Below are 115,343 nucleotides of genomic sequence, written 5' to 3' on the forward strand. Positions count from 1 at the left end.
ATCGTTCTTCATCACTCTCGATACCGTTGAGATGGAGACACCCACCTGCTCGGCTATGTCCTTTAGCTTCGCCATCTTACTTTCCTCTCTATCCTGCATCGATTTCGATAAAAGCCCCTATAATTGCGGCAACAACCAAATAAGTTGCGGCAAATCTATTTTATAACCCAGCCCGTCAATAGTCAAGGTGAAACGGCTGAACAAGCTTTCCGCATGAAGCCAAAAAAAGAGAAAGAAGCGCACAACACGCCTCTTTCTCTCTTATCATCCCTTGCGTTACTATTTCATTTTCGATTCCAAATCTTTGATCGCCGCATCGACGTCCCCATCGCCTGCCAACGGATTTTTGAGCGATTGCTCGCCATATGTCCAGACAAGATCGGTCTTCTTAGCCGTGAATGGGGAGATAATGCCGAATTGCTGCGCGTCGAGGAATATTTTGTTTGCTTCCCCAACCGTTGTGATGTACGCTTCGGCAGCCGCTTTGTTGGCCGGAATCGAGTAGCCTTGCTTCGCCAGCTCGGATTGCCCTTCCGGACCTGCCAACCATGCGAGCAGCTTATAAGCCGCATCCTCATGCTTCGTATTGCTTGAGATCGCCATGCCGGCCGGTTGAACGACCGTCTTGTTCTCCTTGAACTTCGGCAGGTACGTAATGCCGTAATCGATGCCCGCTTCCTTGAAGTTCGTCGTATTCCAGTTGCCGCCTGGGTTCATGGCAACCTTGCCGGTCGTAATCGACAGGTTCACTTGGCCGCCAAGACCTTCGATTTGGGCCGGTGTCGTATTGATCTTCTTCTTCGTCGCATCGATGAAGAAGTCAATAACTTCACGTGCTTCCGGTGTATTGAGCGCTAGAGCACCGTCATCCGTAACCAGCTTCGCCCCGTTAGACCACAACTGCGGCTCGAGGAACCAGTCCATCGTCGAACCCGGCGATACGGACATGCCCCACTGCGCAATATTGTTGCCGTCGAAGCCTTCTTCTCCCGGGTTTTTGCCGTTTTTGTCAAGCGTAAGCTTCGTGGCGATGTCGATGATTTCATTCCATGTCGGCTCAAGCGACGGAACCGGCGCTCCCTTCGGATTTTTCGCGGCATCCGCGAAGATCGCTTTGTTGTAGTACCATACTATGACGTTCGCATCGATCGGAAGGGAAACCTGCTTGTCATTGTATTTATGCAATCCGAGCAAGCTCTGGTCGATGTTGCTCAGCTCGAAGCTGTTTTCCGCAAGCAGTCCGTCCAATTCTTTGAAAATGCCGAGCTCGGCATATTTCTCGATAAACGCAAAGCTTGTTTTGAAAACGTCCGGCAGCGTGCCGCCGGCCGCATTGGCCGTTAAGCCGTCCCAGTAGCTTCCCCAGTCCTTGCCTTCAAGCTTCACCGTAATGTTCTTATTGGCTTCCATGAACTTATCCAGCAATTCTTGCGTCCGCTGCAGCTCTTCCGCCGTCCCCCACTGCGAGTAGGTGATGGTGACGGGCTCTGCGGGTTTCTCGGTTTGCTCGGCGTTTTTGCCATCGTTCTGCCCATTCGCCGGCCCATTCGTCGGCTCGTTCGAACCGCCATTGTTGTTGCCACATCCGGAAATAACCAAAGTCATCGATAAGACCAACGTAAATAGACTCAACAACCACTTACCGTTCGTTTTCATATCCAGTTCCCCTTTAGATTAATGTGAAAACAGCAGCATCTTGCAAACCTCAAGCTTAAGCGGCCTAGCCCTTCGAACCCGTGAGCACCACCCCCTCGACGATATATCTTTGCGCGAACAGAAAGAGGAGGCCGATCGGCACGATGCTGATGAACGCCCCTGCGGCCAGCGCCGGGAAATCCTGGCTCGTCTGGCCGATCAGCAATTGCAAGCCGACGCTTAGCGTGAACATTTCGTTGTTCTTGATGTAGAGGAACGGCCCCAGGAAATCGAGCCAAGAGTTAACGAAAGCAAAGATGATCGTCGTCATAACTATCGGTTTGGACAGCGGCATAATGACCTTGGCATAAACCGTCCAACGATTGCCGCCATCTAAGTATGTAGCCTCGTCCAGCTCCTGCGGGATCGTCATGAAAAACTGCCGGAACAAGAAGATGTAATAGGCCCCGCCCAGCCAAGCCGGGACGATTAACGGCAGCCATGTATCGATCCAATGCAGCTTCGTGAACAGCACATAGGACGGAATCATCATAATGGAAGGCGGAATCATGAGCGTCATTAAGACGATCGGGAACAGCCTATCCTTGTATTTCGTCGAGAACCTCGAGAAGCCATAGGCAACGATCGAGCTCGATAAGACAGCGCCGATTACGACTAGAATGGAGATGGAAAAGGAGTTCTGAATCCACTTCCACATCAACGGCTGCACGTCGAACAATCGGTTGAACGATTCGAAGTTGACCGATTCCGGCAGCAAGGAAGGAGGCGCCTTGTAGGTTTCCGCTTTGGTCTTCAGCATCGTTGACAGCATCCAGGCGAGAGGCCCTACGAATAGCACCAAGGTAATCGTCAGCAGCACATATTTGCCGGCTTGGTTAAGTATGCGATTTCTTTGTCCGCTCATTACGGTATACCTCCTATTTCTCGCCTTCGTAGTATACGAATCGATTGGATAGCTTCATTAGCACGAATGTGACCAGCGAGATAAGCGCGAACAAGAAGATGGATTGCGCCATGGCCATGCTGAACTTCAGGTCGGTGAATGCCGACTTATAAATGTTGTAAACGAAGGTGTATGCGGCATAGTTCGGTCCGCCCTTGGACAGCAGCAGCGCTTCCGTGAACATCTGAAAGTTGTACATCGTCTGGATAATGACCACGAACAGAATCGAAGGACTTATTAAGGGAAGCGTAATGCGGAAAAACGTCTGCAGCCGATTCGCCCCGTCGATGCGCGTCGCCTCGTATATATGTCTAGGCACGTTCTTAAGCGCGGCAAGAAAGATGAGTACGCCGCTGCCCGAGATCCATACTTGAAGCATAATAATAACCGGCTTGATCGTGTTCTCCCCGCCCATCCAATCGATCTTGTCGATGCCGAGCAAGGACAATCCCGCATTCAAAAAGCCGAATTCCGAGTTGAATACGAGCCGCCATATGATGACCGTGGCCACAATCGGAACGAGTGTCGGCAAGTAATAAAACGTACGGAATAGCGCGATGCCTCTCACGTTCAAATTCAATAGCAGCGCGATCAGCAGCATGCCGGCCGTTACGACAGGAACGCCAATGACGACGAAATACGCGGTGTTCAGCAAGCTTTTGCCGAAAATCGGATCTTGAAGCATCGTCACGAAATTCGACAACCCGACGAAGTTGTAATTCACCGCACCGGGAAGTCTGGCATCCGTGAACGCGTAGAAGACGGAAGTGCCGAACGGAATAAGGAAAAAGAGCGTGAACCCAATAATCCAAGGGGATATAAACAAGAAGAAAGCCGATGTATCATATCTTCTCAGCCTGTGTTTCATCAAGGCACCACCTTACCTCGTTAATTCATTCAAATAGATGTAACGTTCTTCCACGATCGACTTCTCGGCAGCAAGTGCAATAAGAAGCGCGTCACGTCCTACATAAGCAGAGGCAAAAGGCTTGCCGCCCCCAAGAACGCTCTTCACGAACTCGATGCGCTGCCTCTGGCCGCCGGTATGGCCGCCCATGATCGAATCCGAGGTGACGTCGATATCCAGATGGTCGCGGGTATAATCCTGACCGCCTGCGATGTCGATCGTCTTGTCGTTTTTGGCTACCATTTGACCGCCGTTCTGGCCGATCAAACCGATCTCCAACCCGTCGCCCATCAGGTTTCTTGGCTTCAGATACATACACAATCCCAAATTGGCCTTGCTGCCGTTCTCGTATTCAATCGTTACCCAAGCATGGTCGACGATCGATACGTCCTCAATCGGCTTCGCCGGATAATGGCTGTAGGAGTTCGTGATCATATTCGGCTCTCCTTGCTTCATCACATGCTGGCCGCCTGTCGCGAATACCCGTACCGGCTTGGAGCCGATCATCCAGTTAAAGATATCGAAATGATGGCAATCCTTCTCGACGAGAGCCCCGCCTGACTTATTCTTATCGTAGAACCATTCCGTTGGCGGGAACGGATCGCGGAATTCCTTGCACCACATCAGCTTCACATCGCCTAATCTGCCGTCCTGCAATTCCTTGGCCATTCGGCGGTAAACGTTCGAGTAACGGTAGACGAGGCCGATCTGCAAAATCCGGTCATGACGTTCCGCTGCCGCAATGATCGCATCGCAATCCTCAAGCGAGTGCGCAACCGGCTTCTCGAGAAACACATGTTTGCCTGCTTCGAGAAAAGCAACCGCGACCTCGCGGTGCAGGTAATTCGGCACGCTGATGACAACAGCGTCTACATCCTCTTTGGACAGCAGCTCCTTATAGTCGCCGAGAATGATGGGCTTCCCATTCTTCAACTCGACTAGCGTGCGCTCGACGTTCGCTTCATTCATATCGCAAATGTACTTTACCTCGCATTCCGGCAGCAGATCGAAGCCGATGCAATGATGCGAGCCCATATCTCCTACACCGATGAAAGCCATTCTAAGTTTGCTCATGTCCACACTCTCCACTATGAATTTGCGCCAATTCCACTCTGCATTTGACAAGTATTAGCGGCAACCGTTATTGCATGCTCTGATAATAACGTATCCTTTATAACAAGTCAACAATTTTTGCGTTGAATTTATGCAATATTTGCGCCAAATTGTTTTTAGAGCATGAATTGAGTAATAACGCGCACTTTTTGTTAAATTATATACTGAATCAAAAGGTGTGTAAGTGTTTACATTTACGATATTTTGTCTAATGTAACTATAATTTGCGCCAAATTTTAGACAAGTACGACAAAAAGATTTGTTTTTTGCGCACGAGGTTGATAGGTAGCTCTAATAAAGAAAAAAGCTGCCCTCCAATTACCGGGCAGCCTTCCTCTATCGTCTATTTCTGAAGAAACATGAATAATTGCAATGCCGCTTGCGCAGCCTCCGCTCTCGTAACGTAACCCTGCGGATGGAAAAAACCTGCATCGTCGCCGATCAGCAAGGAAAGCAGCCTCGCCTGACGCACAGCATCGGCAGCCCAGATGCTGATGCTGCCTTCGTCCTCATAAGGGAGCTTCTGTTCGCCCGACACGGGAAGCGTTAATTTGCCGCCTGCGGCCCGTTCCGCAACTTTCACAAGCAGTACGGCCAGCTCTTCCCTCGACAGAGCTGCGCCAGGCCTGAATGCAGCGCCGTTGTCGCCGCTTACCAATCCTGCCGACCGAACGGCGGCAACCTCATCTGCATACCAGGCATGAGGAGGGATATCGGTAAACGCCTTCGGCGCATCTTTATCGTCCAATGCTGGTTTCAGCTCCAGCAACCGAGCCAGCAGCGCCGCAAATTCCGCGCGCGTAATGGCGCGGTCAGGATCGAATGCGCCTTCCTTCACGCCATTTAGTATTTGCTTCGCGGTTAAAGCCGCGATAGAAGCAGCAGCCCAATGACCATCTGCTACATCGCGATAGGTCTTCTCAAAGGACAACCATTGGTAAGCTCCCGGTTCGCTTATACGTGCCGATAGAATCCCGTCCGTTAGTGCCGCAAATACGGCTTCAAGAGCCCTATCGCCGCCATTCTCCCGGAAGCGATAGATATTGATTAGATCCGTATTCCAGTCGCCTGTCGGCTGAATGGATATAAGAACGGGTGCATCGTAAGTGAACAATGGCTTTACCTCATTGCCCGTCTTGACCGCAATCGAGAAGACGAATGCTTCTGCCGGAGCGCGCAGATGAGCTCCGCTGCGTGCGGCATAGGCTTCCAAGTCTCCATCGGCCCCGTCCTTCTTCACGATACCGATAACGAGCTGCGCCGCATCGGCGCCTGAAGCGGCAAGCCCCCTTGCTTGCGCAAGCAGCTGGCCTGGAATTTCGAAACGCATAGACCCCCGCGTTACCGCAATGGCCGGATTATCCTTCAGCGACGGAGCGCCAAGCGGCAGCTCCATGCTGGTCTTGTTCGCCAGCATGGCGATATTCACTTTGCCTTCCGTCAATACGGGTTCGTGGATGCGTTGCACAAGGTCATCGCCTGCCTCGGCCGAACCTGTTCCGTCGCTGCTTCCGCCGGCACCGGAAGATGAGCCGATTTGCAGACTGCCCACCTCGAAACGTCCGTCTGGACGCTCTCCTTCAATGGCCAGCTTCATTCCCGGCTCGTTCGTAGCCGGATCGATCACCGCAAGCAAAAGCTTGTAGCGCCCCGCAGCAAGCGTGGCCGGCAGATCCAAGCTGCCGCTTAGTAGATGCCTGCCTGGCAGCAATGCAAGCAGATCCGTAGCTTGCAACTGCTTGAATACGACGTCTCCGTTCCCATCCGCCAAGCTGTATTCCAGCTTCCAATCCTGATAGAAAGGGGCTACGCCCTTATTGTTCAGCACCGTCTGAATCTTCAGCGACTTGCCGCGCTTCACCGAAGGTTGATGCTTCACCGCTTCAATAACGTAGCGGTAGCCCATCATCTTGTGCATCGTTTCGATGTTGGACTGAATATCCGTTCCATAAGCCGTGCGAGCCGGCGAAGAAGGACCAAGCCATGATGTATGGCTCTCGCGCATCTGGCGGAGCGTCTCCATCATTGCGTCATCGGTCATCCAACTCTCCGGATTGCCATTGGCGAACTCGCCGCCGGAATAAGCGTATTTCCAGAAGTCCGGCATAGCCGATTCAGCCAGCTTGTCGCCAGCTTCCGCGGGATCGTCGACGAATTCGCCAATACCCGTCCAGCCGCCCCGCGTCCAGCCCACCCATTCATCCGTGTTCGACTTAATGCCGAATACGTCGTTGAATAGACCTAGCCGCTGTTCGCTGGCAATCGGAAACGGCTTTCTCATTCCGATCTGCTTATTCGCGAAAGCCTCGCTGTAGTGCGCTACGTATTGATCCGACACAGCCAGCTTTGGAAAAACGCCGGAGCCGATCGGCCACGTATGCCACTCGCCCCAGTGCCCCAAGCTTCCAAGCTGCACGAACGCGATCCGTTCGTCGTTGTCGTAGCGCTCGGCGACGGCGGCAATGAGCCGTTCATGCTCGGCGAGCAGCAGCGGGCTGTTGTAATTCGGACTGAGGCCGGAGCCGATCTCCGCCGTATCGTACCAAGTCCCTGCATTGCCTTCGGCCTCTAACGAATCATAGAGCCAGTCCGGGATATCCATATGCGAGGGGTCTGCCGTCGGGGTATCCAACACGATCCGCAGGTTGATCCGCTTGCCCTGAGATGCCCAATAATCGAACTGATATTTCTGCTCGATCGCTTCCCAATCGAATTGACCTTTGACAGGCTCCAGCTCGCGCCACGTAATGCCCGCGTAGACAAGGCTATGCTGTTGCTCGTAAGGCGTCCCGTACGGCCGATTGGCATCCTTCGCCCAAGCAACCCAACCCATATACGGATTATTAAGCAGCTCGAAGCTCTGGCGGGGGTAATATACATCGGATGACACCTCATGCGTCTGCACGATGCTGTCGACAGTAAGCGGAGGCGATCCGGCCGCAGGCAGTTGCAGCATCCCGCGATTCACGTAACCAATCTCAATCGGTGCAGGACCAGCCGGCAGACCGATCTGATCCAGGTACACATTCATCTCGATCCAATTATCGCCTACTGCAATATGGACCGGCCCCCGCTCCTCCCATTGACCGTTTTGCTCGGAGTAAGTAAAGAGAGAGCCCTTCTCGATTTTGTAATCGAAGCCTCCTTCCGCCCAGTAGGCAGACGGTTCGCCCGTCGAATTATCATTGTCGCCATCAATATAATAAGCGCTTCGCAAGTCCAGCCGGTCTCCGATTACCCGTACGTACAGCTTCCGCTCGTCCAGCACGGCACGAAGCTCGTAAGGGGAAGCGCTGGAAGCGGCACCTGTCTCTACCTCGCTCCAATCATCGTCATTTCCGTCCGCAACGATGGAAACGGCATTCTCCCTTAAGGAGATCATAGCCGGATCGCCGCTTGCGTCTGGCGCTACGTAAGAATTGCTTAAGAATCCCGCATGTATGGACTGCTCCGTACCAAGGCCAAGCTCGGACAAAGGAAGCGACCATTCGATCGTCTTGGCGTCGCCAGTGCCCGTGCTTTGATAAGGGAAGGCTGCCGCCGTCTGCGTCCAGCCTCCGCTGCCGTTCGATTCATATAACAAAGCGGTTTGCACGAGGAACTCCGCGCCGAGCTTACCTGCCCATGCCCATGAGGACGTGCCGGTCGACGGATTTTTATCCGTATCAATAAAAAAGTGCTCCCATATGTTCGGAAACTCGCTGTTTTCGATTCGACCGGTTATTAACGCATACAATTGCTCGTCGTGGGCAAATGCCTTCACCGTAGTGAGGCCGTCCGCCGTCACGGCAAGCGGAGCTACCCGCTCCCAGTCCGCCCCGTCTCCATCCACGGCAATACGCGGCTTGGAGACAAGACTGATTTCCATCGGATCGCCTGCGGCGTCTGGCATAGCGTAACTATTGCTCAAGAAAGCGATACGTACCGATTTGGCAGCGCCAACATTCAGTTCAGCAATCGGCAAGCTCCACTCGATCGTCTTGGCGTCTCCCGTGCCGGATCGCTCATAGAGCAGTCCCGTAGCAGCCTGCGTCCAGCTACCGCTGCCGCCAGCCTGGTACAGCAAGCCCGATTGCACGAGAAGCTCCGAACCAAGCTTGTCGGCCCAAGCCCACATCGTATTCCCCGTCGCCGGATTGCGGTCGGTATCGATAAGCAGATGCTCCCAGAGATCGGGAAATTCGCCGTTATCGATCTTCCCTTCAATCAGTACGTTCAAGCTGTCCGCCGATGCCGAATACTTCACCGTCGTCTTGCCGTCGGCGCTCTGCAGTAGAGCAGGAACGTCGGCCCATTCCGAGCCGTCCCCGTCGATAGCCAGATCCGCCGGCTCGGCAGGCGCTTCCGATTGAGCCCCTCCCTGCGAAGGAGGCTGAACCGTCATCATCAGCTCGCCAAGTTCAGGCAGCATCGAGCCGTTCGAGGCTAAACCCAGCTTTATTTTCGTAGTCACACCGTCCCCGTCCGAGAGAAGCGCCCCATCAATTTCATATTCCGCAACCGACTCCGACTCGCTGAGCGTAATGTCCCCTAGGGTTACCCAGCTCCCATTGTCGTACTTATACAAGCTTCGATCGACGACTTTGTAATCAATCCCTGCGGAATCCTTCCAACCTTGGACGCTTTCCCCCGTAGCCGCCTCATTGTCCGCGTTGATGTACAGCGTCTTGGAAGCGTCCATATCCTCGCCTTTCGCCATCACATAAAGCTTTCCGTCCCGGTTCACCGCTTTAATCAGCTCCAGACGGTTGCTCACCGCAGCCTGATTTACCGCCGAGCCTTCCCAATCTTCAAAATTGCCGTACCTTTCGAACGAATCCTCCGCATGTACGGTCGAATCGGCCTTGCCGCTTAAGGGCAGCGGACCTAACGTCCCCAGCATCGATACCAATAAAACAATAGCCGCACTCTTTTTTCCCGAAAACAATCCCATCGTTTCCTTCATCCTCTCATCATGACATGCGATGCAGATTTTCGAACAGACGACAAAAAAGTCATACCGTAATCAATGCTGAATCACCCACTTGAAACCTCTCCTTCACGGATTTTGTCTTTTGCGGCAATCTCATGATGTTTTGGATGCGTTTGCTTACCCAATTTTACGAATATTTAACCCAAATATCAATATATTTACGGCAAATATTTTACTTAAATTTTCTTTGTTTGCGCCAAATTCGCCAAGACGCATAAGTCGATATATAGGCAAAACAAAAAAACCTTGATCGCTCAAGGTTCTGCTGCCTGACTATAGAGGGCATACACATGCAAATTCGTTTCAGCATAACTTATATAGTTCCAACCATGCAAAGGAGGACCATTCATTGAACAAAAGCAAGGGTAATCCCGATCGCAACGGTCAAAATTCAAAAAAAACGGAAATTAGCGCCGCTCAGCTCGCCTTAATTGCTGGAGCAGTCGTTACATTTGGTGATGTTTTGGCTACAATCGCAGGGGTGCTTGCTTTGGAAGAAGAACTTCAAGATGATGCTGAACAAACCGAGTATCAAAAAATGCAGGATGAAAAAATCGAAAGCATGCAAAAACAAATAGACGAGCTCACGCTGCAAGTCAAAAACTTAACCAGAAGATGACTATAATAAACGATTGAACTCCACCGCGCCCAGCCATTCCGTCGCGATCAGCTCATGTCCGGCTTCAAGCTTATCGCATCCTCGTTCCAACGCGCATAAAGATCGGAGACGCGATTCCCTCCTACGCCACGGTTAATAAAACGGCAGTTCGCTTCCAGAAACCGATAGCCAAGCCTGCCCGCGATCAAATTCGCATATCCATGCCCCAGATACGGATACGACTCCTCCGCTTTGTTCCGGTTCGCATCCGTTATGGAATCGCCCTGAAACAATATGGTTAATCCTCTATTCTCCAAGGTCCTTAGCTCCTCTCGCTTTAACCTCAATTGATCCTGAATGCTTCCATATTATTTCAGCCCGCGTCATCCGTCTATGATCTATTATGAGCCAGATGTGATGCAAATGAGGGAATGCAAGCAACTCGAATCTACGGCTAATTCTTATTCGCGAAAAAGGCTTTAAGCTCCTTCGAAATTCGTTTTGCATCAAGCTTCTTCGTATGGCCAAGCCCCTTCTGACTGAGCAGCCGCGCATTGGGGAGCACTTGAACTAAAGCTTGCGCGCCGTGGCGCAGCGAGATCGGACTCTCGGTCCCTTCGAGCACCAACGTCGACATCGCTACTCCGCTCCATTGTTTGGCAGGAAGCGGATTGCCCTCGTTGTAGCCATCCAGCAGCGCGGCATCATAAGGCAGCGTGTGAGCAACGGCCATGAGCCTCGGCCATACACCCGGCATGATACGCATCATACCGACAACAAATGAAGGAGCGCCCATGCCCTTAGTCATAAAATAGTTAATCGTATCTGCCCGACGATCAGCGGCAATGAGCTCCTTAACCTGCTTCGCAAAATCTTTGGGAGGCACGTAGCCTGCCGTATCAACGACAAAAGGAGGCTCATGCAGCACTAGCTTCTTCATGCTCACCCCGCTCGCCGCCGCCTGCAATGCAAGCACCGCCCCGGACGATAAGCCATATACATATGCAGATCCGCCCGCTTCATCAATCAAAGCCTGGAGATCCTCAATCTCGCGCTCGATCGCATACGGCTGCGTGTCTCCGCTATCGCCTCGTCCCCGGCGGTCGTAATTGTATACCGTGAACTGTTCAGACAGCAGATTCACCAACTGCAGCTGCCCAGGAAATTTTCGATAACTGAACGCTCCTGCTACTAATATAAGCGCTGGACCATGCCCCGCCTTGTCATAAGCAATCCTCGTACCGTCTTTTGAAATGATCGTGTTCATATGGAATCCCCTCTCCAGCTTTCAAGCTTCTATATAAGGCGACGAACGAATAACGGTATAATCGACACATATTGAAAAGTTTTTTATAAAAAAACTCCGACAAGCGGTATGCATGTCGGAGTTCTTGCTGTTGATAGGTGACTCGTTATGAGCTGCCAGCCTATATCTTTTTGACAAATTCGGATTTTAACTTCATTTCGCCAAAGCCGTCAATTTTGCAATCGATATTATGATCGCCGTCAACCAATCGGATGCTCTTCACTTTCGTACCGATCTTCAACACGGATGAGCTGCCCTTAACTTTAAGATCCTTAATAACGGATACGGAGTCGCCATCGTTCAGCACATTGCCGTTAGCGTCCTTCACAATTTTCGTATCTTCGCTCGTATCTTCTGCCGATTCTAACGTCCACTCATGTGCGCATTCCGGGCAAACGAGAAGATTTCCGTCCTCGTATGTATATTCCGAATGGCATTTCGGGCAATTGGGCAAATCATTCATGATATCAGTTCCTCCATCGCTGCAGTTCATTCAATGCTTCTATACTGCCATAGCGTTCAACTCTTGGCAAGCTGGATGGAGGCCACGCACTAGCTCGTATGAGGTGTTGGATGCTGCTCAGTCACCGGAATCTCCCCGCGGAGCATTCGATTAATATCGCCTGTCAGGCGCAAGTAGAAATCGGACGACACATCGACACCGTCCGCGTCAAGCGTCAAGAAATAAGGACTGTCCGGCGCAAGCGTCGCGTTCACTGCCGCCTTCGCAATCGCCGTCGCTTCGTCATATTCATCGAACATCGCCACATAAGCCGTTTCGATCCCAAGACTTGCGACATTATAAGCTTGTCTCCACATGAAGTCGCCATGCAGCCTAGGGATTTGATTCGGCGGGCCTGCATGCAGGTTCACCCAACAGAAGCCGGGCCACAGCACGGGCTGATAATCGATGCCGTTCCCGCTCGTGTAGCTGACATCTTGCTCAATCGGGTCCGTCTTGAACTGATCGGCACCTTCGAGTCCGTTGAACCGTCCGACAAGCCAAGGCGATATCATATGGAATCGGCGGTATGCATCGAGAAAATCGGGTTTCGAATCAACGGTGCTCGTTCGCCAATACGTCGGCACGCCGCCAATGACGTACATATTACGCTCCTTGAACCATTCGATCAGTTCAGCAGACTCCTCTGCCGTTCCCGGCCGATCTGTAAAGCCCATTCCCCAGATGCAAACGACCAGCTTGCCGTCCTGCTTCGCATAAGAGGGAGAGTCTGTTAATTGTAAGCTCCCGACGATGTTCGTCGTCCAATCATGCTTGATCGCATCTGTCCAGGTGTCTGCGTTCAAGCCCGAAGTGTCGTACATGACATAGAATTTGCGGCCATGCTTCTCCGCCGCTCCCTTCACCTTCGCTGCCACACCGTCTCTGTTCGCCCGCCAAATATTCGGTTCATCGCTTGTGCTGGCCCCAAAGCGCTGAAGCGCCGCACAATCAATACCGTATTCCCGCATCCATTGGAAATGCTTATCAACCGTCTGATCGTCATAGGACGAGAATAGCCTAGCCGGTTCCCCGTTGCCGAGGCGGGGCAAATCGGTCTCGTACAGATGCTCATATTCACTTACGTCGGGGAACAGGTCAAAGGTAAGGTTGCCATTGGCATTCGGCGTCTCGCCTCTCCTTGACCAATGCACCCAACCGTCGAAGGGCGACGGATCTCCCTTCGCGCTGAACCATCCTTGATACCCTGTCGTCAGCTTGCCGACGACATCCCCTGCAACACGTGTTTCATTAGGAATCAAATGCCTTGCACCTCCTGAATATGGCTGCTTGTCTACTGACATAACCATATTCTTATAAGCGCGCCGCCACGTATATGAGGGGATGTAGGCTTTTGCAGTCCAATTAATGCCTATTAAAGATTTTAAGTAGAACGATACTTAATCCTGTATACTGGAAATATATGCTTTATAATTGCATCCATAAATTATTGATTAAGGAGTGCACGATGACCAAGATGATGCTCAGAAAGGTTTTGTTCTCCATGCTTGCGCTTTGTTTGATTGCAGCGACAGTACCTGTTATTGTTGCCGCAAACGAAAGACCGATTCAATTGGTTGTCAATAACGAGAGCAAAGGCGAGTTGGACGCTTACATCCAAAAAGGGGTTATGTATGTTGCGCTTCGCCCCTATCTACACGCACTTGGCTACACCGTTAAGTATAATGCTGCGGATAAAAAGGTCTCTAGCGACATTGACGACAAAGAACTGATGTATGCCTTCGGAGAAGATTCCATTTATTTCGATGATGATGCTTATTATTTGCCTGTAACGGGTACTATTCTAAATGGACAAGTCTATCTCCCTATTCGTCAACTAAGCTATTTCACTAAATATAATGTTAATTATGACAAACAACAGCGCACTGTCACCATGGTGAAGTTTGGTTACGGTCAAGAGCTTGCAATACGGGATTTAGTTACGAAGTATTATTTGACGAATAGCCCGAAATTGCTCACCGATGATACTCTTATCTACTACAATCGCAATATCGACTACGAGGCTGATGTAACCAGAAACGTTAGCGAAATTGATACTAGAGAATTCAATGTTTCTATCGACTATATCGATTACGCTTCCGATTATGAAGCTACGCTTCAAGTTACTTACACCGATAACGATCAGGTTTTAAATACCACAAATGTAATTTGGTATAGCATTCGTCTCGAAGACGGACAGTGGAAAATTTACAGAGCAGGCACGGTCGAGCTCCATCATGAACTTCCGGCCGACATAGACGAATCTGCTGCTGCAATCTTGGCACATCAAAACGGAGAGCAGAAAGCCGTACTATCCGATCTTCGCACTTATTACAAAGCTCATAACGAAGAAAATATTGAACTTACGCTTCAGTATACATCGCCTTCTTTTATAGAATTCTGGAATGATGCCTCGCTCGACTTTGGTACCTGGAAACAAAGTTTGGAAGCGAATTTCGCCTTCTCGGATGAAAGAGTGAAGCTGACCAACGAACGAGTCGTATTCCTTGGAAAAAAGGAAGCCGTCGTACACGGTCAGCTGGAATGGAGCGAGATCGTGGATGGAAATCTCGAAGGCCCCTATGTTTATGAAGTCCTTATTTATCTGGAATATGACAACGGACACTGGAATTATGGCATGGATATGAATATTGATACTTAATTACATAAATAACGAAAAGCAACTTAAAAGGCAGCCTTAGCTGCCTTTTTGCATGCTACCGACAACAGTCACAGCGTCATCGCTTGCCCGTGCCTCTCCAAATATTGCTCCTTCTCCTTATAATCGGGCATTATGCTTCCTACTCGTCTCCAGAACGAGCGATCATGGTTCATGTGCAGCAGATGGCATAGCTCATGGATAACGACATAATCGATGACTTCGAGCGGCGCCATTGCCAGCCGGTAATTGAAGGTCAAGTTCCGATCCGAGCTGCAGCTCCCCCACTTGGTAGCCGACTCGACTATGTCGAATGCCTTCGGCTTTACTTTTAGCTGGGACTGATAGATTTTGATACGTTCGCCGACCACTTTCTTGCAGCTCAGCATATAGAACTTCTTCAGCTTGGCCTTTCGCTCTTCCTCGCTCAGCCCGTCTGTCTCTATGAGCTCATGCAGTTCGTAATAGTTGCCCAGGTGTAGAAACTTGCCCTCCTCATAATCTTTTGTCCGAGGGACATCCCGCGCCGCAGCTATCGCATTCAGCTTGTCCAGAATCGCACATCCATGACGCTTCACTGCCAGCATTATTTGTTCATCGCTTGTACCATTAGGCGCCTTAACCGTTAGGTGTCCTAATGAATCCATTTGGATCGAAAACTTCGCTTTAGCTCCGTACTGCACGTTAAAGGTTATCGTTTGATTGTCGAATTCGATTTTCATGAAAAACATCGTACCATGAAAACCACCGAAAGGTAAGGACCAGAGACGGTTGCCCATTAGCATCATCTCAAGGTAAACTATTGTCAATATATGCCGTCAAACGGAGGATTCGATAACTTGAAGCATACCGAGATCCATCGCCCGAAGAGCGGGCAAACATCGACTACGACGAAAAGGAACGGGGCATCCCCCTTGCAGTTAAAGCCTTCCATATTGGCACTCCAGCAGCAGATCGGCAATCAAGCTGTCTTGCAATTGATGGGGCCGAAGAAGCGCGCGCTCCAAGAAGACGTATATGAGGACGAAGAGGAAGAGGAAGAAGTCGCGGTCGATAAGCAGATCAAAAAACAGAAAAGCAATGCCGGTACGCCGATCCCAAAAGAGCAGCCTAAGCCGTCATCCGTTGATGTTGAAGAGGAGTCCGAGGAGTCTGATGAAGAAGAAGAAGAGGCGCCAGAATGGGAAGTGAAGCGCCCTAGCTTTACGACCGCCTCCAAGCGGGCAGCCTTCGCTTCGACAAACCGCGATCCGGGTTATCCGGTCAAGATCGGTGATTACCGCAAGCCTGGACTAGCGGAAATGAACGGAGCCATGCCGCACAGGATGTCTTATAACGATATTCGCAACAACGCCCTTAAACTGAGGGATGGTAAAGAAACAGCCACGGACTTCAACAGATGGACCGACCGTTTCATTACGGCCGGCAAGGAGAAAATCGACAAGCGCAAGCAAGAGCAAGTCGGCAATGAATCCGACAAACAATTAAAGCAACTGATCACCGACATGGAAAAGTCCCAAAAGATGTTTATTAGCGCAAGGGACAAGCTTGCCTCGAACCCGAATGACAATGCCGTGTTCGAAGCTTTCATCAAGCAGGCCAACAGCTTCCACGCCAACGTACCGGATGTCGGCCCGCACTTCGGCGTCAACAATCCGGTGCAGGAAAACGCACATATGCATGTGGAGACGGTCGAAGAACCGCAGACCGCGGCAATGGACACGGGCGAAGAAGAGTCGGAAGAAATGACCGACACGACGCCTAAGCCTCCGAAGCTGACGCGCAGGCTCTCGATTATGAGCCGCCAAGTTCGCCGCATGTCGATCGGTCGGATCAGTGCTTTTCCATACGATGCGAAGGGTAATCTAATTACTACCGACGGATCAACCGTTAGCATGGACGATCTGCCTAAAGAGGACCGCGAAGCGATCGGGCAACATCCGAAGAAGACGGTGAAGGGCTACGATCCTAACTTCAAATTCGGGAATCAATAGTTGATGTCTGCGTTTGTCTACGCATTTGGAGGAAATACCATTTCGGTATTTCCTTCAAATGCACGATTATAGGATTTGATCTGATCTATAGCATCTGCCACGCTATCTACGATATGGCTTGCTTGGTTCCTTATATCAACGTGGCTGCCGCTCATCGCGTAACTATGCTCCGTTAAGGCAAACATGGATAAATCGTTAAAAGAATCCCCAATGCAAGCCACTTCGTTTGGCTGCAATCCCAGCTTGCTGATCAGAATCGATAAGCCGATCCCTTTCGATACGTTTAGAGGCATGACATCCAGACAATCCTTGTCGGAAATGAACGTTTCTATTTTACCTGCAAACTGATCGTTCAACTCGGCCTTCAATCGGTATAATTCATCGATCTCGCCAAAGTAGGCAATCTTGCTGCATCTTAATTTGTCCTCTTTCAAATCTGCCTCCAAATCACCATGCTCCGTACCAGCGGTGAATATACGCGCTTCGTAAGGCAGCACGGCGTCCGTACGCTTCTTCATATAATAGCTGTCATCACTGCAGCTAACGAAATTCACGAATTGTTTATAGCCGCTTGTGGCTTGAAGGAGCCTAGAGGATACTTCTGGCTCAAAAACCGAGGATGCCATCAGCTCGGCGTCATGCGAATGCACCGTTGCGCCGTTCTGTCCTACCGCGTGATACCTATGATTGAAATCATTCATCACGATCTTGATTTCGGAGTACATCCTTCCGGACGCGATGCACAATTGGAAACCTTCGTCGACTGCGGTTCTGACGGCTTCTTTGTCTCTGTTATTCATCTGACGCGTATGGTCTAACAACGTACCATCCAAATCACTAACAATCAGCTTAATCATCATTATCTACCTCCGAAACGACTAATAGTTCAACCTGGTGCTCAACAAGCTTTTCCATCATTTCGCGGTTCGGCTTCTGGTCGGTAATCAGCAAATCAATCGATTCCAAGTCGGCAATTTTGAAAAACATCTGATCTCCGAACTTCGTATGGTCGGCCAGTACAATGACTTGTCTTGCCCGTTTGATCATCTCCCGCTTCACAACGCCATCTTCCTCATGCGGATAAGACAAGCCATTAGCCGTAATTCCGCATGCGCCAAGAAATAATTTGTCGACCTGATAATCGGATAACTTATCAAGCGTCGATTGCCCGAATAAAAAACGATGCTGAGCATTCAACTCCCCGCCTAACAAATGGGTTCTTACCGCTTTTTTTCTAGACAACACATCTGCAATATCGATCGAATTGGTCACGACAACGATATTTTCGGCAGTTAAATGTTCCGCAGCGAATTGAACCGTGGTTGATGCATCCATCATCATGTAATCTCCATCTTTCACAAGCGAAGCCGCAAAACGTCCAATCTCGCGTTTCACGTCCGATTCTCTCATCAAACGTTCTTTATATTCGTATACTTCCTTCGTTTTTTTTGGCAATACGGCCCCCCCGTGCGTACGGATGATGAGACCAAGCTCTTCCATCTTCAATAAATCCCGACGGGCGGTGTCGCGGGACACGTCGAATTGTTGGCATATTTCCTTAATATCAATGCGTTGATGTTGTTTCAAATGCTCCATAATGGCGTTTATCCGCTCTTCTTGAAACATGCTGATTCCCTCCTTATTCTTAATTCTATAAGCCGTTGTAAGTCATTATACATCATTTACTTAACGTATCGCAATTTTTCATCGTCTTTTGTGCATCAAAATTCAATTTCGAAGACGAATCAATAAAAAAGACAGCACCGAATTCTCGCTAACGAGTTCAGCACTGCCATTGAAAGGAGCACTCTCATGAAATTTCAGTTTATCCGATTGTTCAAGGCTCATACTGGAATTTCGCCCTACCAGTACTTCCTTAACTGCAAGATCGAACGAACAAAGGAAATAATCAGCACAAATAAGCATTTATGGAACGACAGCATTCGAATACATGTCACTTCTAACATGAGGTATAGTGAAAAAGAAAAGCTCCGGCAAGCCTGAATGAGGCTTGCCGGAGCTTTTTGGCTTATTTCGCTTTGACAACGGTCGGAGACTTCTCCGCATTCTCTTCCTTCGGCGCATAAGTGCGCTTAATGAAGAAACTGATCACGAGCGCCAGAATGGCTAAGCATAAACCAATGAAGAATGCGTCGTGCAAACCAGCCACCATCGATTGAAGCCCTTCGAGCGGCGAGGTTGGGTCCGACGATGTTTTCATGTAATCTTTGGCTCCCGACGACATGATGCTGATGAACAAGGCTACACCAATCGCGCCTGCCACCTGCTGCAGCGTATTCAGAATGGCGGTCCCGTGCGGGTATAGATGACGCGGCAGCTGATTCAAGCCGGTCGTCTGCGCCGGCATCATAACCAAAGACATGCCAAGCATCATGATGATATGAATAAATACGATGCGGCCCTGCGTCCAATCGGATTGAATACCCATAAACATCCAAAGCGCGACGCACATAAGCGCAATGCCGGGAATGACGAGCACTCTTGGACCGAATTTATCGAACAAAATGCCAGACACCGGCGCCATAATCCCGTTGATAATGCCTCCGGGCATTAATGCCAATCCCGATGCGAATGCCGTTAATAGCAGCACTTGCTGCATAAAGAGCGGCAGCATGATCATCGTCGAGAAGAGCGACATCATCATGACCAGCATCAATACAGTAACGAGCGAGAACATCGGATACTTGAAGGCCCGAAGATCCATGATCGGTTCCTTCGAAACGAGCTGTCTCCACACGAAGCAGATAAGGCTGATACCACCGGCAACCAAGCTCCACACCACAACCGGATCCGACCACGAACCACGCTCGCCTGCACTGCTGAATCCGTATACAATGCCTCCGAAGCCGATACACGATAGAAGAATGGATAAAATATCAATCCGCGGTTTCGTAAGGGTCGATACGTTTTTCATAAAAGCCCAGCCAAACGCCACCGAGAACACGGCGAGCGGAATGACCATATAAAACAGCCAGCGCCAAGACAGATGCTCAACGATCAATCCCGATAAGGTTGGACCGATTACAGGTGCCGTCATGATGACGAGACCGATCATACCCATTGCGCCGCCGCGTTTCTCCGGCGGGAAGATGATCAAGATGACGTTCATCATGACCGGCATCATCAATCCGGTGCCTAACGCCTGAACGACGCGTCCGACGAGCAGTATATCGAATATCGGAGCAACCGCACTGATGATTGTACCAATCAAAAATAGCACCATTGCCCCAATAAACATTTGTCTGGTCGTAAACCACTGCTGCAATAGAGCCGTTACCGGCACGAGCATGCCGACGACGAGCATATAGGCGGTTGCCAGCCATTGCACGGTCGAATCCGCAATATTGAATTCTTCCATCAGATCGGGAAACGCGATATTGAGCAGCGTCTCGTTCAAGATCGCGACGAAAGCCCCGATAATTAGCGCTGCGACGATCGGCCCTCGCTTGATGTTGCTTACATCAATCTCCGCAGCATTTTTCTCTTCACTACCGAAATTCAATCCAAACTCCCCCTTCAACTTTATCTGTCTTATTATATATCAAAGCTAGTCCAATTTTCACCATTCCGAATAAGCTAGTTTCAAAAAAATAGCACCTATAATGTCCTATTCGAAACAGAAATACGATTGAGCATTATGATAACAAATATCTTGCACGATCGTCCCTAGCTGCTCTATATCATGGGGATACTCGCCTTTTTTGACCCATTCTCCGATCAAGTTACACAGAATGCGCCTAAAATATTCATGACGGGTAAAAGACAGGAAGCTGCGCGAATCAGTCAGCATGCCAATGAAACGGCCGAGAAGCCCTAGTTCAGCTAGCGATTTTAGCTGAGCGATCATCCCCTCCTTCGTATCATTAAACCACCAGCCCGACCCAAACTGTATTTTTCCGGCAATGCCGCCACCCTGAAAATTACCGATCATAGACCCGAGTACGTGATTTTGTGCCGGATTAAGCGAATACAGGATGGTCTTCGGAAGACCTCCTTCGCGTTCGATTGCATCCAGCAAACAGGACAACGGCTTGGCTATGGCACTGTCGTTAACCGAATCATAACCGGCATCAGGGCCAAGCCGATTAAATGAAGGCGTATTATTATTTCGAAGTACATTCATATGGTATTGCATCGACCAATTGCGTGCAGCGTACAAATTTCCCAAATAGACGAGAATAGCAGATTTATAGAGCTTCTCTTCGTTTGGATCTATCTTTCCCCCTGCAAGCGACTTAGCAAAGATTGCCGCCGCTTCATCCTTGGTTCCGCCGACGAAGTGAACATCGTTTAATCCATGATCGGAGACTCGGCAACCGGCAGAATGAAAGAAGTCCACTCTGTTTTCAAGCGCCAAGAGTAGACCTTCATAGTCGAAGATGGCAATGCCTGAAGATCGTTCCAGCTTTCTGATCCATTCCAAAAAATGATCGCCGTTAATGTCAAGTCCCTTATCCGGACGAAAGGTTGGCAATACCTTCACATCAAAAGCAGGATCCTGCTTTAATTGGATATGATATTCCAGTGAATCCGTCGGATCGTCCGTCGTGCAGATGACTTGCACATTTGATTTTCGGATGAAATCTCTTGCGCCAAGACTCTCCTCGGTGAGCAGCGCATTCGCTTTCTCCCAGATCATCGGAGCCGTATTGGCATTTAGTGTTTCTTTGATACCGAAATATCGATTCAGTTCTAGGTGAGTCCAATGGTACATGGGATTGCCGATCATCAATGGAACGGTTTCCGCAAAGGCAAGAAATTTATCATAATCGGCAGCGTCCCCGGTTATCAGTCGTTCATCGATTCCGTTAGCCCTCATCAATCTCCATTTGTAATGATCCCCGGCTAACCAAACTTCCGTCATATTGCGATACTTCTTATTGTCATAAATCTCTTTTGGACTCAGATGGCAGTGATAATCAATTATTGGCATTTGTTTGGCGTATTCATGATACAAAGCAGCTGCTATTGGGGTGTCCAATAAAAAATCCTCATCCATAAATACTTTATCCATAGTCATCCTGCTCCTTTATTTTTCTGGTTCGCGATACTTTCCTAGAGCTTCTATCAACCTAGCCAAACCTCAAATAGGCCTTCCGTTACCCCTAGATTGTACATATAGTAAAGTCCGAACAGGAAGCTCACCGTTCCGGCTATTCGGGCTAACGAGGTATTCCACGTTTTATTACGATTGCTGTATACGAACGGAATGCCCAATATAGTCGTAAAGACGAGCATTCCTGCGATTGTTCCTATTCCGAATACGAGTATATACAAGGCGCATTCCCATACGGACGATACCGTTGATAGGGTTAGGATCACCATCGCCGCGCTGCCAGCGAGGCCATGTATGAAACCAATGATCGTCACCTTCCATAATGAGCCCTTCGCTTCGTTAGTAGATTGCGAGACTAAGCCATTCTTTAGAATCAGGCTTTTCACACCTAAGTAAACGAGCATAATGCCTACCAAAAATTCTAGCGACATCGCCCATTTCTCCGGCAATTCCCCTTTCAGCAGGACGAGAACCATGCCGACGACGAACAATGTCGCAGTATGGCCGATTCCCCAAAAAACGCCCGTTAACGTCGAGCGCCAAAGCTTCTTGCTTTTTCCTACCATTGTGGATACTGCAATAATATGGTCGGGTTCAATGGAATGCTTGATTCCTAAAATAAAACCAACCATTAATGCGGAAAACAAACTCATAATCAAGATTCTGTACCTCCTAGAGGTGATGATCCTCTACAAATTAAACTTCTGCCTTGCGAACGGCATCATATACGCTCTTTAGAGGTATGCCATGCGTACTCGCGATATGCTTGCATTCCTCATATTCCGGGGCCCACTGGACGACGTCTCCGCCATAAATGCCTTTCTTGACCGTAACCGGCCCCCATTCCGTCTGAATACTGACAAATTCCCTCTCCAAACGATGAACGGACAACGGGTAATAACGAATGCCTAGAGTCGTTGTCTCGCGGAACAATATGTTTTTCATTTCGTCTATTTTGTGATCCGAGCATAACAGTTGAAGCAGCGTGCCCGGCCTGTTCTTCTTCATATAGATCGGCGTGTAGTAGACATCGTTAGCCCCTTGCGCAAAAAGCAAATCCATGACGTAGCCCAGCCATTCGCCAGGCATGTCGTCCAAGTTTACTTCCATCTTCACCATCTCGTTATCCGTATGCTCGTTCGGTGGCGGCAATTGCTTTCCCATCTGCTTGCTCCTCTACTCCAATTATTCGCCAATCATGACACGAAGCACGTTGGGCTGTTCTTGGAACGTCTTTGTACCTGCCCCGTAGCCGACGAACTCTACATTAAGCGAGGGCATTGGACCGAAGCTTTCCCCGAGAACCGCAACAATTGCCGCGCCCGTCGGAGTCGTTAGCTCGGCTCTAATGTGCGACTGCTCGATCGGTATCCCTTTAAGCATCTCGAGCGTCGCTGGAGCAGGAACGGGATAGATGCCGTGATCGATGCGAATTTTGCCAATGCCGACCGGAACGGCGGAGCAGACAACCTTCGAAATGTGCAGTTGATGAATCAAAATGGCCGCCCCGACGATATCCACGATGGAATCAACCGCCCCGACCTCGTGGAAGTGAACTCGATCTAGCGGAATGCCATGAATTTTACCTTCGGCTTCCCCGATTTTCCGGAAAATCGCTAAAGCGGTTTGCTTGACCTTATCATCCAAAGCCGAATTCTCGATTAAACCAACGATGTCCTTGTAAGCCCGATGCTCATGATGATGATGGACGTGGTGCGAATGATGGTCATGCGTGTGAGAATGTCCATGGTCGTGATCATGGTGGTGATCATGGTTATGAGCGTGATCGTGACTATGTGAATGATCATGGCTATGATCATGTTCATGTGTATGCTCATGTACATGTTCATCCTTGTTCGGCTGTTGAAGAAGCACCACATCGAATTTCACGGCTGTAATGCCGTTTTTGACGACGGTCTCCTGCTTAAGCTCGTACTCGTCGTTGATTTGAAGCTTCTTCAGCTCCTCCTGAAGCAAGTGGAGATCGCCACCAGCGTCGAGCAGCGCGCCGATGAACATATCTCCGCTAATGCCGGAGAAGCAGTCGATATATAAAGTTTTCACTCCTTGCCCTCCCCTTTGTGAATAAGTTGATGGATAAGCGCGGCGTTGTAGCCGCCTCCGAACCCGTTATCAATATTGACGACGCTGATGCCCGAAGCGCAAGAATTGAGCATCGTCAGCAAAGCCGACAGACCGCCAAAGCTAGCTCCGTAGCCGACGCTTGTCGGGACAGCTATAACCGGATGAGACACCAATCCGCCAACCACGCTGGCAAGCGCGCCTTCCATGCCCGCTACGACGACGGAAACCGTCGCTTGCTGAATCTCCTCGGCATGATGCAGAAGACGATGAATGCCTGCAACGCCGACGTCGTAAATACGGTGAACGTTGCTGCCAAGCACTTCGGCGGTAACCGCCGCCTCCTCCGCGACGCTTATATCGGATGTCCCTGCCGCGATAACCGCAATATATCCTTCACGCTTGCTGATTGATTGATCGGAGTTCCTCCAATAGAGAAGCCGGGATGTGCTGTCATAGACATAATCCGGACAAACGCTTTGAATCTCACCGGCTTTCTCTGCCGTAATCCGCGTAATAAGCACTTCGTTGTTTTGCGATTGCAGCGAGGTTGCGATGCCGATAATCTGTTCCGCGGTTTTGTTCTCGCCGTACACGATCTCGGGGAAGCCCTGCCGTTTTTTTCTGTGATGGTCGACCTTCGCGAAGCCGAGATTTTCGAACGGAGTCAATCGCTTCGACGCCTCCTCGACGCTCATGCTTCCGTCCTGCACCTGTTTTAAAATATTTTCCAGCACGCTGTTCACCTCTTCGCGTTATGAGTGGCTTAGAATAAAGGCGCAATGCGGGCTGCCAATTCCTCGTATCGCCCGTAAATCTCTTTGTACTTCTGGCTGTTCTCACCAATAGGAAGAACGGCCTCTCCCATCGGAATATTGTTTTTAATATCCTCGAACCGTTCTTCTTCCCCCAACGCAACCAATGCCGTCCAAGCTGCTCCCCATGCTGCGCTGTGATGGTTCTCCGACACGTAGATCGCGGCGTTAAATACGTCTGCCATCATCTGAAGCCAAATCGGTGAACGGGCCAAGCCGCCGCTCACGTATATTTGCTTCGGAGGTCCTGCCAGCCTCTCCAGCGCCCGACCGATTTGATAGAGATTGAACGTAATGCCTTCCAGAACGGCTCTTACATAATGCGCTTTCGCATGCGTCATCGTCATGCCGAAGAAATTGCCTTTCGCTCTTTGATTCCAAAGCGGAGCCCGTTCGCCGTTAATGTAGGGCAGGAATAGCAGACCTTCGGCCCCCGGAGGAGATTGGTCCGCCTCGGCAAGGAAGCTTTCGTAGCTGCTAGAGTTGTTCAGCAACTGCTTCAACCACTGCAGAGCGATGCCTCCGTTATTCGTTGGTCCGCCTATAATATAAGAATCGTTCGTGAACGAATAACAAAACGTCTCACCGCTTTGACTGACTTTCGCTTCACGAGCGAATTGCCGGATCGCTCCGCTCGTTCCGACCGTTACAGCCACCTCGCCTGGCAAGAGCGCACCGGTTCCCAGATTGGATAGCTGGCCGTCGGCAGCTCCGATTACGAAGGAGATCGATGGCGATAGTCCCATTTGTACAGCGACATCTGCCTTAAGATCTCCCAATAAATTCGTTGGAGGTACAATCTCCGACAGCTGATCTGCAGTAATCCCGGCGAGCTCGAGCAATTCCTCATCCCACTCTAAGGAGGAAGGATTGAACAGGCCGGTAGCCGATGCCATCGAATAATCGATTATTCGTTTGCCGAACCAGCAATGAATGACATATTCCTTAATTGACATAAAGTACGAAGCCTGAAGGTACGCTTCGTCATGCTCCTCTTTCATCCATAGCAGCTTCATGAAAGGCGTCATCGGATGGATTGGCGTGCCTGTCTTCGCATACAGACGGCTGCGTTTCTCATCCGTCATCCGATCGGCTTGCTCCGTTCCTCGGCCGTCCGCCCAAATGTATGCGGGGGATAATGGCAGTCCTTGCTCGTTCACAGGCACTAGCGAGTGCATGGCGGCAGAGAAGCCGATCGCATTAAGCTGTTCTCTGTTTATCGCCGCCTTGCTAACCGCTTCCCTTACGGCTTGAACCGCCAACTGCTCAATTTCGGCGGCATCCTGCTGTGCCCATCCCTGCTGTGGATATTGTGTAACAATCATCCGTTCCCCATGGGAGACGAGATTTCCGATTCGATCGAAAAGGCATGCCTTCACGCTCGTCGTTCCGATATCGAGTCCCATAACATAAGTAGACATGCGATTACCTTCCTTTTTGACAAAATCATCGAGTGTGGATTCGGCTTACAGGTTAAGCGACTTGTTCATGCTGCCGCTCCGGTAGCCAAGCAGATCCAAAGTGACGAACTTATAGCCATATGCCTGCAAACGCTCGACGATTGCCTCGTGGTTGGACAGAACCACCGCCATATCCCCGGGTTCTACTTCAATTCGGGCAATTTCTTGATGCGTTCTCACACGAACTTGACGAATCCGAAGCGATTTCAAATAAGCCTCGGCCCGCTCCACCTTTTGCAGCTTTTCATTCGTAATAGTCTCGCCGTAAGCGATTCGAGACGACAGGCAGGCGAAAGAAGGCTTATCCCACGTCGGCAGCCCGAACGCGCTGGACAGCTCCCGAATCTCCTGCTTGTATAAGCCGGCTTCCAGCAGCGGTCCTCGAATGCCCCTTTCTTTGGCGGCCTGCATGCCCGGGCGGTGCTCATTCATATCGTCGGCGATGACTCCGTAAACGATATTGGCGAAGCCCCTCTCTTCGAGCAAAGGAAGCAAATGGTCGAAGAGGCTGCTTTTGCAGAAGTAGCAACGGTTTTTATTGTTCTCCGCGTATCCGGGAATTGCCAGCTCAGAGGTCGAAATGATCTCGTGTCGTACTCCGATTAGGTCCGCCAGTTGCTCTGCTTCTTTCAGTTCGCTTGTCGGATAGGTCTCGGAATCGGCGGTTACAGCCAGAACGTGCTGCGCGCCTAACGTTTCCACGGCAGCCTTCAGCAGGAACGTGCTGTCAACGCCACCCGAGAAAGCAACGACGACGGACCCCATCTCGCGCAGGATCTCTTGCAGGGCAGCATATTTATCCTTAATCACTTTATAGTCCCCTCTCTAAATCGTCATGCTGCCGAAGCCGCCGTCCACGCGCACGAGCGTTCCGGTGACAAAACCCGATGCTTTGTCCGACGCGAGCCAAACCGCCGCCCCTTGCAGCTCCTCCGGCGTACCGAACCGGTTCATCGGCGTATGTCTCATAATGGAGGCGACGCGCTCCTCGCTTAATATTTTCCGATTCTGTTCCGCTGGGAAAAATCCAGGTATAATCGCGTTTACCCTTATCCCCTGCTCCGCAAACTCGCGAGCTAGAAATTGCGTTACGCTGTTCAAGCCCGCTTTGGAAACGGAATACGTGAAAACTTTGGATAATGGCGTTGTCGACGAAACCGACGAGATGTTAATAATGCTACCTCTCCGTCCTTGCTCAATCATGCGTTTGGCGAAAATTTGGCAGGTAAGGACGATGCCCTTCAGATTTACGTCCATAATGTCGTCCCACTCCTCCATTTCCAGTTCAAAGAACGGCGTAGGACTGTTCTTCCCTGGCGCGTTAACCAGAATATCGCAGCCTCCGGTCCACGCATCGATCTCCGAGGACAATTCGCGGAGCGATTCTTTGGAACCGACATCGGCTTGAAAAGCTTTTGCGCTACCTCCGGCGACGACTATTTCTTCAGCCACCGATTTCGCTTTGTCATAGTTCCGCCCAACGATTGCAACATGCGCCCCGTGAGCAGCCAAGCCTGCCGCCATAGAAGAACCAAGCACGCCGTTGCCTCCCACTACAACCGCCGTCTTTCCCGTCAAATCAAACAAATTAACCATTACCTATCTCCCCCGCTACCGTTAAAATAAGTTGCCTTCGTTATCGAAAGGCAGTTCGTATAAATCCTGGACGATTTCCATCTTGGGATGACGTCGCACGTCGTCCAGCAGCGCTTCGGATACTTCGATCACGCCAAGCTCCAACGTGTTTTTGATCCGTACCATTCTCACTTGTTCAAAATGCAAAATATTGCAGGTCTTGATGGACGCCTGAATCGTCTCTCTGTCATTCGGCAAAGTCGTTGCAATCTTCGTCGGCGCGACCACTGTGGACGTCAAGCCGTTCGCATACGTTTTCTCGCGGTCCATTTTGTCTACCAGCCGTTGCGTCGTGAAATCGGCCGTTCCAACGCCGTTGGCGTTGCCTTCGCTCTGATGGGTCACATCCAGTACCGCCATTTTGTTCACGTCAGGTCCGCCATGCGCGTACGGCGTCGGATAACGTCCTGTAATGTTCGGATCCATGCCGTCTCCGCTAATGTTTTTTCCGATCTGATCGATAATGAGAACATCAAGCTGGTCAAAATAAAGCTTAGGCAGCAGCGCCTTGGCCTGAACGAGCAGCGCAGGCTCGTTTTCCACAATTTCCTCAGGAGTCATCGTTTCGATAAGCGCCACTTTATCGAACGCATTTTCGACCGAGGCGACGCCAAATAAGAACGGTTTGTGCTCCATAATCATCTTGGCCATTGCCGGTACGTTCTCGGCCATATATTTAAATCCGAGCTGGTGGCAAGCTTCCGCTCCTTTTTGCTTGCCAAGCCCTATGCTTATCATCTTCATCATGCCGCTCTCCACCTCGCCTCGGAACGCCGTATGAGGCTTGATTCGATTAATGACAACCATTCCGTCTGCGGCAGCGGCGAACTGATCGACATATACGGGTAATCCGTTAGGCAGCTCGCCAATCTTGACGACCTCCATCGATGACCGGATCTCGCAGCCTACCGTCTCCTTTGTAATACCAAGATGCGCCAGCACCTCGCGCTGTCCCTCCGCCGTCGCGCCGCCATGACTGCCCATGCTAGGTACGATGAACGGCTTCGCGCCGGCGTCTTGCAGAAACTTCACGGTAACGGCCGTTATCTCCGCGAGTCTGTCGAGTCCTCTGCTTCCGACTGCAATCGCGATTTCCATGCCAGGCTTTACTTTTCCGGCAATAGCCTCGCGCTGCAGTTTTGGCAGCAACTCATTGGCCAAATCATCGATACGGGTCTCGTCGAAATTCACTTTAACCTTCGCCATTTTCGGTATCGGAATATCTTTCACAAGCTCCTGAAGAATCCCCATTATGATCTCGCTCCTTTTCTAGTCCGCTTAACTTACGTTTGATCTTATCGTTATTGACGTCTGATTATTATGCGTTCATAATTAATTCGTTTACTAAACTAATTAATTATAGTAATAATGTATCAACCCTCAAAATCATTGTCAATTCTATCTTTTGCCTTTAGTCGTAGGTTTTTCATGCTCCATGTTATACTATATGATAGCTTATCTATTCGTTCGGATTTGGAGGATTATGTATTGATGGTTACTGGTGATGCATCCTATATCAAAAAAATGAACCGTTCCTTGATTATGAAACATATTTTGCAAGAAGGAATGATCTCCCGAGCTGAACTATCCAAGGCAACCGCCTTAACACGAGCAACCATTTCGGCCCAGGTCTCCGATCTGCTGGATGAAGAACTGCTTATAGAGAAGAACATGGAATACAACCTCGTCGGACGCAAGCCCATCATGCTTTCGATCCATGCGGAGGCCGGTTATGCGCTTGGTATCGATTTGGAGGTTGGACGGGTCACGTTCGCAGTTGCCAATCTGCAAGGCTCGATCGTAGCAACGGATACGATTCCGCTTGAATCGACATTGTATGAGGACATTTTAAACCTGCTCCTTACTTCGATTCGATCCTACCAGGAACGGTATGCATCCTGCAGGTATGGTATTGTCGGAATCGTTATCGGCGTTCACGGTCTCGTATCGACTGAAGAAGTCATTCACTACATTCCCTCGTTCGATTGGCATGACGTAGCGTTAAAAAACGATCTCGAGAAGACGCTTGGGGTCGTGGTGCACCTGGAGAACAACGCTAATCTGAGTGCGTTCGCGGAGCGTACTTTTTTCCATCACGAAACGGATAATTTGCTATGCGTTACGTTATACTCAGGCATTGGCTTAGGAATGATGATTAACCATGCTTTCTTCCGCGGGCAAGACGGTTTTGCCGGCGAGATCGGCCATATGATTATCGTTCCGGACGGTCACCCATGCAGTTGCGGCAATAAAGGCTGCTGGGAGAAATACGCTTCCGAAGCAAGTGTCTTTGGGCAATTAAGAGCGGATAAGCACGGCGCAGCTGTTACATATGAACAAATAGATCGTTGGCTAAAGGAAGGCGATACCGAAGTCCATGAAGCCATGAAGACGTATATTTACTATCTGTCCATCGGGTTAAATAACATTATCAACATCTACAATCCCGAGATCATCGTGCTGGATAGCGAGTTATTGCGCCTTTACCCGAATTCTTTGGGGGAGATCCGTCAACATATGCATTCCCGAATCAGTCATTACCGCGAAATGGAACTATCCGCAACCGGAAAGCAGTCTTGCGTACTTGGTGCATGCGCCCTTGCGATCCAGAAATTTCTCCAAGTCCCCACTTTGAATTTACGCCAAGGTTAGATCATTTGGATTGAACAGAACAAAGGCCTTGGCCCTAGCCAAGACCTTTGTTCTCCTTAATACACCGTCCCCTTGACGAAACTCGATTCGTCCGAAACCGATTAAAGTGCTTCAGCCTTCGATTCAAAACTACACTTTTTTAATAATGGTGAGTTCTTTATTAATGGCGAATAAGAGCTTGTCAGGGAAATTTTCCGGCGCCATGCCTGCCAGCATGTCAATCGTAAAGCCTTGCATCATGGGGTATTGCGGCACGTCCCTGAAACCTTCTCCAATAAACTTATTCAGGACTATTTCCGCATCTTTATTCGCGAACAACTCTTTAAAGGTGCAACGGGTGGAATACACATCGTCTGTAATCTGTAACTCCGCTAATTCTTCCTTGCTCGTTTCGGGGAGCTCGAACCAGTTTTTGGCTTCTTTCCCTTGGTCCGCAACCTGCGGCGCCTCATAACTTGCATTCGCTTCTTCCACCTTACTAAACCGAGCAACATCTTGATAGGTTACAAGATCTTCACTTGCCACTGCACGGATTTCATTCACGCCCTCTGCCAGCACGACATTCTCGAAGACAAAGACCTTCTCTTCACTCGATATAGATTGCAGCTCTTCGCCATTCGAATAAAGCGTAACCTTATTGCAATTTGAATAGACTTTAACCTGTATGCTGTCCTCCGCCCGGTCCACAAAGCGCTTGCTCGTAATATGGACGAATTTCTCGTCGGACCAATGGGCTTTGTACATATAGAAAGCATCCTTCTTAATCTTTCTATCGTAGGTGACCAGCCCTTTGTTATTCCGTCCTTTGACTCCGCCCTCGTCCCTTATATTGGCTCCAAAATCAAACATATTCCATACATACGTTGCCCAAAGGAACGGTTTTTTCTCGAAAATTTTCCAAGCGACCTCATGATACAGCGCGTGGTATTCTTCCGTGTAGTCCTTCACCTTGGGCTCAGCGCTGTGGTATTGCACGATCCCTTCTACGCCGTATTCGGAAATACATAGCGGTCTGTCGGGATTGATCTCATGGAACTTGTCTATCCACGGATCAAAATCTTCTGTCTTGCCGTGATACCAGCCGTAATACTTATTGTAGCCGACCACGTCCGTCATGCGGTTGAATTCGTCTCGCTCGTCGACGAATAGAACGTTGGCCATCGTCGTCAGCCTTGTAGGGTCTTCTTTTTTGGTCAATTCGTTTAACTCTTTAACGAGCCTCCTAACCTCCGGACGCTCTCCGCCGATTTGGATTTCATTTTGCAGCCCCCAGAATATGATCGAAGGGTGATTGAAGTTTTGTTTGATCAGTTCCAGCATCTGCTGCTTGGCATTAATCCCTTCCACTTCGTTCTGAGACATAATCGAAATGAAAGGTATTTCCGCCCATACGACCATGCCTTCCTTGTCGCACAAATCGTAAAAGGTTTGGCTGTGCTGGTAGTGGGCGAGCCGAAGCGAAGTCGCACCGATTTCTTTAATCAACTCCATGTCTTCGACCTGCTCTTGTTCCGTTATAGCCCAGCCCATATCTTTTCTGTCCTGGTGTCTCGATACGCCATGCAAAGGCAAATGCTCGCCGTTCAAGAAGAAACCTTTCTCGGAGTCGACATGAAAGTACCTAACGCCGAACGGAATCGCGATTTCATCCACCGTATCGTTAAAGCTAGTCATTGAAACCGTTGCCTGATACATATAGGGATTTTTTCTTCCGTGCCAAAGAATCGGATTGTCGATAACGCAAGCCAGCGTTTCCGTTCTTGCCTCGCCTGCGGCCAAGACGACTTCCTTGGCAGCATAAGTTACGCTGCCTCCATCTGCATCCGCAATATTTGCCCAAAGTCTAACCTTTTTCTCTTCGTCGCTGTCATTTACCAATCTGGAATCGATTTTGAGATGGGCCTTTTCTTTCGACACCTGTTCCTGCACGATATAAACGCCGCTCGAACCGTAATCCATCGCGTCGAAATGAACCGGATTCGTTACAATGATGTTGACGTCGCGGTAAATGCCGCCATAGAAAGTAAAGTCCGCTTTCTGAGGATATACGTCGTCCACGACCGTATTATCGACCTTAACGGCGATCACGTTCTTCGATCCGAAAGTAAGGCCCTCTGTAATGTCGAACCTGAAGGTGGAGTAACCGCCTTTGTGCTGACCCGCATGCCGTCCGTTCACATAAACATCGGTTATGCTATTAGAACCGTTAAATTCGATAAATACTATCCTTCCCTCATCGGAAGAATCAAGGACGAGCTCCTTTCTGTACCAGCACGCGCCTTGGTAATATTCATATCCGTTCGCCCCGTCGACCGCATTCCAGGTGTGCGGGAGACGCACCACGCTCCAATGGTCGTCTTGGAAAGATACGGTTTCAGCCAGCTCTTTATTATTACGTATAAAACGCCATGCATCATTGATCGGACTGATCTTTCTCATTCGATTCGCTCCTTCAGAGACTCTGTCTCTACTTTCTTCTATTTGAAAAAAATCCCCTTACGATACAGAAGCGGATTCCGCGCCTGCCTTCGTTAAGGGGAACGATGTTCCTCGTTTAATAGGCCGTCCAGCCCGCATCCGCGGTAACTGTCGTGCCGTTGACAAAGCTGGAATCGTCGGAAGCCAGGAACAGTGCAACCTTCGCAATATCTTCCGGTTGACCTAAGCCTGGGTTGATGCCCATTCCGATCTGCGCGCGCTCCGCGCCGAACAGATTCGGTGCCGTTAAGGACATTGCGATATTCGTAGCGACCGCGCCTGGCGCGATCGCATTGCAGCGAATGCCGTGCGTCGCATACTGGAAACCGACGTTCTTCGTAAATCCGACGACGGCATGCTTCGAAGCGGTATAGGCAGCGCCCGCCCGGGAACCGAACAAGCCGCCGGCCGAAGCGATATTCACGATGACGCCTTTCTTCTGGCCGATGAAGATAGGAAGAACTTTCCGCGTCGTCCGCATCGGACCAGTCGTGTTCACGGCGAACACCTTGTCCCATAGCTCGTCCGTCAAGTCCCCCGCAGGAACGAAATTGTCCATGATGCCGGCATTGTTGACAAGAATGTCCACCGTTCCGTACGTTTGAACCGTAGTGTCGATCAAGCGCTGAACGTCTTCTTCGACGGATACATTCGTTGCCGCCGCGATAGCCGTTCCGCCTTTCGCTTCGATTCCCTCGACCACTTTGCCGGCATTATCGACGTTCACATCGGAAACGACCACTTTCGCGCCTTCTTCGGCGAAGAGCTCCGCGATTGCTTTGCCCATCCCCGATGCCGCTCCCGTGACGATCGCTACTTTACCCTTAAGTTTCATCTATTCAACCTCCTTAGTTCCGACACATCGAAATACCCGATTATTTATCATTTATTGTTCAATAGCAGCCAAATCGGCAACGATGAGTGCCAGTGTTTCCGCAGACACGCCTGCTTGAGGGAATGCTGCCAATTGGCTTAGCGAGAACCCTCCAGCCATTCCGGTCATCGGATTAGTCGAAAATCCAGGGAGATGCTTGTCCACCACGGCTTTCGCCGCATCATTCGCCAACAAATCTCCTACTTTGGAATTTTGATCGAATTTCATTGTCGTATTCACCTCCTTAAGTCATGCGATAGTTTGCTTGCTAACTATAATGATATCCCTTTGATCCAAGCCGGACTAACGGTTAGACGACATCTCGAATGACACTTTCACGACTTCTGCGCCTTCTTTATTGGTAGGCGAACAATTTGATTTTCAGCAACGTAGGCTTCTCATACCGCATGATCGCAACCTCGTCCCCATTCAGCCTCCGAGTCATTTGCCAATTCCCTTGTTCAAAACGACCTTCCTCCAGCGATAAAATATCTACGTTAGGCTTTGCCGGATTTGCGGAGAACGGGAAGACGGCACAGCCGTTGGCAATGATATAAAACTCGTCTGCGGCCCTCTTCAGCACAAGGCACACCCCGTCTTTCCGAGTCAAAAGGGGCATATTCATCATTACTTTGAAGCCATACTCCCCGAACATCAACATGTCCCGTTCCGGACGCTCGACGATCGCGGCCTGCAAATCCGATGTTCCGTATTTTTCCGTCAATAACGGCATCATGCTGTTAATCGTTTTGTTATACCATGCGTATTCCTCTACGTTTTGCGGTGTGTTCAACATGGGATCGGAAACATCCACGCCGAACAGATAGCTGTCAATGGCAGTGAACGGTTCTCCCATATCTTCAAAACCGAACGGTGCAAATCCCAACGCATGATAATGCCCAACCACATAAACGAGCCTCGGGCCTGCGTAGCTATGGGTCGCCGTCTCTGGAATAAAGAGAGGATTATTCAACTTGACGTACTCGTCGCACACGTCGCAGAAATTTTGTACATAAATATCCGGTGCGATTACATCCACATGAGGCGCGCAGTATTTCCACACTTCCATCACCCGAGATACCGGGCCGCCGCTCGGATACTTTCCGGCCTTCTGACCTTTGTCCAACCAGCAGTTGGCCATCATAGGCAGGGAATAAATCTCCTTGCCGGCAGCAGCTACTTTATCTATATAACTTGCAACGTGATACGCACTGAATACCTCCTCCGCTACATCTCCGAACACCGCCTGCCAGTTACCGCTCTTCGCGCCATTCTCGACGGCCTGGCGCACATCCGAGGCCATGGTCCCGATTTGCGTATTCATATAATCGACGAACAGCTGCGGGACATCCGCTTCAAACAAGGCGTCGGCCGCATCGGAGTGTTCTCTCGCCGCCCCTTGCAGCCCCGGTTCGTTCTCCACCTGAATCATAATAACCGTCTGCTCTTTTTCGTCCACTTGTTTGATATGCAACATCAATTCCCGAAACGCTTTGGCATCAGCCGCATTCGTTGCTTCGCAAAGATAGGACAATGTCGTATAGGACATCCCATGGAAATCCTTTAAATTGGTCTTCTTCTTGCCTTTCTCGACTTCTGCTCTTTGGAAGCGTTCCATATCCGTCTTGACCCATGAAGGAGCATAATAGCACTGCGCGTTTTTCCAGGCGCCAAACCACAAGAAGCCAATTCTCATCCCATGCCTTCTCGCCTGGCCGATTAGCTCGTCCACCAGTCTGAAATCGAATACGCCTTCTTCGGGTTCAACCATTTCCCAAGTCACGGGCAACAATAAACTGTTCAGGCCGAGCTTGACAGCTTTTTCCCAGATGGGTTCCATATATTCAGCCGATGATGAGCTTGAATTATGGACTTCTCCCGCCAACATAATAAACGGTCTTCCTTGATCGACTAGCAGATGTTCTTTTCTTTGCATCACTTGATTCAACATGTAAATTCCCCTCTTCATGTAGATTAATGGTATTTACGACTCCGCCATCCCGCGAAGAATCGCCAACAACTCTTGCTGCACAGCGATATCTCTTGCAAGACGAGGAAGAGCGGCAGGTCGTCCAAGCTCGAAGTACATTCCGCTCCGGCCGTCATCGGCCGGCGAGGTTGCCGCTTCGAATATGCGATCGGCGCCCTTCTCAGGCGGGACGAAGTACCAGCGAATCAACCGGAACCATACAGGCATCGCTCCGCCAAGAGACATCGGCGTGCGGGTTGGCCCCGGATCGGCAATCCGAAGAGTTATCCCATCCTTCGCATAATCGCCTGCCATCGCATGGAATGCCGCGGCTGTTGCCAGTTTCGTATGAGAGTAAGGCTGGAACCTCCTGAACTTATTGGGCTTGCGCAGTCCTTGAGGATCAAAATTGCGCGCCATTCTCATCCCGCTTGAACCGACGGCCACGACGACGGCATTGTTCGCGGACGCTAATTGCGGCCGCAGCAGCTCGGTCAACAAATACGGGGCGAACGTATTCACTTCGTAATGGAGATCGTTGCCTTGAACGGATAGCTCGAGTCGCTCCGTTACGACACCTGCATTATGGATGAGGAGATCGATAAATTCATGAGTTCTCGCTACCTGCTCGGCGGCCCTCCGTATGTCCTGATGATTCGATAAATCGGCTTGAATCAATTGCACGGACACCGAAGGAGCAAAGACTTGAAGATCACGCAGCTGCCGGATCGCACGATCGGAGCTCCTGTTAATGACAACCAGGTCATAGCCGGCGCCGGCAAGCCGCTTGCTCAATTCGATTCCGATGCCGGAATAAGAAGCCGTTAGAACAGCGATCGGACGTCTTGTGCCCAGCTTGTCATTCATGTATTTATCCATCCCCTTTCGTCCTTTGTTTCATCATATCTTCTCGCTCTTGGGAGGACTAACGGTTAGACGACATGCTGAATAACACTTTCACGACCAATCGTAAACGGCTGACGCCTAAGAAAAAGAGGCTGCCGCATTAAGCGACAGCCTCTTCCTTGGTTAACCGGGCTGATTACGAAATTCCGTCGGCCCTGTTCCTACATATTTTTTGAATATTTTTGCAAAGTGGGAGAAGTTCGTGTATCCGACCGAAGAAGCGACGGTGCTGACGGACACGCTCGTTTGGAGCAGCAGTTCCTTCGCTTTATTTATCCTTTCCAATAGGACGTAATCCGAAATGGAGTATCCCGTTTCTTTTTTGAAAATTCTGGATAAATAATCAGGATTCAAATACACCTGTTCAGCGATCGTCTCTCTCGACAAGTCTTGATCCATGTTGAGCACAATGTACCGTTTAACGGTTAGAACGACCGTATCGTTTTCCTTGACCGCATCCGCTTGATACATGGCTTTGTTGACGGCATGATGAACCCAGGCAATCATATCGGTAACGGAACGCCCAGCCAGCTCCGATAAGCGTCTTGACAGTTCATCCCCGAATAACTGGTGAGCCTGTATGCCATTCGTGTTCAGAAACGTATACAGAACCTGGATAAAATTTTGATTAAATTGATGCAGCGTTTCCGCATTGATCTCATGGTTGCTCACGAGTTTGTCGATGTATTTCTCTACTTCGTGTTTGACGGCTTCCTTCGTACCTGACTTCAATAAAGAAGACACAGCGCCGAGTTCAGGCAGCTCAGCCGGGTAATCCGCTTGCACAGCACGGTCGAGAGGCAGTACTCGATTGAAGTATGCAACGTTGTTCCGATCACGCTCCCGTAGCGCCGCGACCATTCCGGCCATCTCATGCGCTTCCGCGGAACGTCCCAAATAACAGGATTGGTTGCAATAGAAATAGCGATGACAAGACTCCACATAAAGACCCGCGGCTTCCCTTATTCTTTCCTCGTTCCAGGGGATGTCCCTTTCCGACATCAGGATCACGAGCAGCAACCCTCTGTCGAGCTGAAAACAGATTCCGTTATCGTGGCTCCCGATAAGCATCTCTTCAGCGGCATTTTTAAGCGCGTATTCCAAAATTTTCTCGTCTCTGCGCTTCATTTCTTTGTTCCAGCGCTGGATGGAAATCAAGATCGGAAAGAACACCGAATCCTCCGTAATAGGGATATGATGCTGCTCGACCTGCTCCCGGATCGCAGCTTGATGGCTGGGGATTGAATGATGGATCAGATCCAACCAGAAGCGTTCGATGATGAACGATTGATGCTTCTGCCACAATTGATGGAATTTGACGTTACGGGTGTTTTCGCTGTTCTTGTCGATTACGGCCTGAGCCTTTCGAATCGCGATCTCCAGCTCCTCCGCCAGCACCGGCTTAAGCAAATAGTCTAGACTGCCAAGCGTTAGCGCTTCTCTCGCGTATTTGAAGTCGGCATGGCTCGTTAGAAATATCGTGACCGTGTGCGGATAATGCTCCCTTACCCAGGTCAGCAATTCCAGACCGTTCCCTTGCGGCATCTCGATATCGCATAACAGAATATCGATTCTTGCGCTTTCAAACCATTCTTTCGCTTGCCTAATATTATTGGCGGTATATAGCTCCGAGATTCCGAGTTTTGGCAAATCGAGATCCGCCTTAACGCCCTCAATGGCATGAATTTCGTCGTCGACGATGAGCAAGTGATCATTCATTGCTTTACCTCCATCAGGGGATTAATCGGGATAATAATGAATACAGTCGCGCCGCCGCTTTCCGAATCGTTAGCGAAACGAATGGATACCGAATCTCCATACAATAAATTCAGACGTCGATGAACGTTCCATATTCCGGTATGCTCTCCTCGTTCGTTTTCGACGCTTCTGCCCGCCTGCAGCTCGCGAAGCACCTCTTTGCCGAATCCGCTGCCCGTGTCTTTAATGCTGATTCGCACCCAGGTTTCGCTGTTTTCGTCCAGAAAGTCGATCCTTACGGAAATATGGACGAGCCTGTCCATCGTAACCGCGTGTTTAATCGAATTCTCGACGAACGACTGAATGACGAGTGGAGGAATCGGCGTATCCGTCAAGTAGTCGGGAGCTTCAATGGACCACTTCAGTTTCTCCGGAAAACGCAACGCTTGAATTCCCAAGTAGTTGCGGGTGTGCTCCAGCTCATCCTTCAAAGGGACGAATGTCGTATTGCTTCTAAACATGTAACGAAAATAGTGAACTAATGACCGCGTCAATTTCATCGTCAATTCATAATTTTTGACCTTAGCCAAATTGTAAACGATATTAAGCGAATTTAGGAAAAAGTGTGGGTTAACCTGCAACTGCAGCCGCTGCAGCTCTTCCTTCTGCTTGTTTAGCTGTTCTTCATAAACGTTGACGCGAAGCGTTTCGATTTCCGTCATCATGGAGTTGAACGATTCTCCGAGTATTCTGAACTCCTCCGAACCGCCCTTTTGCATGTTAACCCTAACGCTCCAATCCCCGCTTCTGACCTTCTTCATCGAGATAAGGACCCTGTATAACGGCACAAGTATGGCCTGTCTGATGGAATATAGTCCCATCGGGATAAAAAGCAGGGAAGATGCGGTAATGAACCATATGATACCTTGCAAATAAGGCAGTCTATCCAAGATGTGGTGATCCGGTATGACGGCAACCAGCTTGAAGTTGCCTCTGACGGAAGCCGAATCGACGATCAAATATTTCCGGTCGGAACCGGTCAAATAATAGTCGCCTTCGCTTTGGTGCAACCGAATTTCGTTCTCGTCGACAAGCTCCGTGTCCGTAATCGGTTCTCCTTCGTCATTCGCAAGCAATACGCTCCCCCCTTCTCCGATCTGTAGAGATTGGAGGGGCGCCAGTACTTGGTCGGTTCTCACCAAGCCGCCTAAATACACGCTGCCGGATCGGACGATATCGATGAAATAATCGTTTTGCCCAATCCGGGCGTAATGCCATCTTTGCGTTGAATTACCCGGAATGCTGCCGGATTGGATCAGATCGGAGACATACTCTTGAATGTGATCCTTTTCCTCAAACGTTAAATTTTGCGTCTTATTCACATCCATAAGCTCCTGCCTTTTATCCGCATAAACGAAAAAAGAACTTAAGGAATCGTATAAAGGAATATCCTTGCTCAATTTATTAAACAAATACACCTTCGAACTGTAATAATCCGCATCCGATTCGGCCTGATCAAGAGAAACCAAATCAATGCCCGATAACATGGAGTTCAGATAGGCATCCACATCGTTTAATCCGGAATCGATCTGGTTCATATACAGAGTCAGCATGTTTTTATACGAATCCGCGACCTGTTCCCTAACGACATCAATGGCATAAAAGTTGTTATATATCAGCATGCCAAGCAGCGGTCCCGTCATGATCAGCACGCTTAAGATCAACTTGAAATTCAGGGAACCCCGTTGCCGCAACAATCCGTTTATCTTCATGCTCCTGGCTCCTTAATCCGTTTCCTCCATCTTATACGAAATGAAAGTCCAAGCGCCACAACCTCGTGCAAGGCTGCGGCGTTTGGACCTCTATTGCGATCAGCTTACCCTTTTACGGCACCGATCATAATTCCTTTAATGAAGTACTTTTGGAAGAACGGGTAGGCGACCAGAATCGGCAACACGCCGATTACCGCAATGGCCATCTTAACCGAGTCGGTCGGCATCTGCTGCATGGCCTCGCCCGCGTTGGCGGTCAAATTGGTCGTAATGAACTGAATATCTTGCATAATTCGGTTAAGCAGATTTTGTACGCTGAACAGCTCGGGGTTGGTAATGTAAATCATCCCGTTCTGCCAGTCGTTCCAGTACATGATGCAGGTAAACAAGCCGATTGTCGCAACGACAGGAGTCGACAGCGGCAGTACGACGGACCAAAGCGTCCGGTACTCACCCGCTCCGTCCAGCTGCGCCGATTCGATTAACGCCGGCGGCACGGTCGACTGGAAAAACGTTCGCATCATCATGATATAAAAACCGTTCGTGAGCAGCCCGGGTACGATAAGCGCCCAAATCGAATTTTTCAAATCGAGCAATTGGGCGTAGACCAGATACGAGGGAACGAGCCCCCCATGGAACAGCATCGTAAAGAAAATAATGAACATGAGCAAATTTCGGTGCGGCGTTTCTCTTCTGGAAAGCGGATAAGCCAGCAATATCGTAATGGCCAACCCCACTACGGTGCCAAAGACCGTAACGAATACCGTAATCCCGTAAGCTCTGGCGATGTCCGAGCCTCTGTCCAGCAAATATTCATAAGCCGACGTACTGAACACTTGAGGAATGAAGGAATAGCCGTGAGCGGTAATCGCATTCTGATCCGTCAAGGATGCCGATATGAGCAGCAGGAACGGAATGAGACAAACGGCGGCGAATAGAAACATCGAAATATGGCTGAACCAGGTTATAAATCTATCTTCGTTTTTCATATTAGGACCTCCTTAGAACAAAGCATTATCTTTATTTGAACGCCTTACGACAAGGTTCGCGACGATGACGAGGATAAAGCCGACGATCGATTGATAGACGCCCGCCGCCGTGGACATTCCGATGTCGCCTGAGCCCATCAGTCCTCGGAAGACGTAAGTGTCGATCGTGGAAGTCGTCTCGAACAGTGCCCCGGAGTTCATCGGCACCTGATAGAACAATCCGAAGTCGGAGTAGAAAATTCGTCCGATATTTAGCAGTGTCAGCATGGTGATGACCGGTACAATAATCGGCAACGTGATGTGGCGGATTTGCTGCCAGCGGGTAGCGCCGTCAAGTCTGGCCGCCTCGTAATATTCTTCGTCAATGCCAAGCAGCGCTGCGAAGTATACGATGCTGGAATAACCGATGGCCTTCCAGAAATGGACCAAGGTCAGAATCCAAGGCCAATACTTATTTTCCGTATACCACGAAATCCCTTCTTCGATGCCTAACCATGGCAGCACCGTCCGGTTAAGGAACCCCGTGTCCGGGCTTAAGAAAGCGAAGCCGAGATAACCGACGATAACCATGGAGATCAGATGCGGCAGCGTGATGATGCTCTGGTACGTCTTAACCAGCACCTTGCTCTTGATTTCGTTCAGCAGAATCGCTGCGGCCAGCGAAAGCACCGTTCCTAGAATAATGAACACGAGGTTATAGAGAATCGTGTTGCGCGTTATGATGTACGCATCCGTAGTCTTGAATAGGTACTCGAAGTTGGCGAATCCAACCCAATCGCTCTGCAGAATGCCTTTGGCAAAGTTCACGTCCTTGAATGCAATGACGATCCCGAGCATAGGGAGATAGTTGTTGATTAGAATGTAAAGAAGACCTGGAATCATCATAATCAGAAGCGGCGCATATTTCCGATATTGGGTTTTCCTTTTGAGTGGTTTCTTTACTGCTTTTTGGGCATTTACCGCGGAGGCTTGTGCCATTGTCGTTCCCCTTCCTGTTCATCTGTTTTCTATTTCTGACTATCCTTATCATACGGGATGGCCGTACGGCCAACTAACGGAATGACGACTTTTTCGATAACGGTTTGACGACTTTTCCCCCCGCTTAATTTTGAAGCCGGATCCTCTCCAGGATCCGGCTTCTAATGCTCTTATATTGAATTATTCCTAGCGATGCTTCCTAGATGATACGCACTCGGTTTGGGTTTTCGTTCTTGCGTTGACCGGTCCACTTCAATCAATCCGAACGTCTTCGAGAAGCCGAGCTGCCATTCGAAATTATCGAGCAGAGACCAGTGCATATAACCAATGACCGGAACTCCTTCCGATATACAAGCTTGTACGCCTTTCAATGCTTGATCAATGAAAGCAATGCGGCGTTCATCGTTGTCCGTCGCGATTCCGTTTTCCGTGATCATAATCGGCTGCTTCAAATGCTTGGAAACGAAACGAACGGCTCCCCCAAGCGCTTCCGGATAATACTCGTTCCCCATCTGGGTCTTCTCCGCATCCGCGGGAACCGGCAGAAGACCATCCGGACCGTATACCATGCGGGTATAATTTTGCAAGCCAAAGAAATCGTCGTCTTGCAGGTAAGGAAGAAACCGCAGAAACTCTTCGTGATAAGCTTCAGCCGCCAGCTCTTCCCCGCCTGCGATCGATTGAATGTCATACAGCGACAAAGACAATCCGATCCGGGTATTCGGACTCACCTGACGAATCGCGCTTCTCGCCTCCGTGTGCGACTTGAAGATGACCTCAAGCCCTTTCTCCGTGCGGGCACCGAGGAAAGAGTGCACCTCTTGCGGATGTACGCCGAATGCTTGTCCTAACGCCATGAAATATTTTTGCATCTGGCTCATGCTATCCGTATTGATGCCAACTTGGGCTTGGCCTCCCCCGGATTGATGCCGCTTTATGATTTTCGCGATTCCGATAGAGATATTCGCTTCATTGATCGTGCAAACGTAAGGGATTAATTCGCCTAATTCCCTCATCACATGGGCGCAATAACGGGCAAAACGGGCAGGCGTCTCAGACGACTCCCAACCGCCAGCGCGAATGAGCCATTGCGGCGTCGTGAAATGATGCAGCGTGACAATCGGCGTTACATTCGAGCTTTTGCATGCCAACAATACGTCCCGATAATGTTCAATGGCTGCCGGATCGAAACGCCCCTCTTCCGGTTCAATCCTCGCCCATTCGATGGAGAATCTATACGAATTCAATCCGAACGAGGAGAGCAGCGCAATGTCTTCCTTGAACAGCCGATAGTGGTCTACGGCGCTGCCTGAACGCTCCTTAAAAATCGATCCCTCCAAATTTTCCATAAGCCAAAAATCGGAGTGGGTATTGTTTCCTTCTACCTGATGAGCGGCCGTCGAGGCCCCCCAATAGAAACCATCGGGAAAACGACTTGTCATATTGAATTTCTCCTCTCTAGTGTTGTCTATACTCTCTCATTCATCATATTCAATTCCCGTAGGGCCAACTAACGTTATTGCGACTAATCCGCTAACGGTTTCACGACTTCCCAAGCCGAAGACGTCATTCCGGCAAACCAAAAAAATTCCCGTTCGTGAAAGAACGGGAATCCATGTTATTCGCTAAGCTAATGACATGATCGTGAAAAAATCCATCGGTTTATCTTCCAAAGGGACATAGTTGAAATAGTCGAAATGGGCCGGTTCATGCGAGTTTCTCCCATTTCCGGTCGCATACATCGCGAAGAACACGCCGGTAAAGCCGCCCGCGACTTCCTTGGAGAGAAAAGCTGTCTCTCCCTTGCCAATCACAACGGGTTCCTTGCCGGGAGCAGCATACGTGAACGTGTATATTACTTCGTTCGCTTGTACACCGAGAATAACCGTCGGTTCGTCGTAATCCACTTCCGCTTCGAGAAGCGACATGCTTCCGACACGGCGCCTAAGGACAAGCTTAGGCTTGCCGTCCTTCATCGTCTTGGCAACCTCGTAATGGAATTTCTCATTCATGAATACGGCAAGTCCGGCCTCTTCGCCGTCGTTCATCGGCCCAAATTCGATTAGAGTCTTGACCTCGCAATTCAGATGCTGCTGTCTGCGGCCGACGAACACCGGCGATTCTTTGTCGTTCAAGGTGCAGGCCTGCCCCCTGAGCGTCAACCATCCCGGCCGGTCCGTCAGAGACCACGACTCCGGGACGGGGTTCCGGTAAAAATTCCAAGCTGGCCGCAGCTTGTTCGAATCAAAATCATCGCGTTCTACCCACTCGGCAGAATCTCCTAACGGCAAGCTTCCGGCATCGTGCTCAAGCTCGACTCTGCCGTCATTGCCGACAACCGGCCATCCTTCTTCGTTCCAAGCGACGGGCGCCAAATTCGTCTCTCGGCCCAGAATATGGCGTTTCGCGTTAGCGACCGGCCGGATGCCTAGAAACAGGCACCACCAGCTGCCGTCTGCTGCTTGAACGAGATCGGCATGTCCCGTCCCCTGAATCGGCTTAGGCGTGCTTCGATTGGAGAGGATCGGGTTCGCCGGATTGCTCTCGAACGGACCGTACGGGCTGCGGCTCCGCGCGATCGTTTCCATATGTCCGTATTCCGTTCCGCCCTCGGCCACCATGAGATAATACCACCCGTTAATCCGATACAAATGCGGACCTTCGGGGTGGCTTCCTCCCGTACCTTCCCATATCAGCCGCCGCTCGCTTAATAATGTCCCGCTTGCGATATCGATCTCCGCTTGGTAAATACCTGCGCTTTCCCCATAAAAGTTGGCCGTACCCGTCAAATACACGTTGCCATCTTCATCGAATAACAAGGACGGATCTACGCCGCCCCATCCTTCAAGATAGATCGGCTCAGACCAAGGCCCTTCCGGACTTTCCGCCCACACATAGAAGCTTTTATGGATGGAAATGTTCGTCGTAATGACGTAGAAGCGCCCGTCGTGATAACGAATCGTTGGCGCATAAATCCCTTGGGAATATCCCTGCGGGAGCATACCCTTGAGCGGAAGTTGACTCTCTCTTGTCAACACATGCCCCAACTGACGCCAGTTTATCAAGTCCTTGCTATGAAAGATCGGAATGCCCGGAAAATAATCGAAGGAGCTCGTGACCAGATAGTAATCTTCTCCTACCCTGCAAACGCTGGGATCGGGATGAAAGCCCGGGATAACCGGATTTTTAAATGATGCCATAGCTTATTCCCCCTCAGTTATACCTTGATTACGACACTTTCTGTGATGCCGCTGTCGTTGAAGCTATCTATCCTTACATAGGTTTCCTGCCCTTTGACGAGTCCTCCTATTCTTACGCTCTGTTCGAAAACCTGGCAGCTGTGATACAGCTTGTCAGGCGCATATCCCCACTCCACAACGTAGCCGGTACCGTTACCCTTCCAGCTTACATCAAGGTCGAGATCGCCTACGCGATTTACGGTAAGTTCCGTTGCCTTCTCGGGGGCCTTGCCGCTGCCAAGTCCGAATATTCGCAATCCGGATACGCAGGCAGCCTGTCCATATGGAAGAGCCACTACTGTGAGTCTAATATATCTTGCCTTTATTCCCTTATCGTTGACTACTAAGTCATGGGGAAGATCGGTGTTAACGTCGCTCTTGTCCTCGATGACGAAGTAGTTACTGCGATCTGCCGAGCCCTCAAGTTTCCATCGCGTCGGCTGCGGAGTTTCATCAATCCATCGTTGCTCGTGCAGCGCGCCCTTAAGTTCTGCCCCCTCTGGAAGAGGAAGGGAAAAACCATCGTCTGCAAAATTAATCTGTACCGCATGAACATCGTATTCTTTGCCGAGGTCTACCTCTATCCACTCGCCCGGCTTGTTCGAAGATGCCTTCCACCAGGTCTGCACGTTTTCATCGGTTACGCTGGTTTGGATTTTACCCTCCGCACAAGATGAAGCCTTCGCCGTTTTGCCGAAGGAGAGAAGCATCCATTCCGGCTTTGCCCAAGGGTCGAGCTTTGCCTGCTCTACACTGATCGGCCAGTCCCCGTATCGCTGGTTGCAGAACAGATCCCCGTCATGATCCCAGCCGGCCGGCCAAATGCCAATGCGGCGTTCGAAATGGTGGTTCTTGTTAATGCGCATGGTGGCGATATGCCACAGATTCCGATATTTATCCTCCATAGTGGAGCCGTGTCCGGCTCCAGGGATAAATCCACCAGGCTTATAGGAATACGGATTGTTCTTTGCAAGCTTGAAAGGGCCCAGCGGGCTGTCCCCCACGTAAACCCCATCTCCATACACGTTATAACGCGAGCCGGAACTTGCATATTGCAGATAGTAGATGCCATTATACTTATTCATCCACACTCCCTCGATATAAGGCGCACCTGTGATGTATGCCAGTGCCGAATTTTTCAGCTCTTCTGACATACCTTCTGAACCTTGCTCAAATCCTTTTAGCATTTCGGCAATTTGTTCGGGTGAACGCGGTGGCACATGGTTTTCCCCAGATCTTTCATAGCCAAGATCGTTGACGTTACTGACGATCAGCTCTTTTTTCTCGCCGATAGGCATCATGTCTGCAGGGTTGAGTTCTATGCCATAGAGGGGCAAGGTCGGTGAAGAGCCCCAGTAAAAATAGATTCGTCCGTCATCGTCCGCGAACAGATTCGGATCCCAGAATGGGAATGCGCTCTTGATTTCTTCGAACTTGTCGCTGAATAAATCCTTCGTACGGTAAAAGCTACAGCTTTCGTGTGAAGATGCGCAGAAATATACATAGTCGCCAACAACTCTAACGTCAGGAGCGTAATCGTAGGCCGGCAGGCTTTTAAGAGAATAGAACTTCCATTCTGCCATGTCGTCGCTGTACAAGAAACCGCAGGTCATCGACGGGAATATATAATATCTGCCCATAAACATAATCATTGACGGGTCGGCTGCCTCGCGGGAAACAGAAATTTCGCCGCCCATGTTTTTGTTGAATTGGTACTTGTAGCTGATGTTAATCGGATTGCATAAATAATTTATATTCTGCATCATATTTAAATCCCTCACTTTTGTAGAGATTCGGTGTCGTAATAGAATGCAGGGCCTAATGAATGACGCTTCGAGCGACGCATCGATCCGATCAAGCTGCTTCAGATCGATGCGTCCAAGCGTTCCATTAAGCCCTGTGCTGTCTTAGTGGTCGAACCCTCTTGCCTTTCTTATTTATTCAATGCCGCCCACTCGTCCAACTGCTTTTGCTTTTCCGCGATGACTTTATCGATCCCTGACGACTTAAGCTTCTCTCTGAGCTCTGGAAGTTTGTCTGCCGGATCGAAGGTTCCCGACTCCAGTGCTTTTCTATATTGTTCGATTACGTTGTTGAGAGCTGTAATTTCGTTCTTAACCGGCTCCGAGTTGAATGCAAAGCCAAGCGCTTTCGATTTGATCGCTTTTTGATTCGCTTCCGCCGTTAATTCCCATACATTCGGCAAGTCAGAAGTCCGAATATAGCCGATGGATTGGTTAGGCACCATCCATGTTTGAAGGGAATATCCTACCGTCGTCGCTTCTACGCCTTCCGGATAATCAATCGTGGATTCGTTTACCTTCACATAGTGTTTGCCCTCGATGCCCCATAAGAACAAATTGGTAAGATCCTTATCCGTATACATGAGGTCCAGGAACATCATCGTTCTTTCAGGATTTTTGGAATTGTTGGAGATTGCCCATAATCCCGCCGTAGCATCGGTTGTTGTCGCATAGGTGTTCGACGAGATCGGTACAGCGATGAGTTCTTTGCCTGCTGCGGCGCTTTGTACTTCCGCCCCTCCGACCTTAAGACCGTCGAAGTAAGAAAAGGCTTTGCCCGCCTTAACCATTTCCGTGCCGTTGATTTGGCTTGTAGCTGCGTCTTTGTTGATATAGCCCGCTTTAAACCAGCTGTGCATCTTGTTCAAGTAGTCTTCGTACTCTTTGGACTCAAATATGTTTTCAATCTTAAGCCCGTTGTCGAATCCAGGTAGAACACCAAAACGATTACCCAGTCTGTCATATTCACCATACTTATCCGAAGGAACGGATAATCCTACCGCAAACGGTACAATGCCGGGCTCATTGTCCTTAATCGTCTTAAATATCTGATCCAGATCATCGAGTCCTTTGATGGAGGTTACATCGATCTTATGTTTTTCCACCAGCGCTTTATCCATGAGGATCGAATTTGTTCCGGTTGTATAGTCCTTGTATACAGGTACGCCGTATGTTTCTCCTTTAAGCTTGGCGCTTGCCAAATATTCGGGTCCAATCGCTTGTTTGATGCCCTCGCCGTATTGATCCAAGAGACTGTCCAACGAAATAATTTTCCCTGCTGCCATATCGGCGCTGTAGCCTTGGCCAAATTCGAACAACAAGTCCAGCTTCTCGCCGCTGGATGACATCAAATTCATTTGCTGCGTCCATGTGCCGATGCTGATCGGCAAAATCTTTACGGTTGCGTTAATTTTCGCTTTCGTGATCTTGCTCATTTCTTCCTGAACCAGCCCAATATCCGCCGGTGTTGCACCAATGATTGGCAACGCAAGCGTGATTTCGAAAGGATCTTTTATTGCTTCGTTCGAACTACCGCCGGACTCCTGGCCCGTATTCGACGGATTGTTTGTTGCAGCGTTTTTTTCGTTGTTGTTAGACGACGAGCATGCGCTGAACAACCCCATCAACATGACCGCTGCAAGTGTCAAAACAATAAACCTCAAATTCTTTCTCATTGCAATCCCCCTCATTTATCGTTAGCTTACACCTTCATCGTATCGCTATGCCCTAATGCCGACTAACACTTTGACGACTTTTCTGATAACGCTTTCGCGACTTGTTCAGATTACGAGATGTGCTCATTCATGAATTTTGCGCAGAAATGGTAAAGCGATACTCGCCGCTTCCCGCCGTAAAGAGGATTCGTCCATCTTCGTAACGCGCATCCGGGAACTCCTCGAATCCGCTCTTCAGGTCGTCATGATTCCCCGGAAGCATGATCGTCGCCGTCGTATTGGCCGGCACTTCGAAACGATAGGCGATCCCTTGTCCCGTCTTTTCCCAGCTCGACCCAATCGTACCGTAGAGGGATTCGAACGTAGCGGACGCCTGAGTAAGCGTTCCTCCATGCAACGGTTTCAAAATAAAATGCTTATAGCCTGGCTCATCCCAAACCGGGCGGATTCCGGCTATGCCCGCGAAGAGAAAATCGCATACGGCTCCGTACGAATAATGGTTGAGCGATCCAGACAACTCGCCGTCCTCTTTCATTCCTCTCCAGCTTTCCCAGATCGTCGTCGCCCCCTTGCTGACGGCATACAGCCACGACGGGCACGATTGTTGCTCCAGCAACTTGAAAGCAATCTCCGCATATCCGTAATCCGCCAGCACTTGAAGAATGAACGGCGTCGACAGGAAACCCGTATTCAGATGAAAGTCTTGCTCCGCGACCAATTGTGCCAAGCTGTCTGCGACGGCTTGTTTTTTATTATCATCCGCTAAATTAAATGCAAGCGTTCGGACATTCGGCGCTTGCCTACCTTCAAGAATTTGACCGTCTTCTTTAATAAAATACTGATTGTAGACACGCTTGATTTTGCCGTATAGCTCCCGATACTTCGTTTCTTCTTCGGCTTTTCCAAGCACCTGCGCCATTTCGGCAAGCATTCTGGTGGAATAGCCAAAATAAGCCGTGGAAACGTCAGGGAAGCATCCCCCCGTTTTCGTCAAAAGCGCAGCCAGATCCGTAAATTCCGTGTCGGTCTCCAGCCACTCTCCCCAATGGAACTTCGTATCCCACACATAATTCGCGTCAAGCTCCCCGCCGGTATAATTCTGATAAACCGGGGTGTCCTTAAATCGTAGATTCGATTCTTTCGCGCTTGCGGCCATATAATCCACCCACGCCTTCGCGGAATCGAACTGTTTCTCCAGAATCGACTTGTCGCCATAGCATAGGTACATGGTCCACGGGATAATGACGGCCGCATCTCCCCAGCCTGAGGAGCCGTCGAGCATGCTGGCCACTCCCGGCTTGCGAAACGCCATCATCGGATTGGTGCTCGTCTTGGAAAGCCGCTCATACTCAGCTAAGTTGTGGTATCCGATTACAGTAGGTACCGTGCTTGGCACCGATCCGTCTTGGAACTGCTCGGCTGCTAGATCGGCCATCCACTTCTCGAAGAAAGGATACACATTCATGAAATCGGACGACGTTCTGGCATAGACCTGCGCATCCCCCGTCCATCCCGCCCTCTCCCGTGTCGGGCAGTCGGTAGGAACCTCCATAAAGTTGCCCTTCTGGCTCCATATCGAGTTGGATACGAGCTGATTGATCGACGGATTCGAGCAGGTAAACCCGCCCGTCTCTTCCATATCGGAATAGACCGCAACCGCCGAAAAGTTATGCGGATCGATGGTACCCGGATAATTTTTCAGCAGAACGTAACGGAAGCCGAAGATGGCAAACTGCGGGTGGTAGCTTTCCACACCATTGCCCGCTAGAATGTAACGAACCTCTTGGAAATCGTCCAATTCTCCATGTCCCGCAAGATTTTGCAACGTGAAGTTTCCGTTCTTATCCAACGCTTCTCCATGGATGAGAACGACCTCCGTACCCGCGCCTCCCTGAACCTTCATATCGACCCAGCCGGCGATATTTTGCCCGAAGTCCAATACCGTTTCTCCGTTCGGCGTCTGCAGCACTTTAGGCGTGAAACGTTCTTTCGTTCTTACGGGCACACTGTTCGTTCCGATTAAATTGTCGTATCCGTCCTCCGTGACGGCGACTTGTTCCCATGCGGAATCGTCATACCCCCTCTTGTTCCATCCTTCGATATCGATCGTAGCGTCGTATATTTCTCCCGCCTTCATATCCGTCTTACGCAAAGGTCCGCGGGACGTCGTCTTGAAGGAATCGTCGCTGGCGATGATGTCGCTGCTGCCGTCCTCGTAGGTCAACACCAGTTGTCCCAAAAAAGCCACTTTATAGCCGAAGTTGTTTTTCAGGCTGGCCCCGCCAGTAGTCCCTCTCCACCAGCCGTCCCCGAGAATAACACCGAGCGCATTCGCACCTTCACTCAGAAGGCTAGTCACATCATAGGTTTGGACCTGGTGCCTCTTGTGGTAGGAGGTGAATCCCGGCGTAAACAAGTGGTCCGTACCCTGGGTCCCGTTCAAAAAGAAGCTGTACAATCCCCTCGCCGTCAAGTAGGCTCTTGCCGAGACGAGGCCTTTCTTTACGTCGAACTCTCTCCGTATATAAGGAGCAGGCTTATAAGCGTCGATGTCTACCTCTTTCTCCGGATCGATCCAACGTCCCTTCCAATCCGAAGAGTGTAACAATCCGGTTTCGAAATACGCAGGCTCGCTGAACGGCGATTCCTCTCCTTTGTTGTTCCATACTTTAACCCGCCAATAGATGCGCTGCATCGATTGCAATTCGGTACCGGCGTACAAGACATGCTGCGATTGGCTCGTATCCAGCTTCCCGCTGTCCCATGTTAAGTTAACGAAACCCAAGGTTTCGGATGCTTGCAATTGATATGCGCATTGTAGCACATTTCCCCCATCGCTTCGAAGCTTCCAACCCAGACGAGGCTTGTCCGAATCCAGCCCCAATGGATTTTCCAGATATTCCGTTCGCAAAGACACTGCTTCTAGCATATTTGTAACCTCCTGTACCATTTCCGTTGTATTTCTTTCCTTCTTCACGATACCATTCCGGATTATACGCGGACTAACACTTAGCCGACTTTTTGGATGTCGTTATGACGACCATATAGGTTTAATAAAAAGTCGTATAAATTCCATCCGTAAAGTCGTAAAAGCGTTAGAGAAACAAGCCGGATTGTTTTAAGGTGGAGGTGACAGGTAAACGTTCAACATAGGAGGAGAATAGATGACGGATTTTTCCAGTGTAAAAGGGAAGGTTGCTATTGTCACAGGCGCTGCGGACGGTCTTGGCAAGTCGATTGCGCAATGTTATGCGGAGAACGGCATGAAGGTCGTCGTATCCGATATCAATGCCGACAAGGGATCGAAGGTCGCCGAGGAGATTCGTGCAGCGGGCGGAGAGGCAGTCTTCTTCAAATCGGATGTAAGCAAAGAGGATGAAGTACAAGGACTCGTCGATTTCGCTGTCGCGACGTACGGCCGATTAGACGGTCTCGTGAATAATGCCGGAATAGCAGCCGAGAGCAGGCCCACGCATGAATTCTCGGTGGCTGAGTTCGATCGATTAATGGCCATCGACTTGCGCGGCGTCTTCCTTGGGATGAAGTTCGCCGTCGAAGCGATTCTGAAGTCCAAGTCGACCGGAGGATTCATCATTAACGTTGCTTCCCAAGCAGGGATATTGGGCAACAGCTCCATGGCGACTTATGCTTCCGCGAAGCATGGCGTGGTCGGTCTGACGAAGAGCGCCGCCCTCGATTACGCGCCTTACAACATCTCCATCAATGCGATTTGTCCGGGAACGTTCCGAACCTCCATCTGGGGACAAGCACCCGAGGAAGTCGTTTCCCAATACGCGAAAATCCTGTCGCCAAGCGGCAAGCTTGGCGACCCGAAAGAAATCGGTCATTTGGCTTTGTTCTTAGCCTCAGATTTGGCGCGTTACATCAGCGGTTCGGCTATCGTGATCGATGCAGGCTCGCATGCGGGCAAGGTGACTCCCGTCCAATGGGCACATCCGGAAATTTTGGAGTAACCGGAATGAACACAGCTAAGGGGTTCCCCGCTATTGCCGGGAACCCCTTCTCATTGGTACTGTCTATTTTTTTATTCGGTTTAAAGCCGTGTTAAGCTCGAGCATCTTCTCTTTCGGAATCCTGCCTGCAAAAACTCTTCTAACCGTTAATCGGTTGACCATCTCTTGCATTTTGGCATCCATCTGAGGCGCCGAAGAAGCCTGACTATTCTCTGACCCATTACCCGATTGAGCTCCTGCCATTAGGTTACGTATTTCCTGTAAGATTAACGCTGCCTGAGGATGACTCGCGACATCTCCTACCTTATCATGGATGGAGTAATATCCATCCGGTGCAGTAAGCTCAAACCAGTTGATGATATCCCCATCTTCCTTCAGTTGCTTCATGCGGTAATCTTCATTAAAATACATCAACTTTCCTGATCAAGCTTTCATCCTCGCATTGTCCTGCTTTTGCAACCAGCCTTGTTTCTCCAGAGATCGGTACGTCGAAATAGAAGAAATGCACATCGCTGCTTTGTTTTCCAACACTTTTCCCATCGGCGAACAATTCAACTTCCGGCTGGTTGGAATATATCGTAACCTTGGTAACCTCCTCAACCCTGTCAACATATCTCTTGCCGCAGATATGAACGAACGGTTCGTCGGTCAGCCAAGCTTTGTAGGCATAGAAGGCATCTTTTTTATATTTTCTGTCAAAGGAAACGAGTCCTTTATGGTTGATTCCGTCCTTGCCGCCTTCCGCTCTTGCATCCGAGCCAAAATCAAACATATTCCAAACATGGGTTGCCCATAGATAAGGCCTTACAAATAATTGCTTGATTAATTCCTCATGATAATGGGCTTGGTAATCTTCCGTATAATCTCCCTTTCCAGGCGTTGAAGTATGCCAGTTGCATGCCGCCTCGCAACCGTATTCACTTAATCCGATTGGTTTATTCGGGAACTTCTCATGGAACTCGTCCATAAACAGGCCATTCTCGTGCGTTTCCCCAACATACCAGCCCAAATATAGATTATAGGAAACAACATCCGTTATATGGACATACTCTTTATCGATTGGACAATCTTTAATAACCGCTAAGGTCGTAAGTCTTGTTGGGTCCATTTCATGAACCATATCGTTTAAGATGCGATGATTCTTCACCATATCCTCGTCGTCCGCTCCAAGAATGGTTATTTCATTCGACAATCCCCAAACCGCAATCGAAGGATGGTTGTAATTCTGAATGAACAGTTCCTTCATCTGCGAAACGGTATTTTCTTTTCCTCCGACCATGTGGCACGCAATATAAGGTATTTCCGCCCATACGATCATTCCCCTTTCATCACACAGATCCAAAAAATACTGGTCATGCTGATAATGGGCAAGCCTTATCGTCGTAGCACCCATTTCGCAAATGAGATCCATGTCTTCCTTATGATGTTCCGGTAATAATGCATTTCCTATTTCCGGGCGGTCTTGGTGACGATTTACGCCGCGCAACGGGTAGCTTTCTCCATTCAGGAAAAATCCTTTCTCTGGGTCTACCTTGAAGGAACGGCATCCGAATTTGACATTTCGTCTGTCCAGTTCCTCTCCATTTTCAACTAATCTAACTTCCAAAGAATAGAGGAAAGGGTCCTTCCGTCCATTCCAAAGACGCGCCTGACTTATCGTAAATGTTACTCTTGTCTGCCAGCAAGCCTGTAATATTCACTCTCCATGTTGAATATCCGCCATCGTGGCGCCCTGCATGGCGCCCGTTCACATAAACATCCGCTGACGAATTAGCAGCTTGAAATTCAAGGTATACAAGCTGGCCGGCAGACAGATCGGCCTTGCTAAGCTTTTTGGCATAATAACAAGTTCCCCGGTAATAATCGTTTCCGCCGTCTTGCCCGTCCTTTCCATTCCACGTATGGGGAAGGTCCACCGCTTCCCAGTCAACCGGAAGGTCCTGAGGAATATCCAAAGCCGTTTTTGAAAAATGCCATGCTTCATTCCATAGTTTAATCATTATACGATCTCAACTCCCTTGCATACTTCGCCCTCTGTGATCCCAACTTCATTGAAGCTATCCACTCTTACATAAACCGGTTCGCCTTTGATCAACGCTTTAATGGTAAGCTGGTTGACGCCGAATACCATATGACTGTGATACAGCTTATCCGGCGCATACCCCCAAAGCACGTTGTATCCGACGGCATCGTCAAGCTCATTCCACGTTACGGAAAGGTCCAATTCGCCTAACCGTACTGTTTGGACGGCAATTGCTTGTTTCGGCTGCTCCCCGTGTCCGATCCCGAACACTCGAAGACCGGAAATGCATGCGGCCTGGTTAAAAGGGAGCTCCTTGACGGTACATCTGATATACCGAACCTTTGCTCCGCCTTCTATTACAACAAGATCATGCGGTAAATCGGAGCCCGCTTCCGATTTGTCTTCCAATACGAAATAGTCGGTTCCGTCAACCGAGCCCTCCAGGAGCCATCTGGTGACATGCTTCCGCACGTCGAGGTATCTTCTTATTTCTCCGACTTGCTGTAAAGCTGCTCCCTCGGGAAGCGGAAGGTTCAACTGATCGTCCGCGAAATTAATTTGTACGGCATGCACGTCGCAAGCCTGCTTCAGATCAACCTCAAGCCATTCTCCAGGCTCATTGGTTGCTGCTTTCCACCAGCTTTGAACATTCTCATCTGTAGCCTTCGAAGCCTCTTTACCATTTTCACAGGAAGATGCCTTGGCCGGCTTGCCATAGGAGAGAAGCAGCCACTCCGGATTGCTCCATGGATTCATGGATGCTTGGTCGATCCGAATCGGCCAATCGCCATAGCGTTGATTGCAGAATAATTCCCCGTCTTGATCGAAACCCGCCGGCCATAGCCCAATCCGTCTTTCAAAAATATGGTTAACGCTCACTCTCATCGTCGAAGCGTGCCACCAATTTCCGTGCCGATCCTCCATGGTCGATCCATGTCCCGCTCCTGGCAGAAACCCTCCTGGCTTATACGAGTACGGATTATTTTTCGCTAGCGTAAATGGCCCGAGCGGGCTGTCCGAAATGTAGACCCCGTCCGCATACACGTTGTATTGCGTCCCGGGCGCGGAATACTGGAGATAGTATTTGCCGTTATGCTTGTCCATCCACGCTCCCTCGATATACGGATCTTCATTCCCGAGGGACTTTCGGATGATTTGCAAGAACTCCTCCGTAACGCCGGGATTCATTTTCGCGTAGTTCTTAACCATCTCCTCGACTTCTTCCGGAGGCTTAGGCAAGTGATTTTCGCCATTTCTTTCATAGCCGATATCCGCAGTATTGCCCTGCACGAGGGCGATCGGTTCCCCGATGGGCATCATATTCCCTGGATTTAGTTCAACGCCGTAAAGCGGCGTGACATTGGAGCATCCCCAGTAGAAATAAATGCTTCCGTCGTCATCCAAGAACAGATTCGGGTCCCAGAAGGGAAACGTCCCTTCGATTTCTTCAAACGCGCCGTTAATCGGATCTTTCGTTCTGTAGAATGAACAGTTCTTGGATTTACTAGATGCGGAGAAATAAACGTAGTCTCCGATGACCCGAACATCCGGGGCATAATCGTAAACCGGCACATCCTTCAGCTGGTTGAAGGTCCAATGGGTCAAATTGTCGCTGACAAGAAACCCCGCCGTCATCGAAGGAAACAAATAATATTGGCCCTTGTACAAAATCATGGAAGGATCGGCCGCTTCCCTATAAGTGACGTTAAGTCCTCTTGAATCGGTGAATTGATATTTGTATTCCATATTGATCGGGTTGCACATATACGTCATTGTTAATCGCTCCTCTTCATTTCACTTTTTTTGAACTAAATATTCTGTCATCGAAATAATCGATCGATTTCTGCAGCAGATTGGACAACATGCGGCTTTCTTCGGCACCCAGATGCTCCGCCAGCCCTTCGTAAAGCTCGCGGGAATATCGGAGAACATAGGCGGCTTTCTGTTTTCCCTTCTCGGTTAACGAAACTCTAACAATCCTACGGTCTGCCGAATCTTTAACGCGCACAATGAGATCCCTTTCGACCATATCGTTCAAGAGCTGGGATACGAATGGAGAAGTTACTCCCAAATACTCGCTGAGTTCCATTACGCTCATAGGGTCATGTTCTCTTTCCATGAGGATGGACATCATACGGGCTTCATTTATTTTTTGGTTAGCAGCGTCTATACGGGCTTCGATATTTTTGCGGTACAGATGCCCGAAAACTTTCATGAGCTCCAACGATTCGTGATCCATTTGACTCTCCTTTCGCGTGTATCTCTGAATAGATAAGTTACTTATTTATTTGATCTGATTTGATTGTAAAAGTTAACGCATTCCCTCACTAACACTTTAAAGACTTATTGGCTATCGCTATCACGACTTTTTGGACCGTAAGGACAAGCATAAACGTGAATCCAATAAAAAAAGACACCACTCGGGTGTCTTTTAAAACAACTCTTTGAAACGACCCTATTTACGCCACCAGCTTCAAGCCGATCGCCGAGCCCAACACCACGCCTATGCATAGTAACCTCAAGAAACTGCGAGGCTCCTTGTAAATAAGCATGCCGAGTATGGCGCCGCCTGAAGCGCCGATCCCGGTCCATACCGCATAAGCCGTACCCATAGGCAACGTCTTCATCGCTAGCGACAGCAATAGGAAGCTAAGGCCAAAGCTTACTATCAGTAAAAGCAATGGTTTCCAGTTACGGGCTTGATTGAATGTATTAATAAGGACGACGCCAAACATTTCGAATATGCCTGCCATAATCAAAAACAGCCAATTCATACGCCCTTCGCCTCCTTCTTCTTGTCTTTACTAAGGAGCTTCAAGCCTATAACGCCTAGAAGCAGCAGAGCGATCAATACCATTTTCATCGCTTGGACCTCAGCATCGAACAATAGTATCTCAGCTATGACCGTCCCGGCCGTTCCCAAACCAACGAATACGGCATATACGGTGCCTACCGGCAACGTACGAGTAGCCTTGATCATCAAATAAAAACTAACAAAAATAGCGATTGCCGTTCCTATCCATTCCAGCACGCTGTCCGCATGCTTTAAACCAATAACCCAACCTACCTCGAATACCGCTGCAATTACGACCGATAACCACGTTTTGTTCATCATTCATTCCTCCTTGATATTGCCGTTAGTATGGCGTATTAAATGAAAAAAAATAAAAGCCCGAGAAATAAACCGCATAACGCGGTTTATCTCCCAGGCTTTTATCCTTCCGTGTCGCAGCCAGCTGGCTGCGGGCTCTCTCTCGGACCGGACCGGCATTGCATCGCATGCCGCGGAACCCTAGAGAACCTCACTATATTCATTTCATCAAAATATACGTTGTATGCGAGCGGTTGTCAAGCCGATACGTCGCTTATTACACTGCAGCTTCATCATGCTCGAACTGGCTGTTGTACAAATCGGCATAGAAGCCGTTCGCTGCTAGCAGCTCTAGGTGGTTGCCGCTCTCGATAATATCGCCGTCCTTCATGACGAGAATGATGTCGGCGTTCTTGATCGTAGACAGTCGGTGCGCGATAACGAACGACGTGCGTCCCGCCATCAGCCGGTCCATCGCCTCCTGAATGAGCAGCTCCGTTCTCGTATCGACGGAGCTCGTCGCCTCGTCGAGGATGAGCAGCGGCGCATTCGCGATCAAAGCTCTTGCGATTGTAATGAGCTGCTTCTGTCCTGCGGAAAGGTTCACTTGCTCGTTCAATACGGTGTCGTAGCCATGCGTCAATGTCCGGATGAAATGGTCAATGCCAACCGCTTTGCAGACATCCTTCACCATGGCATCGGTAACGCCTTGCTTATTGAAGACGATATTTTCTTTGATCGTTCCTTCGAACAGCCACGTATCCTGCAGCACCATACAGAACTGCTCGTGCACGTTTTCTCGAGGAATCTCGTGGATCGGAACGCCGTCGATTGCAATTTCCCCGCCGTTCAGCTCGTAGAATCGCATCAGCAGATTGACGATCGTCGTCTTGCCTGCGCCTGTCGGCCCAACGATCGCGATCTTCTGGCCTGGCAAAGCTCGAGCCGAGAAATCATGGATAATCAACTTATCGGGATTATAACCGAACGTAACATGACGGAAATCGACTTGGCCCTTAACGTCTTTAAGCACCTTCGTTTTTCCGCTCTCGTCCTCGAGCTCTTTCTCCTCCAGGAATTCGAATACGCGCGCGGAAGCGGCAGCCGTCGATTGCAGCGTAGTTGCGGCCTGCGCGATTTGTCCGAGGGGCTGCGAGAACAACCTTACATAGAGCATGAAAGCGACGATGACACCAAACGAAATGTGATTGTTCATCGCTAATGCGCCGCCGACAATACAGACGGCTACATAACTGAAGTTGCCGACGAACATCATAAGCGGCATCGTCAAGCCGGATAGGAATTGCGACTTCCATGAGCTTTCATATAGTTTATCGTTAATTTCGTTAAACGTTTCCTTCGCCTTCCGCTCGCCATTATAGACCTTAACGACATCGTAACCCGAGAAGATTTCCTCGACGTGGCCGTTCATCGCGCCCAAGTTCGCTTGTTGGTGGACGAAATGCGTTTGCGATTTTTTGATCATCACGGTCATGAAAGCAAATCCTAGGAAGGTCGAAACGATAGCCGTGAGCGCCATCCATACATTCGTAATAAACATCATAATCAAGGAGCCGACCAGCATCGTAACGGATGTTACGAGCATCCCGATGCTCTGATTCATCGTTTGACCAATCGTGTCGATGTCATTGGTCACGCGGCTCAGCACGTCGCCATTGCTGTTGGAGTCGAAATATTTCAGCGGCAGCTTATTGATCTTCTGCGAGATGCGCGTTCGCAACCCTCGCGATACCTTCTGCGTGACTGTAGCCATGATGAAGCCCTGGAAGTACGAGAAGACGACGCTTAATCCGTACAGGACAGAGAGCAGAATGCCGATCCGGGCAATCGCGTCCATATCGAGCTGACCCATTAAGCCCGCGGTGATGTGATCGGTCATCGCCTCCAGCTGACTTGGTCCTATAATCGTAAATATCGTGCCTACAACGGACAGCAGCAAAGCTGCGACAATAAGAGGAAGGTAAGGTCTGCAATACGCGACCAGCTTGCCCATTGTGCCTTTGAAATCGATATTTGGTTTGGTAGCAGGTTGTTGTGGTTTAGCCAATTTCGAGCTCCTCCTTCGACAACTGAGAGTTAGCGATCTGACGATAGACCTCGCAGGTCTGCAGCAGCTCTTGGTGCGTGCCTCTTCCTACGATTCTGCCTTCGTCGAGAACGAGGATCAGATCGGCATCCTTAATCGTTCCGATTCGCTGTCCCACAATCAGATTGGTAGCCTCTGCTGTTTCTTGCATCAACATGGAGCGCAGCTGGCGGTCTGTCTTGTAATCAAGCGCCGAGAAGGAATCGTCGAAAATATAAATGTCTGGTCTGCGGAACACCGCTCTGGCGATAGATAGCCGCTGCTTCTGGCCGCCCGACAAGTTCGTTCCGCCTTGCGAGACGCTGCCCTCGTAGCCGCCTTCAAGCTTCTCGACGAACTCTGTGCCCTTAGCGATCGCTACGGCTTTCTTCACATCGTCCGCTGATCCTGCCGCTTTCCCGTTATCGCCATAATTGACGTTGGACGTCACGGTTCCGGTGAACAATACTGCTTTCTGAGGGACATAGCCCAGCTTGTTGTGCAAATCACGAAGCGAGTAATCCTTGACGTTCACGCCCCCTACGAGCACCTCTCCGTCCGTCACGTCATAAAATCTCGGGATCAGGTTCATGAGCGTACTCTTGCCGCTGCCCGTCGAGCCGATGAACGCAACCGTCTCGCCCTTGCGCGCAACGAAGCTGATGTCTTGAAGCACGTATTCATCCGAATCGGCATACTTGAAGCTGACATTTCGGAATTCAATTTCTCCGGTCTTAGCTTGGTTAGATGATTTCGAGCTGCCGTCCTTGATGCTTGGTTCCGTATTCAACACTTCCATTACGCGCTTGGCTGATACCGATGCCCGCGGCAGCATGAAAAATACCATCGACAGCATCATGAAGGCCATAACGATCTGCATGGCATAGGAAGAGAAGATGACCATGTCGCTGAACAAGCCGAGTCTATGCGCCGCATCCGCCCCATCGATCAGATAAGCGCCGATCCAGTAGATCGCGAGGCTTAATCCGCTCATGATTAGACTCATGACCGGCATCATTAACGCCATTAATCGGCTTGTGTACAGATTGGCGTCGGTCAAATCCTTGTTCGCGTGTTCGAACTTTACTTCTTGGCTCGGAGCCGCATTATAGGCGCGGATCACTCGCAGACCGGTCAAGCTTTCTCTCGTTACCCGGTTCAATTGATCGGTTAATCCTTGAATCGCTCTGAACTTCGGCATGGCGAACAAGATGACGATCGCGATCATGAGCAGAAGCAGCGCAACCGAAACGCCCGAAGAGAGCGTCCATTGCCAGCTCTTGTGGGAAATCTTCACAACCGCCCAGACGGCCAGAATTGGCGCTTTGATCATAACCTGCAGACCCATCGCCACGATCGTCTGCACTTGCGTAATATCGTTCGTCGATCTAGTAATAAGGCTCGCTGTCGAGAATTTGTTCATCTCGGCCATCGAGAACGATTCGACCTTATCGAAGAGCAGGCCTCTTAGTCGCTTAGCAAGCGATGCGGCGCTCTGCGCCACGAGATAGACGACGATGAAAGAAGCGATTAAGCTTCCGATCGCGCACATCATCATATAGGCGCCCGGCTCCCAGACCTGACTCAAGGAGTTGCCTTCGGTCTGCACCAGCTTCGTAATTTCGGCCAAATAATCGGGAAGCTTCAGGTCGAGCCATACCTGGAGCACAATAAAAGCGGTACTGATGATAATAAACCACACATTTTTCGGATTAAAATACTTTAAGATCTTAAGCATCTACCGAACGCGCCCTCTCTCTACTGTAATTGTTAGCTATGCAAGCGTAAATAAGCTTTATTACTATACTACTTTAATTTAAGCCTTTTCAACAACTATGGCGGCTGCTACTCGAGATTGCTTTTAATTTTATCGATCACGCCAAAAAACGTATCCAGCTCTTCCCGCGACAACCCCTTCTTCAATTCGCGCTCTAACTCGACATACTTGCCAAAGATAGCTTCGCAGTACTCGATAGCCATCGGCGTAAGAATGATTTGCTTTAACCTGCCGTCGTAGGCAACGGATTGTCTGACGATAAGATTATTCTTCTCCATTAGCTGTAAAATCTTGCTCGCGGTCGAGCGTCTAACTTGGAAGTGGTTCTCGAAGTCGCGCTGGAAAATCTCCTTGTGCCGGTTATCGACGAAAAACTTCAGCGCCCATCCGTGCATGCCGGTCAATTGATCGCCGTATTTATAGTGAATGAACCCGTCAACCTGCCGTTTCAACAAATTCCTCACCGTTCTAAGCTCCAGCGCAACCGATCTGTCATTTTCCATTCTGCACCCCCTTATCCTTTCATTCTTTCCTAAATTATACCTCAAAACTTGTTAGCCGACTAACATAATTACGACTTTTTGATTAGCGTTTTAACGACTTTGGCTATCGCCACAAAATCGTAACACTTTGCACATTGTGCATGTTTGCCCATTGGGCAATAATATAGATATAAAATGAGGTGAGCGCTTAGGCGAAGGTATGATGAGCAAACAAAGCTTGCGCGATATGAAAAGAGAAGCTACCGCCAATTCGCTAGCCGATGCTGCGTTCGCACTTGCTCTTGAGAAAGGGTTGGACGGATTCGTCGTTGAGGATATTGTGCAGCGGGCCGGTTATTCTAGAAGAACGTTCGCGAATTATTATTCCTGCAAAGAAGAAGCGGTTGCCTCTGCGGCAGTCATCTTCCATGGCGCAGATGAGGTCGAAGATTGGATCGGACGCTTAGACGAGGACATGACACCGCTGGATATCCTGTACAATTTGATGAAGCTGCAACTGACAACCGAGCATCTATCGAAATTGCAACAGCTTATTTCGCTTTCTAAGCATAATCCGACACTTGAGCCGTACATTCTCAGCGCGCTTCGCAGTCTGCAAGCAACGGCACAGGAAACGATAAGCGAGTTGTCCCGCGGACGTTATCCCGAAGGGTACACGCATCTTCTCGTCGGCGCCGTATACGGAGCCGTGTTGCCCCTGCTTGATGGGAGCATGAGCGTGCTGCTTCCTGGTGAATCAGCAGCGGAAGCTCCTGATGCGGTAACTTTCGATCACTATTTGGATACGATGTTCGATTACTTACGCAAAGGATTTTAATTCATTACATCCTATATTTCCGCAAACAAAGGAGAAAAGCTAACGCATGTCAACTTTCCTGTACCGAATGGGCAAAGCTGCCTATTCCAAACCATGGTATTTCATTGTCAGCTGGATCGCGATCCTCGGAATTGTGCTCGCTATACTTGGAGTGAACGGCATTCATGTCACTTCCGATATGAAAATCGAGGGCACGGAATCACAGAAGGTGTTAGACCAGTTGTCGGCTGAACTGCCGGAAGCTTCTGGCGGTCAAGCCAGCATCGTATTTACGGCGCCTAAGGGCGAACGTCTGGACACGGCTGAACGTTTGACCTCAATCAGCGAAGCCGTTAATAAAGTGTACACGCTCGACTATGTCATTAATCCGATCGAATTGGCTGCTCAAGCAGGTGCATCGATGACCGATGCCGCTGCTCAAGGCGGTCAGACTGAGCAAGCCGATGCAGCAGCTTCCCAGCAAGCCGCTGCCGGCGAATTGCCGCCATACGGACCTATGATGATCGACGGTGTCCCCGTACCCGGCGTCATGATCGCATCGGACGGCAGCGTTGCTTTATTCCAATTCCAATTCACTGTCCAACAAATGTCTTTGCCCGAAGAAGTACCTGATTTGGTCATCGATGCAGTATCGCCTGTCGAGCAAGCCGGCGTAACTGTACTCCCGAGTGACTCGCTCTCCACCAAGCCTGCAATCGGCTCGACGGAAGCAATCGGCATCGCCGTCGCGGCTGTCGTCCTCTTCATGACGCTCGGTTCGGTCGTTGCCGCGGGATTGCCGCTTCTGACCGCTCTTATGGGCGTAGGCATAAGCGTAGGCGGGGCTTTCGCCTTCTCGAACGTGTTCCACATGACCGATCTAACGCCTGTTCTTGCCTTGATGGTTGGACTCGCGGTCGGTATCGACTACTCGCTGTTCATCGTGAACCGTCAGCGCCGCATGATCCTCGAGCAAGGTCTTAGCGCTCGGGAAGCCGCTAGCCGAGCGGTCGGCACCGCAGGCAGCGCCGTGTTTTTCGCAGGCTTGACCGTTATTATCGCCTTGTGCGGCATGCTTGTGATCGGTATCGGATTCCTATCCGCAATGGCGCTTGTAGCCGCTGTAGCCGTTCTTGCCAATGTATTAGTTGCGCTGACCCTGCTGCCGGCATTGCTCGGTCTGGTTGGCGAGCGCATCTGCTCGGCCAAAGCACGCGCGAAAGTCAGCAGCCAAGCGAACACGAATCCTAATGGATTTGCGCACCGCTGGGTAACGGCAGTCGTAAAAGGCCGCTGGGCTATCGTCGTTGCCGTTATCGTCATCCTCGGCGCTGCTGCGATTCCGGTAGCGAAGATGGAGATGGGTATTCCTTCCGGCGCTACGGCGAACCTAGACACGACAGCAAGACAGAGCTACGACGCGATTTCGAACGGTTTCGGCGAGGGCTTCAACGGTCCGCTTCTTCTAGTCGCTGAGCCGCAAGGATCATCGACTGCGATAACGATGGAAACGCTGGGCGGACTCGTTCAAGAACTCCAGCAGCATGACAATGTCTCGGTCGTAACGCCGATGGGTGTCAACAAGACCGGCGATATGGCGATCATTAGCCTTATTCCGAAGACTGGGCCAACGGACAAAGAAACGAAAGATTTGGTCCAAGAGCTTCGCGACATCGATTCCAGCATGGCTCAGAACCATGACGTTAAGGTTGGCGTTACCGGCTTCACCGCAATCAACATCGATATGTCGTCAAAGCTGGCTGAGGTATTCCCGCTTTACGTCGGCATTATCGTCATTCTTTCGATTATTATTTTGCTGCTCGTCTTCCGTTCGATCATCGTACCGGTCAAAGCTACGGTTGGCTTCCTGCTCAGCGTACTCGCCACTTTCGGGATTACGACAGCCGTGTTCCAATGGGGCTGGGTGCATGACCTGTTCGGCTTCGATACGGGCGGACCTCTGCTCAGCTTCATGCCGATCATGGTTACCGGCATTCTGTACGGACTGGCGATGGATTATCAAGTGTTCCTCGTCAGCTCCATGCGCGAATCTTACGTTCATGGGCATCATGGCAAGGAGAGCGTCATTCACGGCTATGACCAAGCAGCCCGCGTCGTCGTAGCTGCAGCGGTCATCATGGTATCCGTCTTCGCCGGGTTTATCTTTGCCCATGATATTATGATCAAGCAGATCGGCTTCGCGCTCGCGATCGGCATCCTGATCGACGCTTTCTTCGTCCGTATGGCGCTTGTTCCGGCCGTCATGGCGATCTTCGGCGATGAAGCCTGGTGGCTGCCGAAGTGGCTCGATAAGTCGCTTCCGAACCTTGATGTCGAAGGCGATAAGCTGCTTGCACAGTTGAAGGAGCAGGAAAGCACGGCAGGCAAAAAGAAGACGAAGGCGATCCCTCGCCAGGCTCACTAATTACTAGAACAACAAAGGCCAACCAGATGATCTGGTTGGCCTTTGTTTCACATATGATCCCGAAATTGATTTCGATATTCCGTCGGTCCCATATCCATATATTTTTTGAACACCTTGGTGAAATGGGAGAAATTCGAATACCCGACGGAAGAGGAAATCGAACTGATAGGGATGTTCGATTGGGTTAACAATTCCTTCGCCAGCTTGATCCTTTCGAGCAGCACATAGTCAGTAATCGTATGCCCCGTTTCCTTCTTAAATAATCTGGTCAGATGATCGGGATGCAGATACACCTGTTCGGAGACCGTTTCCCGAGACAGATCTTGGTCAATATTAAGAGCGATATACCGCTTGACGGTCTCAATGACGGATTCCGTTTCATTAGCTGCCTCTGCTTGATTCATCGCCTTGTTGACGGCATGCTGGACCCATGCCAACATATCCTTTACGGTGCGTCCTGCTGCTTCAGAGATTTCTCTCGATTGTTCATCTCCGAATAATTGATGGGCATGAACGCCTTTGCCGTTCAAGTAGGAGTAGAGCACCTGTACAAAGTTTTGATTAAATTGATGGAGATAGTTAGCGTCCAGCCCTTGATGCTGAACGAGATCTCCGAGAAACGCTTCCACTTTATGAATGATAGCTTCCTGTGTGCCTGTCTTCAGCATGGAAGACAATATGCTCCAATCCGGCAATGAAAGAGGCTGATCGACCTTTTGGACATCCTGATAGAAGTGAACCTTATTAACGGAAGCTACATTGTTCCGGTCCTTCGTCCTTAAGTCGGCCACCATATTCGCCATCTCGTGGACTTGGACGGGCTGGCCGCAATAACAAGATAAGTCGCAATAGAAATAACGGTTGCTGGCATCAATATACTGATGGCAAGCTTCATGGATTCCTTCACTCTCGCCGTCAGCAGAAACGATGACGAGAAGCAATCCGCGGTCAAGATAAAAACAAATGCCGTTCGCATGATGACTGGCGATGATTTCTTCAGCCGTATTCTTAAGAGCGTACTCCATTATCTTCTCATCGCTTCGTCTTAGCTCTTTATTCCATCTTTGAACGCTAATTAAAATCGGGATAAACAGCGATTGCTCCGAAATCGGAATATGATGACGCTCGATCTGCTCGCGTACCGCAGCCGGGTGCAACGTTGCGGAGTGATTAATCAGATTCTGCCAAAAATGCTGGATGATTAGCGAATGATGTTTCATCCATAGCTGATGGGACACGCTATTTCTGCTCATTTCGGTATTCCGATCGATTACGCTCTGCGCTTTGCGAATCGCTTGTTCCAAATCGGCCGCACGCACAGGCTTCAACAGATAATCGAGACTCCCGAGCTGCAGCGCTTCCTTGGCATATTTAAAGTTCGAATGGCTTGTCAGAAAGATCGTCTCCGTATTCGGATGATGCTCCCGCACCCACGCTAACAGCTCGAGGCCGCTGCCTTTAGGCATTTCAATATCGCATATCATAATATCGATGTTTTCTCGCTCGAAGATTTCCATCGCTTTCCTCATACTATAGGCCGTAAACAATCCCGAAACTCCCAGCTTGTTCAGATCAAGATCAGACTTTACGCCTTCAATGGCATGAACTTCATCGTCAACAAGGAGCATTCGATAGGTCATGTCATTTCCTCCATCTTCGGATTAGTCGGAAGGATCATTTCCACTACCGCGCCTCCGGTTTCCTTATCGTTAAAGTATTGAACGGATACGGTTTCGTCATACAACAGCTTTAATCGGCGATGCGTGTTCCAAATCCCGGTATGCTCGCCCTGATCATTCTGGACGCTTCTGCCCGCCTGTAATTCTCCAAGCACCTGTTCGCTGAAACCGCAGCCTGAATCTTTGATTGTTATTTTCATTCTCGAACCGTTCTCTTCATCAAAAAATCGGATTCGCACGGCTATGTCGATCGGCTCGTCGTCCATCGTGAAAGCATGCTTGATGGAGTTTTCGACAAACGACTGTATGACAAGAGGCGGTACGGGCGTATCCATTAAATAATCCGGTGCATCAATGTCCCATGCCAACTGGCCAGGGAAACGCATGCTCTGGATATTGAGATAATTCCGGGTATGCTCAAGCTCGTCCCCAAGCTTCACGAAAGAAGTCATACTACGGAACAAGAATCGGAAATAATGAATCAAAGCCTCCGTCATTTCCATAATTAATGCAAACTTCTTCACCTTGGCTAGATTAAAAACAATATTCAAAGCATTAAGGAAGAAGTGGGGATTCACCTGCGACTGCAATCGCTGCAACTCTTCCCTTTGCTTACTTAATTGTTCCTCGAATACGTTGACGCGCAGCGTCTGGATCTCGGTCATCATGGCGTTGAATGAATCGCCGAGCACAATAAACTCATTGGACGACTTATGCATCTCGACCTGCGTACTCCAATCACCGGCTCGAACTTTCTTCATGGCGAGCAACATCCGGTTGATAGGAGTCAAGAATGTCCGTCTCATCAAATAAAGGCCTATCGGAATAAAAAACATCGATACGATTGTAATAATCCAAATAATTCGTTGCAGATACGGAAGATTGGCCAATATGTTTCTATCCGGGATAAGAGTGATCAGACTGAAGTTGCCCCTACTGGAGTGCTCGCCTACAACGAGAAACTGCTTGTCAGAACCGGACAAATAGTAGTCGACCAGGTTCTGACGCAGCTCAATGCCATAATCTTGCACGATAGTCGTATTCGTTATCGGTTCACCCTGATCATTAGCGAACAGGATCTCCCCCTCCTTCCCCATCTTCAGAGACCGGAGCGGTGCCAGTAACGTATCCGTGCTAATCCATGCGCCAAGATAAGCATCTCCCGCTTGGACGATATCGATCAAATAATGCTCTTGCCCGATCTGATGATACTGCCATCTCTTCGAAACGCTTCCTTTAACAATGGCCTGATGTTGAATCAGTTCGATGATATAATTTTGAACGCTCTCCTTCTCTTCATGCGAAAAATCGAACGTACTTGGTACATCCATATAATCTTGTCTTTCTTCCTCATAAACAAAAAACGAGTTCACGGAACGATACAAAGCAATGTCTTTGGAAAGGGATTTGAACATATAGATTTTCGCCGTATAATATTCGTCATCCGTCACCGATTGGCCAATCGACAACAAGTCGATGCCTAGGGCAATTGTATTCATATAAGAATCCACATCGTTCAAGCTAACATCGATTTGATTCATATAGAGGCTTAACGTATCTTTGTAGGAATCGGCAACTTGCCCGCGCACGACATGAATCGCATAGAAGTTGTTATAGATAAGCATGCCGACAAGCGGCAGCGTCATGATTAACACGCTTACTGCCAGTTTCATTCGCAATGAATTCGTAAATGGACGTCTTCTAAAGAGATTCATGTCATACCGCTCCTTGTCGCGCTCGCTCTTTCACCTCATCATACAAGCATGGAAGACCAAACGCCACAACCGGAGTGATTCCAGTCATGGCGTATAAGACATATGGTAGGTTAGGTCAGCCTTTCACAGCACCGATCATTATTCCCTTAATGAAATACTTCTGGAAGAACGGATAAGCAACTAGGATCGGGAGAACCCCGATCACCGCAATGGCCATTTTTACCGAGTCAGTAGGCATTTGCTGCAAGGCGTCGCTTCCATTTGCGCTCATATTCGTGCTGATGAACTGAACGTCCTGCATAATGCGGTTAAGCAAATTCTGGATACTGAAATATTCAGGCTTCGTTATATACACCATACCGTTCTGCCAATCATTCCAGTACATAATCGTTGTGAACAAGCCAATCGTTGCAATAACAGGCGTAGATAGCGGAAGAACGATCGACCAGAAGGTCCGGTACTCCCCCGCTCCGTCCAACTGCGCGGATTCGATCAACGCTGGCGGGATGGTGGTCTGGAAGAAGGTCCGCATAAGCATGACGTAAAATCCGTTCATAAGCAATCCTGGAACGATCAGTGCCCAGATCGTGTTCTTGATGTCGAAGAGCTGCGTATACACCAGATAGGTCGGTACAAGACCGCCATGGAACAGCATCGTGAAGAAGACGATAAACATAATCAGATTCCGATGCGGCGTCTCGCTTCTAGCAAGCGGATATGCCAGAAGCGCAATGATCGTCAGGCCGAGTACCGTTCCTACAACGGTTATAAATATGGTTACTCCGTAAGCGCGCGCAATATCCGACCCTCTCTCGAGCAGGTAGGTGTAGGCATCGGTGCTGAATTGTTTAGGGATGAAAGAGTAGCCGTTCGCGATAATGGCATCCTGATCCGTCAGGGATGCCGATATGAGCAGAATGAACGGGATGATGCAGATTGCGGCGAATAAGAACATTGCGATATGACTAAACCATGTTAAAGCTCTGCTTTCTGTTTTCAAGTATGCCACCTCCTTAGAACAATGCGTTGTCTTTGTTGTAGAGTCTTACTGAATAATTGGCAAGTACGACAAGTACGAATCCGACGATGGACTGATAAACACCGGCAGCCGTAGACATCCCGATATCGCCATTGCCCGTTAATCCCCTAAATACGTAGGTATCGATCGTAGCCGTCGTGTCGAACAGCGCGCCGGAATTCATTGGCACTTGATAGAATAAGCCGAAATCGGAGTAGAAAATTCGGCCGACGTTAAGCAGCGTTAGCATAATAATGATTGGAGTCAGCATCGGCAGCGTAATGCGGAGAATCTGCTGCCAGCGGCTCGCGCCATCGAGCCTTGCCGCCTCATAGTACTCCTCGTCGATCCCCAGCAATGCGGCGAAGAAGACGATGCTGGAGTAACCGACACCTTTCCAGATATTGACCAGCGTCAGAATGACGGGCCAATACTTCGACTCGCTGTACCACAAGATCCCATCTTCAATCCCGAACCAAGGAAGAACCGTTTTGTTCATGAACCCCGTATCCGCGCTCAACAAGGCATATACCAGATAGCTCACAATAACCATTGAAATCAAATGCGGCAACGTAATGAGGCTTTGGTAGGTCTTCAACAATACCTTGTTCTTGATTTCATTCAACAGGATCGCGCAGCCCAGCGACAGCGCTGTTCCTAGCGCAATGAACACGACATTATATAAAATGGTGTTCCGCGTAATGATAAAAGCGTCTGAAGTCTTGAAGAGGTACTCGAAATTAGCAAGTCCGATCCAATCGCTTTGTAGAATGCCTTTGGCGAAATTCACGTCCTTAAAGGCGATAACGATCCCCAGCATGGGGAGATAGTTATTGATTAACAGGTAAAGAAGACCTGGAATCATCATAATGAGCAGCGGTGAATATTTCCGGTAATTGATCTTCTTTTTCTTCTTCTTGGTGTCCTGCGGGACGGCAGCCGATGCGATTTGTTCCATATGCGAATCCCTTCCTTGTCCTTATCTTATGTTTCATACTCCCATCATAAGGGACAATCCGATGCGCAACTAACAGTATGTCGACTTTCTCAGTAGTGAATTATCGACATCTATTAAGCCGTAATAGAAGAAAGCGCCACATCGATTGTGGCGCTTTCGTTTCTTGCCTATTTTAAGCGCCAAACACTCGTACAGGCCCTAACAGACCGCTCGGTTCCAGTTGACCCAGACGCGAGAAGAAGTCCGGCGTTTCCTTAACCAGCGTGTTCGTGACTTCAATGGAAAGCGTATTGTTTCCCTCCCGAATCAGCTCGCTTAAGTCAAATCGATAGGGAGCAGCAATGCGAACACCTGCTGATGCGCCATTAAGGAAAACCTCGGCCGTTTCGAAGGCTTCGCCTAGATCAATGACGGCGCGGTCCCCGGATGCTGACGCCCACTTCATATTAGCTTCGTAACGGAAAGTTCCCGAGAACGCGGGCAACAGCCCAGGCTTGCTTAAATCAGTTGCCTTCTCTACCTCTCGCCATGGGGTAAATACCGGATACTGCTCGGAGGTTGACGTTGAGACCGACCAAGGGCCATGAATAGACGTGATTAGCTTCTCAGTCACCATCTGATCTGCTGCTTCCCCCTCGTCAATCGACGCTCCGGTAATCACAACGATCGTTTCGGAAGCCGCCAGATGGAGTTTCAATAACGTTCCGTCTCCTTCTATCGTATTTTCCGAGCGCAACAGCTTGTTGGCATAAGCATCGTATAATTGTACATTCCCCGATACCGGAAGATGAACTTGCGTGGCGATCTCGCGGTTCGGATGCTCGTTAAAGAATAGGAAGACGTCCATATCCGAATGCCTCATGTGATAGGAGCGCAAAAACGGTTCGCTGTCCTTAACCTGCACATCGTAATAGCCCGCTTTCTTCAGTCTCTCTGCGAGTCCCTCAAGCGGAACGACCTCTACATTCTCGATTGTTGCAAGACGGTCAAGTTGATCCCGATTCGGCCCCCCCTCGCTCGAACGGCGCGGAAGATCGTTAATGAAGAAGATGGACAGCCCTTGCTCCGCCAAACTAACCATGCGAGATAACACGTCGCCTGGGAGTGCTTCGCTATAAGGAACAATTAAACAATCAAAGGTTTCATTCTGCATAACGAGCTTACCGTCTCGCACGGTCACTCCGTGAACGATCGTATCGCACGGCAGAACATCGCAATCGATCTGTTTCCTCATCAGCTCTTTCACAGGCTTGTGGAAATACATATAGTCCCCGGACCATTCCGCTTCCGCATGGTATAGAATGGCTGCCGTCGCAACATGCGTACCGCCCGACAGCAGATGGCTCAATCGGTTCGTATAATCATTCAAATATTTATAATACCGGAATTGCGGGTTTTTCCCTCTTGCATACAGATGCGGCGGGCAGTCTCTATCCGGGTACTCTTTGGGCGAGAAGGCGTGCGGAACGAAGTAATTCACGCCGCGAACGAGCATGTGGTCGGTCAGCCACTTCATGAGTTTCAGCCCTTCCGCCCAGCCGTAAGCGCCGAACACCTCGGCCATCGTTCTTCCCTTCTTCTTCGGATCCAGGTGAGCAAGCGATACAGCCATCTTAGCCATACCGTAGTTGAAAAACTCCGAGTCCCCTTCCCCTACAAAACCTCGTGCCGGAATATCGTCAAATCCGGGTCTGAGCTGCCAGAGCACAACATCCAGCCCGGACATATCTTGTCCGCCAAGCGCCCGATAGAAGTGCCCCGCGCCGCTGCCAAGCCGAGCGTGAACATTGCTGTCTTCCAGCACATGACCGATATACTCGACTCCCCTCTCCCGGCACCAATCGCCAATCTGCTCGGTGAAATTTTTCGCATATAGCTTGCTTACCAGATTCATGTAGCTGTAACGCATCCGCGACATGCTCTCGCCGCCCTCGTGCCACAGAAGGGGCATATACTTTCTGTAATCAGAGCCGAACTCCTGCTCCATCAAGCTGAACATCTCCCTGCTCCATGGCAGCGAAACTCCCTTTTTGCCCGGTTTGGAATTGAAATCCCACGTATCTTTATCGTTGTAGAACCCCGGCTCATCAGAGAAAAAGCCAGCCAAAGTACCGCCGAAGTCGTCCTTGTAACGCGCGTAAAAGGACTCATGAACCGTATCGATCAGGATACGGACGGATTCGGCAACCAGCAGATTGACATAGTCTTTCTTCTGCGGGTCGCCGCCGTGTTCGCTTTCGATCAGCGAGAAGATTCTCCAGTATCCATCCGGAACGTTCCAATATAACATTCCGTTCTCCACCAAGTGAGTCAAATCAATTGACTCCTCCGTTAACACGCCGGTTTCCGGATCTCTCTTAACCGCTACCACTGCAAACAATGTGCCTCCGTTACTGTAGCCAGGCGCATAAGGTAATGCGGATACGATGAACGATGAGTCATTCCGAGGTCCAATAGCATCGACATGGCTTTCCGAAACAAAGAGACGGCGAAGCTCCGAGGGCGCCTCCTTCACTCGGCCTGCCGCATGACCGGTCGGGAAGTGGTCGTCATCGAGAATCCACACCTTCATGCCCCGCGTTCTTGCCTCATCCATGATGACGTCTATGTCTTTCCACCATTTCGGCCCAAGGAAATCCGGATGCGGTCTCGATTCTACGCAAACCGCCCGAATACCCGATTCATGGATCCGCGCCATTTCTTCACGGAGAACCTCTTCCTCTTCGCCATGCTGCCAAAAGAAAGGCAAAATATAATTATCTTCTTTGCCTGCCAGCACATCATGCAGTTTCGATTGCATACTCAACTCGCTCCTATTCGTGGCTGTAACCACAATGCTTTTTCTGTACCCTCAAATTCGGCCGTTGTATCGGATGGCATCCTCAATTATCTGCTCTGTCCATTTCTTTATCTTGTGATCGTTATCAAACAGCAACGCCTGATGTTCACGTCCAGGGCAGAATAAGTCATCCAGCCATGTCATATCATCCGCGACACCCCAGGTTAATACCGCGTCTACCGTATCTGAGTAACGACGGCAGATATCAAATATGCCTCGATATAATTCTGCCTGTTTATGATGCATTTCCTCGGTAATTGGAGAGGATGGCGGGAATATACGGTCACGAAGTGAATAGGGATTTACATCCATCTCCGTTATATGGATTCGTAGTCCTAAAGAAGCAAATGCTTCTACGGTTCGTTCATATTCATCCAGATTGCATTCTACGATATTGACATGGCCCTGTAATCCCATACCATCAAGCGGTACGCCCCTGTCTAACATCCCTTTTACCAGCTTTAGCATCCGCTCGCGCTTATAGGGAATGAATTCGTTATAATCATTGTAGAAAAGCTGTACATCCGGTGCGTACTTTCTTGCTATATGATAAGCAATATCCAAATAATCCGGGCCGATTAATTCCAACCACTTGGACTGTCTCATGTCTTCCCCAGGAAAATCGTTGATTGCCTCGTTTACAACATCCCAACTGGAAAACTGTCCTTTGAAATGTTCGCAGAACGCCTTAGTGTGGCTGTCAATACGCTCAATAAGATGTTCTCTGGAAGCAGGCTTGCCTCCATCCATAAATACATCATCCGGCACCATCATATGCCATATTGGCGCATGTGCACGAAGAGACATTTGATTATCCTTAGTAAATTTCACAATTTCATCGGCTTCTCCAAATGTAAAAATCCCTTTTTGCGGCTCAATAGGTTCCCATTTCATTGCGTTTTCTGCAACTGCACAGTTAAAGTGCTTTTTTATGATGGCATCATGTCTTTTTATGCTCTCGCTACTAAGACAAGCTCCAACCTGAAAAAACTTTTTATGTGCTTCGCTAAGTGAAATCATTTCCCTTACATCCACAAAAAAACCTCCCAGTATAACTTTCAACACTGGCCTGCCTGACCTGCGCTTCTTATTCGTAATCTTCAGTCCGCCATTCATCTTTCCAGTCTAGATAAGCCATGTTCCCGTCAAAGCGGAATGGCAACCATACATAATCGGCCTTATACGTATTCTCTTCCGCATTGTAGGGCTGTCTTTTCGTCTGCGTCACAGGGAATGGTTCCCCTGCCCGGTTAGGATTGTACATGAGGTCGAAGCCATTCTTAATGTCTTCGTAAGGAATAAAACCCGCTTCATCGATAATCCAGCGATCCCCCAATGCGATGTATAGATCTTTCTTCGTCGGATGTTTGAATACCGATGAAATCTGCGAGCGATAGGACGTATTTGTCGTATCGTTCACATGTGGGTTGCCCAAAATTTCAAAAGGACCGTGATAGGTTCTCGCGCATGCCACTTCCGAAGGATTCGGGTAATATCCTGTCGTTCCCGATGTCACCAAATATTGCAGCCCTTTTCGCTGGAAATGGGCTGGTGCTTCACGAACGAGAGGCGGATGGATATTCGGGAAATGAGTAGAGTAATAGCCCGTTACATCCGTGTAGTCAGACGTTAAGTCCGCGCATATGAGCTCGCAATGAACCCGTTCGAAATAATAATAGGCCTTTCCGTCCTCGGCAATGACTAAATCAAAGTCGCCGGCACTCATATTTAATGGACGGTATTTCGTCTTTACGATCGTATAAGGGCCTAACAATTGATCCGAGGTCAGAATCGTTAACGTCTGCGTATGATCCTGTTCCATAATTTTCAGCCAGCATACGTATTTGCCCGTTTCCTTGTTGAAAATGATGTGCGGACGGTCCATATGGCTTGTTGGATGTAGGGAGGATGTATCGTCGTCCTCCACAGGCGGGATGATGTTGCCCTCATCCTTCCAGTTGTATAGATCCTTCGAAGAATAACAACGGACACCCCAGTGCCAGATTCCGCTGCCGGGTATTGTTTTCTCTTTGTTCTCTCCGTACCAATAGAATGTGTCGTTCTCGTAGAAAATGGAGCCTCCATGAGCCTGAATCCTTTTGCCTTCCGTGTCCAGCCAAACCTGTCCTGGTATAATCGATGTTTGCATAATGATATCCTTCCTTTATCTAAGATACTGGCGCACTGCCTAGAGAAATGGCAGGACCATTTAGATCCTGCCACCTGCATTCACTGCACTGCTCTATTGATTGGCTGCAGCCCAAGCATCAAGCTGTTTCTGCTTCTCCGCGATATACTTCTCGATGCCTGCGGCTTTGAGTTTGTCGTTGAATTCCTTCAGCCTCTTCTCTGGATCCACCGTGCCGGTCTCCAAGCTTTGTGCGTATTGTTCAATGACATTTTTCAAGGCAACACCTTCATTCTTGACCGAAGCCTCGTCGAATAAGAAACCGATGGCTTTGGAAGGGATGCTCTGTGCCATAAACTCATTTTCGAACTCCCTCAATTTCGGGTTATCTGTCTTCGATAGATAAGAGAGTCTTTGATTGCCCATTACCCAAACGAAACTTTTCATGTTATACCCGACCGTATTGATATCCAAACCTTCCGGATAATCGGCTACTTCATCCGACACCTTAACATGGTGTTTACCTTCGATGCCCCACACAAGAAGATTAGCGATGTCCTTATCCGAATACATCAAATTCAGGAACATCATTGCACGCGCCGGATCTTCGGAGTGTTGTGCGATCGTCCACAATCCAGTCATTACATTGGCAGTCGTTGCATGAGGAGGAAGCAGTTCAGCCCTTACAAGCTCATAGCCCACTTCGAGCTCAATCCCCTCTTTTTGCCCAGGAGAGCTAGGATAAATGGCGCTGAAAGTACGGCCAGCCTTGATTTGAGCGTTCGGAAGGACGGTTGTCGTTGCTGCATCTTTATTGATATAACCTGCTTTAAACCATTTGTGTACCCGCTCCAGTTGGTCGGCATACTCCTCAGTCTCAAACAAGTTAACGATTTTTAGCCCATTGTCATAACCCGGTAGTACGCCGAGTCTATCACCTAACCCATCGTAACTAGCATAAGAAGTTACAGGACCGAGTCCCGGTGCTACTCCAAGCGGAATGATGTTTGGTTCTTTTTCCTTAATTGTCTTCAATACATTCTCAACATCGTCCAATGTTTTGATCGATGCAACATCTATCTGATACTTATCTACAAGGTCTTTGCGAAGATAGTAATCTGTACCTTTGGCGTAAGCGTCGACATACGGCACACCATATAATTTCCCGTTAATTTTGGGTACATTGACGTAATCTTCGCCAACGGCTTGAATAATGCCTTGTCCATGTTCCTTTAGAAGATCATCAATTTGATACAATTTCCCTGATCCTGCAGCCGCGTTGTACATCCCGCCAGAGCCGAATGTAAAGGCAAGGTCCAACTTCTCGCCACCGGAAAACATCAAGTTCATTTGCTGGGAATATGCACCGATGCTAATCGGAAGGATATCGACAGTCGCATTTATTTTCTCTTGCGTTATCTTGCTGATCGCTGCTTCTACCTCGGCCATATCCTTAGGTTCCGCCCCGAATATCGGCAAGGCCAACGTAATTTCGTAAGGCTTTAAAGCAGTCTCTTCGGCATTATCGGTTGCTTGTCCAGCGTTCGGTTCATTAGATGAATTGCTGTTATTGTTTTTGTTGTTGCTTGAGCATGCGGCAACCATTGTTGTAACGAGTGAAACGGCTAGCAACAACGAGATAACCTTCAACTTCTTTTTCATGTGATCCCCCCATAGGATTGTATGTGCTTACAACTTCATTATAGCTACCGTGTTTGTTGCCCACTAACAAAATCACGACATCGTGAATAGCGATATCTCGACATTATCGGTTAAGTAACCACGACCCGCACGCGGCAAAGATTCAGCACTTGCGTGTACTTATCGCCGCGATTGCCTTCTCTGTTGGACGAGGCTCGCAATACCGGGAAGTATGTGCCGGGTTTGGTGAATACATACGACGTCTCGATAACAACCTTTGAGCCATCATCATTAATGCGGTTAAAGCTTGCTTCGGTCGGATAAGTGGCATCCCCCTCGAAATCCCATTCTGCTGATACGATCTTACCCGTATTCAGTGGTAATTCAATTGTTGCCGTGAAAGAAACGATCTCTCCTACCGATACATCGGCTCCTTCTCCGCCATTAGCATGAAGGGTAATGACTGGCTGAATGCCATGGCGCTCGGCTGCTGCAATTGGAACGATGACTTGGCCATCTTCGACCTCATAGCTGGTGCTGGCCGGAGGGGCAATACCTTGCTCCACCCAGGCGCTCAAATCGCGAAGCGCCTGATTCAATGCGCCGAGATAACCTACGATATGCAGCTCGTCCAGTGCATGATTGGAGCTCGTTTCGGCGTGCAAGGCGCGATCGATGTAGTAAAGCCGGAAATGCTCATCCAACTTCTCGCCCAACGCTTCTTTCACTTTGGTTCGATACCAGTCAGCCTGCCACGGGAATGCGCTCTCGTCCATCAACGCCTCCACGACGATCATCTTTCCGTCAAATCGGCCGCTTTGGACGGATCCCGCTCCGCCGAAGGCGATAGCCGGCCCCAGCAGAAATGAACGCTGCGGATACAGCGGCTGACCGTCTTCATCCTGAAATTGGTCCCAGACATAATAATCGGAAGTCGGTACCTGATGACGGTGATACGTCTGAAGGGCGAGGTAATCCGAGTTGTCGAGCATGATCTCGTCACCCGGCTTGATACGATCCAAATACTGCGCCGACTCGTGGAATCCGAAAGCCGATCCGATCGTGACGACATCACCGTTGATCTCGCCGAGCGGCAGCTTCTGTCCTGCGGCCTCACCGCTAGTAAAGACGATATAGGCCCCCTCCATATATAGCTCCCCGCAAGGCGCGCCCTTCAGTCGGAATGACGGGGCGGATATTGTTCCATCTTGAAGAGATTTCCAAGCCTCGTCAACGCCCATCTTCATCGATCTATCCGTCCTTATGTCACCTTGCTCTTCGTCTGGCCGAATAACCTCTGTTACGACAGTCTTATATTGAACGCGAGCTCTAGCAGCCGAGCTGTCAGGGTCGGCGCCAAGATAACCGGGAACGGTCCAGAAATGCTCGAAATAGGAAGGATCGCTTTGGAACACGGCAGGAGAAAGAACCGACAGCGCGCCATCGCCAATCTCGTTATAAGCAAACCAGCTCCTCGGCGGGAACCCCATTCGGGTCACTTCTTCAAGCGCTTGTCTTTCTTCTTCATTCAGTCCAGCATACATTTCCCCGCTGCCGCCCGGCTCTAAAGCGTCAATAATAGCAGGAAACTTATTCTTCAAGATGCGCATCGCATGGACTCGTACCGAGAAGACGCTAGGCATAGCCATTGGCGTTCCAATTACGAATGGCACCGCGCCGTCCCACACGCCTGTTGTGCTTTCGATACAGCTAATCGTCTTGTATCCGCCGCCGCTCCCACCGAAAGCATAGCCGTACGGACGGTGCGGACCGTACAGCTCGGCTGCCTTGACCCTCGAATACTGCGCCACGGCAGCGCTCGCGCGATACACAAGCGTAAAGTCCGGCGACATTCCGCCCATATTGGATTCTACAAAATAGGCGCCGCTGGAAATGGCAAAACCAATTGCACCGTCGTTGTTTTCGTTTGCATTTTCACTGCCTTGGACCGGCGATATGAAATGAAAGAACCGTTTCTCATAGCCCTCTACCGGAGGGTAATAGAAAGAAAATTTGGTACCTGTACCTTCGAATCCGCCGTGGATATACCGATGGCGAACCGGCTGGTCCCGCCACTCATCGACGTCCACATAGGGCTGCTGGAACTGAGGATCTTGCGTCCCGTCGTAAAACGGGTCTGCTGTTTGCGAAGCTGGATGTTCCATCACTCGCCTACCTCCTCATATAATTACAAAACCGGAATCACAATCGTTTGCGGAGCGCAGCCTTCCGCTGACGCCATCACCGTAATCGTTCCCTCTTCCGATTTGGAGCGAACAACCGCAAGCACCTTGCCGTCAAATGTCGTTCTTTCCGTGTCATAGAAGTTTTCTTGGCTCTTCGGATCGGCGCTTCCGAAACCTTGCAGCGTTCCAGCCCCCTCTACTGTAATCGCAACTTTCCTATCTGCCGCCGTTTGAAGGATTCCGTGCTCATCCGTAAAGGAGATCGTAATATAAGCCAAGTCCGCTCCTGACGCTTGCAACTCATCTCGATCATTCTCAAGCTTCAACTGTAGTCCCTGAGCAGCCGTCTTCAGCAACATTCGTCCTGTTTCTTCACCATTCGTGTAAGCAACAGCTGTTAGCTCACCTGGTTCGTATACCGTTTCGAAGACAGCTTTATATCGGTTTGCTTCGCCGACTGATGCTCTGTCGATAGCCTTGCCGTTTAACAGCAGCTCTACCTCTTCGGCATCCGAGTATACTTCAATCTTAATGGCGTTCGTTTCAGAACCCGGCCATGTCCAGCTGGAGATGGAGTCACTCCAAGACCAAGCCGACTTCATAAACTTCTGATTGTAATGCTGCGGTCGTTGGACGGCAATATACGGTTCTTTCCTTAGCCCCCATACAATCTCACGGTAATAGGATGCTGGTCTGCGATTACCGGTAATATCAATATCTCCGCAATATGCGACATACCATGGATACGGACCGTAGATCGCCTTGCTGTCATCTAGCGTGTAATCGATCTTGCCAATGCCCGCCTCGCCGAGATAATCCCAGCCTGTCCATGTGAAATCACCGATGATATGGCTATTCGCCTTCGTCAATCTCCAGTTAATATCAATATCATTAGGCATTGTTTCCGTACCGCAAATGATCCGGTTCGGGTACAGTTCCTTATCCATTTCATAACGGCCATTCATGTAGTTATAGCCTGCAAAATCGACTGCCGCGAACGCTTCTTCCGTTACGGCTCCTACGATTTCATGACGCACAATCTGATTCATCTTGCTTAGGAGCGTCGACATAACGGTATTGATCTCATTGGAATCCGGCTGCTGGGCAGGGGCTGCTGCTCCATTGTTGCCTTCGCCCGCGAAGCTGGCCATGACCTCGCCAAGTCGATCCATAATACATAACCAACCGTTAACCGAAGTCGTAATAAACCTGGTGTTATCCAAAGAACGGAGCTTCTCCGTCATTTGTCGGTTCAAGCTCGCGCCGTTGCCGGTTGCGACTACCGGAATTTCATTGCCAATGCTGTACATAATGACGCTTGGATGATTGAAATCCTTCTCCACCATCGCTTGCAAGTCTCTTTCCCACCATTCCTCGAAAAACAATCCGTAGTCGTATTCTGTTTTGCACGAATTCCATACATCAAAGGATTCGTCCATCACCAGCATGCCGATACGGTCGCATGCATCCAGCATTGCTCTGGAAATCGGCTGGTGAGCGCTTCGAATGGCATTGAATCCCGCTTCTTTCAATATTTCTACGCGTCTTTCCTCTGCGCGCTCCAATGTGCTTGCACCGATAACCCCATTATCATGATGCACGCAAGCCCCCCGCAGCTTAACGACTTCGCCATTGATGCGCAGACCATGGCGCGTGTCCAACTGCAGACTTCGAATGCCGAAATGGTTTATCTCTTCGTCTACGATGTTACCGTCAACAAGGAGCTTGGTATAACAGAAATAAAGGTTCGGCTCTTCAACCGACCATAATTTAGGCTCTTGAACGTAAATTCTTTGTCTGATGGTCACCGAGTCTCTATAAAACACAGTGACAGGCGATTTGTCTGATGCAACGATGTTGCCGGTGCAATCCTTTACCTCCGTCAAAACATAAGCTTTTTGAGTCGGAATCCCAACGTACTGCACGACAGTGCTCAACTCTACAACAGCCTGGTCCTCCGTGATGTCCGGTGTTGTTATCTTGACGCCGTCTTCCTTAATGTGAAGCGGCTCGCCTATAAGAAGGTTCACGTTGCGGTAGATCCCGCTTCCCGTGTACCATCTGGAATTGGATTCAGCACCATTTTTTACGATGACTTTAATTTCATTGTCCGCATTCCATTTCAAGAAACGGTTCGCGTTCACATAGAAGTTGCTGTAGCCGTATGGACACTTTCCTGCAAAATCGCCATTAATATAGACCATCGCATTCATGTAAACACCTTCAAACTCGAGGACGATGTTTTTGTTCTCGAGTTCCTTTGGCGCATAATACTTTTTCTTATAGGTATAGTTCCCGCCTGGGAAGAAGCCTGTGTTGTTTTGGTTCTTGCAGTTTGGATCCCTTGGTTCCAGAATCATGGCATCATGAGGCAAAGTGACTTGCACTTCCTGCTCCGACCTCGACAGCGAGATGCCTCCCCCGCCTTTTGAGAAACTCCAGTTATCATTAAAAGATTGCTTCAACATCGAATTGCCCCTCTCATTTCGCATTTGCTCTCCAACCTAATCTTATTGCAATGCGTGAGGAGCTACTAACACTATCGCGACAAGTTAACTAGCGATATTTCGACATTTTGGGGGCGATCGTCAAAAAACGATGATTAACCCAACCACATCCATCAAAGCCGCCTTATATGAAATAACTGGAATTTCTCCAGTTATTTCGAAGAAAAAAAGGCCGCCCTCCGTCATCTTCGATGACTTTTGGACAACCTTTTTGCCTAATGCTTATTTATTAAGCCTCAACCACTGAATACGAACAGGCCCTTTATCCGCGCGTATCGTCAGACTATGAAGGCCGGGCTCTACCGCTGCCTCGCTGCTAACCGTCGCTGTCCTCCACTCCGAAGCTTGACCGCTAATACAGCCGATTTCCACTTGATCGAGAGCTACGTATAACTCAGCAGATTCATCCGTTAATTGCACCCTTAGCTCAGCATTCAAACCAGCAGCTTGCTCAGCTGTCGTGAACTCATAAGTCACCCAATCGCCAGCTGCCAGCTCGACGCACAGCCATTCGTCCGGCTGCCACTCCTGGCCTTGCCCATGCTGGAAATTAGCCTCGACTCGCTCGCTGTCGACGAAACGGAACGTCATACCGTCATTCGAGCGGAAGCCGGCAATGCCTTCAGTGCCCTCAGATCGCCCGCTGGAAGCACGTCCATAACTCACACCTTCGCCCTTATACCCGTAGAAAATCGCAGGAATACGCACCGGCGCCCGGCGGAACAGCGAATGAACGACATCGGCATGGTACGTGCAATTCTCGATTAAGAGGTTATTCAAATACTCATTCAGGATGGCCTGCGCCTCCGCAGCCTCCGGCTTGCTTCCGCCTTCGAGATAGGCCACCAGCTTGTTCCAGCCTTCCGGCAGGTTCACCGAGCAAGGCGAATTCGTCGTGTCCAGCTTCTTCCACGTCCAGAAGTTCCACGAAATGTCGTGATCCTCGAACAACCGGAACGCTCCCGTGTACCAGTCCTTATTGTTCTCTCCGCCTTCGCCCATGAACAACGGCGCGTTCAGCTCGTCCCGTTTGTCCAAGTAGGTCTGGATGCTCTCCGAATCGGGATTGTTCCAATACTTATGGAATTGCAGCAGCACGTTATGGTCCGGCAGCGTCGTGAAGATCGACCAGTCCGTCGCCCAATGCACGCCCTCCAATATAATGAGGTGCTTGCTGTCGACTTCTCTAATGGCATTAATGATATCTACATATAACGGCATCACTTGGTCGTTGTATTGCGCGAACCAGTTCGGAAGCGGCTCGTTGAGCAAATCGTAACCAGCAACGATCCACTCATCCTTATAGCGCTCTGCCAGCATACGCCATAACGCTACCGTTATTTGCTTGTTCCGTTCATCGGTGAACAGCTCCGGTAGATCGTTCTCCGAGTCGTCGATGTTCGTTCCCGTCTGCCCGCCCGGCGCACCGTGCAGATCAAGAATCGCATAGATCCGATACGTTCTGCACCAGTCAATGATTCGATCGAGCATACCCAGATGCTCGTCATGCCACACCGGCTCCGATACGCCTTCCCTCACAAGAAACCGCGCATTGATCGGGATTCGAAGCGAATTGAAGCCCTCCTCGGCCATGCGCCGAATATCCGCTTCCGCAACGTAGTTCTCATAGTACGTTTGCCAGAAACGCACTGCATCTTCTTCGCCAATCAGCTCCGCGATCATCGCTTCAATACGCCGAGGGCGATCACCCTTCTCCGGAAACTTCCACATATAGCCCTCGGGAAGCAGCCAGCTTCCGAGCCCGACGCCGCGAAGCAGCACTTCCGAGCCCGCGCCGTTTCTTAGTTTCTTTCCGTCCGCGTACAGAAATCCGTTAACTTCCCTTTGATCAAAATTCACCGCTAACTCACCTCTCCACATCGCTTTTAACCTTTAACCGCCCCATCACCTACGCCGTTAAGAATATATTTTTGCAGCAATAGATAGACGACGATGACTGGCAGCATCGTGAGTACGAGCGCCGGCAAGATAGCCGCCCAGTCGTTGTTCCCGTACTGTCCGAATAACATATTGATCGATAACAGCAGCGTATATTGATCCGAATCGGACAGCATAAGAAGCGGAAGCAGGAAGTCGTTCCACATCCATAGCAGATTCAGAATGGCCGCCGTCATCGTAATTGGCATTAATAATGGCAAGATGACGGTAACATACAATCGCAGTTCCCCACAGCCGTCAATAACCGCCGCTTCGTCGATATCCCGAGGGATTGATTTCACAAAACCATGATACAAGAAGATCGCCATCGATACGCCGAGCCCGACATAGATCATACTTAAGCCGACCAATGTGCCTTGCACCTGGAGCGCCATCGATACGCGGTTCAAGGAGATCATGATCGAATGGAACGGAATAAGCATCGACAGAACGAACAAATTGAACAAAAACGTACTCAGTTTGCCCGGCGTTCGCGACAGCTTATACCCGGCCATCGATGAGAATACGATAATGCCGACCAGACCGGCAACCGATACGAGCGCCGTATTGCCCAAGCTGCGCAAATAATTCGTTTTCTCGAACGCATCCTTATAATTGCCGAACTCGAATTGCGATGGGATGGACAGGATATTGTTCATCATGTCCCCTTCCGTCTTCAAGGAATTCAGAATGCCCATATAGATCGGAAACAACGTCACGCATGCCCCTAGCACAAGCACAACCCACATGATTATGGAGAACGCCAAACGTCTCGAACCGTTCCTCATGCCTCCACCTCTTTCCGCTTCATGATTCTTAGCTGTACCAGCGTAATGATGAGGACTACAAGGAACAGAATCATTGCTTTCGCGCTTGCGTAGCCGTACCGGCCGCTCATTTTGAACGCTTCCTCGAAAATATTAAGCGCAATGACCTGCGTCGATCGTCCAGGTCCGCCCCCGGTGAGCGCGAATACCGCGTCGAACGCCTTGAACGAATTGTTTAACGTGACAAATATACCGATCGTCACCGCCGGATAAATCATCGGCAGCGTAATATTGCGGAAGATTTGCCAGCCGTTCGCCCCGTCAATGGCAGCGGCCTCCTTCAGCGATTGGGCGACGCCCTGCAAGGATGCAATATAGATGACCATGAGGTAACCGACGCCTCCCCATAACGAGACGATAACGATCGCATAGAAGGAATAGGTCGGATCACCGATCCACGAACGATCGAGGAACAGCATTCCCGCATGCTCCGCGATATAAGGCAAAGCTTTGGTGAAAATAAACAACCACATGAACCCGCCGATTATCATGCTAATCATGTTCGGCATGAAGAAAATCGTCCGGAACCAGCCTTTGCTGCGCCCGCGCGATTCAATCAATACCGCAAGGAAGACAGCCAACACATTTTGCAGTACAACCATCGCTATGACATATTTCAAAGTAAACCAAACCGAATCAACAAAAAAGGAATCCTGCGTCAGCGCCTCGACATAATTGGAGAACCCCACCCAGTTATAGGTGGGATTCAGTCCGTTCCAATCCGTAAAGCTGTACCATGCCCCGCCGATCGCGGGAACGAGCATGAATACGGCGTAAAACAATAAAGCAGGAAGTACGAAGGCCAGCAGGATGAGTGTCTTCTTACGATGTTTGGTCCTATGCAATTTTCTCACTCTCCCAACCGTTCATCCGTTACTGGCCTGCTTTCAGCGCATTCGCCCAAGTCTTATCGAGCGACTTGATCATATCCTCTTTGCTCACCGACTTCGCGTAATAGCTTTGAAGCAGCTTCGCCGTTTCGTCGGTTACGCCGTTCGGCAGCGACAGGTCTAGATAAGCTTTGCCTTGCGATACATACGAGCTCGCTTCCGTCACCCACGGGTACGTGTCGTATTTATGCTGCTCGGCAACCGGGTTGAACTTCAGTTCCTCGAACAGAGCGGAGGAATCGTTGTCATCGAGAATATAATTGACGAGATCCAGCGCGACTTCCTTATTCTTGCTGGTCGGGGAGACGGCAAGCGAAGTCGAAGTCGCCAAGTTGATCATCGTGCCTTTCGGATCATTGCTTACAGGCAATGGGGCTACGCCGAATGCCATGTCCGGATTCGCTTTCAGAATCGATTCGGCTTGCCATGGACCTTGCACCCACATCGCTGCCTTGCCGCCCGCAAAGTCGGTTGAGCCAGCGGCGCTTCCTACTTCGAACGGCTTATCCGTTCCGTTCGCCATGATGAGGTCGATAATGTTGAACACATCCTGCACATCACCATACGAAGCTTCGCCTTTGTTCATTTTCTCGACCCAATCAGGATGCTCTGACGATACGATGCCTCCAAGGGACAAAGCCATCATCAGCTGCGGAATCCACGACTCTTGGAACGATAATTCGAACGGTTTAATGTTAGCCGCGTTAAGCTTCTCGATAGCGGCTTTCATCTCGTCGAGCGTCTGCGGAGGCGTAATGCCTAAGTCGCTGAATATCGTCTTATTGTAGAGATATCCCCACGATAAGCTCTCCATCGGCAAAGCGACTACTTTCCCGTCGTGCGTAACGGTCTGCTTAACGCTGTCGTACAGCTTAGATACAAAAGGCTGATCCGACATGTCGCTTAAGTAGCCCGCTTTGTAATACCTTGGCACATCGGCGATCGCATGGAGCGTGAATACGTCCGGTGCATCGTTGGATGCCATGCGCGTCTCCAAAATTTGCTTCGCTTGATCCGGATTCGGCATCTCGAGCTTGATTGTGACATCGATGTTTTTCTCCGCAAGCTCCTTCGCCTTGAATTGGTCGAAGTAGCTGTCGAACTGTTCCTTAAAGCGAGGGAAGTTCATGAATACTTTCAGTTCGACCTTCTTGGGCGAATCGCTCGTTCCTTCGCCGGAATTGCCTCCGGAGTTCGCCGAGTTAGAGCCGCAGGCCGATGCAAGCGTTGCGACAAGCATAAGTGAAAGTACGATATAAAGCGCTTTCTTCATTTCTATTACCCCTTTCGTTTGAGTGCACTCTCAGTGTAGAGGAAATAGGAATTCAAGTCTTTCCAGCGTATTAACATGGCGAATTGTACAATATTGATGTGCTACTTTTCTTCGCCCCGCAGCTCGCCAGGCGTTATTCCGAAATGATTTTTGAACACCCGGTAGAAATAGGCGAGGTCCTTGTAGCCGCACAGCTCCGCCGCGTCCTTGATCGTTGCCTGCTGATCTTTGATTAGCCCTTTGGCCTTCTCCATGCGCAGGCGTATCATTCTTTCCGTTATCGTTTCGCCGGCAGCCGCCTTGAACGCTCTGCTTAAATGTTCCTTCGTTACGAGAAAATGCGCGGCCAGCTTCTCCAGCGACAACGTCTCTAGGAAGTGGTTAGCCAAGTAAGCTTCTACCTCGCCGATATCGAGCTTAACCCGGTTTTTCTGATATTCCATGATCGCCCCAATGACCTGACCATATACGTCGCCGAGACCGTTAACAAGGTCCTCTCTTGTTGACCAGGCGGTTGCAGCAGGAAGCTCCAGACCGGCGATTTCGTTCGTGGTGTTCGTCGTCTCTTCGGCCATCAGCAATAAATCGCGAGATACCCGTTCTGCCATAACCCCGAACTGCTGCTCCGGAACTGCGCTCTCGAGCTCGCGTCCCATTTTGTCCAATTCCTCTAGCAGCGCCTTCTTGTTCAAGCTGACCAAGTGGTCGTAAATCCGCTGCCGGTACGCCATATAATGCGTGAGCAGCTTCTCGTCCATGAATAGAACCGGCGAGGCTGCCGCGCGCCTGCGCTGCCATTCCTCTACGCAAAGCGATAATGCGGCATTCAACTCCTCGGCGCGGATCGGCTTCAGCATATATTCAACAACCTTAGAGCGGATTGCTTGTTTCAGATAAACAAAATCGTCGTATCCGCTCATGACGATAATCGACGCTTCCGGGAAGCCGCTTCTCATTGCATCTAGCAGTTCAACCCCCTCGAGCCCCGGCATTCGCATATCGGTAATGACGACTTCCGGGTTGAACGATTGCATCATCTCCAGCGCTTCGATGCCGTCCTCCGCCTCCGCTATCACTTCCATATCGTAACGATCCCAAGCACCAAGCGACTTAATGACCGCTCTGGACCAAGGCTCATCATCCACGATCAACACTTTCAGCATTCCCACCAAGCTCCTCTCCCGTATTGACATAGGGCCAACTGATGACGATCATCGTTCCCTCGCCTGCTTTGCTGAACACGCGCATACGATGTTTATCGCCGAATTGAAGCACCATTCTCGCATTCACATTATGGAGGCCGACGCCTTTTCTTCTCCCTGTACCTGCAGACTGCTGTTGTCCTGCATTCAAAGTAATGCGGCCTTTGAGCCGATCTCTGATTTCCTCCAGCCGCTCCGGCACAATGCCGATCCCTTGATCCACGACGATGAAGACGCATCGATTCCGAATCCGCTTCATGCGAATAAAGAGATGCCAGCTTCCTCGCTTCGGCTGCAAGCCGTACTCGAAAGCATTCTCTACGATAGGCTGCAGCGTGAACCGCGGCAGCTGGCTGGCAAGCACCTGCTCGTCCACGTCCATCCCCACTTGGCAGCGGCCGTAGAACCTATTTTCCTGGATGAAAATATAGTTGCGCATATGTCGAAGCTCTTCGTCCAGCTTCACAAGCTCCCCGTCGGTGCTAATGGAATACCGCAGCAAATCGCCGACGACGAGCGTAATTTCGTGAATCTTAACCGCATTAACGGATAACGCCATGCCCCCGATCAATTGAAGTGTATTATGCAAAAAGTGAGGATTGATCTGAGCTTGCAATGCTAACAGCTGCGCCTTCTTCACCTCGATCTCCTGCTGATACTCCACCTCGATCAGCTCTTTGATTCTTCCCATCATCGCGTTATAACCCCGCTCCAACAGCCCGATTTCATCCTGGCTCTGAATGGAATGCTGCTCGAAGTTGCTGACATGCGCATGGCGCATCGACTTGGCCAGTCCGATGATCGGACGCGTGATTCGGAGCGAGAACAATACGGACAGTAGCAGAGACAATAGAACGAAGAATCCTCCGATCAGAGCGCCTGCGACAATCGTAGGCCTTGCGCTTTCCGATACCGTCGAGAACGGAATCGCTTTGACGATCGTGAGCTGACCGCCGGCAATTTTTTTGATAAAGAAGAAGTACCCGCCCTCTACGATATACGGCTCATCGTTGCCGCTCAGCATCTGGTCAGTCAGAAGCGCGCGAATGTCGTCCGTCTGCTCCGATACCGTTGAGCCGGAGAGCGTCTCTCCTTCGTCATTGAGCAGAAATACGGTGCTCTCCGCCTCCGACTGCAGGATATGGCTGACCTGCTGCCATACGTCGCGGTTAATCCGAACGCCGATGCCGCCTAGAAGCATTCGGTCCTCGAACCGGTTAATGCTATGATAAGCATAGATGCCTTCATTCGTTTGCTTGAAGTAGATGTTGATCGGCTCGCGCAGCAGCCGCTTCCAAGCCGTATCGTCGATGGTCAACGGATAGACGGTACCGTTATTGGCAAAATCGACGGTAATCGCTTTTTGGCTTTCATGCATGTAAAGCGTTAGTTCATCGATTTTGCGGGAATTGGTGTAGAACTGCGACGATAGCGCCTCGCGAATATGATTCAGCGACCGATACTGCACGCTGACATCGGGGTTGTCCGTGTCGTCCAAACCGGACACCAGCTCTTGATTGATCTGCAGCGAATAAAACAGAATATCGATCTGCTCAATGAGTTCGTTCAAATATTGCTCGGACCATTCGATCCGCGAAAGATTGGCGTCAATGATCTCTTCCTCGACCGAGTTTCGCGTGTTAACGGTTGCAATAAGCGTCACGATTAATACCGGAAGCGTAGCGAGAAGAATCATTAACAGCATTAAGCGCATCCGGATGCTTTTTCGTTTCATGCCATCCCCTCTTTCTTCGTGCATTTCTCCAAACCTTATCATTTGCATGAATGTTGTATGCTAAGGTTGTAAGCTAAATCCCCCGGCAGGAGTTGAACGCTAATGGATAAAATCATTCCTATTTTACCGTGTCCGTCCATAAAGGAACAGGTCGCCTTTTACGAAAACCTCGGATTCACCATCGTTCAGTTGTACACTCGCCCGAATCCTTATGCCGTCGTGCAATATGGATCCATTGAAATTCACTTTTATGGCAGCAAACGAACGTTGCCGGCCGAAAATCCAAGTATGTGCTATATGAGTGTGGATGATGTAAATGCGGTACACGAAGCGTTCTCTACCGGATTGAAACAAGCGCTTGGTAAAATCCCTCGTACGGGTGTCCCACGTATATCGAAATTGAAAGATTTGAAGGAAGACAGACGATTTATAGTGACGGATATGGGCGGCAATACGCTCTTTATCGGAACGCCGAATGCGGAAGTCAATGATCCCACCTTCTTAAGAACCATCGAGAGTGCGGATTATGCGGAACATTTTGCGATTATGTACGATTTGATGTACTCCAAGGAGGATACCGGGGCCGCGCACAATATGCTGGTGAAGTTTTTCCCGGCGGATCTGCTTTCCACGGGACTTGAAGGGCTCGAGCTCGCGAAGCTGCTGCTCGTTGCACTGGATATCGGGATTCATCGCAATGCCTCCGTTGATCCGGCGATCGATGGCAGGCTGTTGGAACTGCTCGATAGCAGCGACCGGCAGCATCCGGACTGGGCGAAAATTTCCGAGAAGTATAACGATATTGTAGAAGGTTAAGGGGAGCTATGTTGGATTCTCACACTAACTTTGTTCGATAAATGCAGTGCTACAAGGCTATACTGGAGTATAGCATCAACTTTGTTCATAAATGGATACTTTTAGGCTATTATTGAGAAAGTTACTGCAAAGCTCCAACATAGCCGCAACTGGGCTCGTAAGCCACCTATTTGCGGCCATTAGGAAGGATCAAATGAACCAAACTATTGAGGGGGATGAATGAACATGGGAAGCTTGAAGCCGTATATTATTTCGGAGGATGCGAGAAGCCAAGCGGCATTCTACGCGCAGTCGCTTGGAGGAGAGATCGTGTCCGTCGCCACGCACGGAGATCTAATGGGCGCAGAACATGAGCTGAAGGATAAAGTGATGCACCTATGCGTTATGGTGGCAGGCGGACATGCCATCTTCATGGCCGATGCTATTGAATCGATTACTCGGGGAACAGGTCTCTCGCTCGCGCTCGAGTTCGACTCCGAGCAAGAGGCGGGCGACGCTTTCGGCAAGCTTGCAGTCGGCGGCCACGTCAAACATCCAATCGAGCGTCAACCTTTCGGTATCTATTATGGAGAACTCACGGACAAATACGGCGTTTCGTGGATGATTACGGCTGCGTCGTAGTTGTGTGAAATCAGACAAAAAAGGGGAGCTGCTTCGGGAGCAGCTCCCCTTTTCATGTTGTTCAAATCCGAATTTATTTCACGACGACTCGAACTCGAGCTAGATTCAACACTTGCGTATACAAGTCACCGCTATTGCCTTCCCTATCTGACGCAGCGCGCAATACAGGGAAATAAGTTCCTGGTTTGTTGAAGGCGTAAGCTGCCTCTACCACCGCTTGTGATCCTTCTTCATTAACGCGGCTAATCTGCGCATGGATCGGAAAGGTTGCTTCCCCTTCAAAATCCCATTCCGCATAGACGACTTCACCTGTATTGGGCGGAACCTCGATCTCTGCCTTGAAGTAGACCGTTTCGCCAACCGAAACCTCCGCCCGATCGCCACCATTGGCCTTGAGAGAAATGACCGGTTGAATGCCTCTGCGCTCCGAGGCTGTGGGCGGAACGACAACCTGTCCTTCTTCAATATGGTAGCTCGTGCTGGCAGGAGGGGTAACTCCTCTTTCTACCCAAGCGCTCACATCGAGAAGCGCCTGATGCAGTGCAGGGATGTACGTGACAATATGGAGTCCGTCTAAAACATGGTTCGAGCTCGTATCGGCATGCAAAGCGTGGTCAATGAACCAAAGTCTAAAATGATCATCCCGCTTTTCCCCTAGCGCTTCTGTAACCTTCGTTCTGTACCAATCCGCTTGCCAAGGGAACGCACTCTCGTCCATTAACGTTTGCACGACAATCATTTTTCCTTCGAAGCGGCCGCTTTGAACTGAACCTGCGCCGCCAAAGGCAACAGCAGGCCCGACATGGAATGGACGCTGCGGATACAACGGCTCGCCGTTGTCGTCCCGATACTGATCCCACACCGAATAATCGCTGGTCGGAACTTGGTGACGGTGGTACGTCTGAAGAGCGATATAATCCGAGTTATCGAGCACGATCTCGTCGCCTGGCTTCACTAGCTCCAAGGTTTGAACGGATGTGAAAAATCCGAATGCCGCTCCCACCGTGACAACGTTTCCGTTGATCCCGCCAAGAGGAATTTTCAGACCGGCAGCCTCGCCGCTCTTAATCTGAATATAAGCCCCATCCAGATAGGCATCCCCCTCCGGCACATTTGCCAGCTTAAAGGAAGGTACGGACTCCTGACCTTCCGTAAGCATTTTCCACGCGTCGTCGACTCCCATTTTCACAGCTGCGTCGGAATCCGCAACCTCTGTCTGACGCGGACGAATGACCTCCGACACAACTGTCTTATGTTGAAGACGCGCTCTGGAAGCTGAACTTTCGGGATCATAGCCAAGGTATCCGGGAACGGTCCAGAAGTCCTCAAAATATGACGGGTCCATCCTCATAACGGCGGGAGACAGCACCGTGAGCGCTCCATCGCCAATTTCTTTGTAGGCAAACCACGCCTTAGGAGGGAAACCCATTCTCGTTACTTCTTCAAGCGCTTGTCTCTCTTCCTCATTTAATCCGGCATACATATCCCCGCTGCCGCCAGGCTCAAGCGCATCAATAATCGCTGGGAACTTATCCCCCAGAATTCGCATCGCGTGTACGCGTACCGTGAACACATTCGGAATCGCCATTGGTGTTCCGATGACGAACGGCACTGCGCCGTCCCAAACGCCTGTCGTATTTTCTATGAAACTCATCGTTTTGAACCCGCCGCCGCTGCCGCCGTAAATATAACCGTAAGGGCGGTGAGGGCCGAACAGCTCAGCCGCCTTGACCCGGGAATATAGCGCGACTGCGGCGCTTGCGCGATACACAAGGCTAAAGTCATCGGACGCTCCGCCCATATTGGTTTCTACCAAATAGGCACCGTGGGAAATGGCAAACCCAATTTTATTGTCCACGCCGTCAATATGGCTTTGGGCTGCGTTCTCACTGCCCTGAACCGGGTAGACGGGTTGAAAGAAACGTTGCTCATAACTTTCCGTAGGCGGGAAGTAGAACGAAAACCTTGTATCATTCCCCTCGAATCCGCCATGAATGTAACGATGGCGCACAGGCTCATCCCGCCATTCATCGATATCCACATAGGGATGTTGGAACTGCGGGTCTTGCAGACCGTCATATAACAAATTTTCGTTGATTGTTTTTTCGTTTTCATGTATGGACATTATTTTTTCCTTCTTTCCGCAAGTTCTTGAGATATTTGGGCTTGTTTCTTTTCCGTAAGATCAAACCAGTACATGCATATCGCAAATGCGCCGAAAACGGCGGGCAGAACTCCTACCAATACCTTGAAGCCAAAAAGAGTTGCCCCGCTTTGCTCCACGCCTGGAACATATCCGATAACCGTCAGCGCGCCGGCTGCGATCGCTCCGGATATAGCTGTTGCAAAGGTTTGGATAAATCCGTTAAATGAGCTCATAAATGCATTTAAATTCAGACCGCTCTTCCATTCGGTATAATCGATCGCAGCGGGCATCATAGCGCCTTGGGCAGGGCTGGCGAACCCGCCGATTAAAGCAGTGAGAACCGATACGGCGATAAATATCAGGAGTCCGGCATTATTGGCCGGGATGAATAAATAGATGGGACATGTAGCCAAACCGACGATTACGCCAGCCAGCACCGTGTTTCTGAGCCCAAACCGCCTGATGACCCTTTGGCTGAATGCGACTCCGACGAGAGTTGGAATCAAAACAACTATTCCAACAATCGCCATTAATCCTTCGTTGTTGAAAAAATATTTATAAAAATGAATTTGAACGCCGGACCGAATACCGGAAGAGATAGAACCAGCGAACAAATAAACATATAAAATGATGGCATATTTGTTCGTGAACGTCGCAACAATCATTTTTTTAAACGAAGGCGTTTTCTGATCTTTATTTACGGCTAGAACATACCTTTCCTTCACTCGTACCGATTGAAAGACGGATATCACAATCGTCATGACTGCCGCCGCAGCCATTAAGATCGAGAAGCCCATGGCATCGTCTCCACCGCCTAAAGCTTTATATAGCGGCACGGTGCCTACTTGAACAATCAAAGCTCCGATCAGAATGAACAAGAAGCCTAGCTGAGCAATTGAGATTCGTTCCTCGATTCTTTTGGTCACGGCAGGTACGACTGCATTGCTTGGAATCGTGATAATTGAGGCGAAAAGACTATAAATCGTATACGTCACTACGACATAGACAAGCTTTCCGGTCTCGCTCATATCGGGAACCGTAAAGGTTAGCCATCCGGAAATCCCGAACGGAACGCCCAAAATTAAAAACCAAGGCGTGTATTTCCCCCACGGCGTGCTGATTTTATCCAGCCATGCGCCGAATAAAGGCGCGATTAGCGCATCGACAAAGCGAATCACGAGAAATAATGCGGCTACAAAAGCCGGGTCGATTTTCATAAAGTCCGTGTAGAAAAACAGCAAATACATTTGAATGATTTGATAATGGAACGTATTCGGCGCGCTCCCGACAACAAGCGCAATCTTTTCGCTTATCTTAAGCTTCGGATGTTCGCCATCATTGGCGACCGTTTTCTCAGTCATCTCAATAGATGCCATAAAATTCCTCCTTAAAAATGCTTGATTGAAAGCACTTACATTAGAATTATGGCATACATCTGACTCTATGTATGGTAAATTAGATATATAAATTGTACAAAACCGAGGTGTCATCCATGTCTTTGGCAGATCAATTAGACGATTTGGATTATATATGTAAATTGATACACGAAAGTTTTGGCCTCCCTGTTTACTGCAAATTAAATTCAGAGCTGCAAAAGGAATCTTTTTGGGCCGCCGGCTTGCCTGATCACCCTTTGTTTTCCGATTCTGCCGACCTATTCCGTTCGGCCGCAACCAAAGGAACCGAGCTCAGCAGCCCGGTCGTACATGAAACCAACTACACAGAGCAGTTTGCCGTCGTTCCGGTCATTCGAAACCTGCAATGTCAAGCCGTCATCGTCATCGGCCCAGCTCTCCGGCATAATCATTCGGAACCGTCCGCCGAATTCTGGCAAGAACATGGAATACCGCATGAGAAACGAACCAAATGGACGGAATACTATCGCAGTCTCCCGTTCGTGGATCGCTTGCGATTACTCTATATTTGCGTCTCGGCTAATTGGATGATCAATCAACAAGCACTAGACATTACGGATGTAATCGAATCCACCTTGCAGTACGGTCTATCTGATCAACAGCAGGAAAAAGAACGGGAGCTCACCGATCGCCGGGAGTACTCTATTTTCCACGATGGTAATGCAGGACAAGGCCATTTGCTGGAATTAATTAAACGCGGAGAAAAAAACGAATTAATCAAGCAGTTGGCCAAAATGACCAACATTGATTATATTAGCGAGGTCAATTCGAAACGAAGCCATCTTCGGAACGTAAAAAATCTCGCCATTGGCGGAGTCACCTTAAGCAGCCATATGGCTACCCAAGGCGGAGTGTACGAGGAGTTATCCAGTACGTTATGCGGCTTGCATGTTAAGCATATTGAAGAACTGACCGATTTGGCTGCGGTGGAAGCTGTTGTATTCGCTGCAATCGTGGATTTCGCCGAGCGTGTCAGCCAATGCCGAAATAACAACGTATCCAAGCCAGTCTATAGATGCAAGGAATACATCTACCTGCATCTCTTCGAAGAAATGACGATGCAGCAGATGTCGAATGTATCCGGACTTAACCCCGAATATTTATCACAGCTGTTCAAGAAAGAAACCGGTCTGACTCTCATGAACTACATCCAGAGGGAAAGAATTGAGGAGGCCAAGAAACTGCTCGACCATTCAGGCGATACGATTACAAGTATTAGTGAGCGGCTCACTTTTTATGATCAATCTCATTTTGTGAAGGTATTTAAGAAACACGCTGGCGTAACGCCTAAGCAATATCAAAACCGGAATCGTTCGAAGTAATTGAACAACAAATGATAAAGAGGGAGCCTCAACAGCCATCGGCTCTTGGCCCCCCCATGATGTCGTTCTTATTTCATTTGCATTTCTCTCGTTGGTCCGAGCACACCCGGTACCGAGAGGCCCGCTTGACGAAGCAACACGGTCATTTGGCCGCGGTGATGCGTTTCATGGTCAAGGAGCTTGCGCAGGAACTTGCCGCGCGGCGTCATTCGTCCGAAGCCGTTGATTTCTTCCGTCATTTGCTCGTCGGACAGAGCCTTCGCTTCACGATTATACGCTTCAATAACCGCTTCGTATTTCTCTACAATCTCCGCCATATGCGCCGGCACTGGTGTACCGCGCTCTACGCCCGGAATTTGCAAGCCGGCGAAGTGTCCGAACGCTCCCGCCGAGCCAACGAGATGCCAAGCAAGCCAGCCGAGCGAGTTGTGGCCTTCCACGATCGCCGTATTCATCTTCTCATCCGTAATCGCCTTCATGACGGCCAATGTGCCTGCGGACGCCGCCGCCCAATCTTCTAGAAAATCTTCCGCATTACGATACATGTGATGTTAGCCTCCAAAGTCAGTGTCCGTACTATTCTAATATGGACCGAGGGCAATTACAAATTGGGTCGGCCTACCCTTCTTCAGGTATCCGAGCAGACGCACTCGTTTTGCAGCTTCTCTTCCAGATATTGACGACAAACTTCCAAACTTCGCCTTGGTGTATGACGAGATTGGTCAACCTCAACGGTTACCCAACCCTCGTAATGAATGTCATTCAGCGCCTTGAACACGCTATAGAAATCAACAGAGCCTAAACCAAGCTCACAGAAGAAGGGCTGCTGATTACTCTCTGCATCTGTTCCTTCTGTATTCTGAGTTTGAATCGTCAAATCCTTTAGATGCAGATAAGCTACTCTATCTTGATAACGGCGAATGACCGCTGCAGGATCCATTCCCGCTCCAAGCAGCTGCGCGGTATCAGGGGCAAGAAACACTTCAGGCACGAATAGCTCCATTAACGCATCTATATCTTTCTCATACTGAATTTCGGTCCATAAATGTGGATGAAGAGCGGATTTGATACCCAGCTGATACGTTGCCTTAGCCGTTTCGTTAATCGTATCGGCCATGATCTTAAGCTCCTCTGTAGTAGAAGGAAGCTCCCCCGTTCCCCCCGGCCCCAGTACTAATATGTCCGCATTGCATTTGGCAATGAGCTTTGCCAACCGAACATTATCGTCAATAAGCTCTTGTCGAACACTTACATTGCCAAAGCGTTTGTCCGTGCCATAAGAAGCCCCTCCATACAAACCTGTTAACACAAGATTATGCTGATCTAAAAGCTCGTGATAAGCTTCTATATTATCCTCATAGCGATATACAAACGACGCCCACGGTTCAATCGCCCGATAGCCAAGCTCTGAAATATCTTTCATCGCTTGAAGATGATTTTCTCCCCATGTAATGGCATGCACGGCTATCTTTCCTTTAAAAGCAGACATATACCAATCTCCTTGTCCTAAATTACGCCTACCTCACCAAACACCTTATCAAATCCCGTCTGAGACCTGGCTAGCAAAACATCCGCGCTTTGATCTGCGGATGGAGACAGGACCTCCTGCGCAACGACTCCCCGATAACCGATGCTTTGCAGGCTTGAGATGAACCCTCTCAGATCTATTACTCCTTCTCCCGGATATAAACGATCGTTGTCGATTACCAGTTCGATAGGCAAGTCCTTCGCATCATTAATATGGACATGGACAATTTGTTGCGGCTTTAGTTTCAATAGATCCCCGGTCGTTAGGCCATTCGTATGCCAGTGATAGGAATCGAGCAGCAACCCCACATTTTGAGAGCCGATCGCCGCAATCCAGCTAAGCGTATCCTTCATGCTCCATATCGTCGGATTCGTCCATTGCGTGCGCAAGTGATGACTGCCTACAAACTCTAATCCTAATGAAATTCCGTAAGCTCCGAGAATTTCGGCCACGATTCGCAGTCTCCTTGTTGCCGCGATCATAAAGGATGCCGCCGGCTCATTCGTTGCAGGCAAAATGTAGGTGCAGCAGGTAAAACAGCGCAATGAAGCTGCTGCTGCCGCCGCTTCGGCTAATGAAGGCAGTCCTTCTACAAATTGCTCCTCCGATGAACGCCAATCCACGTTAAGATCGAAGGATCCGATAACTACTCCATTGCTCTCCAGCAACTGAATAGCCCCTTCCTGTCCATACGCTCTAATCAAATCTACAGGGTTAAGATCTACAGACTGAAAGCCATACTTTGCAGCCATACGAATGTAGTCTTCGTCCGATCCAATCGATCCGACACCCGCGCGGGTTAAACCTCTGAGCATATCTGCCTCTCCCTCCTTATGACCAGTCAAATAATACGCCATTGTACTGATCTTTATTATTTCTTAATCCCTCATAAGCAGCTGGTGCTTGATCCGGCTTAATAACATGACTAATTAGCGGTTCGATTTTCAATCGATTCTGCTTCATAAGATCAAAGACAATATGCGAATTTCTGACTAGGGAATGCTTAACGAACGGATTCGGACCCGTCGGGTAACGCCACTCATGAGCACCCTTGAACGTAATGCAGCCAAGGTTGTACAAGTGGCAATGGTTCAGCACGTGCGTGACATCTGCGTTGTACTCTCCTCGCGGGCTGCCTAAGAATACGATTTCCCCTAAGGATCCGATATAACTCAAGCTATCTACGGCAACCTTTGGTACGCCGGTTGCCTCAATATGCGTGGACACGCCTTTGCCGCCGGTAATCTCCATAATTCGATCTCTGGCATTTTCTTCTGACCCGTTTAGCGGATAATCTAATCCACATGCACGAGCTGTGTTCAATCGTTCCTTAGCAAGATCAACGCCGATAACCGTCGCCCCTTGCAAGCGAGTCAGCTGTGCTGCCAGATTACCGACAAGGCCCAATCCGGATACGCTTATATAATCGCCCAGCTCAATATTGGAAACCCGCACGGAGGTCATAGCTACCGTTGCCATCCGGGTGAAAGGAACCCATCTTAGATCGAGACCCTCAGGCACTTTTATAAACACATCTTTCGTGCCTACATATTGGTATTCCTGATGGCTTCCATAATGGAACACGGTATCTCCCTTGCGGAAATCGGTTACATCCTCCCCTACCTCCACGATACGGCTAACGCTGGCGTAACCGGGACATACAGGATGCGGTGCCCAGCCTTCCTTGCCAGACAACATCGCAAGCTCTGTGCCGGGGCTGATTAACGAATAAATTAATTGAACAAGAGCTTCGCCATTTCCTGGTTTTCTTGCTTCGAATGGTTCCTCTACCGTTTCTACTTGCCAAGGACTTACGAACATAATTTTTCTATTATTCATTCACGTTCACTCCTCATCGTTATTTCCCTATTAATGTAAACCCTTGCAAGCAGAATGTCTTTGCCTGCAAAAATGATTTTTTGTCTGTGACTACGAATCCGAGATTCGCTTCCAAATACAAAAAAGGTGCCTGTACTCCCCTTAAACGAAGGAAGATACAGAAACCTTTTGTTGCAATGAAAGCTTAATGCGTGGTCTTCATGTTTGTTGACTGTGATGCGGCATACTTGCTTGGCGTAATTCCAACATGCTCCTTGAAGGAGCGGCTAAATAAGTGAACGCTAGAGAAGCCAACCTCTTCCGCAATCTCCGTAATCGACTTATTACCCGATAAAATGTGGAGCTTTGCCTGTTCGAGCCTGACGTGCTTCAAATAATTATATACGGTTATGCCAAGCTGGTTTTTAAACAAATACGACAAGTGGTTAGGCGTTACGCCTGCATAGTTGCTCACATCCTCATTATTTAGCTGAGGATCATGATAACGTTGATTCATACACACGATGGCTTTCTCAATCGCCGGCCAGCCTTTGGTCATTTTCCCTTTACTTTGATTATGTTCAGACTGGTTTTTGAAAAATAAATGCAACAGCTCCAGACAAAGCGATTTAACGAGCAGTATATTTTCTTGGACGGGGCTGGTTATTTCCTGTTGCAATTGTAAAAATCGCTTCTTGCATTCCATTCGATCCGCTAGCTTCAAATGAGCTACAGGATGGATATCAGCCAAGCTCATTTCCTTAGCTAAAATATCATCCCTTCGAAAATGAGCTGCGCTTGTGCTCTTCAATTGACTCCTGTTTTCGTCATAAAACAAATCAAAATGAAAAATATATTGAATAAGGGGAAGGTCGGATGTAGATCGGATAAGATGAGACATCATCGGATGCATGACGATCACATCTCCTTCACCTACTTCATATTTAACGCCACTAAGAATGAATTCCGCTTCTCCTTGCTCGATATAAGTATAGACATGATCATGATCCATCCACTCTCCCGTTAAAGAGTGCGACTTCATCATTCTTCCTGTTCGAACAAAGGGGGAAATGTTATTCAACCATAAATGATGATTCAATTGTAATCCTCCTGGCAAAATGCAGTATACGTTGAGCTTCTGTAATAAGCATAGCACCATGCGGGGATTAAAAGTAAAGGAATAAATAAAGAGAGGCCCGTTATAGGAGGCCCCTGAAAAAGTCCTAAATATGAAAGAGGCACAATCTCCTCACGCTTTTACGGCAAACAGTTACAAACGTTGATTACACGAAATATGACTTTAGCCGTTGCGCCAGCTCGTCGTCGGACAATGGATTGCGATGCGTATTTTCCAAGTAAATGTATTTCTCCGTTTCCGGCATCAAATATTCCTTGTACCAGAGGAAGAAATCCGGGCTGTCGCCGTGCATGCGGATGAAGCGCCGCAGCGTATCTACATTTTGCACCGTGCTCTGTATATTCGTCAGCCAGTCCGCCTCATAGAAGCTTCCCCACTTCCCATGCTCGGAATCTCGCAATACTTCGAGCCCCTCCGCATAACGCCACATCGATTCCGAGGCATAGACGAACGCTTGCGGATAGTGTTGCTCGCTGAAAGCTCTGTAGGAACGGCATAACCAATAAAAACCTTCGCAGCCGGACAAATGTAGCGCTCCATGAAACCGAAGCTGGTCACGCGCTCTGCGCTGATCGGCTGGATCCAGCTTCGCCAGAACCTCATCTGTGTGCTTGAGCCACTCTCCCCACGTCTTCATTCCGAGCTCCAGCTTTTCTTCAAATCGCTTCACCTGCTCCGCAAAAGGAACGTCGCCAACGGCCCAGAACTGCCTTGTATCCGATTGATCCTCTTTCCCTTGCAGCCAGTGGCCAATAATTTGCCTGGCTGGATGATGATAATATTCGTCCCCAGCCAGATCGTCCCCGTGCGGACCATATGGAATAGCCGCTTCCGCATAGCGCAGGTACAGCTCCGCCAGTTCTTCGTGATGTCCGGCATAGTAGCGGCTCACGAATTGGTTCAAATGCCGCTGGGAATCGATCGTTCCTGTATTCCACAGCTCTCTTATCACATCCAGCGAGTAGACATGAGGCCGGATGTTGCCGCAGTTGAGCAGCAAATATTCGTCCGCTCCTGCTGCGAACGCCGTCTCGATCTCCCCCTTGAGGAAGCTAGCCGAGCCCGGATACATCGTCAAATGATTGGACGCTTGCAGATCGTGGAACGTCACGTGATAATACAGACCGTGCTTGCCCCCGTCATCTTTCGCAGGGAGAGAGTAGACGCGATGATTCTGATTGTTATGCCTGCGGGATACCATCTTGCCGTAACCGTTGTCGGCCCATATTTTGATGACATCATCCGGAAGCTGTACGTACCCGCCCTTGTACAGCTCGGCTATCTCCCCGTACAAGGCAACGCAGTAAACCGGATTTTGGATCGTTTCTCTAATCATGTCATACTGCTTACGAATTACTTTGCTGATCATGGCGCCGCGTTTTTCCGAAGTATCGAAGGAGGGATCGTTCATCCAGAAAGGTGCGTCGCCTTGGCCCCGGAACGACAACACCCATAAAACCTTCATATCCTTTTGCTCATCGATGGCTTCCTGCCATAAGCGTTCGAACAGCTCCGGCGCCTGCTGGTAACTTGCCGTTCTTCCAGGGAATGCGCGCAGAAACATCTCGGCGCCCAGCGGCTCGGCATGATGATGCGTGACCCATAGCCCCATCTCGGCAGCAAGCTTGTAATGGATGCCGTCCCGCGGCAAGTCCGTACCCGGAATGACCATATTGCCTCCGCAGCGGAGCAGCGCTTCGAAGACGGGCTCCCATACTTCGCTCGAAGGCGGATACGCGTCTTTCCAACCGATCAAACACACTTCGTCGTTCACGAACCAGCCGCGGTAACGAACCTTTGGCTCAGGAGCGACATAGTCGCTGCACGGAATAGTGATTTCATCCTTCTGATTGATAGGTTGATCGACCCAATACCAGAATGGCTCAATGCCGAGATAGACTCGGCTAAACTCCAAAATGCCGTATACGATTCCAAGCTCGTCATAGCCAATAATGCTAATACTTGTTGTGCCGTTATCTTCGTGACCTCGGAAACAGAATGCTTCGGCACGCTGCGCGCAGCGGTCCCGTTCCTCTGCATATCTAATCGTGAGGGACGCTGTATCGTTGCTATTGTCTGCCTCTACAATCTCAGGTTTCTCCCCCAATACCGCTTCGAAGTCTCTTGCCAGCATCCGGAGCGCATGCCGGACCGGTGCAGTCAGCAAGGAAGGAGCCTGAATGCGTACTTTCCCCTTTAACGTTATCTGACCAACTGCATGTTGATTCACTTTTTCAACTCCCTTTCGTCCATCGCCCTAGTGTAGTTCCGTGCCCTTCATTTGCGAATCGCGATATTGTCCCGGCGACAATCCGACTACTTTCTTGAACACTCTTATGAATGACGTTGGATTGGCATACCCCAACATATCCGAGATGTCCTGCACCGTAACGTCCGAGTCCCTTAATAGCCGCTTCGCATAATCGATCCGAAGTCCGATGAGAAAATCGCTAAAGTTCTGGCCGATGCTTTCTTTGAACAGCTGGCTCAAATATTTGGAATTGATCTGGAACCGTTCGCTTAGCAGCGTAAGCGAGAGGTTCGGGTCCATGAAATGCTCCGCGACGTAATCGCGAATTTCTCTCATGAGCACATTGTGGCGCCTGCTCTGCGAAAGCTCCTCAATATGCTGAGAGAGCCCGGTTAGCGTTGTAACAAAACCGTCCTCTAGCTGCTTAAGCGTATCGCACTGCGCCATGTCGGCGAGCATTGCCGGCTTCGTTTCTTGTACCCATTGCTTGGCCACTTCGGGAAGCGCGCCTTCCAGTTCGTATTCCAGATGAAAAACAAGATAGTCCAGCAGACGATCGACGTCATCCTTGCGAAGGCGATGAACGGCCATTTCGCCGAACAGTCTCTTCAGCTCGTTATGCCATTCTTCCTCCGACATGCGAAGCTGTCGAACGATCGTTCGGATCATTTCCAAATAGGCAAACCACTCGCCGTCCGACTTGCCCTTCACCTCGACCGAGTCAATAATTTGGTTCACGCCGAAGGACACTTTGCGGCTCACAGCCGCCGTTGCGTCGTCGAACGAGCCGCCTATGCCTGATTCGTCCTCCACAGGCGATCCGACTCCGATCGTGACCGTGAAGTCAAGATGGCTCTCCACCCACGTACGGATCTGCTCGGATAGCTGCAGCATTTTGTGTTCCAACGCTCCGCTTTCGTTCGATATTAGCAGAACGACAAGCTGGTTCTTCGCGATCCACTCCGCCACGATGCGAAGGCCGCTCTGCTCGGCGAGCTCGACCGCAACGCTGCTTACGATAAACTTGAACAACGATTGATCGTTCGGACTGTATCTCATGGCGAATTGTACGTAATGATCGAGCTCCACGAGCGATACGATGAATTTGCCCGCAGCGAGTCCGTAGAACTCCCGCTCTTGTTCCCATTCCTCGCGTTCGCCTTCATATTCCCCTTTGAGCAGAACCTGCAGAAACTGCTGTCTTCGAATGACCAGGTGCTCTTGCTGTTGTTCTTGAAACACCATATTGTTCGTAATTAAACGCTCGATCGCCTGATCGATAAAGGAAAATTCATTTTCTCTCTCTTTGAGATCGCCTGCCTTAACGGATGACGAGAAGCGCTCGATTCGATGCATGATCGATTCGATCGGCTTATAATTCCTTCGCGTCACATAGAGGGTCGACCCAATCGCGAACACGATGGCGCTAAGACCAAGAAGGATCCATACCGTACTGCCGTGAAACAGAAAATCGAATAGCTGTCCGCCTTTAATGCCGATACGGTACGTCCAGCCCGTATAATCAGAGACGATGTCCACGCTAAGCCTGTTGCGTGACGATGCCTGCCGTTCGCCTTCGAAGAAAGACTGCCCGTCGGCGTCGAACAACTCCGCTTCCGTAATAGCCGGGTCGATCATCTGTCCAATGAACGATTCCAACGAAGTAATTTTGACATTAATGATCACATAGCCGAGGCTACCGGAATCGCGCGGAATTTTGAAGCCCAAGGAGCTGACGCGAACCCCGCTTTGCCCTTCGCTCCCCTTCACCCTAGGCGAGGACCAAACCCCTGTATAAGGCTGCTCGAGCACGCTGCTGAAATAGGCCTGGTCGGGAAATTGCGCAAGCGGGCGAATCGTGCTCTGATCGAGTACCTTGCCATCCTTCGCGCGGTACAGATAGACAGAATCAATCAACCCATAGCGAACCATAAGATTGCTCAGCAAGTTGGATGCGTCGAAGTCCGCCGCCCGGTCCGAAGGGCCGTCGAGAAAACGCTGCATATCCCCTCCGTCCTCGATCATCTTCTGCGCATCGAAGGAAATGCCCTTGAGCGAGCTGTCTACCATATTGGCGACGTAGTCGGCCGTTAGATCATTCGCCTGAATCGCATTTCGGACATGCAGCTGGTTGATAACGGAGAAAAAAACAAAGATGAGCATGCTGATCGTAACGAGCAGAATGGGGAGGTATGAGAGCAGCATCCGTTTAATGTAGTTGTTGTTGACTTTCATAAGGCCCCATCCTTCTCCCGTTGCAAATATGGACAAACCCCATGATATGGATGGGGTTTGTCCGGCTTTCGCGTTTAATTGTTCATTTCCTTGTAAGCCGTTCTGCGTTCATCGATAACCGCCTGACCGCCCAGCTTCAGAAACTCCTCGACGTTGGACTCGAACACCTTGTCGAATTGATCCGGTTTAGCCAAAATGCTCTTCACCAGCGTCTCTTCTCCCTTGTCCTTCAGCGTCTTGGCGTATTTGATCTCGGCTTCGATAGGGCGATCGAAGCGCGGCAGCGTATAGCCGTCTTTGAGCGCGTTGATGATCGTTTGCTTAGCCAACTCGGTATAATCCGGGAAGGATAGCGACACGACTTCGATATTTTTTTCCTGTGAGCCGAAATCTTTACCGTTAATGACGATCGCCAAATCGCTGTTATTGTAGAACGTTTGCTTCGCTTCGTCCGTCGTAATGGCTTTCGGAATATCGTTCTCTAGCGTATAATGCTGTCCTTCGAGCCCGTTCGTGAGCGCGAACAATACGTCCGGCTGCGACATCCAGTCCAAATATTTGATCGCTTCCGCCGCATGCTTGCTCGTCTTCGGAATCATGATATGAATACCCGTCGGGTCGTAGATCGCTTTCGGCGACTTGCCCGCTTCATTCGTGAACGGATCGATTGCGATATATTCCGCACCTGGTACGTTCTTCTTAAGCGTATCGAATACGTTGCCGCTCTGCATTAAGGTCGGATGGGCGGCCAGCGCGGTGAAGGCGCCGACATAGCCGTTCGACACGTCGCTTTCGAATTGCTTGCCGTCCTTGTCGAGCGCGAAGTCCGGATTGATAAGGCCCTCTGTATACATTTTATTCATGAACTGCACGCCCTCTTTGTAGCCGGGCTTCGTCAGTTCGGGGATGTAGTTCGCCGATGACAACGCGTAGAAGTCTTCTTCCGTCAGATCCTTTACGAACGAGCTGATCAGGACGCCTGGGCTCGTTATGGTCGTACCGTTCATCGCGCTGAAGGAATAAGGAATGGTTTTGCCGCCTGTTTGGCCCGGATCCTTTTCCTTAAACGCTTTCATGGTTTCGTAGAATTGCTCGGTCGTCGTTGGAACCGGCAGTCCCAGCTTGTCGAGCCAGTCTTTGCGAATGTAGGATGACTGCGTGAACTGCAGCGTTCGCTTAGCTGGAATCGTATATTGCTTGCCTTCGAATATGCCGTAGCTTAATACCTCGTCGCCGAGAAACTTCTTCAGGTTCGGGGCGTTGTCTGCGAGGAGCCCGTCAAGCTCGGTTAACCCGCCGTCTTTCACATAATTGTAAATCGTATTCATGTCGTAAGTAAACACAAGATCGGGAGCGTCGCCGGTCGACATGAGCACGTTCAGCTTATCTACCTCTTGGTTTCGCGGCACCGGCACGAACTCCAGCTTAATATTGTTCGGATCGCCGAAGTTTTTCTGAATCCATTGCGTCCAGAAGTTATCGGTGACGGGTCCCGCTCCAGCCGGAGCATTGCCGCGATCGAACACTTCCACCTTCAAGGTAACGGGCTCTTTGCTTCCTCCGCTTCCTTGGTTGCCTGTCTGTTCGGAATTGCTTTCATTAGCAGGCTTCGAGCAGGCGGACAACATACTTGCAAGCAGCATTACGACGGTCAATAAGAGTAACCATTTCCTTTGCTTCGCCTTCATGTTCTAGCTCCCCTTTACGTATCGTTTCGATATTGCTCTATGTTATTCAGCTCTGCCCTGGCAGAGGGATAACCGATCTTAATGGAATCGTCTAGCCTTTAACCGCACCGATCATGACGCCGGATACAAAATACCGTTGCAGCCACGGATAGACGATTAGAATCGGCGTCGTAGCGAACATGATGCTGGCCGCCTTGATCCCCTCCGGAACAACATCGAGCTGAGCCGCCCCCTCCTGAGCCGTCAAGTCCGTTACCATGCTGTTCATGACGATCTGGTACAGCTTCAGTTGGATCGGATACAATTCCGAGTCCGTAATGTAGAAGAGCGCATCCATATATCCGTTCCACCGGGAAACCGCATAGAACAAGCTGAGCGTCGCAATAACCGGCAGCGACAGCGGCAGGATGATGCGAATTAACGTTCCAATATGAGAGCAGCCGTCAAGCTGCGCCGACTCCTCCAGACTGGCCGGAATCGATAAGAAGAACGTCCGCAGAATGATTAGGTTAAAAGCGCTGATCATGCCCGGAACGATGAGCGAGAGCAGGCTGTCCAATAACCCTAGCTCCTTTACGAGCAAATAATCGGGAATCAAGCCCCCACTGAAAAACATCGTGAACACGATGAGCAGCATGAAGAACGCTTTTCCCTTCAGTCGATCCTTCGTCAGCGGATACGCCGCGCTTATGCTCATCAACATACTGATGATTGTATACGTTACCGTCAGGACGATCGTAAGCCCCATCGACCATAACATTCTCGTATCGGTGAACACAATCTCATAGGCATGGAAGTCCCAGCCTCGAGGGAAAATCGTCACTTGACCCGATAACACGAAAGGTTTGGAGCTTAGCGATATCGCGATAATATGCAGGAACGGCAAGAGGCACACGATCAAGGCCGCGCTGACCACCAACATAATGACGACATCCGAGAGCCTCAACTTGGATACTTTCTGTTTTTGTTGAATGACACTTTTCATACCGCACCTCCTACCATAGACCTTGTTCTCCGGACCGCTTCGCAATCGTATTCGCCCCGACGACGAACACCAGTCCGACTAATGCCTGGAACAAGCCCATTGCCGTAGCTAGCGAAAACTGCGCCGATTGCAAACCTACCTTGTACACGAACGTACTTATTACTTCCGCATAGTCCATCACGAGCGGATTGCTCATGACGAACGGACGCTCGAAACCTATTGTCATAATATGGCCAAGCTGCATAATGAGCATAACGACGATCGTTGAGCGGATACCCGGCAGCGTAATATGCCATATTTTTTTCAATCTGCCTGCCCCGTCTACCTCTGCCGCTTCATACAAGTCCTTGTTAATGCCTGTTAACGCAGCTAAATAAATAATCGTTCCCCAGCCGGCGCTTTGCCAGATGCCCGTTCCGAGGTATACGAGCAGCCAATTGTTTTTATCGGTCAAAAAAGGAATCGGATCAAACCCAATCGCGGCAAGAAGATTGTTGACAAGGCCGCCGTTTGTCGCGAACATTTGGTACACGAGACCGCCGATAATGATCCACGAAATAAAATGAGGCAGATACAGGATCGTTTGAGCCGCTTTTTTGAACCAGACGACCCTTAGCTCATGCAGTAGAATAGCGAGCAGGATCGGTGCCGGAAATGAAAACAATAAATCAAGCAAGTTCAACAGCAGCGTATTTCGGACAACCTGATAGAACTGGCTCATTCCGAACAGCTGCTGGAAATTCTCGAATCCGACCCAAGCGCTTCCCGTTACGCCTTTAAAAATGCTGTAATCCTGAAAAGCGATCGCTGCCCCGTACATCGGAACGTACTTAAATAAAACAAAATACGCGATGGGGAGAATGAGTAATAAATATAGCTGGTAATCCTTCCACGCCCCTGTTACTATTCGACGACGTTTGCCTGCATGTAATAATGGAGTGTTGCTTTGCGTTGAATCTCTATTCATGTGCATCCCTTCTCCCTGTGACTAGCATCGGTTGTTACATCCGCCCTTCGCAAGCTTGCCCTGCTCGGATCGACTAACCACACTATACGGTGACGGCATCGGAAGGCACAATAGACACATTTCCGACTGTTATCCAAATTCCGAAACCGTTGCTGCTGCTGGGTTTATCCGAATTCGGTGCATCGGCGGAATAGAGTTGATTACATGGCAAAAAAGGGGGCGCCAATAAGGCAACCCCCTCAAATGAGAAATTTCTCACCGGGTATTTCGTTTCAACTTTCGACTGGGCGTTTAACAACTCAATAAGCAATACCACTACCACCAGCCGAGAGGGGATTAATAACGATGTCAAACGAAAGCAAATTAAACAAACTATCCAAATTCATGCTCGTGTCTGCCCTAAGCGTCATGCTCGTATTTTCAGCAGCGGCATGCAACAATAATGCCAATGGAACGAACGATGACGATTCTAACGGAGTGATTACCGATTCGCCCGCCGGCGATGAACCCATCATGACCGATGATCCAATGGACGCGGAAGACGATTCAACGACGACGCCTTAGCAGACTTCGAAAAAGATCCCTCCAAGGAACCTTGGAGGGATCTTTTTTTACCCATTACTGAAACGTCAAATTGAAACCGTTCTGAATAAAATGCAGATTCGGATGCGCGATATTGCTCGTCGTCAAGTTGTTAAACGTGGCTGAACCGTTGCCCGTGTACGTATAGATGGCAGCGCCAGGGTGCGGCGACGAGAAGCGCGACGTCGTAACGCCGTCCCGTCCCGTTCCGTTAATGTTAATGTTGTTGAATACGATGTTCTGAAAACCTCCTCCATACCCGAACTGGATTGCGCTGCGCTGGGTGTTCAGAATGTCGATGTTCGTGAAAGTGACGTTCTTGATCGAGCTGTTGGATGCTTCCAGGTCAATTGCCCCGCGTTCGCCATTATACAGGTCTTGGCTGGTGCCGCTGTTAATGATCGTCGTGTCCGAGAATAGGATGCCCGTATTATTTTGGAAGTCGTAGCCTGGGAATACGGTATTCATCCGGATGCCGGAACCGCCGACGGTATCGATGATCATGTTGTGGGTCGCCTTGTGGCCGCTGCCGCCGAAGAACGCGATGGCCGCCGCGCGCCAGTTGTTCTCGATCGTGTTGTAGGAGAAGGTGTTATTAACGCCTGCAGGAGCGCCGTTAACGTTACTGGTCCATACGGCCAGAGCATCGTCTCCGTTATTGCGCAGGCTGCTGTTGCGAACGGTCGAATTGCTTGTTCCTTGGGCGAAATTAACGCCGTCGGCGAGGTTATTTCGTATCCTGCTGTTCTCGATGAGCAGCCCGCTTGCGATTATGGCCGGCGTATGCGCGTAATCCCCTACCCAGAATCCGCATTCAAAGTGCTCGACCCAAACATTGTGCACTTTGGAGTTTGTTCCAAAATTATCCATAAACGCTTTATATACCGCTTGCTGTCCATACCGCGAGCGAAGCTTCGAATTCATGTAGATGTTGCTGAAATCCAGCTTGCCCTGCACGCGGAACGAAATGCCGCCCGACGAGGAATTTGGATTCGTAAATTGGATGTTCGTATGCCAGATGCCTGCGCCCACTATCGTAATGTCGTTAATCATATTACTGGCCGAACCGATTTCCCACATGTTGCCCAGATGGAACGTGCCTTCCGGAATGTACAGCGTTTTGCCGGAAGTGACGGCATCCGTAACCGCGGCTTTGAATGCTGTCAGATCGTCCTGTCCGTCGTTCGCCACGGCACCGTGATCCGTTACGGAGACCGCGCCGGCAGGACGGGCGATGGCAGTCGGCACGGGTTCGATCTCCAGGAAGTCGACGCCGTATTCAAGACTGTCGGCATCGCTCTTCTGAATGCGGATCTTGTCGCCCGGCACGAGCGGCGTATCCAGCTTCCAATGTACTTCGTCGAAGCGGAAGAGCGGACGTCCACCGCCCGGCGCGTCGGCCGGGTGATCGCTGGAGAAATATTGCCAGTTGTAATAGGAAGTGAGCGGAACGGTTTTCGCTTTGACTCCGTTCACGTACACGTCGAGCGAGCCGTTCAGCCCCATGCCGTCTGCCGAGTCCGGCATCGTGAACCGCATGGTGACGCCTGCTCCTCCTTCGCCTTGTCTAACCGTCCACTCCGCATACGAGCCGTTAGAAGGAAGGGAAACGTATTTTTGTCCCGAAGCTTCCGACGCCGTCAGAGCTTGGTCGAACGTCGGTGCGGACTGCAGCGCTGCGCCGCCGCCGCGGGAAGCATCGTCGGTGTCATAGCGCGTATACGGCATGCTGGCTCCCCGCGCGGAATAAACCGACAAGTTAGACGAGCTGCTGTTATTGGCTTGCTTCACCGACAATTCGTTGCCGTCGGCCGCAATCGCCAATGCAGCCGAATAGGCGCCGCTCGTTGCCGTCCATGAACCCGGCAGGCTCACGTTAACGGATGCGCCCGCTGCCAGAGAACCGTTGTACGAGCCGTTGAACGTTTGCAGCGTCGAGCCCGCAGCGTTTTTCAAAGAAAGCGTTATGGCATGCGCGCCGCCTGCGGAAGCGATGTTGCCTTGGTTTTTCAAATTGACCGAGAACGCGACCGAGTTGCCTACGACCGGCGTGTTAGGCGTCCAAGATACCGTTCCTACGAGGTCGGAGCTCGCTACCGGCGCGACGACGAGCGCGGTCGGATTGCTATAGCCATTATTCGATTCGTTCTGTTCGATGACCGCGTTGTTCTCGTCCACCTTGGCGCTGACGGGGTACGTTGCGGCTGTTTTGACGCCTGCGTTAAAGGATACCGTCGCCGACGATCCCGCCGTCAGCGCGCCTACCGGAGCCGTACCCGCCAGCTCGTTGCCGAGGTAGAAGTTAACCGTCGTCGCGGCAGAGCCGGTGTTGCCGTTGTTCTTGACCGTGGCGCTCAGCGTGATGGCATTCGTCTCGATCGGCGAAGATGGCGTCCAAGACATATTCGTCACGATCAGATCCGGATTTGGACCAGGCGCTCCGAATACTTGGAACTCCGCGATTTGGCCGGCCGACGCGCCGGTGTTGCCCGTAATCGAAAGCTGGACTCGCTTCACGGTTGCGGTTACCGGGATTGTGACCGTATTGCCGGTTGCCGGATTAAACGTATACGCCTGGGACGACACGAGATTGCTGAAAGTGGTCGTGCCCTGGTCGTGGCCTAATACTTGAATGGTCTGCGTGCGCGTTGCCCATGCCGAAGCCGGGTTCAGCTTCAGCACGATCGATGTCAGATTGTGGTTCGTGCCGAGATCGAGCGTCAACGTGCTTGGATTGCCGCTGCCCTCCCAATAGGTATCGGTGCTGTTATCGTTGGCGTTGGTCGCCACATAAGTAAATACGCTTGATGAGGCCGTGATTGGCTTGCCTACGGCGATATTGCTGCCAGGAGGCGTCGGAGTTGGCGAAGAGGTTGGCGTAACTGTAGGCGTTGGTGTTGGTGTTGGTGTTGGTGTTGGTGTTGGTGTTGGTGTTGGTGTTGGTGTTGGTGTTGGTGTTGGTGTTGGTGTTGGTGTTGGTGTTGGTGTTGGTGTTGGTGTTGGCGTTGGTGTTGGTGTTGACGTTGGCGTTGGCGTCGTGGTTGTCGCCGCCACTGTAATTTGGTCCAGATTGACGTTGCCGGTATCGCCCGCGTCGTATATGTACGCGATCGTGTTGTTCCCAGCGTTCAGCGAAAGCGTTTCTTCTTTGTTGCCCCAAGTATCCCAGTTCGCTAGGTTCGGCAACGAGGTTTGGCGAACTTTCGTCCCGTTGACGTAGATGCTGAGCGTCTTCGAGCTGCCGGAAGCGTTAGCATACTTCAGCGTTACGTTGTGATTGACCGCGGAGCCGGCCGTTACCGCAAAGGTCGTCGAAGCTCCTTGCGTCCAGTAACCGTCAACAAAACCGGATCCAGAGTATCCGGCATGGTCCGTATTCACTTTGGCACCGGCCGTCAAGGAGGCCGACTCTGCTTGATAAGTGCCGCTTATCGGCGTCGGCGTTGGCGACACGGTCGGAGTAGGCGACGGCGTAATGCCCGAGCCGTAAATTTCGAATTCCGATAGCTGTGCGGCCGGCCAGCCCGTATTCGCCGTTACGACGATCCTGACGTAACGGGTGTTCGCCGCGGAGAAGCCAACCGTTACTGAATTGCTTGCGACGGAAGGGTTGAACGTATAGCTCGCCAACCCCACGATGTTCGAGAACGATGATCCGTCTGTGCTTCCTTGGACGGACAGCGTCTGCATACGCGTCTCCCATGTCGCGGGAAGCTTCAGCACGATTTGGTCTATGCTTGTACTCGCCCCCAAATCGACTTGAATCCATTGCGGGAACGCTTGGTTTGAGCTTTCCCAATACGTGCCTTGATTGCCGTCCTTCACATGGTCCGGTGCATACGTTTGCGATTGGCCGCTTGCCGTCACGCTTTTGCCCAGCGTCAAGTTCGGTCCACCCGCCGCCGTCACCGGAGCAAGCGGCCCGAGCGTGAGGGAAAAGCTGGACAAGAACAGGGCGACGACCAGTGCCCATACGACATACTTGTTGCGCATCAACATCCTCCTTTAAATTCGGTTATGGAAACCCTAAAGCTTCCATACCCCCTCATTATAGGGATAGCGCTTTCAAGCCAATAGATGTATTTCTACGCTAACTGTATGCGATTCCATGAATCACTAAAAAGAGCACCCGCCTTACCGAAATTCCGGTAAGACAGCTGCTCTAGAACCTATTAACCAAAATATTTGGCATAAATCGCATCGTACTCCGACTTCGTTATCGGAATGACCGTTCCGTGACGAGGGCTGCTTGGCAGATCGTAATCGGTAGAGACCGTCCATTCACCGGAATCGAGATCCGTCGTTTCTAGCGGCACGTATCCTCGGGAGCCAAACTCGTCGACGAACAAATACCATTTGTCCTCCGTATTCGATTTGAACACGGTCGGACCTTCGACGCCTTTCAAGCTGCCGACGCCTTCTTTGATTGTTCGTGGCTTGCTATCGAATACAGAGCCTTCCAGCACATCCTGAAACACCATTTTACCGAAAAGAGATAACGGCCCGCTGTCTCTTTCGTCCTTCGTAAACCGATAAATCTTGCCATTATGGGCGATCATCGTCGTGTCGATAATGGAATAACCGAAATCCATGTACACCTTCGGTTCCGAAAACTCGCGGAAATCGCGGGTCGTGCTATACATCATCTTCTGATACCCGTCGCCGGTATGGGTTTCATCCGCGAATAGTTTGGAAGCCCAGAAGACGACATACTCTCCACTCGCTTCATCATAGAACGCTTCGGGAGCCCATGTGTTGCCCGCCTCTGGCGGCGACACCTCGGCCATTCTCGGTTCGGACCACGTCACAAGATCGTCCGATTCCCATACGATGAGAGATCGGCTGCCCGCTCTTTGCGCCCGATCCCAGTTCCAATCGCCATTGATCTTCAGATCGGTGGCAATCATGTAGAACTTGTCGCCTTTGGGCGAACGGATCAGAAAGGGATCTCGAACCCCTTTCTCCCCCATCGTTGACGTAAGCACAGGCTTCCCGCCATTCAGTTCTTTCCAGTGCAGCGGATCATTCCCAACGCTTAGCGCCAAGTACACTTGCTCGCCATCCGGTGCCCCTTCTCCCGTAAAGTAAGAGAAGAGGTAGCCTGCATAATCTTCCTTGTTAGAACCGCCAGATGCATTCATTTCCGTTGTCACTTCACTTTCCTTATCATCGTCTGCACCAACCGAACCGTCTGTCGCTGCTTCCCCCGTTAAAGTGACGATGGATTTCGCAGGAATGATCGCTTCGAAGGTTTGATCGTCACGTACCGCGACATCCTCGCCTCTTGCAAGATCGCTGCCGGCCGATGTGATATACGACTCCAGCGCCTTAAGGGAAGAGAACTTATCCAATCCTTTGAGTGAAAGCTGGACGCGCTTATCTTCATTGCTGTTGTTGACGAATACAGCCGTTACCGTCTGTTCGCCTTCATGGACGTAAGCCGAGCCGAGCAGCTCGCTCTCCGCCCCCTCGTCCAGCCCTGTAAGCGCAATACGCTCCGCGCCGGGGCGGATGAACTTGCTGTAGTTGCCGAGCGCCCACAGCAGCTTCGAGGTCAGAATGTTCTGCTCGTCACCTTCACTGTTGAAGTCAGTATAGATCAAGCCGTCCTTGTAATCGACCTTGGATACCGCCGTCCACCACTGCCATGCGGCCGCATTCGCTTTCGTCAAGTCGAAATGAATGACTCTCGCTACATACAAGGCAGGATCGATGCCGAGATCGCGGCCGGGACCGTAATCGCCTAGAATGCAATACTCCGTCATCCAGTATTTAGCCAACGGATCGTATTTCTTCAAGTTCTCGTCGAGCAACTCTCTGAGCCGGCTAAGCCGGTCGTCTCCCGGCTTGTAGTAATCCGACCAATAG

The 115,343-nt window shown here is 49.9% G+C and carries 86 protein-coding genes, 2 pseudogenes and 1 riboswitch (2 of these 89 cut by a window edge); of the genes and pseudogenes, 12 read left to right on the plus strand and 76 right to left on the minus strand.

Features of this window, described 5'->3' with window-relative positions:
* The 6 genes from AC0YN0_RS26385 to AC0YN0_RS26410 form a co-directional block, all read right to left on the minus strand.
* Positions 1-75 carry the 5' portion of a LacI family DNA-binding transcriptional regulator gene (locus AC0YN0_RS26385; protein ID WP_475823948.1) on the minus strand. It extends 963 nt beyond the left edge of the window, so 75 of the gene's 1,038 nt are visible here — the first part of the coding sequence; it begins with the start codon at positions 73-75; the stop codon falls past the left edge of the window.
* Positions 76-279: 204 nt separating this feature from the next.
* Entirely contained in the window at positions 280-1,656 is a 1,377-nt protein-coding gene (locus AC0YN0_RS26390) for an ABC transporter substrate-binding protein (RefSeq protein ID WP_475823949.1), read from the minus strand.
* Positions 1,657-1,720: 64 nt separating this feature from the next.
* Positions 1,721-2,560, minus strand: a complete 840-nt coding sequence (locus AC0YN0_RS26395; RefSeq protein ID WP_475823950.1) for a carbohydrate ABC transporter permease — start codon at positions 2,558-2,560, stop codon at positions 1,721-1,723.
* A gap of 13 nt (positions 2,561-2,573) precedes the next feature.
* On the minus strand, positions 2,574-3,467 hold the full coding sequence (locus AC0YN0_RS26400; RefSeq protein ID WP_475823951.1) for a carbohydrate ABC transporter permease: 894 nt from the start codon (positions 3,465-3,467) through the stop codon (positions 2,574-2,576).
* A 12-nt stretch (positions 3,468-3,479) separates the two neighbouring features.
* Positions 3,480-4,580 (minus strand): Gfo/Idh/MocA family protein, encoded by a 1,101-nt coding sequence (locus AC0YN0_RS26405; RefSeq protein ID WP_475823952.1) that lies wholly within the window; start codon positions 4,578-4,580, stop codon positions 3,480-3,482.
* 382 nt (positions 4,581-4,962) lie between these two features.
* Positions 4,963-9,552, minus strand: a complete 4,590-nt coding sequence (locus AC0YN0_RS26410) for an S-layer homology domain-containing protein (RefSeq protein WP_475823953.1) — start codon at positions 9,550-9,552, stop codon at positions 4,963-4,965.
* 388 nt (positions 9,553-9,940) lie between these two features.
* Here AC0YN0_RS26410 and AC0YN0_RS26415 point away from each other — a divergent pair, with 388 nt between their 5' ends.
* Positions 9,941-10,210, plus strand: coding sequence for a hypothetical protein (locus tag AC0YN0_RS26415; RefSeq protein WP_475823954.1), 270 nt, complete (start codon positions 9,941-9,943; stop codon positions 10,208-10,210).
* Between the two features lie 47 nt (positions 10,211-10,257).
* Here AC0YN0_RS26415 and AC0YN0_RS26420 read toward each other — a convergent pair whose 3' ends face one another.
* The 4 genes from AC0YN0_RS26420 to AC0YN0_RS26435 form a co-directional block, all read right to left on the minus strand.
* Positions 10,258-10,506 carry an SGNH/GDSL hydrolase family protein gene (locus tag AC0YN0_RS26420; RefSeq protein WP_475823955.1) on the minus strand — a complete coding sequence of 83 codons (249 nt, stop codon included), beginning with the start codon at positions 10,504-10,506 and terminating at the stop codon, positions 10,258-10,260.
* Positions 10,507-10,643: 137 nt separating this feature from the next.
* Entirely contained in the window at positions 10,644-11,456 is an 813-nt protein-coding gene (locus AC0YN0_RS26425) for an alpha/beta fold hydrolase (protein WP_475823956.1), read from the minus strand.
* Between the two features lie 160 nt (positions 11,457-11,616).
* Positions 11,617-11,958, minus strand: coding sequence for a zinc ribbon domain-containing protein YjdM (locus AC0YN0_RS26430; RefSeq protein ID WP_475823957.1), 342 nt, complete (start codon positions 11,956-11,958; stop codon positions 11,617-11,619).
* An 89-nt stretch (positions 11,959-12,047) separates the two neighbouring features.
* Positions 12,048-13,259, minus strand: coding sequence for a glycoside hydrolase family 99 protein (locus AC0YN0_RS26435; protein WP_475823958.1), 1,212 nt, complete (start codon positions 13,257-13,259; stop codon positions 12,048-12,050).
* Positions 13,260-13,465: 206 nt separating this feature from the next.
* On the opposite strand from AC0YN0_RS26435, the gene AC0YN0_RS26440 reads away from it, so the two are divergent.
* Complete coding sequence (locus tag AC0YN0_RS26440; protein WP_475823959.1) at positions 13,466-14,659, plus strand: stalk domain-containing protein; 1,194 nt, start codon at positions 13,466-13,468, stop codon at positions 14,657-14,659.
* A gap of 68 nt (positions 14,660-14,727) precedes the next feature.
* On the opposite strand, the gene AC0YN0_RS26445 is transcribed toward AC0YN0_RS26440, so the two are convergent.
* On the minus strand, positions 14,728-15,378 hold the full coding sequence (locus AC0YN0_RS26445) for a M48 family metallopeptidase (RefSeq protein ID WP_475823960.1): 651 nt from the start codon (positions 15,376-15,378) through the stop codon (positions 14,728-14,730).
* Positions 15,379-15,495: 117 nt separating this feature from the next.
* Here AC0YN0_RS26445 and AC0YN0_RS26450 point away from each other — a divergent pair, with 117 nt between their 5' ends.
* Positions 15,496-16,650 (plus strand): hypothetical protein, encoded by a 1,155-nt coding sequence (locus AC0YN0_RS26450; protein ID WP_475823961.1) that lies wholly within the window; start codon positions 15,496-15,498, stop codon positions 16,648-16,650.
* Between the two features lie 17 nt (positions 16,651-16,667).
* Here AC0YN0_RS26450 and AC0YN0_RS26455 read toward each other — a convergent pair whose 3' ends face one another.
* Positions 16,668-17,510 (minus strand): HAD family hydrolase, encoded by an 843-nt coding sequence (locus AC0YN0_RS26455; RefSeq protein WP_475823962.1) that lies wholly within the window; start codon positions 17,508-17,510, stop codon positions 16,668-16,670.
* On the minus strand, positions 17,500-18,276 hold the full coding sequence (locus AC0YN0_RS26460; RefSeq protein WP_475823963.1) for a DeoR/GlpR family DNA-binding transcription regulator: 777 nt from the start codon (positions 18,274-18,276) through the stop codon (positions 17,500-17,502). Before AC0YN0_RS26460 ends, AC0YN0_RS26455 begins: the two co-directional genes overlap by 11 nt.
* Before the next feature lie 183 nt (positions 18,277-18,459).
* On the opposite strand from AC0YN0_RS26460, the pseudogene AC0YN0_RS26465 reads away from it, so the two are divergent.
* Positions 18,460-18,585: pseudogene (locus AC0YN0_RS26465) on the plus strand (AraC family transcriptional regulator); the annotation flags it as partial.
* Between the two features lie 94 nt (positions 18,586-18,679).
* Here the strand turns inward: AC0YN0_RS26465 and AC0YN0_RS26470 are convergent.
* The 9 genes and pseudogenes from AC0YN0_RS26470 to AC0YN0_RS26510 form a co-directional block, all read right to left on the minus strand.
* Positions 18,680-20,137: a DHA2 family efflux MFS transporter permease subunit gene (locus tag AC0YN0_RS26470; RefSeq protein ID WP_475824133.1), complete on the minus strand. Its 1,458-nt coding sequence runs from the start codon at positions 20,135-20,137 to the stop codon at positions 18,680-18,682.
* Positions 20,138-20,278: 141 nt separating this feature from the next.
* Complete coding sequence (gene uxaC / locus AC0YN0_RS26475; RefSeq protein ID WP_475823964.1) at positions 20,279-21,685, minus strand: glucuronate isomerase; 1,407 nt, start codon at positions 21,683-21,685, stop codon at positions 20,279-20,281.
* Between the two features lie 53 nt (positions 21,686-21,738).
* A complete protein-coding gene (locus tag AC0YN0_RS26480; protein WP_475823965.1) occupies positions 21,739-22,386 on the minus strand; it encodes an urease accessory protein UreH in 648 nt (215 codons plus the stop codon).
* Between the two features lie 37 nt (positions 22,387-22,423).
* Positions 22,424-23,791, minus strand: a pseudogene (gene larC, locus AC0YN0_RS26485) (nickel pincer cofactor biosynthesis protein LarC).
* Positions 23,788-24,546, minus strand: coding sequence for a nickel pincer cofactor biosynthesis protein LarB (gene larB / locus AC0YN0_RS26490; RefSeq protein ID WP_475823966.1), 759 nt, complete (start codon positions 24,544-24,546; stop codon positions 23,788-23,790). Before larB ends, larC begins: the two are co-directional and overlap by 4 nt.
* Positions 24,547-24,575: 29 nt before the next feature.
* Entirely contained in the window at positions 24,576-26,045 is a 1,470-nt protein-coding gene (locus AC0YN0_RS26495; RefSeq protein WP_475823967.1) for a gluconokinase, read from the minus strand.
* A gap of 45 nt (positions 26,046-26,090) precedes the next feature.
* A complete protein-coding gene (larE, locus tag AC0YN0_RS26500) occupies positions 26,091-26,894 on the minus strand; it encodes an ATP-dependent sacrificial sulfur transferase LarE (RefSeq protein ID WP_475823968.1) in 804 nt (267 codons plus the stop codon).
* Positions 26,895-26,909: 15 nt separating this feature from the next.
* Complete coding sequence (locus AC0YN0_RS26505; protein WP_475823969.1) at positions 26,910-27,680, minus strand: SDR family oxidoreductase; 771 nt, start codon at positions 27,678-27,680, stop codon at positions 26,910-26,912.
* A gap of 21 nt (positions 27,681-27,701) precedes the next feature.
* The gene (locus AC0YN0_RS26510) at positions 27,702-28,970 is read right to left on the minus strand and encodes a nickel pincer cofactor-dependent isomerase, group 22 (protein ID WP_475823970.1); all 1,269 of its coding nucleotides are present in this window, start codon (positions 28,968-28,970) and stop codon (positions 27,702-27,704) included.
* 240 nt (positions 28,971-29,210) lie between these two features.
* Between AC0YN0_RS26510 and AC0YN0_RS26515 the strand changes: the two genes are divergently transcribed.
* On the plus strand, positions 29,211-30,371 hold the full coding sequence (locus AC0YN0_RS26515) for an ROK family protein (RefSeq protein ID WP_475823971.1): 1,161 nt from the start codon (positions 29,211-29,213) through the stop codon (positions 30,369-30,371).
* A 129-nt stretch (positions 30,372-30,500) separates the two neighbouring features.
* Here AC0YN0_RS26515 and AC0YN0_RS26520 read toward each other — a convergent pair whose 3' ends face one another.
* The 14 genes from AC0YN0_RS26520 to AC0YN0_RS26585 all read right to left on the minus strand — a co-directional run bounded on the left by AC0YN0_RS26520 (position 30,501) and on the right by AC0YN0_RS26585 (position 51,681).
* Positions 30,501-32,810 (minus strand): glycoside hydrolase family 2 protein, encoded by a 2,310-nt coding sequence (locus AC0YN0_RS26520; protein WP_475823972.1) that lies wholly within the window; start codon positions 32,808-32,810, stop codon positions 30,501-30,503.
* A 115-nt stretch (positions 32,811-32,925) separates the two neighbouring features.
* A complete protein-coding gene (locus AC0YN0_RS26525; RefSeq protein WP_475823973.1) occupies positions 32,926-33,684 on the minus strand; it encodes an SDR family oxidoreductase in 759 nt (252 codons plus the stop codon).
* Between the two features lie 51 nt (positions 33,685-33,735).
* Complete coding sequence (locus AC0YN0_RS26530) at positions 33,736-33,951, minus strand: hypothetical protein (protein ID WP_442049599.1); 216 nt, start codon at positions 33,949-33,951, stop codon at positions 33,736-33,738.
* A gap of 127 nt (positions 33,952-34,078) precedes the next feature.
* Complete coding sequence (locus AC0YN0_RS26535; protein ID WP_475823974.1) at positions 34,079-35,674, minus strand: GH35 family beta-galactosidase; 1,596 nt, start codon at positions 35,672-35,674, stop codon at positions 34,079-34,081.
* A 33-nt stretch (positions 35,675-35,707) separates the two neighbouring features.
* Positions 35,708-36,559, minus strand: coding sequence for an SDR family NAD(P)-dependent oxidoreductase (locus AC0YN0_RS26540; RefSeq protein WP_475823975.1), 852 nt, complete (start codon positions 36,557-36,559; stop codon positions 35,708-35,710).
* 162 nt (positions 36,560-36,721) lie between these two features.
* Positions 36,722-38,317 carry a response regulator gene (locus tag AC0YN0_RS26545; protein WP_475823976.1) on the minus strand — a complete coding sequence of 532 codons (1,596 nt, stop codon included), beginning with the start codon at positions 38,315-38,317 and terminating at the stop codon, positions 36,722-36,724.
* Positions 38,314-40,068 carry a sensor histidine kinase gene (locus AC0YN0_RS26550; protein WP_475823977.1) on the minus strand — a complete coding sequence of 585 codons (1,755 nt, stop codon included), beginning with the start codon at positions 40,066-40,068 and terminating at the stop codon, positions 38,314-38,316. The genes AC0YN0_RS26545 and AC0YN0_RS26550 overlap by 4 nt, the downstream gene beginning before the upstream one ends.
* 104 nt (positions 40,069-40,172) lie before the next feature.
* Entirely contained in the window at positions 40,173-41,057 is an 885-nt protein-coding gene (locus AC0YN0_RS26555) for a carbohydrate ABC transporter permease (protein ID WP_475823978.1), read from the minus strand.
* A gap of 12 nt (positions 41,058-41,069) precedes the next feature.
* Positions 41,070-42,035 (minus strand): ABC transporter permease, encoded by a 966-nt coding sequence (locus AC0YN0_RS26560; protein WP_441945881.1) that lies wholly within the window; start codon positions 42,033-42,035, stop codon positions 41,070-41,072.
* Positions 42,036-42,205: 170 nt separating this feature from the next.
* The gene (locus tag AC0YN0_RS26565; RefSeq protein WP_475823979.1) at positions 42,206-43,477 is read right to left on the minus strand and encodes a glycoside hydrolase family 1 protein; all 1,272 of its coding nucleotides are present in this window, start codon (positions 43,475-43,477) and stop codon (positions 42,206-42,208) included.
* Positions 43,478-43,660: 183 nt separating this feature from the next.
* Complete coding sequence (locus AC0YN0_RS26570; RefSeq protein ID WP_475823980.1) at positions 43,661-45,235, minus strand: glycoside hydrolase family 43 protein; 1,575 nt, start codon at positions 45,233-45,235, stop codon at positions 43,661-43,663.
* Positions 45,236-45,252: 17 nt separating this feature from the next.
* Entirely contained in the window at positions 45,253-47,040 is a 1,788-nt protein-coding gene (locus AC0YN0_RS26575) for a family 43 glycosylhydrolase (protein ID WP_475823981.1), read from the minus strand.
* Positions 47,041-47,207: 167 nt separating this feature from the next.
* Entirely contained in the window at positions 47,208-48,752 is a 1,545-nt protein-coding gene (locus AC0YN0_RS26580) for an ABC transporter substrate-binding protein (RefSeq protein WP_475823982.1), read from the minus strand.
* 127 nt (positions 48,753-48,879) lie between these two features.
* A complete protein-coding gene (locus AC0YN0_RS26585; protein WP_475823983.1) occupies positions 48,880-51,681 on the minus strand; it encodes a family 78 glycoside hydrolase catalytic domain in 2,802 nt (933 codons plus the stop codon).
* Positions 51,682-51,916: 235 nt separating this feature from the next.
* On the opposite strand from AC0YN0_RS26585, the gene AC0YN0_RS26590 reads away from it, so the two are divergent.
* Positions 51,917-52,726 (plus strand): SDR family NAD(P)-dependent oxidoreductase, encoded by an 810-nt coding sequence (locus AC0YN0_RS26590; RefSeq protein ID WP_475823984.1) that lies wholly within the window; start codon positions 51,917-51,919, stop codon positions 52,724-52,726.
* Positions 52,727-52,789: 63 nt separating this feature from the next.
* On the opposite strand, the gene AC0YN0_RS26595 is transcribed toward AC0YN0_RS26590, so the two are convergent.
* The 10 genes from AC0YN0_RS26595 to AC0YN0_RS26640 all read right to left on the minus strand — a co-directional run bounded on the left by AC0YN0_RS26595 (position 52,790) and on the right by AC0YN0_RS26640 (position 62,206).
* The gene (locus AC0YN0_RS26595; protein WP_475823985.1) at positions 52,790-53,113 is read right to left on the minus strand and encodes a hypothetical protein; all 324 of its coding nucleotides are present in this window, start codon (positions 53,111-53,113) and stop codon (positions 52,790-52,792) included.
* Positions 53,114-53,126: 13 nt separating this feature from the next.
* Positions 53,127-54,422, minus strand: a complete 1,296-nt coding sequence (locus AC0YN0_RS26600; protein ID WP_475824134.1) for a glycoside hydrolase family 2 protein — start codon at positions 54,420-54,422, stop codon at positions 53,127-53,129.
* Positions 54,322-54,726, minus strand: a complete 405-nt coding sequence (locus tag AC0YN0_RS26605) for a glycosyl hydrolase 2 galactose-binding domain-containing protein (protein ID WP_475823986.1) — start codon at positions 54,724-54,726, stop codon at positions 54,322-54,324. Before AC0YN0_RS26605 ends, AC0YN0_RS26600 begins: the two co-directional genes overlap by 101 nt.
* Positions 54,726-56,522, minus strand: coding sequence for a family 43 glycosylhydrolase (locus AC0YN0_RS26610; RefSeq protein WP_475823987.1), 1,797 nt, complete (start codon positions 56,520-56,522; stop codon positions 54,726-54,728). The genes AC0YN0_RS26605 and AC0YN0_RS26610 overlap by 1 nt, the downstream gene beginning before the upstream one ends.
* Positions 56,523-56,538: 16 nt before the next feature.
* Positions 56,539-56,988 carry a MarR family winged helix-turn-helix transcriptional regulator gene (locus tag AC0YN0_RS26615; protein ID WP_475823988.1) on the minus strand — a complete coding sequence of 150 codons (450 nt, stop codon included), beginning with the start codon at positions 56,986-56,988 and terminating at the stop codon, positions 56,539-56,541.
* A gap of 220 nt (positions 56,989-57,208) precedes the next feature.
* Positions 57,209-57,523, minus strand: a complete 315-nt coding sequence (locus AC0YN0_RS26620) for a DMT family transporter (protein ID WP_475823989.1) — start codon at positions 57,521-57,523, stop codon at positions 57,209-57,211.
* A complete protein-coding gene (locus tag AC0YN0_RS26625) occupies positions 57,520-57,861 on the minus strand; it encodes a DMT family transporter (RefSeq protein ID WP_475824135.1) in 342 nt (113 codons plus the stop codon). Before AC0YN0_RS26625 ends, AC0YN0_RS26620 begins: the two co-directional genes overlap by 4 nt.
* An 88-nt stretch (positions 57,862-57,949) precedes the next feature.
* Positions 57,950-58,056, minus strand: a riboswitch (guanidine-I (ykkC/yxkD leader).
* 61 nt (positions 58,057-58,117) lie between these two features.
* Positions 58,118-59,854 (minus strand): ABC transporter ATP-binding protein, encoded by a 1,737-nt coding sequence (locus AC0YN0_RS26630; RefSeq protein WP_475824136.1) that lies wholly within the window; start codon positions 59,852-59,854, stop codon positions 58,118-58,120.
* A gap of 46 nt (positions 59,855-59,900) precedes the next feature.
* Positions 59,901-61,664: an ABC transporter ATP-binding protein gene (locus AC0YN0_RS26635; protein WP_475823990.1), complete on the minus strand. Its 1,764-nt coding sequence runs from the start codon at positions 61,662-61,664 to the stop codon at positions 59,901-59,903.
* Between the two features lie 107 nt (positions 61,665-61,771).
* Positions 61,772-62,206 carry a MarR family winged helix-turn-helix transcriptional regulator gene (locus AC0YN0_RS26640; protein WP_475823991.1) on the minus strand — a complete coding sequence of 145 codons (435 nt, stop codon included), beginning with the start codon at positions 62,204-62,206 and terminating at the stop codon, positions 61,772-61,774.
* A gap of 202 nt (positions 62,207-62,408) precedes the next feature.
* Between AC0YN0_RS26640 and AC0YN0_RS26645 the strand changes: the two genes are divergently transcribed.
* The gene (locus tag AC0YN0_RS26645) at positions 62,409-63,023 is read left to right on the plus strand and encodes a TetR/AcrR family transcriptional regulator (protein ID WP_475823992.1); all 615 of its coding nucleotides are present in this window, start codon (positions 62,409-62,411) and stop codon (positions 63,021-63,023) included.
* 46 nt (positions 63,024-63,069) lie between these two features.
* On the plus strand, positions 63,070-65,427 hold the full coding sequence (locus tag AC0YN0_RS26650; protein WP_475823993.1) for an MMPL family transporter: 2,358 nt from the start codon (positions 63,070-63,072) through the stop codon (positions 65,425-65,427).
* Between the two features lie 47 nt (positions 65,428-65,474).
* Here AC0YN0_RS26650 and AC0YN0_RS26655 read toward each other — a convergent pair whose 3' ends face one another.
* The 16 genes from AC0YN0_RS26655 to AC0YN0_RS26730 all read right to left on the minus strand — a co-directional run bounded on the left by AC0YN0_RS26655 (position 65,475) and on the right by AC0YN0_RS26730 (position 89,963).
* Entirely contained in the window at positions 65,475-67,067 is a 1,593-nt protein-coding gene (locus AC0YN0_RS26655) for a response regulator (RefSeq protein WP_475823994.1), read from the minus strand.
* Positions 67,064-68,821, minus strand: coding sequence for a sensor histidine kinase (locus AC0YN0_RS26660; RefSeq protein ID WP_475823995.1), 1,758 nt, complete (start codon positions 68,819-68,821; stop codon positions 67,064-67,066). Before AC0YN0_RS26660 ends, AC0YN0_RS26655 begins: the two co-directional genes overlap by 4 nt.
* A gap of 115 nt (positions 68,822-68,936) precedes the next feature.
* A complete protein-coding gene (locus tag AC0YN0_RS26665; protein ID WP_475823996.1) occupies positions 68,937-69,821 on the minus strand; it encodes a carbohydrate ABC transporter permease in 885 nt (294 codons plus the stop codon).
* Between the two features lie 13 nt (positions 69,822-69,834).
* Entirely contained in the window at positions 69,835-70,797 is a 963-nt protein-coding gene (locus AC0YN0_RS26670) for an ABC transporter permease (protein WP_475823997.1), read from the minus strand.
* 172 nt (positions 70,798-70,969) lie between these two features.
* Entirely contained in the window at positions 70,970-73,597 is a 2,628-nt protein-coding gene (locus tag AC0YN0_RS26675; protein ID WP_475823998.1) for a glycosylhydrolase-like jelly roll fold domain-containing protein, read from the minus strand.
* A 51-nt stretch (positions 73,598-73,648) separates the two neighbouring features.
* Positions 73,649-74,671, minus strand: a complete 1,023-nt coding sequence (locus AC0YN0_RS26680; protein ID WP_475823999.1) for an endo-1,4-beta-xylanase — start codon at positions 74,669-74,671, stop codon at positions 73,649-73,651.
* A 52-nt stretch (positions 74,672-74,723) separates the two neighbouring features.
* Complete coding sequence (locus AC0YN0_RS26685; protein WP_475824000.1) at positions 74,724-75,785, minus strand: family 43 glycosylhydrolase; 1,062 nt, start codon at positions 75,783-75,785, stop codon at positions 74,724-74,726.
* A 93-nt stretch (positions 75,786-75,878) separates the two neighbouring features.
* Positions 75,879-77,426, minus strand: a complete 1,548-nt coding sequence (locus tag AC0YN0_RS26690) for an ABC transporter substrate-binding protein (protein ID WP_475824001.1) — start codon at positions 77,424-77,426, stop codon at positions 75,879-75,881.
* A gap of 110 nt (positions 77,427-77,536) precedes the next feature.
* The gene (locus AC0YN0_RS26695) at positions 77,537-79,573 is read right to left on the minus strand and encodes a Tat pathway signal sequence domain protein (RefSeq protein ID WP_475824002.1); all 2,037 of its coding nucleotides are present in this window, start codon (positions 79,571-79,573) and stop codon (positions 77,537-77,539) included.
* Between the two features lie 20 nt (positions 79,574-79,593).
* Positions 79,594-82,059, minus strand: a complete 2,466-nt coding sequence (locus tag AC0YN0_RS26700) for a glycoside hydrolase family 2 TIM barrel-domain containing protein (RefSeq protein ID WP_475824003.1) — start codon at positions 82,057-82,059, stop codon at positions 79,594-79,596.
* 261 nt (positions 82,060-82,320) lie between these two features.
* Entirely contained in the window at positions 82,321-83,958 is a 1,638-nt protein-coding gene (locus AC0YN0_RS26705) for a cellulase family glycosylhydrolase (protein ID WP_475824004.1), read from the minus strand.
* Positions 83,959-83,984: 26 nt separating this feature from the next.
* Entirely contained in the window at positions 83,985-84,824 is an 840-nt protein-coding gene (locus AC0YN0_RS26710; protein ID WP_475824005.1) for a carbohydrate ABC transporter permease, read from the minus strand.
* On the minus strand, positions 84,821-85,708 hold the full coding sequence (locus AC0YN0_RS26715) for a carbohydrate ABC transporter permease (protein ID WP_442052695.1): 888 nt from the start codon (positions 85,706-85,708) through the stop codon (positions 84,821-84,823). Before AC0YN0_RS26715 ends, AC0YN0_RS26710 begins: the two co-directional genes overlap by 4 nt.
* 28 nt (positions 85,709-85,736) lie before the next feature.
* Positions 85,737-87,026, minus strand: coding sequence for an ABC transporter substrate-binding protein (locus AC0YN0_RS26720; RefSeq protein ID WP_475824006.1), 1,290 nt, complete (start codon positions 87,024-87,026; stop codon positions 85,737-85,739).
* Between the two features lie 101 nt (positions 87,027-87,127).
* Positions 87,128-88,189: a response regulator transcription factor gene (locus AC0YN0_RS26725; RefSeq protein WP_475824007.1), complete on the minus strand. Its 1,062-nt coding sequence runs from the start codon at positions 88,187-88,189 to the stop codon at positions 87,128-87,130.
* Entirely contained in the window at positions 88,164-89,963 is a 1,800-nt protein-coding gene (locus AC0YN0_RS26730) for a sensor histidine kinase (RefSeq protein WP_475824008.1), read from the minus strand. Before AC0YN0_RS26730 ends, AC0YN0_RS26725 begins: the two co-directional genes overlap by 26 nt.
* A 102-nt stretch (positions 89,964-90,065) precedes the next feature.
* Between AC0YN0_RS26730 and AC0YN0_RS26735 the strand changes: the two genes are divergently transcribed.
* Complete coding sequence (locus AC0YN0_RS26735; RefSeq protein WP_475824009.1) at positions 90,066-90,779, plus strand: VOC family protein; 714 nt, start codon at positions 90,066-90,068, stop codon at positions 90,777-90,779.
* Between the two features lie 225 nt (positions 90,780-91,004).
* Positions 91,005-91,400 (plus strand): VOC family protein, encoded by a 396-nt coding sequence (locus tag AC0YN0_RS26740; protein WP_475824010.1) that lies wholly within the window; start codon positions 91,005-91,007, stop codon positions 91,398-91,400.
* Between the two features lie 73 nt (positions 91,401-91,473).
* Here AC0YN0_RS26740 and AC0YN0_RS26745 read toward each other — a convergent pair whose 3' ends face one another.
* Both AC0YN0_RS26745 and AC0YN0_RS26750 read right to left on the minus strand, forming a co-directional pair.
* Positions 91,474-93,525, minus strand: coding sequence for a hypothetical protein (locus AC0YN0_RS26745; protein WP_475824011.1), 2,052 nt, complete (start codon positions 93,523-93,525; stop codon positions 91,474-91,476).
* Positions 93,525-94,922: an MFS transporter gene (locus AC0YN0_RS26750; RefSeq protein ID WP_475824012.1), complete on the minus strand. Its 1,398-nt coding sequence runs from the start codon at positions 94,920-94,922 to the stop codon at positions 93,525-93,527. The genes AC0YN0_RS26745 and AC0YN0_RS26750 overlap by 1 nt, the downstream gene beginning before the upstream one ends.
* Before the next feature lie 242 nt (positions 94,923-95,164).
* On the opposite strand from AC0YN0_RS26750, the gene AC0YN0_RS26755 reads away from it, so the two are divergent.
* Positions 95,165-96,283, plus strand: coding sequence for a helix-turn-helix domain-containing protein (locus AC0YN0_RS26755; protein WP_475824013.1), 1,119 nt, complete (start codon positions 95,165-95,167; stop codon positions 96,281-96,283).
* A gap of 68 nt (positions 96,284-96,351) precedes the next feature.
* Here AC0YN0_RS26755 and AC0YN0_RS26760 read toward each other — a convergent pair whose 3' ends face one another.
* From AC0YN0_RS26760 to AC0YN0_RS26805, 10 genes are all read right to left on the minus strand, one after another.
* Positions 96,352-96,828: a DinB family protein gene (locus AC0YN0_RS26760; protein WP_475824014.1), complete on the minus strand. Its 477-nt coding sequence runs from the start codon at positions 96,826-96,828 to the stop codon at positions 96,352-96,354.
* 83 nt (positions 96,829-96,911) lie between these two features.
* Positions 96,912-97,772: a sugar phosphate isomerase/epimerase family protein gene (locus AC0YN0_RS26765; RefSeq protein ID WP_475824015.1), complete on the minus strand. Its 861-nt coding sequence runs from the start codon at positions 97,770-97,772 to the stop codon at positions 96,912-96,914.
* Between the two features lie 17 nt (positions 97,773-97,789).
* Entirely contained in the window at positions 97,790-98,626 is an 837-nt protein-coding gene (locus tag AC0YN0_RS26770; protein ID WP_475824016.1) for a sugar phosphate isomerase/epimerase family protein, read from the minus strand.
* Positions 98,627-98,642: 16 nt separating this feature from the next.
* Entirely contained in the window at positions 98,643-99,650 is a 1,008-nt protein-coding gene (locus AC0YN0_RS26775; protein ID WP_475824017.1) for a zinc-dependent alcohol dehydrogenase, read from the minus strand.
* 184 nt (positions 99,651-99,834) lie between these two features.
* On the minus strand, positions 99,835-100,728 hold the full coding sequence (locus AC0YN0_RS26780; protein ID WP_475824018.1) for an AraC family transcriptional regulator: 894 nt from the start codon (positions 100,726-100,728) through the stop codon (positions 99,835-99,837).
* Positions 100,729-100,912: 184 nt separating this feature from the next.
* Positions 100,913-102,997: a glycosyl hydrolase 115 family protein gene (locus tag AC0YN0_RS26785; protein WP_475824019.1), complete on the minus strand. Its 2,085-nt coding sequence runs from the start codon at positions 102,995-102,997 to the stop codon at positions 100,913-100,915.
* Positions 102,998-103,024: 27 nt separating this feature from the next.
* On the minus strand, positions 103,025-105,253 hold the full coding sequence (locus tag AC0YN0_RS26790) for a helix-turn-helix domain-containing protein (RefSeq protein WP_475824020.1): 2,229 nt from the start codon (positions 105,251-105,253) through the stop codon (positions 103,025-103,027).
* Positions 105,254-105,327: 74 nt separating this feature from the next.
* Positions 105,328-106,941 carry an extracellular solute-binding protein gene (locus AC0YN0_RS26795; RefSeq protein WP_475824021.1) on the minus strand — a complete coding sequence of 538 codons (1,614 nt, stop codon included), beginning with the start codon at positions 106,939-106,941 and terminating at the stop codon, positions 105,328-105,330.
* A gap of 91 nt (positions 106,942-107,032) precedes the next feature.
* Positions 107,033-107,926, minus strand: coding sequence for a carbohydrate ABC transporter permease (locus tag AC0YN0_RS26800; protein ID WP_475824022.1), 894 nt, complete (start codon positions 107,924-107,926; stop codon positions 107,033-107,035).
* Between the two features lie 10 nt (positions 107,927-107,936).
* Positions 107,937-108,893 (minus strand): ABC transporter permease, encoded by a 957-nt coding sequence (locus AC0YN0_RS26805; protein ID WP_475824023.1) that lies wholly within the window; start codon positions 108,891-108,893, stop codon positions 107,937-107,939.
* A gap of 345 nt (positions 108,894-109,238) precedes the next feature.
* Here AC0YN0_RS26805 and AC0YN0_RS26810 point away from each other — a divergent pair, with 345 nt between their 5' ends.
* A complete protein-coding gene (locus tag AC0YN0_RS26810) occupies positions 109,239-109,457 on the plus strand; it encodes a hypothetical protein (protein WP_475824024.1) in 219 nt (72 codons plus the stop codon).
* Positions 109,458-109,511: 54 nt separating this feature from the next.
* Here AC0YN0_RS26810 and AC0YN0_RS26815 read toward each other — a convergent pair whose 3' ends face one another.
* The gene (locus AC0YN0_RS26815; protein WP_475824025.1) at positions 109,512-113,468 is read right to left on the minus strand and encodes a discoidin domain-containing protein; all 3,957 of its coding nucleotides are present in this window, start codon (positions 113,466-113,468) and stop codon (positions 109,512-109,514) included.
* 179 nt (positions 113,469-113,647) lie between these two features.
* Positions 113,648-115,343, minus strand: partial view of a glycoside hydrolase gene (locus tag AC0YN0_RS26820; protein WP_475824026.1) — the 3' portion only. Its footprint extends 1,001 nt past the window's final position; only the last 1,696 of its 2,697 coding nucleotides appear in the window; the start codon falls outside the window, past its right edge; it ends in the stop codon at positions 113,648-113,650.

The organism is Paenibacillus sp. J22P218 (assembly GCF_056269195.1).

Bases quoted from the DNA above. Each gene is read 5' to 3' on its own strand.
- AC0YN0_RS26390 (WP_475823949.1), bottom strand. From the start codon at position 1,656: ATGAAAACGAACGGTAAGTGGTTGTTGAGTCTATTTACGTTGGTCTTA.
- AC0YN0_RS26395 (WP_475823950.1), bottom strand. From the start codon at position 2,560: ATGAGCGGACAAAGAAATCGCATACTTAACCAAGCCGGCAAATATGTG.
- AC0YN0_RS26400 (WP_475823951.1), bottom strand. From the start codon at position 3,467: ATGAAACACAGGCTGAGAAGATATGATACATCGGCTTTCTTCTTGTTT.
- AC0YN0_RS26405 (WP_475823952.1), bottom strand. From the start codon at position 4,580: ATGAGCAAACTTAGAATGGCTTTCATCGGTGTAGGAGATATGGGCTCG.
- AC0YN0_RS26410 (WP_475823953.1), bottom strand. From the start codon at position 9,552: ATGGGATTGTTTTCGGGAAAAAAGAGTGCGGCTATTGTTTTATTGGTA.
- AC0YN0_RS26425 (WP_475823956.1), bottom strand. From the start codon at position 11,456: ATGAACACGATCATTTCAAAAGACGGTACGAGGATTGCTTATGACAAG.
- AC0YN0_RS26430 (WP_475823957.1), bottom strand. From the start codon at position 11,958: ATGAATGATTTGCCCAATTGCCCGAAATGCCATTCGGAATATACATAC.
- AC0YN0_RS26440 (WP_475823959.1), top strand. From the start codon at position 13,466: ATGACCAAGATGATGCTCAGAAAGGTTTTGTTCTCCATGCTTGCGCTT.
- AC0YN0_RS26445 (WP_475823960.1), bottom strand. From the start codon at position 15,378: ATGAAAATCGAATTCGACAATCAAACGATAACCTTTAACGTGCAGTAC.
- AC0YN0_RS26455 (WP_475823962.1), bottom strand. From the start codon at position 17,510: ATGATGATTAAGCTGATTGTTAGTGATTTGGATGGTACGTTGTTAGAC.
- AC0YN0_RS26460 (WP_475823963.1), bottom strand. From the start codon at position 18,276: ATGTTTCAAGAAGAGCGGATAAACGCCATTATGGAGCATTTGAAACAA.
- uxaC (WP_475823964.1), bottom strand. From the start codon at position 21,685: ATGGATAAAGTATTTATGGATGAGGATTTTTTATTGGACACCCCAATA.
- AC0YN0_RS26495 (WP_475823967.1), bottom strand. From the start codon at position 26,045: ATGTCTACTTATGTTATGGGACTCGATATCGGAACGACGAGCGTGAAG.
- AC0YN0_RS26505 (WP_475823969.1), bottom strand. From the start codon at position 27,680: ATGGTTAATTTGTTTGATTTGACGGGAAAGACGGCGGTTGTAGTGGGA.
- AC0YN0_RS26510 (WP_475823970.1), bottom strand. From the start codon at position 28,970: ATGGGGATTCTTCAGGAGCTTGTGAAAGATATTCCGATACCGAAAATG.
- AC0YN0_RS26515 (WP_475823971.1), top strand. From the start codon at position 29,211: ATGGTTACTGGTGATGCATCCTATATCAAAAAAATGAACCGTTCCTTG.
- AC0YN0_RS26520 (WP_475823972.1), bottom strand. From the start codon at position 32,810: ATGAGAAAGATCAGTCCGATCAATGATGCATGGCGTTTTATACGTAAT.
- AC0YN0_RS26525 (WP_475823973.1), bottom strand. From the start codon at position 33,684: ATGAAACTTAAGGGTAAAGTAGCGATCGTCACGGGAGCGGCATCGGGG.
- AC0YN0_RS26530 (WP_442049599.1), bottom strand. From the start codon at position 33,951: ATGAAATTCGATCAAAATTCCAAAGTAGGAGATTTGTTGGCGAATGAT.
- AC0YN0_RS26535 (WP_475823974.1), bottom strand. From the start codon at position 35,674: ATGTTGAATCAAGTGATGCAAAGAAAAGAACATCTGCTAGTCGATCAA.
- AC0YN0_RS26540 (WP_475823975.1), bottom strand. From the start codon at position 36,559: ATGAATGACAAGCTGGGCACAAGACGTCCGATCGCTGTTCTAACGGCT.
- AC0YN0_RS26545 (WP_475823976.1), bottom strand. From the start codon at position 38,317: ATGAATGATCACTTGCTCATCGTCGACGACGAAATTCATGCCATTGAG.
- AC0YN0_RS26550 (WP_475823977.1), bottom strand. From the start codon at position 40,068: ATGAAGATAAACGGATTGTTGCGGCAACGGGGTTCCCTGAATTTCAAG.
- AC0YN0_RS26555 (WP_475823978.1), bottom strand. From the start codon at position 41,057: ATGAAAAACGAAGATAGATTTATAACCTGGTTCAGCCATATTTCGATG.
- AC0YN0_RS26560 (WP_441945881.1), bottom strand. From the start codon at position 42,035: ATGGCACAAGCCTCCGCGGTAAATGCCCAAAAAGCAGTAAAGAAACCA.
- AC0YN0_RS26565 (WP_475823979.1), bottom strand. From the start codon at position 43,477: ATGACAAGTCGTTTTCCCGATGGTTTCTATTGGGGGGCCTCGACGGCC.
- AC0YN0_RS26570 (WP_475823980.1), bottom strand. From the start codon at position 45,235: ATGGCATCATTTAAAAATCCGGTTATCCCGGGCTTTCATCCCGATCCC.
- AC0YN0_RS26575 (WP_475823981.1), bottom strand. From the start codon at position 47,040: ATGATGCAGAATATAAATTATTTATGCAATCCGATTAACATCAGCTAC.
- AC0YN0_RS26580 (WP_475823982.1), bottom strand. From the start codon at position 48,752: ATGAGAAAGAATTTGAGGTTTATTGTTTTGACACTTGCAGCGGTCATG.
- AC0YN0_RS26585 (WP_475823983.1), bottom strand. From the start codon at position 51,681: ATGCTAGAAGCAGTGTCTTTGCGAACGGAATATCTGGAAAATCCATTG.
- AC0YN0_RS26590 (WP_475823984.1), top strand. From the start codon at position 51,917: ATGACGGATTTTTCCAGTGTAAAAGGGAAGGTTGCTATTGTCACAGGC.
- AC0YN0_RS26595 (WP_475823985.1), bottom strand. From the start codon at position 53,113: ATGAAGCAACTGAAGGAAGATGGGGATATCATCAACTGGTTTGAGCTT.
- AC0YN0_RS26605 (WP_475823986.1), bottom strand. From the start codon at position 54,726: ATGATTAAACTATGGAATGAAGCATGGCATTTTTCAAAAACGGCTTTG.
- AC0YN0_RS26610 (WP_475823987.1), bottom strand. From the start codon at position 56,522: ATGACGTATATGTGCAACCCGATCAATATGGAATACAAATATCAATTC.
- AC0YN0_RS26615 (WP_475823988.1), bottom strand. From the start codon at position 56,988: ATGGATCACGAATCGTTGGAGCTCATGAAAGTTTTCGGGCATCTGTAC.
- AC0YN0_RS26620 (WP_475823989.1), bottom strand. From the start codon at position 57,523: ATGAATTGGCTGTTTTTGATTATGGCAGGCATATTCGAAATGTTTGGC.
- AC0YN0_RS26625 (WP_475824135.1), bottom strand. From the start codon at position 57,861: ATGAACAAAACGTGGTTATCGGTCGTAATTGCAGCGGTATTCGAGGTA.
- AC0YN0_RS26630 (WP_475824136.1), bottom strand. From the start codon at position 59,854: ATGGGCAAGCTGGTCGCGTATTGCAGACCTTACCTTCCTCTTATTGTC.
- AC0YN0_RS26635 (WP_475823990.1), bottom strand. From the start codon at position 61,664: ATGCTTAAGATCTTAAAGTATTTTAATCCGAAAAATGTGTGGTTTATT.
- AC0YN0_RS26640 (WP_475823991.1), bottom strand. From the start codon at position 62,206: ATGGAAAATGACAGATCGGTTGCGCTGGAGCTTAGAACGGTGAGGAAT.
- AC0YN0_RS26645 (WP_475823992.1), top strand. From the start codon at position 62,409: ATGAGCAAACAAAGCTTGCGCGATATGAAAAGAGAAGCTACCGCCAAT.
- AC0YN0_RS26650 (WP_475823993.1), top strand. From the start codon at position 63,070: ATGTCAACTTTCCTGTACCGAATGGGCAAAGCTGCCTATTCCAAACCA.
- AC0YN0_RS26655 (WP_475823994.1), bottom strand. From the start codon at position 67,067: ATGACCTATCGAATGCTCCTTGTTGACGATGAAGTTCATGCCATTGAA.
- AC0YN0_RS26660 (WP_475823995.1), bottom strand. From the start codon at position 68,821: ATGAATCTCTTTAGAAGACGTCCATTTACGAATTCATTGCGAATGAAA.
- AC0YN0_RS26670 (WP_475823997.1), bottom strand. From the start codon at position 70,797: ATGGAACAAATCGCATCGGCTGCCGTCCCGCAGGACACCAAGAAGAAG.
- AC0YN0_RS26675 (WP_475823998.1), bottom strand. From the start codon at position 73,597: ATGCAATCGAAACTGCATGATGTGCTGGCAGGCAAAGAAGATAATTAT.
- AC0YN0_RS26685 (WP_475824000.1), bottom strand. From the start codon at position 75,785: ATGCAAACATCGATTATACCAGGACAGGTTTGGCTGGACACGGAAGGC.
- AC0YN0_RS26690 (WP_475824001.1), bottom strand. From the start codon at position 77,426: ATGAAAAAGAAGTTGAAGGTTATCTCGTTGTTGCTAGCCGTTTCACTC.
- AC0YN0_RS26700 (WP_475824003.1), bottom strand. From the start codon at position 82,059: ATGTTGAAGCAATCTTTTAATGATAACTGGAGTTTCTCAAAAGGCGGG.
- AC0YN0_RS26710 (WP_475824005.1), bottom strand. From the start codon at position 84,824: ATGAGGAACGGTTCGAGACGTTTGGCGTTCTCCATAATCATGTGGGTT.
- AC0YN0_RS26720 (WP_475824006.1), bottom strand. From the start codon at position 87,026: ATGAAGAAAGCGCTTTATATCGTACTTTCACTTATGCTTGTCGCAACG.
- AC0YN0_RS26725 (WP_475824007.1), bottom strand. From the start codon at position 88,189: ATGCTGAAAGTGTTGATCGTGGATGATGAGCCTTGGTCCAGAGCGGTC.
- AC0YN0_RS26730 (WP_475824008.1), bottom strand. From the start codon at position 89,963: ATGAAACGAAAAAGCATCCGGATGCGCTTAATGCTGTTAATGATTCTT.
- AC0YN0_RS26735 (WP_475824009.1), top strand. From the start codon at position 90,066: ATGGATAAAATCATTCCTATTTTACCGTGTCCGTCCATAAAGGAACAG.
- AC0YN0_RS26740 (WP_475824010.1), top strand. From the start codon at position 91,005: ATGGGAAGCTTGAAGCCGTATATTATTTCGGAGGATGCGAGAAGCCAA.
- AC0YN0_RS26745 (WP_475824011.1), bottom strand. From the start codon at position 93,525: ATGTCCATACATGAAAACGAAAAAACAATCAACGAAAATTTGTTATAT.
- AC0YN0_RS26750 (WP_475824012.1), bottom strand. From the start codon at position 94,922: ATGGCATCTATTGAGATGACTGAGAAAACGGTCGCCAATGATGGCGAA.
- AC0YN0_RS26760 (WP_475824014.1), bottom strand. From the start codon at position 96,828: ATGTATCGTAATGCGGAAGATTTTCTAGAAGATTGGGCGGCGGCGTCC.
- AC0YN0_RS26765 (WP_475824015.1), bottom strand. From the start codon at position 97,772: ATGTCTGCTTTTAAAGGAAAGATAGCCGTGCATGCCATTACATGGGGA.
- AC0YN0_RS26770 (WP_475824016.1), bottom strand. From the start codon at position 98,626: ATGCTCAGAGGTTTAACCCGCGCGGGTGTCGGATCGATTGGATCGGAC.
- AC0YN0_RS26775 (WP_475824017.1), bottom strand. From the start codon at position 99,650: ATGAATAATAGAAAAATTATGTTCGTAAGTCCTTGGCAAGTAGAAACG.
- AC0YN0_RS26790 (WP_475824020.1), bottom strand. From the start codon at position 105,253: ATGAAAGTCAACAACAACTACATTAAACGGATGCTGCTCTCATACCTC.
- AC0YN0_RS26795 (WP_475824021.1), bottom strand. From the start codon at position 106,941: ATGAAGGCGAAGCAAAGGAAATGGTTACTCTTATTGACCGTCGTAATG.
- AC0YN0_RS26800 (WP_475824022.1), bottom strand. From the start codon at position 107,926: ATGAAAAGTGTCATTCAACAAAAACAGAAAGTATCCAAGTTGAGGCTC.
- AC0YN0_RS26805 (WP_475824023.1), bottom strand. From the start codon at position 108,893: ATGAATAGAGATTCAACGCAAAGCAACACTCCATTATTACATGCAGGC.
- AC0YN0_RS26810 (WP_475824024.1), top strand. From the start codon at position 109,239: ATGTCAAACGAAAGCAAATTAAACAAACTATCCAAATTCATGCTCGTG.
- AC0YN0_RS26815 (WP_475824025.1), bottom strand. From the start codon at position 113,468: ATGCGCAACAAGTATGTCGTATGGGCACTGGTCGTCGCCCTGTTCTTG.